The organism is Nocardiopsis sp. B62 (genome assembly GCF_018070675.1).
GTDB lineage: Bacteria > Actinomycetota > Actinomycetes > Streptosporangiales > Streptosporangiaceae > Nocardiopsis > Nocardiopsis prasina.
The window spans coordinates 114775-230117 of record NZ_JAGPXK010000003.1 but is presented as its reverse complement, the minus strand read 5'-3'; the positions used below and the strand labels follow the sequence as shown (position 1 = coordinate 230117).

Here is a 115343-nt window from a genome sequence, read left to right as displayed (position 1 = left end):
TGCCCCGGTGACGTGCTGTACTCCATGCTCCCCGAGCTGCGCACCAGGGTCGCCTCGACCATGCGGGCCCAGGGCATCGCCATCGCCGCCGCCCCCACGACGGTCGAGAACGGTCCGACCTTCCCGCCGGTCCCCGACGACGAGCCCGACCACGACTTCTACCACGGCCCGCTCCGGGGCCCGGACGACTTCTCGCGCTGACGTCCACGGAGAGGACATCACCCCGTTCGGTGTCGCTCTCGCCCCCACCCCACGGCGCCCGCACGCCCGGCCACGGCCGCAGCGTGCGGGCGCCGCCCCGTGTGCGGCCCCCACCAGGCATGTCGCCGGACACGGAGAGCGTTCACGTCAATACAATCTGCCGTGAGACCCCTGCCCACGCGGTGAGCCCGCGCTGGCGGCCACGACCCGAGGAGCACGGAATGCGGCCCACGAAGGTAGCCGACTGGGACGACCTCGAACCGCTCCGCCCCGCCCACGCGCGGGTCTCCAACGTGGACCTGGCGGTGATCCGTCTGCCAGCGGCCTCCGTGGCCCCCGACGCCGAATCCACCGGCTCCGAAGCCTCCGGGGACGAGGTACGGGTCCTGTACGGACGCTGTCAGCACCGGGGCGCGCTCATGTCCGACGCCACCGTGGAGGACGGCGACCGACTGGTCTGCGGTGTCCACGGCTCCGCTTACGACGCGCGCAGCGGCGTCAACCTCTACTACGAGGGCGAGGACCTGGAGAGGTTCCAGGCGTGGGTGGAGGACGGCGCGGTCCGGGTCGACGAGGACGAGATCCGCGCCTGGGAACGGGACCACCCGCAGAACTACGACCGCTCCGCCTACCAGGGCTCCTACGCCGACTTCGAGGGCACCCCGGACGAGCCGTTCAACGACCGCATCCACCAGCTGGCCGAGGAGGGGCTCACCCGGGTGGGCCACCACGGCGAGGTGGCGGCGATGGGCGTGCCCCGCCACGAACTCCCCTCATGGGACGACCTCCAGATCGTCACCGCCGAACTCCACACGCCCCCGCTCCTCGACGACCACCCGGTGGGCACCAGCGTGGTGATCGGGCCGAACGCCCGCCGACCCCTCGTCCTGGACATCCCGCTCCTGGTGTCGGACATGAGCTTCGGCGCGCTCTCCGCCGAGGCCAAGACCGCGCTGTCCATGGGCGCCGAGCTGGCGGGCACCGGCATCTGCTCCGGTGAGGGCGGGATGCTCCCGGAGGAGCAGGAGGCCAACGGCCGGTACTTCTACGAACTCGCCTCGGCGCGCTTCGGCTACTCGATGGACAAGGTCGCGCGCTGCCAGGCCTTCCACTTCAAGGGCGGCCAGGCCGCCAAGACCGGGACCGGCGGGCACCTGCCGGGCGACAAGGTGAGCGGGCGGATCGCCGAGGTGCGTGAACTCCCGGTGGGGCGGACGGCGATCTCCCCGGCCCGCTTCCCGGACCTCGTCTCCGTCGCCGACTTCCGCCGAGTGGCCGCCGAGGTCCGTGAGGCCACCGGGGGCATCCCCATCGGGTTCAAACTGTCCGCGCAGCACATCGAACGCGACCTGGACGCGGCGCTCCGGATCGGGGTGGACTACGTGATCCTGGACGGCCGGGGCGGTGGCACCGGCGCCGCTCCCCTGCTGTTCCGGGAGAACATCTCGGTGCCGACCATCCCCGCGCTGGCCCGGGCCCGCCGCCACCTGGAGAGGATGGGCCGCCGAGACGTCACCCTGATCATCACCGGCGGCCTGCGGGTCCCGGCCGACTTCGTCAAGGCCCTGGCCCTGGGCGCGGACGCCGTCGCGGTGGCCAACTCCGCGATGCAGGCCATCGGCTGTCTGGGCATGCGCGCGTGCCACACCAACAACTGTCCGGTGGGTATCGCCACCCAGCGGCCGCACCTGCGCGAGCGCCTGCCGGTGGCGGAGGCCGCCCAGCGGCTGAACCGGTTCCTGCGGTCGTCGGTGGAACTCATGCAGGTGATGGCTCGGGCCTGCGGGCACGACCACCTGGGCGGGTTCGGCCCCGACGACCTGGTGGCGTGGAAGCGCGAGCTCGCCGACCTGTCCGGAGTGTCCTACGGCGGCGTCTCCGTCTGAGCCCGGGGTCCCCTCACCTCGCCGCGGCCACCGCCGCGTTCAGCCGCTCCAGGGCCTCGGCCAGCAGGTCCCGCCCGTCCAGGTCCGTGTGGCCGAGGGGCAGCATCTCGCGCAGCGGTTCGTGCTGGCCCTCCTCACGCAGGTGGGCCAGGAGGACGTCCTTCCAGGTGCGGGGCTTCACGGCGAACGACAGGTGGAGCGAGAGTTCGTCCGTGGCGGTTCCGGCGTGCGGATGCCCCCGGGGGATGTACAGCGTGCTTCCCGGGGTGAGCACCGTCTGGAGGACCGGGGCGAACTCCGGCTGGGAAGCGCCGCTCGGGACCGTCGGCCACAGCGTCTCCGGGGCGCCCACCGACCAGGACTTGGAACCGTGGACCTGGCAGAGGAATCCGCTGGCCAGGTCGTAGTGCGGACGCACCCCCGAGTTCCCGGCCGGGGTCAGGAAGGCCGCGCAGTAGACGCCGAAGCCCAGTTCCTCCTCGAGCTGGGACGCGAGCCGTTCCACCTCGGGGACGAGGAGGCGGACCTCCTCGAAGACGATGGTCGCCCCCGCGTCGTGGGCGCGCAGCAGCGCGGTGCGGTCGGCCACGGGTTCCCGGCCGGGGCCGGGTCGCCCGCGGCCCGAGCTGAACTCCTCCTGCGGCCTGGGCGCGCCGTCCTGGAACACCCGGAAGCAGGACGCGGGGAGCCCGGCCCGGTTCAGCAGGGACAGCGCCGTCTCCAGGGAGAACGCCTCCCCTGCGGCGGGCCCGGCCTCCGCGACCACCGGGCTGTGTTCCCAGTGCCCCAGAAAGGCGTCCGAGTCACCGACGATCCGTTCGAGGACCGGGTGGTCGCCCCGCGATGTCCGGGGAGGCAGGTGCGCTGGAATCATGGGGTCTCCCTGACGAGGGTCGTTCGTGACTCGGCTTCCAGTTCGGCGGCGATCAGGACCGCCAGACGCGGCTCGTGTTCGGCCGGGGGCAGTGGCGGCTCCCCGGCCTGGGCCCTGACGAACGCGTAACCGCTGTCGGCCGCGACGGCCAGGGCCTCCTGGGCCGCGCCCGACACGGGGTCAAGACCGCCCAGTTCCCTGAGCACCGCGAACAGTTCCGCCTCGTCACGCAGTTCGCGGCAGACGTCGGCGGTCCGGCGGAGGAGCCGCGCGCAGTCGTCGACGCGGTCCTGGGAGCGCAGGACTCCGGCGCCCGCGCGCAGCACGGCCACCAGGTCGGCCGAGGGAGCGCCCTCCGACAGGGTGTCCAGGGACCGCAGCAGGGAGTCGGTCCGCGACGCGTCGGCCAGGGACGCGTGGACCTCGATGGCGGTGGCCCCCAGTGTCGGCACGGTCCCCGGCGCGACGGCGGGGAGCTTCGCGCCGCCCCTCAGCGCCAGCAGGGCCGAGGCCTCCCGCACGTGCGGGAGTGTGCGCGCGGTCCCCCGCCAACGGCTGACGTGCGCCGCCAGCAGGTCCGCGCGCCGCCCGCGCGCCAGTGCCTTGGCGGTCTCCACGACGTGGGTGTTCGTGACGAAGGCGCTTCCGCTCTCGGAGCCCAGGACGTCCTCGGCCTCGTCCGGGGTCAGCCCGTGCTCGGGGCCGAGCGCTCCGGCGAAGACCCCGGCCTCCCGCAGCGTGTCCGGCGCGGGGAAGTGCGGCAGGGCGCCCTCCCAGTCACCGCGGATCACCCGGAGTCTGCCGAGGTTGATCCAGGGTTGGAGGACCCGGACGGTCTCGGACCGGGGCAGCAGCCCCCGCCTGACGAGGGAGAGCAGGACGCGGGCCTGGCGCTGACAGGACCTCTCACTCTCCTCGAAGTCACCCGCCATCGCGAGCACCAGCGCGCCCCGGTTCGCGGCCCGGCAGAAGGCGTCCGCGTCGAAGGGGGTCCGGCGTGACGCACGGTCCGTCTCGGCGGCGCACTCCCGGGCCCGTTCCCACACCGACACCTTGGTCAGTCGGTTCTCGGGGGAGAGCAGACGCAGGGGAAGGTCATGAACGGGTGCCGACATGTTGGTCCACCTCCGTGTTCCTCGGAACGGGCCGCTGGGGGCGGGAGGCACGGTGCATCTGCGGCGGAGCCGACCAGAACGTGTCGATGTCCAGGGACCCGTCGCGGGAGCGGATGTCCGCCCGCGCCGGAACCGGGAGTGACTCGAAGGTGTCCGCCTCGACGCTGATCAACTGGTTGTCGAACGAGAAGACGCAGGGGGCGCCGCGCGCCGCCAGCTCTCCCGGCACGTCGAAGCTCCGTCCGCTGTTGACGTTGACCAGGCGGGTGGGGTCCCGGCCCGGGTTCCGGGCGATGAGCCACTCCCCGCTGTGCGAGGCGCGCAGCGACTCGACCGCCGCGCCGAGGTCCAGCCGGTAGACGGCCTCGGAGGGGTCGGCCTCCGTGCGGTGGAAGCGGACCGTGCCGGACGCGTCGGCCGGAACCACCCAGACACCCCCCAGCACCTCCTCGTAGCAGGCCAGGCGGAGGTCCTCGCCCCCGGGCAGGACCGAGGCCTCCACCGACCCCGTGACGGGGTCCGCCCTGAGGACGGTCCCGTCCGAGAGCAGGCACAGGACAGCGCGCCGCCGGTGTTGCCAGGCCAGAACCAACGGCGGTGCGCAGAGCCTGTGCGACACCGCCGTCCCGTCCCCGGCGCGCAGGACCAGTTCCTCGGAGGAGGCGGCGACGACGCGGTCGCCACCGCCGGTCCCGGGCACGCGGGCTTCGAGCAGCAGGGCTCCGGGGGGCGCCGTCCCGGCGTCGCGCGAACCCTCCGCCGGGCTCCACGACCGGACGGACCCGCCGTCCCGGAGGAGGAAGCGCCCCGTGCCCGCCCCGGCGTACACGGCGGTTCCCGGCCCCAGGTCGATGATCCGTCCGCTGTCGGAACCCCACAGTCCCAGGGCCCTGACCCGGCCTGTCTCGGTGGTCCAGGCGCACCAGGTGCCGTCGTCGTCGACCGCGACCTCCGCGCCGCGCGTGCCGGTCACCGCGTCCTCCCGTTCGACGCCACCGTGGTGATGGTGGGTCCGATCCAGACCTTCTGCGGAGGGCAGGGCCGCGTCCCCTCCTGGATGCGCACCAGGGGACAGTGCGCGCCCTGGCAGGAGGGCCGGAAGAAGCAGGAGTGGCAGCCGGAGTCCTTGGCGTCGTCGTTGTCGACCCACAGACTCATCAGGTCCTGGTCCAGTCCCAGGTCACCGTCGGCGCCGAGCTGTCCCACCGCGTTGCGGGGGTCGCGCAGGGCCACGGTGCACTTGTTGACCAGACCGTTGGGCCGGATCACGAAGGACCACGGGGAGGCCGCGTAGCAGACCGAGCCGTTGGGTTTGAGGAACACGTCGTCGGCGGGGGCGAGGCCGGACTCCACCGCGTTCGAACACAGGTCGAGCTTGGTCATCTCGGCCTGCTTGCCCGCGTAGGCCTCGGACTCCTCGCCCTGGGGTCCGCCCCAGTCGCCGACGGGGCGGTAGATGACCCCGAAGCGGGGGTCACCGGCGTACAGCCCGCCCAGCTGCTCGATGAGCTCGGGCACGTGGACGCTGTTCGCCTCGGTGAAGTTGGTCCGGACGATCACGCGGAAGTCCGCGTCCGTCTCCGCCATCCTCGTCAGGTTGGCGATGATCTCGTCGAAGGTCTTCCCGCCGCCCATGAGGAAGCGGGAGGAGTCGTGCGTGTGCGCCGGGCCGTCCAGGGTGACCTGGTAGTTGCTGATGCCCAACTCGACGCAGCGCCGCGCCACCTCGGGGGTGAGCAGCAGTCCGTTGGTGGTGATGCCCGCGCTGTACTCGATGCCCTCCTCGGCGCAGAACTCCAGGAAGAAGGTGCTGAGCTCCTCGATCACGTCGAAGGCCACCAGCGGTTCGCCGCCGAACCAGGCGACGGTGAGCCGTTCGATGCCGTGTTCGCGGCGGTGGCGCCTGACCAGCGACTTGATGCCCTCCCGCACCTCGGTCAGCATGCGGCCCAGCGCGAAGTCCTCGTAGCAGTAGGTGCACCGGAAGTTGCAGGCCTCGGTGGGCATGATGATCAGTTCGAGGCGGTCGGTCCGGTTCTTGCGCCGGTCGCGCAGGGCGTCGGCCTCTGCCAGTTCGTCGTGCTCCTCGGCCACCAGGAAGCCCTTGGTGACGAGGGTGTCGAAGAGGCGGGACTCGTCGGCGCTGTCGGGACCCGGCCGGCGCAGGACGCTCCGGCGGTTGTGCAGCAGATCGTGCACCCGCTGGCCGACGGGGTCCTGGACGCGGAAGACGCTCCCGCGCATGGAGTTGTACAGAACGACCGCGTCACCGTCGTCGGTCCTGGTGACGACGTTGAACCTGGAGGGTCGGAAGGTACTGGTGACGGTGCTGTCAGCCATGGTCAGTCCTCTGGTGCCGCGGGTTGTGAGACAGGGGCCCCGTGGCGGGAACCGGGATCCTCCGGTCCGCCACGGGGCCTGTGACTACCTCGTCGTCGGCCTCTGGGGCCGAGGGCGGTCTCTGGCTGCTAGCAGCCGAAGTCGATGACCGAAACCTCGTCACCAGCGGCGGACTCGGTGATGATCTCCTCGAACTCCTGCATGGGAACCATTCCTCTCAGTAATCTCAAAAAGGGGATTGGAGCCTACGGGTCGGGTGGACCCGAATTCTCCGGGTGAATCCATGACATTCGCGCCGAAGCCAATCGCGAACGGTGCCGAGTCTAGGAGTGTCAATTTTCCCGTGTCAACACGTTCCCCGTGCTTTCCGTGCATTTTTTCAACCGGCCTCAACGCACCGGAAAAGGGCATGGCGAAACGACCGAGGCGTTCGTCGCGCAAAGAATCCGAGGATCGTCGAATCCCCTGGTGAGTGCGCATCGAAGACGCCTCGGCACCGTCGGATAATCGGATTCACATTCTTCCGGTCACCCTTCGCGTGCGCCGGTCAATTAATTGTCGGGAATCCTCTCCTCTTCCAGGGAGGCGGCCCGCGCCCGCAGGGCACGGCGGTCGGGCTTGTCCGTTCGGGTACGGGGGAACTCGTCGAGCAGGTGGATCTCCCTGGGCCTCTGGTGCACCGGCAGGTGGTCCCTCAGGGCGAGGCGCATCAGTGGGAGCGCCTCCTCCCGTTCCGCCGGGTCCACCACCGCGAACGCCACCAGCCGGTCGCCCCTGGCCCGACCCGTCGGCAGGCCCACCACCGCCGCCTCCCGCACCGGGTCGCAGGAGGCCAGGACGTCCTCGACGAACCGCGGCGGAATGGTCTCCCCGTGGACGACCAGTGACTCCTTGATCCGCCCCTCGATGGTCAGGTGGCCGTCGGGTTCGACCGTCCCTCGGTCGCCGGTGCGCAGCCACCCGTCCTCGGTGAAGGCTGCAGCGTTGGCCGCGTCGTCGTCCAGGTAGCCGTCCATCAGGCCCGGTCCGTGGAGGAGTACCTCCCCCTCAGCCGGGTCGATCCGGGCGGACGACCCCTTGATGAGCGGGCCCACCGTTCCGGGTCTCCAGGCACCGGGAAGTGACTGGGTCACCCACGCCACCGTCTCCGAGAGCCCGTAACCGTCGTGGATCGGCCCGCCGACCAGGTCCGCGTAGGCCTCGACCAGGCCGACCGGGAGCACGTCGCCCCCGCATCCGCGCAGGTGGAGCGCGCCCAGGGCTGTCGCCAGACCCTGGTCGCGGCGCGCCGCGACCAGGAGGGCCGCGTACATCGAACCCACCCCGTCGAGCCTGGTGTAGGCGCCCTGTCCCAGCAGGGCGGCCACCCGGTCCATGCTCAGCCGCGACTCCACGTGCATCTCGAACCCGTGCTCCAGCCAGTACTGGACGATGCCCCAGCCGTAGGAGTTGAGGAGTGACATCGGAACCAGCATGCGGTCCCTGGAGTTGACCTCCGCGTGCGCGGCGACGTCGTGCCGGTGGTAGCCGATCGCGGAGTGCGAGAGCTCCACCGCCTTGGGTTCGCCGCTGCTCCCGGAGGTGTAGAGCAGGGTGTGGGCGGACACCGCGAAGTCGGGCAGCCCCGTGTCCCGCTGCGCCGTCACCGAAGGGACGCCACCCTGTCCCGGGGCGACCACGGCGGCCACCCGCCTGGTGCGGGCGACTCCGCGCCACCGCTCCCCCTGGCACAGGACCGGGAAGCACAGCGACTCGGCTGCCAGGGCGGTGACCACCGCGGTGTAGGGGTCGTCACGTGCGATGACGACCCCCCGCCCCGGTCCGGCGCCCGCCGAGGTCAGGGCCGTGGCGAGTGCCGCGGTGTCCCGGTGGACGCGGTCGCGAGTGATCTCCTCGCCGTCGATGACGAGTCTTCCTGTCACCTGTCCCTCCCTCTCACGTGTTGGACGGGACCCGGCCGCCCACCCGGGCCGGGCCCGAGTCGGGGACCTCCAGGCCGCGGGCGCGGGCGTCGGGCACCAGGACGGTCACGTCGAAGTGCTCCTTGGTCAGGCGCTCGAACAGGTTGCCCGGCCCGATCACGTGGACCCGGTCCACCCCCAGGGCGCGGAGCCGGTCCACGACCAGGGGGAAGTCGACCGGGGTGACGCAGTCGTCCCGCAGCAGCGAGCGCAGGTCCTCGGCGGAGTCGACGAGCGCGCCGTCCGACCCCCGGACGAACCCGACCCGCGCGTCCCGGAAGCGCACACCCGAGACGGCCTCCCCGATCCGGTCGCGCAGCGGGGCGTTCACCCCGCTGTGCTCGGCCTGAGGGAAGGTGAGCACGGGCACCCCTCCCCCGGTCCGGACACCCCGTTCGAGCAGGGGGAGGCTTTCGGCGGAGACGTTGAGCAGGTGGATGGTGTCACTGAAGTGACCCGCCACCTCGGCCCGCCCGCCCTCGGCCTCCACCTCCGCGCACAGCTGCGCGAGGCGGTCCCGCCCGACCCGGTACATGAAGTGCGAGACCAGGCCGTGGTCGGTCGCGTTCCACTCGTTCTCGCAGGCCGTGACCGCCTCTCCCAGACGCACCATGTCCGCGAAGGACAGCGCCCCGGAGTAGTGCAGCGCGGGCAGGTGTCCGATGCTCGCCGCCGCGCACACACCGGCCTCGCCGTCCTCCTCCCTGGCCCGGTCGGCCAGCGCCACGCAGGTGACGAGGTAGGCCTGCCGCGCCTCGGGCGAGTAGGACTCCGTCGCCTGGGAGAAGCGGGGCAGGACGCGGTGGCCCAGGACCTCCTCGGCCTGCGCCAACCGCTCACGGGCGTAGGGGTCGGTCTCCAGGAACTCCCCGACCTTGGCGTGCAGCGGCGGCACCGTCCCACCGAACAGCACGGCCCTCACGACCGGCCCGCCAGTTCTTCCGTGAAGGAGGACGCCTGGTCGAAGCGGACCACACTCGCCCGCTTGGCCAGGGTCATGAACCGGAAGGACTTCCCGATGAAGTGACCGGGGCCGACCACGACGAACCGGGTCGTGCCCAGCTCCAGGAGGCGCCCGATCCCCCTGGACCAGTGGACGGTCCGGGTGTACTGGGTGATCAGGGCGTCGCGCACCTCCTCGGCAGTGGCCAACGGCGTGGAGTCCATGTTGCAGATCAGCGGCACCCTGGGGGTGCGCACCCTTGCGCGCTGCTCCCACTCGGCCGCGAAGCGCTCCTCGGCCGGCGCCAGCATGGGCGAGTGGCCGGGCGGACCGTGCGGGATGCGGACACCGACCCCGCCCCCGGCCGCAGCGAGCTCGTTGACCGAGGTCAGGGCGGCGGCCTCCCCGGAGACGACCATCTGGTCGTCACCGGTGATGGCGCAGGGCGCCGCGTCCAGGCCCTGGGCGGTGAGCTCCTCGATCCTCGCGAACACCGACTCCAGGTCGACGCAGTAGCAGAAGGTGCTCCCGTAGTCCCGGCCGGCGAAGACCTCGCCCTCGACCGTGGCCATGGTCCGCACGGTGCGCACGGCGTCGTCGAACGAGAGGGCCCCGCAGGCCGCGGCGGCGGTGATCTGGCCCAGGCTCAGGCCCGCCATGTACTCCGCTCCGTCGCGGTACTCGGCGGGCAGGGACTCGTAGAGCGCCACCCCGAGCGCCACCGACATCGGCCGGATCAGCGGCCCCTGGTTGACCAGGTCGGCGTCGGCGGAGTGGAAGGCCTCGTCCAGGTCGACACCGATCGCCTCGGAGGCCTGTTCCAGGCGGCGGCGCACCAGGGGCAGGGCCTCGTACAGGTCGCGGTAGTCCCCGGGGCGCATGGCGACCTGGGGGTTGAACAGAATCGCGGTCCTCTGGCTCATCTGGTCTTCGCCATCCCCCGGATCACCGACGTCAGGCCGCCGTCGACCACCATGGTCTGCCCGGTCATGTAGCTGGAGCCCTCGCGGGTCAGGAAGACCACGGTCTCGGCGATCTCCTCCGGCTGGGCCGGGCGTTGCAGGGGGATGCGCTCGTTGATGATGACCTCCTTCTGCTCGATCGGGAACTGCTGGATCATGCCGGTGTCGTCCGAGTAGCCGGGGGCGACCGCGTTGACCCGGACGCCGTGCATGGCGAACTCGGCGGCCAGGGAGGCGGTCAGCCCGGAGAGCCCGGCCTTGCTGGCGCAGTAGGCGCTCAGCCCGCCCTTGCCGACCAGGCCGAGGATGGAGGAGACGTTGACGATCGCACCCGAGCCCTGGAGCATCATGGGCAGGGCGCACGCCTTGATGCAGTGGTAGGCGCCCACCAGGTTCGTCTGGATGACGTCGTTCCAGCCCTCCGTGGAGTCCGTGGAGACGATGGTGCCCGCCGTGCAGATACCGGCGTTGTTCACCAGGATGTCGATGCGGCCGTGTTCCTTCGTCAGCTCCTGGACGGCGGCGGAGACCGCCTCGTAGTCGCGGACGTCGACCCTGAGGGCTTGGGCCCTACCACCGGCCGCGCGGATCTCCTCGGCGGTCTTCTCCGCGACCTCCGCCCGGTTGAGGTAGCCCACGGCGACGACGGCGCCGAGGTCGGCCAGCCGCATCGCCACGGCCCGGCCCAGGCCGCTGCCTCCGCCGGTGACGAGGGCGACCTTCGAGTTGAGTTCCTTTGTCATGTCACTACTCCTCTGAATAGGCCCTGCGGATGTCCTGTGGCCACTGGTCACGCATGTGGTCGCGCAACAGCGCGCGGGCCTCGGACTTGTCCGAGGCGGGGACGGTGTCCCCGAAGAAGGCGTCGCCGGTCATTCCGTTCTCGTCCGCGCTGTAGTACTCCTCGCGCAGATACGACGTGACGATCGCGTCGTGATAGGCGCCGTCAAGGAAGAAGTAGTCGCGCAACACTCCCTCGATGACCATTCCGGACTTGATCAGCATTCGTACGACGCGGACGTTGAACGCGGCAGTGACGAACTCGACCCGGTGCGCGTTGTGGGCGTGGAACAGTTCGTGGACCAGGAGCCAGGACGCCTCCCCGCCACAGCCCGAGTCCCAGAGCTCGCTGTCCCCGATGACACCGCCGACGGTGTAGCTCCCGGGGTACTTGCGCTGGCGCCACTGCACCAGGCCGACGGGGACGCCGTCGTGCGTGCGGACCATCGCGTACCTCTCCGGTCCGGCCGCGATGGCGCCGCGGATGTCCGCGGTGCTCGTGAACCTGGCGGAGCCGCCTGTACTGAGCGCTCCGACCATGCCCCGCCGGAACCACTGCGCGACCAGGGGATACTCGTCCTCCTCGATCGCGGTGACCGTTACCAGGGCGCCCTTCACTCGGCGGCCCCCCGGCGCTCGGAGAGGAAGGTGGCGATGGACGCGGGCGTGCGGAAGGTCTCGGTCGCGATCTCGGAGACGTCGAGGTCGTAGCGCTGGCGCAGGTCCGCGAGGAACCGCAGGACGTCCATGGAGTCGATCCCGTAGTCGCACTGCGGGCCGAACAACTCCTCGTCACCGCCGATCGACTCCGGGTCGACATCGATCTCGAACAGCTCGACGTAGACCTTCTTGACTTCGCTTTCGTACGACTCGGTCCCGCTCATCTGGAAATTCCAATCACTGTGGGGATGGTGGGTTTTCTTGTATGTTCATTCCTGGTCGACACGGATTCATCGAACAGGAAGATCGGGGTACAAAATGGCAGGGGAATTCTCAGTGGACGACTCGGTCACTCTCGGCATCATTCTCGAGGCGACCGACGCTTCGGGAACGCGACTCGAAAGGGGCGATCTCCTCCAGGACGTGGGGGTGGACTCGATCGCCGGGTACGAGATTCGTCTGCTGATCAGGGAGAGGTGCGGGGTGGAGGTACCGGAGGAGGGGTTCGAGGATCTCGGCAGTGTGGGGGATCTGCTGGACCTGGTCCGCTCTCAGGCCGCGGAGGCCTGCTGACGGAGGCACATGCTGCCCCAGAGGAAACCGGCCCCGATGACGGCGATCAGCACGTGTTCGCCCGCGCGGGGCCGGCCGCTCTCCCGGAGCCGGTCGAGCACGGTGAAGATCGTCGCCGCGCCCGTGTTGCCGTACTCCTCGATGGTGGTCACGGCCTTCTCCCGGGGTTGCCCCAGGGCGTCCATCAGGCCGGTCACGAGGTTGCCGTTGGCCTGGTGGAAGACGTAGTGGTCGACCTCGTCCGCCCGCAGACCGGCGAGTTTGAGCGTCTCCTCCACGCTCGGCGGGATGCGGGTCATGACCTGGTCCCAGACCTCCGAGCCGTTCATCTTGAGGTACTGGCGGCCGGTGCCCAGGACCTCGGGGCCGAACGGCTCCCTGGTGCCGCCCGCGGGCACCTCGACCCCGTGGGAGAGCGTCCCGCCCAGGCTCCAGGAGAGCACCCCGCTGGACTCCTCCACCGGGCCGAGCACGGCGGCGCCCGCCGCGTCGCCGAAGAAGACCCGCGTGGTGCGGTCGGTCGGGTCCGTGATGCGGGACAGGGCCTCCGCGCCGACGACCAGCACCCGTTGGAACTGGCCGCCCTGGAAGAGGTGCAGCGCCGTCCACATGCCATACAGCCCGCCCGAGCAGGCCGCCTGGTTGAGGTCGAGCGCGACCGCCCGGCGGGCGCCGATCCGCTCGGCCACCGTCAGCGCGGTGGAGGGGAGCAGCTGGTCGAAGGTGAAGGTGGCGACGATGACGCAGTCGAGGTCGGAGGCGTCGGTCCCGGACTCCCTCAGGGCGCGTTCGGCCGCCGCGACGCACATGTCCGTGGTGCCGGTCCCCTCCGGCAGGAACCGCCGCTCGCGGATGCCCGTCCGCGCGACGATCCACTCGTCGCTCGTGTCGAGGTGTCGTGTGAGTTCCTCGTTGGTGACCACGTTGTCGGGAACGTAGGAGCCCACACCCAGGATCCCCACGGGAAACCTGTTGGAGAGCGTGCTGCCGGACGTGGAGGGAACATCCTGGAGCGGTCTCATGACACTTCCTTTGCACTGGGGGGTGCGTGGTCAGGGGGATTCCCCGGAGCACGGTCCGGGGAGGTGGGGAGTGAGCTCAGCCGCCGAGTGCTGGGGTCGAACGAGACCCACACGGCGACGACCAACATGAGCAGGGTGAATCCCAGGAACAGGGGCAGCGTTCCGGCGAACTGGAGACCGAACCCCGCAGCCAGGGGGCCCAGGGGCGCGGCGATCCCCGTGACGAACGTGCAGGCGCTGCCCACACGGGCCTGGAGGCGGTCGGGGGTGTTCAGGAGCTGGTAGGTGCCGAGGATGATGGACAGCAGCGGCGCGGCCGCCATGGCCGCCGCGAGGGGGAACACCACCGTCCAGTGGTCGATGAGGGGGATCGTGGCCAGCACGGTGAACGGGAGCCACCACAGGGTGGCCAGCACCAGGCTCCGGGCGGAGAACCTGCGCAGCAGGGCCGAGGCGCCCAGCGCGCCGCCGATCCCGCCGAGGCTGGCCACACCGAGCACCGTCCCGATCTGGCCGGTGCCGATCCCCGCCTCCGCGCCGACCATGACGACGGTGAGCATCACCCCCGTGATCACCAGGTTCGGCGTGACGCAGCTGAGCAGCAGCACCCGGAGTTCGGGCCGCGCCCAGATCCACGAGAACGCCTCGGTCCAGACGCGGGGCCGGGGGCCGGTCCCCCGTTCCGCGGGCGTCCTCGGCTCCTGCAACCGCTCCCGGACGAAGAGCAGCCCGATCGCGGCGACCGCGTGCCCCAGGGCCGCCGCCCCGAACGGCAGCGTCCGCGAGGCCGCCATCAGCCATCCGCCGAGCACCGGCCCGATCAGCGAGGCGATCTGGTTGCGCGCCTCGTTCTGGCCGACCGCCGCGGACAGGTCGGACGGTCGGACGATGTGGCGCAGCGCGGCGCGTTCGGCGAAGCGGTAGGCCTCGTGCCCGACCACGTCCACCAGCGCCACGAACACCACCAGCCACAGCAGCCACGTCGCTCCGGTGAGCAGCCCCAGGCACAGGACCACCATGGCCAGCATCCGGGTGCCCTGCGCCACGATCATGAGCGCGCGCCGGTCGAAGCGGTCGGCCGCCGCGCCGCCGGGCAGGCGGGCGGCGACCGCCGCCACCCCCAGGAGGAAGGTCACCGAACCCGTCAGGGCCGGTGTCCCGCCCAGGTCGAGGAGGATGACGGGGTAGGCCACCGCCCCCATGCCCGGGCCCAGCTGCGCTGCGAACTGACCGGTCCACAGGATGTGGAACGACCGGTTGCGGCGCAGCGGAGCCGGCTCGCTCTCAGGACTGGCCACGGAGCGCCTCCGCCGGGGGGACCTCTCCCGCCCTCCGCGACGTCAGGACCGAGACCACCGTGGAGAACACCAGGGTGACCCCGACCACTCCGACGAGCACGGACACGGGCACCGTGTAGACGACCCCCGGCAGGTCGACCCGCAGCGAGTCGACGAGCCCGGGGGAGACCGCGAAGCCCAGACCCACACCGAGGGCGATGCCGCTCACGGTGATGACCAGCGACTCGATCAGGAAGAGGCGGCGGACCCCGGAGATCTGCATGCCGATGGCGCGCAGCACCCCGATCTGGTTGCGTCGTTCGGAGATCGACCGGATGCTGACGACCCCGAGCGCGGCACAGCCGACGACGAGTCCGAAGCCCATGAACGCCATCAGGAGCCACTGCACGACGCCGTTGGACGAGGCCCGGAACTCCACCTCCTCCTGCATCGGGGCGGTGGCGACCCCGTGCTCCATGAGCGCGCGCTGCACGGCGACCTCGAGCTTGCCGACCTCGTCCCGGTCCTGGGCCCTGATGAACCAGTTCCCGGGCACGCTGTCCTCACCGGTGACCCGGCTCATGCCCTCGCTCGAGGTGACGACGTCGCCGAGGTACTCGGCGCTGCGGTCCACCACGCCGATGACGCGGAGCGTGGTGGTGCTCTCGCCGTCCGGTTCGGTGACCTCCAGCCGAAGGTTCGCGGGCAGGCTGTCGTCCAGGATGTCCACGCCCTCCAGCTCGAGGTCGCTCCCGCCGCCCACGAAGGCGGCGGAGTCACTGGGGATCATGGCGGCCGAGACCACGGCGGTGTTCGGTGAGCGCCTGAGCTCGTCCCACACCTCCTCGGAGGTGTCCAGGCCGTCGGCGCGCAGGAAGACCGGGTAGCGGTTGCCGAGGAGGTAGTCGTCGTCGGCACCCCACACCCGGACCTCCTCGGCGTCCGCGTCGGTGTCGACCTGGCGCGCCTCGGTGGTGATCTCCTCGTATCCGCCGAGGCGCGCGACCTTCGCGGTGTCGACGCGTGGGCTCTCCTCCAGAACCTGGCGGAGCGCGGGCGGCTCGCCCTGGGCGGCGACCCACTCGGCCCGTACGTCGAACCCGCCCGTCACCGAGCGGTGGTCGGAGTAGACCTGGTTGACGGCGGCGGTGACGAAGCCGCTCAGGGTGATGGTCAGGACGACGATGCTCAGCATCGCGATCGTCATCCCGGCCTGGACGCGGTTGCGCACGGAGTAGGCCACCGAGATGGGCACGACCGAGGTCATCGAGGGCAGCGGCCCCAGGACACGGCGCAGGAAGCGCTGGACGAGGTCGCTGTTGGCCACGAACAGCCACACACCCGCGGCCACCAGCGCCATGCCCGCGAGGAAGAACAGGGTGATCCCGGAGCCGGTGTCGCCGAACAGCTCACCCGGCACGGACCAGAGCACGATGATCACGGCGGCGCACAGCGAGTGGGCCAGCCGCCTGGGCACACGCAGCCTCGGCAGGAGCGCGCCGAGGCCCCCGACCGCCAACGTGAGACCGGTCAGGGTCTCGGTCGCGGTGCCGTTCTGGACGCCCAGGGCGACGGTGGCCAGGCCCAGCAACAGGATCAGCACCAGCAGCGGCACGGACCACCAGCGGCGGCGGGACGGCGCCTCGGACCCGCGCAGCGCGGAGACGATGTCGACCTTGGAGGCGCGCACGGCGGCGAAGGTGAACACGACCGTGATCACCCCGACGCCGATGAGGTAGGCGGTCGCCATGGCCACGGGGTCGAAACCGAACTCCAGAGCCGGGGCGGGCATGGCGGGGTCGGCGACCCGGTCACTCAGCACACGTGAGGCGGCGGCGCCCGCGAACCAGCCCGCCGCCGTTCCGGCGGCCGAGGCCAGGACCGCGTAGCCGAGCCCCTCGACGGTCAGGACGAGCCCCAGACGGGCGCGCTTCATACCCATCGCCCGCAGGACGCCGAACTCCTGGCGGCGCTCGCCCGCGAGCATCATGACGACCAGGACGATGAGGAGCACGCCCGCGACCATCGAGAGCTGGCTGAAGAGGAGGAACAACGTGGCCAGGTCGGTCGTGAGGCGGTCCGCGCTGTCGTGCGCGGAGGCGCGCAGCGGTTCGGCCTTCCAACCGTTGTCCTCGACCAGCGAGGAGAGGTCGGTGCGGACGGGGTCCTCGTCCTCCTCCCAGGTGACCTCCTCGCCGTAGGAGATCGTGACCGTGTTCACCCGGCCGTTGAGGTCGGCGGTCCGCTGGAGCGCGGACAGCGGCACGACGGCGGACTCGGGCGGGGTCAGGGGCGCCCCGGCCTCGTAGACGCCGACGACGCGCGCCTGGCGTCCGGCGACCTCGACCGTGTCGCCGCGCTCGGCGCGTAGCTCCCGTGAGGCCTCGCTGCTGAGCAGGACGTCGTTCTCGCTCAGGCCGTCGCGCGCGATCTCCTCGCCGTCACCGTCGACGAGCTGGATGGCGCCGTCGGTGTTGGCCGCGCCGAGCACCGTGAGTCCCGGGTCGCCGCGGTCGGCCCGCTCGTGGGCGACCGGGAGGCGCAGGGTGAGCAGTGAGGAGACCGTGGTGTCGGGATCGTCGAGGGCCTCCTCGATGGCGCGGACGTCGTCGCGCTCCAGCATGGGCGGCTCGTCGTCGGGGTCGTCCGAGTCCCGCCGGTCGTCCTCGTCGTCCCCGACCCCGCTCCCGTCCGGGGTCACGACCGCGTCGACCCCGCCGAGGTCGGCGGTCTGCTGGGCCCGCATCGCCTGGTGGAGCGCGGACTCCAGGGTGAAGGAGGCTGAGAACAGGAGGGCGGCCAGGGACAGGCCCATGGCCACGAGCACGGTCTGCCCCGGGCGCCGCCAGACGTTGCGCGCGGCGATGCGGACACTGAGTCGGCCCCGCGCGGAGAGCGCCACCAGCGCTATCAGCGCCAGGGGTGACGCGACCGCGACGGCCAGCGTGATTGCGTCGTTCATCTACTCGTCGCCCCCGGCAGGAGTGGCGGCGGCGGTCGACTTGTTGTTGTCCTCGACGCGGTCCACGCGGCCGTCGAGCATGTGGACCTCGCGGTCGCCGTAGGCGGCCACCTCGGGGTCGTGCGTGACCATGATCAGGGTGAGGCCGTCGGCGTGGAGCTCCCGCAGCAGCGCCAGCACCTCCGAGGTGGAGGCGGAGTCCAGGGCGCCGGTGGGCTCGTCCGCCCAGACGATCGCCGGGGCGTGCACAATGCCCCGGGCGATGGCGACGCGCTGCTGCTGACCACCGCTCAGCTGGGCTGGAAGGTGGTCGGAGCGTTCACCCAACCCCACGCGCGCGAGCGCCGAGACCGCCTTGCGCCGGGCCTCCCTCGGACGCACTCCGCCCAGGAGGAGGGGCATCTCCACGTTCTCCACGGCCGACAGGACGGGGACGAGGTTGTAGCCCTGGAAGACGAATCCGGTCCGGCGCGCGCGCCAGGCGGTGCGCTTGCGCTCCGACATGGCGTGGATGTCCTCGCCCTCGACGAGCACGCTGCCCCCGTCGATGCGATCGAGGCCGGAAGCGCAGTTCAACAGCGTTGACTTGCCGCAGCCGGAGGGGCCCATCACCGAGACCCATTCGCCCTCGGTGACGTCCAGGGAAACTCCGCGAAGTACCGGAACCGTGACCCGACCATCACCGTATGTCTTTGTTATGTCTTTTACGCGCACGACTGGGTTGGTCACGAGTTCCCTTACTTACGTCACGGTCTACCGCCAACCAGTGGCGATACGCGCCCTACACTGTCCGCCCGACCAGTTCCGAAGTTGATCATGGCTCGATTGCCAAATCGAAGCAGAGGCAATCATTCTTGTCAACACTTCCCAGGGAATCGAACGACGAAATACCAAGCACCCGATCACACAGCCCCACAAAGGGACTGAGTACCGCCCCCTCAATGGTTTCACCATTGCCCAAGGTGAGCAGGCAGTCGGGTTTCCTCGCGTTGATTCGTGCGGAGTGGAGTCGATTCACGCAGCCCGCTTGCCCCGAGCGCACAAGGCTTGGAGGCCAACAGCCACGTAGCGTGAATGTTTGAGTACGCGAATCTCCGAATCCGGGGGCGTTCCGCCTCCATACGCGACCCCCCGCGCCCCCTCAATGAGAGTCCCTACCGGAATCCATTCATGTTCGTGAAGCACTCCCGACGCGTGGCCCAGCGGAAAGGACGCCCCACCCGGACTCCTTCCTATAAGTCTCGTTTAAGCTTCCTTTAAGTTGAAACCCGGAGCATTTCCCGGTGCCCTGAATCGAACACGACAAAAAAGACCGCCGGACGGTGACGGAGAAGTCACGCACCGAATCCGACGGCCTATTGCTGATTGAAGCTACAAATGGTCGGCGAGGAAGTCGCCGATACTCTGCCGTGCGACCTGGCTGGAGAGTCCTCCCCAGTTCAGGTCGAACATGTGCTCGGTCCACGGCAGTTCCACATGGTGGTGCGGTACGCCCTCCGATTCGAGGTGCTCGACCATACGGTCGTTGTCCTCGGTCCCCAGGAAGAAGTCGTGCCCGGCGGTGATCAGCAGGGTGGGCGGACTGTCCGCGTCGACCTGGAGGATCGGGGACATCGCCTCGTACTCCTCCGGGTACTCCTCAGGTGGACCGCCCACCATGCGCTCACTCGACTCCAGCAGCTCCTCCTCCACCGGGGACTGTCGCTGGCGCCAGGGAGCCGGGGGCGCCTCGGCGGTTCCGTCGGTCGCCGAGTACCAGGCGACGACCGCGTCGACCTCGGGGACCTCGGTGTCGCAACTGGGTTCGGTCTCGTCCGAGTACGCGGCGAGCAGCACCAGGAGTCCGCCGGCCGACTGCCCGTTGAGCGCGATCCGCTCGGGGTCGCCGCCGTACTCGGCGGCGTTCTCGTACACCCACCCCAGGGCGCAGCGCACGTCGGCCAGGGAGGCCGACCAGTCGCCGTCCGGGAAGAACCGGTAGTCGACGTCGAACACCACCCGGTTCCCCCCGCTGTCGGCGAGCCAGGTGTCCCAGCGGGGCAGCAGGCTCTGCGGCAGGTCCTCCGCGCCGCCGTGCACGTTGACGACCACGGGAAGCCCGGAGTCCTCGGGCACGCCGCCCTCGGGCTGCCACACGTCGAGTTCCAGCGGCTCACCCCCGGGGCTGGCGTACTCCAGCGTGACCGGCTCCCGGTCGGCGGACGTGGCGAACCCGGCCGCGTACTGGAACGGGTCGAGCCGCGCACCCTCGGCACGGGCCGTCTGCCAGACGGAGACCGAGGGGACCAGGGCCAGGACCATCAGGAGCGCGTTCAGGGCGGCGAGCAGGAACGCTCCGCGACCACCGCCCGAGCGCCGGGCTCCCAACGCCAGCAGCGCCCCGCACAGCGCGGGCAGCGCGAACAGGGCCGAGAACTCGAGCACGACCAGCGCGGCCTGCCACATCGCCAGAGAGAGGGGTGGCAGGAGCACCAGGCCGAGCCCGGCCAGGGCTGGCAGGCACAGCAGGGCCGAGCCTGTGAGGAGACCCCGTGAGCGGGTGGGGGCGACAGTGGTCAAGCGAGCACAACCTTAATACGTCCGTATCGATACGAGCGTATCATTCATGCCCGCCCTGTGCCAGAATGAACCTCGTGCCAAAGATCGTGGACAAGGAGAGCAGACGCCGTGAGATCGCGGAGGCCCTTCACCGGATCGCCGCACGCGAGGGACTCGAGGGCGTCAGCGTCAGGACCGTCGCGGCGGAGGCGAGACTCTCGGCGGGCGCGGTCCAGCGGGAGTTCGACTCCAAGGACAAGCTGCTCCGCTTCGCCCTCCACGTGACCGTGGACGAGGTGGCCGAGCGCTTCGGACGGTTACGCATCGGCCCGGGCCGACTGGACTTCGCCGGAGCCCTGCGCCAGGTCCTCCTGGAGATGCTGCCCACCGACGAACGCAAACTGGCCCAGGCCCGCATCTGGGCGGCCTTCTACGCCCGGGCGGCGGTGGACCCCGCGTTCGCGGACACCCTCCGGACACTCACCGAACAGACCCGCGTCAGCTTCCTCCGTCTCCTGGAGTACGCCCGGGACCAGAACGCCCTGACCCCCGACAGGGACCTGGAGGCCACCGCCGAGATGATCCTGGTGATCATCGACGGACTCTGGATCGGCGGAGCCCGGCTCCCCGAGGGCGCTCCCCTGGACGGGCACCGCGCGGCCGTGGAGGCCGCCGTCCAGCTCCTGAGCCACTAGGGCCCCGGATCGTTCCGCGCTCGCCCCCGACCGCCCCTCGCTGCGCGGATGAGGCCCGGACAGCCACCCTGAGCGGGCCCCCGCTGTGCGAGCCTGCGGAACTAGCGTGGCGGCGCACAGCTGCTTCGCTCCACGGATCGCGGGAGACGGCCCGGACGGCCCCTCGCACCGATCGCGGCTCCGCCGCCACCAGCGAAAGCATCCAGGAACACGCCCCAGCCGACACCGCCCATCCCCCTCTTCGCCCCACCACACGCGAGCGGACAGCACCCCCTGGGGCACAGGACCCGAACCCGCCCAGGCGAACGCAAAGGCCCCAGCGGAGCACGAAACTACCCACGGGTAACCCCGCCCTCCACCGAACCCGGCACCGCTCGTTAGGGTTCCCGTGGCCGTGCCTGGGCACCGCTTCCCTGGAGTGGCGCCCCGAGCGGCCACTGGCAGCACCCGGAGTACCGGCCACACCGGCGACGGCGCCGACCCGACCGGTACCGCGTCACGGAGTCCAGGAGGCATCCGGCATGTTCGAGAAGATCTTGGTGGCCAACAGAGGTGAGATCGCCATCCGCGCCCTGCGCGCGGGGCACGAACTGGGAGCCCGCACCGTCGCGGTCTTCCCCCACGAGGACCGCCACTCGCTGCACCGACTCAAGGCCGACGAGGCCTACCAGATCGGCGAACCCGGACACCCCGTCCGCGCCTACCTCTCAGTGGACGAGGTCGTCCGCGCGGCACGGGAGGCGGGTGCCGACGCCGTGTACCCCGGCTACGGCTTCCTGTCCGAGAACCCGGCCCTGGCACGGGCCTGCGCGGAGGCGGGCATCACCTTCGTGGGCCCGCCCGCCGAGGTGCTGGAGCTGACCGGCAACAAGGCGACCGCGATCGCCGCGGCCAAGCGGGCGGGCATCCCCGTCCTGGACTCCACCGCGCCCTCCACGGACGTGGACGGGCTGGTCGGCGCCGCCGAGGAGATCGGCTTCCCGGTGTTCGTCAAGGCCGTGGCCGGTGGCGGCGGCAGGGGCATGCGCCGGGTGGACGCGCCCGCCGCGCTGCGGGAGTCGATCGAGGCGGCCATGCGCGAGGCCGAGACCGCCTTCGGCGACCCCACGGTGTTCCTGGAGCGCGCCGTGGTGGACCCGCGCCACATCGAGGTACAGATCCTCTCCGACGGCGAGGACGTGATCCACCTCTACGAGCGCGACTGCTCGGTGCAGCGCCGCCACCAGAAGGTCGTGGAGCTGGCCCCCGCACCCAACCTCGACCCGGAACTGCGCGAGCGCATGTGCCGGGACGCTGTGCTGCTCGCCCGCGAGCTGGGCTACCGCAACGCGGGCACGGTCGAGTTCCTCGTGGGCCGGGACGGCCGACACGTGTTCATCGAACTCAACCCCCGCATCCAGGTGGAGCACACGGTGACCGAGGAGGTCACCGACGTGGACCTCGTGCAGTCGCAGATCCGGATCGCCTCCGGTGAGTCCCTCGCCGACCTCGGCCTGTCCCAGGACGCGATCGTCCTGCACGGAGCCGCCCTGCAGTGCCGCATCACCACCGAGGACCCGGCCAACGGGTTCCGGCCCGACACCGGGACGATCAGCGCCTACCGCTCCCCCGGCGGCTCGGGGATCCGCCTCGACGGCGGTACCGCGGCCGCGGGTTCGGAGGTCAGCGCGTACTTCGACTCCCTGCTGGTCAAGCTCACCTGCCGGGGCCGTGACTTCGCCACGGCGGTGAGCCGCGCCCAGCGCGCGGTGGCGGAGTTCCGCATCCGTGGTATCTCCACCAACATCCCCTTCCTCCAGGCTGTGCTGGAGGACGAGGACTTCCGGCAGGGCCGGGTGACCACCTCCTTCATCGAGGAGCGCCCCCAGCTGCTGACCGCGCGCCCCTCAGCGGACCGGGGCACCCGCCTGCTCACCTACCTGGCCGACGTGACGGTCAACAAGCCGCACGGGGAACGCCCCCACCTGATCGACCCCGCCTCCAAGCTGCCCGCCGTCCCCGAGACGGCCCCGCCCGCGGGGTCCCGGCAGCGCCTGCGCGAACTCGGCCCCGAGGGGTTCGCCCGCTGGCTGCGCGAGTCCGACGTCCTGGGGGTCACCGACACCACCTTCCGGGACGCCCACCAGTCGCTGCTGGCCACACGGGTGCGCACCCAGGACCTCCTGGCGGCCGCGCCCGCCGTGGCGCACACCCTGCCCGAGCTGCTGTCCCTGGAGTGCTGGGGCGGCGCCACCTACGACGTGGCCCTGCGGTTCCTGGCCGAGGACCCGTGGGAGCGGCTCGCGGCGCTGCGCGAGGCCGTGCCCAACGTGGCCCTCCAGATGCTGCTGCGCGGCCGCAACACGGTCGGGTACACCCCCTACCCCACCGAGGTGACGCGGGCCTTCGTGCGGGAGGCCGCCGCCACCGGTGTGGACGTCTTCCGGGTCTTCGACGCCCTGAACGACGTCGAGCAGATGCGCCCGGCGATCGACGCGGTACGGGAGACCGGCACCGGGCTCGCCGAGGTCGCCCTGTGCTACACCGCCGACCTGTCCGACCCCGCCGAGAAGCTGTACACGCTGGACTACTACCTGAAGCTGGCCGAGCGGATCGTGGAGTCCGGCGCGCACGTGCTCGCGATCAAGGACATGGCCGGGCTGCTGCGCGCCCCGGCCGCCTCCCGCCTGGTGAGCGCGCTGCGCCGTGAGTTCGACCTGCCGGTCCACGTGCACACGCACGACACCGCGGGCGGCCAGCTCGCCACCTACCTCGCGGCGGTGAACGCGGGCGCGGACGCGGTGGACGGCGCGGTGGCCTCCATGTCGGGCACCACCTCACAGCCCTCCCTGTCGGCGATCGTGGCCGCCTTCGACCACTCGGACACCCCCACTGGGCTCTCCCTGGACGCGGTGAACGAACTGGAACCGTACTGGGAGGCGGTGCGCAGGGTGTACGCGCCGTTCGAGGCGGCCCTGACCTCGCCGACCGGCCGCGTGTACCACCACGAGATCCCCGGCGGCCAGCTGTCCAACCTGCGCACCCAGGCGGTCGCGCTGGGACTGGGCGACCGGTTCGAGGACATCGAGGCCATGTACGCCGCCGCCGACCGCATGCTGGGCCGCCTGGTGAAGGTGACCCCCTCCTCCAAGGTGGTGGGCGACCTGGCCCTGCACCTGGTGGGCGCGGGGGTGGAGCCCGAGGAGTTCGAGAGGGACCCGGACCGGTTCGACGTGCCCGACTCGGTGGTCGGCTTCCTCCGGGGTGAGCTGGGGGTGCCCCCGGGCGAGTGGCCCGAGCCCTTCCGCACCAAGGCTCTGCGCGGCCGGGGCGAGGCCCGTGCCACCACACCGCTCAGCGAGGCGGACCGCGCCGGGTTGGCCGAGGAACCCCGCTCCACGCTGAACCGGCTGCTGTTCGCCGGTCCCACCAAGGAGTTCGAGGCGCACCGCGCCGCCTACGGCGACACCAGCGTGCTGGACAGCCGGGACTTCTTCTACGGCCTGCGCGAGGGAGAGGAGCACGTGGTGGACCTGGAGCCGGGCGTGCGCCTGCTGATCGGCCTCCAGGCGGTGAGCGAGGCCGACGAGCGCGGCATGCGCACCGTCATGACCACCCTCAACGACCAGCTGCGACCGCTGCACGTGCGCGACCGGTCACTGGCCTCGGACGCACCCGAGGCGGAGAAGGCCGACCGTGACGACCCCGCCCAGGTCGCGGCGCCCTTCGCCGGGGTGGTCACCCCGACCGTGGCCGTGGGCGACGAGGTCGCGGCCGGGGACACGGTCGCGACCATCGAGGCCATGAAGATGGAGGCCTCCATCACCGCCCCGCGGGCCGGGGTGGTCGCGCGGGTGGCCGTCGAGGGCGCCCAGCGGGTGGAGGGTGGCGACCTGATCGTCCACCTGGGCTGAGGCGTCGGGTGGCCGTCGACGGCGACGGCCACCCACCGGCCGCTGCGCGAGAGGCCCTGTGCGGCGCTGTTTCCGTGCGGGGTCCGGGGGTACTCCGGCCGGGGGTACGGGTAGGACTGGACCCCGCCCCCCGACCGGATCGGTACCCCATGCACACACCCCCAGCCCCCGAATCCTCAGCGCCCGAAGGCGTCGACGTCACGACCCCGCACTCCGCGCGGGTGTGGAACTACTGGCTCGGCGGTGAGGACAACTACCCGGTCGACCGGGAACTCGGCGACCAGATCCTCGGCATCCACCCCGGAATCGCCGTCGACGCCCGCGCGGGCCGGGCCTTCCTCGTCCGCGCCGTCACCCACCTGGCCCGCGAGGAGGGTGTACGCCAGTTCCTGGACGTCGGCACGGGCCTGCCCACCCACCGGAACATCCACGAGATCGCGCAGAGCGTCGCCCCCGACGCGCGGATCGTCCACGTGGACAACGACCCCCTGGTACTCGCCCACGCCCGGGTGCTGCTGCGGGGCACCGAGGAGGGCGCCACCGCGTTCGTCGACCACGACCTGCGCGACACCGGGCGGGTCCTGGCACGCGCCGGTGAACTGCTCGACCTCGACCAACCAGTGGGGCTGTCCGTCATCGGCACGCTCGGCCACCTCCCCACCTTGGAGGAGGCCGCGGGGGTCGTCCGCTCCTACCTGGCCGGGCTTCCCTCCGGCAGCTTCCTGGTGGTGGCCGACGCGGTCCTGCCCGACGAGGGCAGCGCCGCCGAGGCCCTTGACGAGTGGAACAGGGAGGCGGCCCTGGCCTACCGGGGCCACACCCCGGCGGAGTTCGCCTCCTACTTCGACGGCCTGGAGCTGCTCGACCCCGGTGTCGGTCCCACTCCCCTGTGGCGCCCCGAACCGGGGGAGGTCGGCCGCACCCCGGACACCGACATGTACGGCGCCGTCGCGCGCAAACCCTGAACGGCCGCGCCGCACCCGCCCGAAGTGTTCCCGCGTGACGGTTTCATACGATGTAGACCGAATCGATCACGCGGGACCTCCCGCGACGAAAGGAGCCCCGGTGGTTGACGTGCCCGAACGCGCCCTGGTCGTGATGGCCCACCCCGACGACGCCGACTTCTCGTGCGCCGGGACCGTGGCGCTGTGGACCCGGGCCGGGACCGAGGTGGTCTACCTGATGGTCACCGACGGCGAGGCCGGTGGCGACGCGCTCACCCTGGACAGCTCGGAGATCGCCGCCATGCGCCGTGAGGAGCAGCGCCGCGCGGCGGCCGAGGTCGGGGTCAAGGACGTGCGCTTCCTCGGCTACCCGGACGGGCGGGTGGAGGCCACCCTCGACCTGCGCCGCGACATCGCACGGGTGATCCGGCAGGTCCGGCCCGAACGCGTCGTCATCCCCAGCCCCGAACGCGACTGGGACAGCGTCGCCGCTAGCCATCCCGACCACATGGCCACCGGTGAGGCCTCGATCAACGCGGTCTTCCCCGACGCCCGCAACCCGCACGCGCACCGCGAACTCCTCCACGAGGAGGGCCTGACCGCGTGGACCGTGCCCGAGGTGTGGGTGGTCGGCGGCCCCACGCCGCACCACTACTCGGACATCACCGACGTCTTCGAACGCAAGGTGGCGGCGTTGGCCGCGCACGAGAGCCAGATCGGTGACATCGCCGAACTGGAGCCCATGCTGCGCCAGTGGATGGCGGCCAACGCCGCCGAGGGCGAGCTGCCCGAGGGGCACCTGGCCGAGGTCTTCCGGATCGTCCGGACCGCCTGAACCGTTCCGGGGCGGGGGCGTGCGCCCTCGCCCCATGGAGGAAGGGGAGCACGATCGCGACCTGTTCTCGAGGGGTGACGAACACGTTCCACCCCAGCGGCCTGGTCGAGACCGCCCGCCGCGTGAGCGAGGCTCTCGGCCCGGGGCCGGTGGTCGCGCTGACCGGCGCCGGGATATCGACGGACTCGGGCATCCCCGACTACCGGGGCCCGGACTCACCGCCGCGCACACCCATGACCTACCAGGAGTTCGTCGGGGACGCGGCCTTCCGACGCCACTACTGGGCGCGCAACCACGTGGGCTGGCGTCACGTGGCGGACACCGCCCCCAACGACGGCCACCGCGCCCTGGCCGAGCTCGAACGCGCCGGGAGGGTGTCGGGGGTCATCACCCAGAACGTGGACACCCTGCACGACGCGGCGGGCAGCAGGAGCGTGATCGACCTGCACGGCCGCTACGACCGGGTGATCTGTCTGGGCTGCCGGGCCGTGACCGGCCGCGCCGAGCTCGCGGTGCGGCTGAACGAGCTCAACCCCGGCTTCGCGGAGGAGGTGGCCGACGTCGAGGTGGCCCCGGACGCGGACGCCGTGCTGGCCACCACCGAGCACTTCCGGGTGGCCGACTGCGGCTCCTGCGGCGGTGTCCTGAAGCCGGACATCGTGTACTTCGGCGAGAACGTGCCCCGACCGCGGGTCGAGGAGGCCTACGCGATGGTCGACCGGGCCGCCGGGCTGCTGGTCGTGGGATCGTCGTTGACCGTGTTCTCCGGCCGCAGGTTCGTGAAGCACGCCGCGGGGCAGGGCAAACCAGTGGTCATCGTCAACCGGGGTGCGACGCGCGCCGACGACGTCGCGGCGCTGACGGTGGGGTACGGCTGCTCCGAGGTCCTGCGGGCTCTGGCGGACGACAGCGCCCGGGGCGCGAACGCGTGACGCCGCCCGCACCCGACATGCCGCCTATGTGTACCAACCGGACGGTACAGTAACCCCAAGGCGACCCAGACACCCCTCCACCGCCAGCGGTGCGTCTCCTCCGGGCGGGGAGGACCAGGATCCGAGCCCACACGGAGGTCCACGTGCCGATCAGCAACAGGAACATCCTCGTCTCGGGGGGCGGCGTGGCCGGAAGCGCGCTGGCCGTCTGGTTGGCCCGGCGGGGATTCGCGCCCACCGTGGTCGACCCCGCCCCGGAGCCCCGCGCGGAGGTCGACCACGCCGAGGTCTCCCGCCAGGGGATGGCGCTCCTGGACCGGATGGGCCTGGGCGAGAGGGTCCGAGCGCTCGGGTCTCCCGTGGACGAGGTGCGCACCCACGTGAGCGGACGCCGGGAGCCGACGTGCCTGCCCGGCGAGCCCGGCAACCTGACCGTCCGGCACAGCGACCTGGTCCGGGTCCTGCGGGAGGACGACGGCGGGGTCGAGTACCTCCTCGGTGACGGCGTCACCGCGCTGGAACAGGACGACGAGGGCGTCGACGTCACCTTCGCGCAGGCCCCCGCCCGCCGGTTCGACCTGGTCGTGGGTGCGGACGGCCGGGACTCGCCGGTGCGCGAACTGGCCTTCCCCGGGCCGGACCAGGGGCGCCTGCGCTACCTGGGCGCCAACACGGCGGTCTTCGAGACGGCCAACCTCCTGGACGCCGACAACACCACCGCCTGGCACGTGTGGCCGCACCGGGGCTGCCTGGTGACGACCCTGCCCGGCGGCGACCGGGCCTCGGTAGTGCTGGTGGTGCGCGACCGCTTCCCGATCGACGGGGACACCATGGACCAGGACGCCCGACTGCGGTGGGTGGAGGAGGCCTTCGGCGAGGACGGCTGGGAGATGCCCCGACTGCTGCGCGCCGCGCGCGACGCCGACGTCCGGGTCCTGCCGTCCACGCAGGTGCGGATGGATGTGTGGGAGCAGGGGCGCGTGGTGCTGGTGGGCGACGCCGCCTACTGTCCCGACCACCTGAGCGGGCAGGGTCCGACGATGGCTCTGATGGGTGCCCTGGCCCTGGCGGGCGAACTGGTGTTCACGGAGGGCGAGCACGGGCGGGCGTTCTTCTCCTACGAGGCCGCGTTGCGCCAGTCCGTGCGCGAGGCCCAGACCGTGGCCCCCTACGTGGTGGACAGTGTGGCCCCGGAGGCTGGCCGCTACGAGACGTGGATTCGCGAGCGGGCCGAACTCGCCCTGGCCCGGGGCACCCTGCTGATGGGGCGCCTCGGGATCCGCCCGCCCTTGGACAGCGTGGGCCGGGAGTTCGCCGTGGAGCGCTACGCGGGGATGCTGACCGACTGAGACCCGACCGGGGGCCCGCCCGCGTGGCGGGCCCCCGGTGTTCCCGGGTGTCGTGCGCGTGCGCTACGGTAATGATTATCGTTTTCATCCTAGGGAGGTCCACTCCGATGACCGTAGCGACACCCCTGCCCGTCGTCGTGGTCTCCGGGCTCCACCGGCTGGCCCGCCGCAGCACCGTCGACGACCTGATCACCGCCGTACCCGGCGCCGTCGCCCTCCACCACGACATGGACGGGATCGGCGAGGGGATCGTCCTCCGGGTCACCCGCAGCAGGTGGGGAGTCCTGGACCGCACACGCCTCGACCTCGACCACCCCTGCGCCACCTGCGCCCTGCGCGAGGACCTCCTCCCCATCCTGCTGGACCTGGCCGAACGCGGCGAGCACAGCCTGTGCGTGGTGGAGACCTGGGACGCGGTCGAACCCCGCTCCGTGGCCGAGGCCGTCGCCGCCCACGAGGAACTTCGACTGGCCGCCGTGGTCACCGCCGTGGACGCCGAGCGCCTCCTCCCGGACCTGTCCAGTGTCGACGACCTCTCCGACCGTTCCCTGACCGTCGTCTCCGAGGACCGGCGCTCCGTCGCGGAGGTCCTCTCCCACCAGATCGAGTACCCCACGGTGGTCACACTCCACGGAGAGCACCACCGAAACGAGGCCCGCTCCCTCGTCGCGCACCTGAACCCGGCGGCCCTGGTGGTCCCGCCCGGCGGCGGCCTGGTCGCCCTCACCGAGGGGCGCTTCCTCCCCGACGCCGCCGCCAACCGGCTCAACCCGGCCTGGGCGCAGTACTGGGACCTGTCCGACGACAGGGTCAGCACCGTGGTGTGGACCCGCAGGCGCCCGCTGCACCCCGTTCGACTGCACGAGTCCCTGGAACGGATCGTCTCCACCGGACTGCGCGGACGCGGCCGGATCTGGCTGGCCAGCAGGCCCGACACGCTGCTGGTCTGGGACAACTACAACGACTCCCTGGTGCTGGAGAGCGCCGGCCCCTGGCTGGACGCCCTGCCCGGGGCCGCCCTCGACCTGGTCTCCGAGACCCGTCGCGCCTCGGCCGACCTGGACTGGGACCCGGTGGTGGGCGACCGCCGACAGCACCTGGCCTTCACCGGGGTCGACCTCGACGCCGCGCGGCTCGTGGAGCTCCTCGACTCCTGCCTGCTCACCGACGAGGAGGCCGGGCGACCCCTGGCCGTGGACCCCTTCGCCGACGCTCTCTGACCCACCGCGTTCCGACGCCCCGACCACCGGAGGAGGACCCGTGCCACAGAGGAACCGACGCCCCGACCCACGAGCCGCGACGCGACGGTTCGCCAACCCGCTGGGCGACGCGGACCACGTCGACTACAAGGACACCAACCTGCTCCGCAAGTTCATCTCGGAGAAGGGCAAGATCCGCAGCCGACGGGTCACCCGCGTGACCGCGCGCCAGCAGCGCCTGATCGCCGCGGCGGTCAAGAACGCGCGCGAGATGGCCCTGCTGCCGTACCCGTCCACGACCAGACGGGACTGACCGTCCGCCCCACCGGACCGAACAGGACCGGCCCCGGAGCGAAGGGCCGGAAGACGACCGACGACCAGGAGGAGACCACCGTGTCCCGTGTCTGCCAGGTGACCGGAAGGGCACCCAGCTTCGGCAACGCCATCTCGCACTCCCACCGCCGCACCAGGCGGCGCTTCGACCCCAACATCCAGAACAAGCGCTACTGGCTGCCCAGCGAACGGCGCTTCGTGAAGCTGCGGCTGAGCGTCAAGGGCATGCGGGTCATCGACGCCCGAGGCATCGAACGCGTGGTCGCCCAGATCCGCGCCCGGGGAGAGAGGGTCTGATGGCCAAGAAGAGCAAGATCGCCCGCAACGAACAGCGCAAGGAGATCGTCGCGCGCCACGCCGAGCGACGCTCCGAACTCAAACGCCTGATCAAGAGCCCGCACACCGGCGAGGCCGAGCGCGCGAGCGCCGTCGCCGAGCTGCGCCGCCAGCCGCGCGACGCCAGCGCGACCCGGGTCCGCAACCGGGACGCCGTCGACGGCCGCCCCCGCGCGCACCTGAGGAAGTTCGGACTGTCGCGGATCAGGTTCCGGGAGATGGCCCACCGCGGCGAGCTGCCCGGAGTCACCAAGTCCAGCTGGTAGCCGGGCCGGCCGTGTGGGCGGACTGACGCCCACCGGCCCCGAGAACGGGGCCGACCGTTCGCGATCCGGTCGGCCCGAGGGTTCCCGGGGCGCTCCCTCCCCCGGGAGCCCCCTCCCCCGCCCCGGGGACCCGCCCCCGCACCCCCGCGCAGAGCCCCACCGAGAGCCGTGAGCGCGCCCCCCAGCTCACTCCTTGGGCGGGGCCGTGCTGTCGCGCCTGACCAGACGAGTGGCCAGTTCCACCCGCGTGGTCTCGGGCTCGTTGCCGTTGACGAGGTCGAACAGCATGCGGGTGGCCATCTGCGCCATGTCGCGCAACGGCTGCCGCACGGTGGTCAGCGGCGGGGTCGCCCACCTGGCCTCGGGAAGGTCGTCGAAACCCACCACCGAGACGTCGTCGGGCACACGCAGACCCCGCTTGTACAGGACCTCGTAGGCGCCCCGGGCCATCTGGTCCGATCCCGCGAAGATCGCGGTCGGCGGCTCGGGCAGGTCGAGCAGGACCTCGGTGAGGTCCTTGCCGGTCCCGGCCAGGAAGTCCCCGTGGGAGACGTAGCCGTCGGGCACCGGGAGCCCGGCGTCACGCATGGCGCTGCGGTACCCGTCCACGCGGGCGCGACTGCACATGACGTCGGGTGGCCCGGCGAGCATGGCGACGCGCCGGTGGCCGAGGCCGATGAGGTGTTCGGTGGCGGTCAGACCCCCGTCCCAGTTGGCGGCGCCCACCGCCGGGATCTCCCTGGCGGGGTCGCCGACCGGGTCGACGAGCACCACGGGCACGCCCAGCGCGTCCAGCTGTTCCTGCTGCTGGGAAGGGAGCTCGGACAGCACCAGGACCACGCCGTCCGAGCGCCGGGCCTGGATGTTGTCGAGCCACCTGCGGCCGGGCCTGCTGCGCTTGCGGTCGTGCACGGCGGAGACCACGACCCCGAAACCGGCGTCGTGCGTGACCTCCTCGACCCCCGTGAGGATCTCCATGGCCCAGGGGCTGCCGAGGTCAAGGAAGACGAGGTCGATCAGGCCGACCGGGCGGCGCTTGCGGTGGCGGCGCTGCTGGTAGCGGTGGTGTTCCAGGAGCCGTTCCACCTGTCGCCGGGTCTCCGCCGCGACGTCGAGATGGCCGTTGATCACCTTGGAGACGGTCGAGACGGACACCCCCGCCTCACCAGCGATCTCGGCCAGTGTGGGGCGACGCTTCGCCATGTGCCTCCTCGTCGTCGGGGACCGTGTTGCCTCGGTTCGCTGCGCTGGATTGTATCCCGAAACTTTTCGGGACCGCACACCGGAACTCCCTCGCAACGAGAACTCCCCTTGACGCGGACACAGGGAGAACTTAGCGTCGACCTTCCCGAAAGCTATCGGAAACCTTTCGAAAGCTTGCGGCTCCCCCCGGAACAACGGAAGAACGGTGTACACGCCATGAGTCGCACCCACCGGACACGTGTGATCGGCAGTACCACTCTGGCCCTCTCCCTCCTCGCCACCGGCTGCGGCACCTCCGGCCCCGGCGGCGGTGACGCCCTCCAGGTCTGGGCCCTGGAGGACGCCGCGGTCAACGAGATCGTCGAACGGGGCATCGAAGCGCACAACGCGTCCCACGACGTGCCCGCCGAACTCGTCACCTTCGTCAACGACGCCTACAAGCAGCGCCTCCAGGTGGCGCTCGGCTCCCCCAACGCACCCGACGTGTTCTTCAACTGGGGCGGCGGCAACCTCGCCCAGTACACCGACCAGGACCAGGTCCTCGACCTCACCCCGACCCTGGACGACAACCCGGAGTTCCGCGACGCCTTCCTGCCCAGCGTCCTGGACGTGGCCGCCATCGACGGCGCCTACTACGGCGTGCCCCTCCTCGGCGTCCAGCCCGTCGTCATGTACTACAACAAGCCCGTCCTGGAGGCGGCCGGGCTCCAGCCCCCGCGCACCCTCGACGACCTGCACGAGGCGATCGAGGTCCTCCAGGCGGACGGTGTCACCCCGATCGTCCTCCCCGGCGCCCAGGGCTGGACCCAGCTGATGTGGTTCTCCTACCTGGTGGACCGGATCGGCGGCCCGGAGGTGTTCCAGGCCGTCGTCGACGAAGAGGAGGGCGCCTGGCACCACCCCGCGGTCCTGGAGGCCATGGAGACCTGCCAGGACCTGGTCGACCGAGGGGCCTTCGGCGCCAACTTCACCTCCATCGACTACGACAACGGCAGCGCCTCCGCGCTCCTGGCCACCGGCGAGTCCGCGATGTTCCTGATGGGCAGCTGGGACATCGCCCAGCAGATGGACAACAACCCCGGGTTCGTCGAGAACGACGAGCTCGGCTTCACCTCCTTCCCCGTCGTGGAGGGCGGAGCGGGAAACCCCGACGCGATCGTCGGCAACCCCAGCAACTACTTCTCCGTCAACAGCGACAGCCAGCACGCCGAAGCGGCGACCGACTTCCTCGTCGAGACCATGGCCTCCGAGGAGTACGTGGACGAACTGATCAAGGCAGGTCAGGTCCCCGCCGTCGAGGGCATCGAGGACCAGCTCCAGGAGAGCGACCACGCCGAGTTCGCCACCTTCACGCACCAGCTCGTCTCGGGTGCGCCCACCTTCACCCAGTCCTGGGACCAGGCGCTGGCCCCGGCGGCGGCCGAGGCCATGCTCACCAATCTCCAACTGCTCTTCATCGGCGACATCACCCCCGAGGAGTTCGCCGAGGACATGGAGCAACAGCGGTGAGCAACTCCGCCACGGAACGGCCCGGGCTGCTCTGGGTCGCCCCGGCCCTGCTGTTCTTCGGCCTGTTCGGCCTGGCCCCCGTGGTCATCGTGGGATACCTCAGCCTGACCTCGTGGAGCGGGATCGGCTCTCCCGAGTGGGTGGGCCTGGCCAACTGGTCCGCTCTCACCGACGACGGCCGGGTCCGCGGCGGCCTCACGGTCACCCTGACCCTGACCGCCCTGTGCTGGGCGACCCAGACCCCGCTGGCCCTGGCCTTCGGAGTGTGGGCGGCCGGTCCGCAACGCGTCCGAGCGGTGGTGAGCGCGGTCTTCTTCCTGCCGCTGCTGCTGTCCACCGCGGCCATCGCCCTGGTGTGGAAGGCGTTGCTCGACCCGAGTTTCGGCATCCCCTCCCAGGTCCGCGAGTGGTTCGAACTCAGCCACAGCAACGTGCTCGGCGATCCGACACTGGCGCTCTACGCGATCGTGTTCATCCTGCTGTGGCAGTTCCTGCCGTTCCACATGCTCCTGTACCAGGCGGCCGCCCGGCAGATACCGCGTTCGCTCCATGAGGCGGCCGAACTGGACGGGGCCTCCGCCCTCCAGCGCTTCCTGCGCGTGACCGTGCCGCAGCTGCGGCACACGATCATCGCGTCGTCGGTGCTGATGCTCGTCGGGTCCATGACGTACTTCGAGACGGTCCTGCTGCTGACCGCTGGCGGCCCGGGCAACGCCACCCGCATCCTGCCGCTCCACATGTACAACCAGGGCTTCGTCGCCTTCGAGATGGGCTACGCGAGCGCCATCGCGGTGCTGCTGGTGGTCCTGGGAACAGGGCTGTCCCTGCTGGTGGTCCGGGCGACCGGCTACTCCCGGATGACCAGCCAGAGAGAGGGGATGTGACATGGCCTCCCGAAGCAGACCGGCGTACGCCGCCGGGGCCGGGGCCGCCCTCTGGCTGCTGGTCGTGTGCGTCCCCCTGTACTACCTGGTCGCCACGAGCCTGCGCGGACCCGGTGACTACCTGTCCCGGGGCCCGCTGTCCCTGCCCGAGTCACTCACCCTGGACAACTACCGCAACGTCTTCGAGGTCGGGTTCCTCGGATTCCTCGCCAACAGCCTGATCGTGGCGACCGGAGCGATCCTCCTGGTGCTGCTGGTGGCGGTACCGGCGGCGTTCGCGATCGTACGCGGACGCAGCCGGGCGGTCCGGATCAGCTTCACCCTGTTCCTCCTGGGACTGGCCGTCCCGGCCCAGGCGGTGATCATCCCGATCTACCTGATCATCACCCGGCTGCACCTGTACGACAGCCTGCCCGCGATCATCCTGCCGACCGCCGCTTTCACGCTGCCGATCTCCATCGTCGTGCTCACCAGCTCGCTGCGGGACGTGCCCGGCGAGCTGTACGAGGCGATGGCGCTTGACGGGGCCGCGACCTGGCAGGTGTTCCTCCGCCTGGTCCTGCCGCTGTCACGGCCCGGAGTGGTGACGGTGGCGATCTTCGTCGGCCTCAACGCCTGGAACAACTTCATCTTCCCGCTGGTGCTCACCCAGAGCGAGTCCAACCGGGTCCTGCCTCTCGGGCTCTGGGCGTTCCAGACCCAGTACGGAACCGACGTGCCCGGCCTGATGGCCGCCGTGGTGCTCTCCACCATCCCGATCCTGGCCCTGTACCTGTTCGGCCGCAGACACCTCCTGGGCGGACTCGCCGCCGGTTTCGGAAAGTAGCCCAACCCCTCCTCGAAAGGCCGTGATGACCGCGACCATCAACAACCCGGTGCTGCCCGGGTTCCACCCCGACCCGTCGATCCTGAGGGTCGGTGAGGACTACTACCTGGCGACCTCGACCTTCGAGTGGAGTCCGGGGGTGCTGCTGCACCACTCCCGGGACCTGGTCCACTGGCGCCCCCTCGGCGGCGTCCTCGACGAGGACCGCCTCCTCGACCTGACCGGACACCGCGACGGGGCGGGCGTGTGGGCGCCCTGTCTGTCCCTCAAGGACGGGGTGTTCCACCTGATCTTCACCGACGTGGAGAACTACGCCGGGGGCTTTTGGGACACGCCCAACCACGTGACCACCTCACCGACCCTGGATGGTCCGTGGAGCGACCCCGCGCCGATCCACTCCATGGGGTTCGACCCGTCCCTGTTCCACGACCAGGACGGCCGGAGCTGGGTGGTCACCAGCCTGATGGACTGGCGGCCCGGCCACCACGCCTTCGCGGGGATCGTGCTCCAGGAGCTGGACACCGAGTGGATGCGCCTCCTGGGCGAGCCGACGGTGGTCTTCGAGGGGACCTCGGCCAGGGTGACCGAGGCGCCGCACCTGTACCGCGAGAACGGGTGGTACTACCTGGTGACCGCCGAGGGAGGAACGCAGTGGGACCACCAGGTGACGGTGGCGCGGTCCAGGAGAATCACCGGACCCTACGAGGTGGACCCGGCCGGGCCCATGTTGTCCTCTCGGGAGCACCCCTCACTGACCCTGCAGAAGGCCGGGCACGGGAGCCTGGTCAGCACCCCGTCCGGCGAGTGGTTCCTGGCGCACCTGGCCTCACGCCCGCTCACCGAACGCGGCCGCTGCGTGCGCGGCCGTGAGACCGCCCTGCAGCGGGTGGACTGGGTGGACGGCTGGCCCCGGATCCGTGACGGGGTACCGCACGTGGAGGTCGAGGGGCCCGACCTGGAACCGCACCCGTGGCCGGAGGTGCCCGAAAGGGACGACTTCGACGCGCCGGTGCTGCGCCCGGAGTGGAGCACGCTGCGGCGCCACGTGGACGAGGAGTGGGTCTCGCTGACCGAGCGTCCCGGACACCTGCGTGTGCAGGGCGGGCAGTCCCCCTCCGGGACCCGCACGCCCAGCCTGGTGGCCCGACGGGTGCAGCACGAACGGTGCGTGCTGGAGACGGTGATGGAGTTCTCCACCGACACCTTCCAGCGGATGGCCGGACTGAGCGCTTACTACAACATGCGGCAGTGGCACTACCTGCGCGTCGGCTTCGACGAGCAGGACGGGCTGTTCGCCGGTGTGCTCAGCTCCGACCGGGGACGGGTGCGCGAGTCCGGGGACCGGGTCGACGTGCGGGGCTGGGAGCGGTTTCACCTGCGCGCGGAGATCGACGGAGCCGAACTGCGGTTCGCCCTCTCCCCCGACGGCCGGAGCTGGACGCCCGTCGGCGGGGTCCTGGACGCCAGCATCCTGTCCGACGACTACGCCGCAGAGAGCGACGGTGAGACGGCGACCATCTGGGGCTTCACGGGCGCGTTCCTGGGGCTGTGGGTCCAGGACCTGACCGGCACGGGTTGTCACGCCGACTTCGACCACGCCACCTACCTAGGATCCTGAGAACCGGGGAGCGCTTTCCTGACGGGGCGCTCCCCACCTTTACTACGTAGATTCTTAGTACTGCCCCAGTCGGTCGAGCGCGTCGAGCTGCGCGGGATTCAGGCGCAGAGTCCGCAGCTCGCCGAGCAGCCGCGCGAGCCTACCCTTGGGCGGACGCACGTCCGCGAGTGCCGACAGATGCGGGCGCAGCGCGTCGGCGACGGAGTTTCGCGCCGCCTCGCCCGCGTCGGGAGCCAGATCAACGAGACCGTTGATCGCGGCGAAGAACGAGGGCGCGTCCTTCAGGCCGCCGATCGCGGCGAGGCCCTCCTCCACCGCCGAGGTGTCTCCACCGGACAGGTGCACCACGAGGGTGGCGGTGTCGGAGTCGAGCCTGGCGGCCTCAGCCGGAAGACCAGACTCCCGGTGCACGGCCGCCAGGGCGCCCACCACCCCGTCTGCGGCCTCGGGCTCCTGCCACTGCGCGCGCAGCGAGCGCACCAGTTCCCGCTGGGTCCGCAGACGTGCCATCCGGGCGTCGATGTCCGCCTCCACCCGGTCCAGAACCCCGACGACGGACGACTCCTCGTCCAGCGCCTCCTCAACCTCCGAGAGGCTCACACCCGCCTCCACCAGGTGTCGGATGCGCAGCAACCGGACCAGGTCGTCGACCGTGTACCGCCGGTACCCGTTCATCGTCCTCGGCGGTTCCCGCAGCAGCCCGATCTGGTGATAGTGGCGCACCGTCCGCACGGTCACCCCGGCCAGGTCCGCCAACTCACGTGAACGCATCTTCCCCCTTTGACTACGACGCTACGTCATAGTTTGGAATGGTCCGCATGAACAACCGGATCGAACCCTCCTACGTGCGGGCACTGCGGGCGAGGCCCCAGGCCTGGCGCACCGCTCTGGCCGCCGCCACCGGCCTGGGCGCACTCGCCCTCGTGCTCTTCGTCGCCGTCGTACCAGCGGGGGTCGCGCTGGACCGTCTTCTCGGTGTGGAGCCCTTCGACCCGAACGATCCCTCCATCACCGTCGGGTTCTGGCTGGCGGGCAACCTGCTGCTCGCGGCGCTGATCCCGGTCTGCGGCCTGGCCCAGTGGGCGATCTATCGAGAGCGCCCCGGGACACTGTCGTCGGTAGCGGGGCGGTTCCGCTGGCGGGTCATGGCCCTCGCCGCCACGGTGGTGGTTCCGGTCTGGATCGTCTACACAGCCGTCCTGCACCTGATCATGCCGTTCGGGTCACTCCAGCTCACGACGGCGACCATCGCCCTCGCACTCGTCGCGATCGTCGTCGTCCCCCTCCAGTCAGCCGGGGAGGAGTACCTCTTCCGGGGGCTGCTCTTCCGAGCGGTGGGGGCACGCTTCCGACGCCCTGGGGTCTCCCTGGCTGTGTCCACGGTGGTCACTTCTCTGGCCTTCGGTGCGATCCACGGTTCTCTGGACCCCTGGGCCCTGACCTCCTACGTCTTCTCCGGGGTGTGCTTCGCCCTGATGACACAGCGCACCGGCGGCCTGGAAGCGGCCGTCCTGGTCCATGCCGTCAACAACACCGTGCTGATGGTGTCGATGATCCTCGCCGACCGCCTCGACGACGTGTCAGTGGTGACCGGACCGGTGCTCGTGGTGCCCATGGTCGTGATGGGCCTGACCACCCTGGGCCTGTGGAAGCTGCACTCAAAGCCCAACCCCACGCGAGCAGTCGCTTCGTAACCGCCCCAAGTGCTCCCCGCGTGCGCGGGGAGCACCGGTTCCGCAACGGGTTCGATGACGCCGGAGCGACGGCCTCGGCCGGACCAGCCCCGCATGCGCGGGGAGCAGCGCCGACAGGTTCGCGATCAACGTCGCGGAGGAGGGACCATCCCCGCGTGCGCGGGGAGCATTCGGAGGAACTCTCCGAGGCGGTCCGGATGCTGGGACCATCCCCGCGTGCGCGGGGAGCAGCCGGTGCCTGACCGGTGTCCGGCGCCGGGCCGGGGACCATCCCCGCGTGCACGGGGAGCAGACTCGTTGACCTGCGGTTCCAGAGCGCGGAACCAGCGAAATCTGCAACTTTTCGCGAAACAGACTCCGGCGACAAACACCCCAAAGGGGGCCCGCACAGGGGCCTCTCTCCCCCTCACCAGAGCAGGCTACCGATCTTCGGGTCAGCCGCCCAGGGCAAGGCGCAGACCCAGGGTGAGCATGACGAGTGCGATGATCCCGTCGAGCACCCGCCAGGCCCCGGGCTTGGCGAAGACCGGGCGGAGCAGCCGGGCACCGAAGCCCAGGGCGAAGAACCACACGAAGCTTCCGGTGACCGCACCGCCCGCCCACCACCAGCGGGCCTCCCCCACCTGCTGGTTGGCGACCGAACCGAGGAACAACACGGTGTCCAGGTACACGTGCGGGTTCAGCCAGGTGAGGGCGAGGGCCGTGACCACCGCCGCTCCGGTTCCGGTGGAGCGGGTCGCCAGCGCGACCCCCGCACCCTGAGTGGGCCGGGCGGGTTCGCTCTCCGTGGGGACCAGAACCTCGGCCCGCCCAGGCCGCAGGGCACGGTGGGCCGCGAACAGGCCGTACACGATGAGGAAGCCCGCGCCGAGCAGGCGGATGACCACCATGGCCGTGGGCATCGCCTCGACCAGGCCACCGATGCCCACGACACCGGCGGTGATGAGCAGGGCGTCCGATACCGCGCAGACCAGCACCACGGCCAACACGGAGGAGTGTCGGCCGTCGATGCCGAGGCGGAGCAGGTACGCGTTCTGGGCACCGATGGCCACGATGAGCGCCAGTCCGGTGCCCAGGCCCATCAGTGCGGGGAGAAGGGTTTCGTTCACGGGACAAGCCTCCAGGAGAGAACCCGTGCAGTAAAGCTAAACTTTCTCAGATCCCCTTAGAGATGCTTATGACAGGAGCGTACGGTGCCCTTCCAGTTCGACCATCTGCGCACCCTGACCGCCCTCATCGAGGAGGGCACCTTCGAGGCCGCCGCGCGACGCCTGCACGTCACCTCCTCGGCCGTGTCCCAGCGGGTCCGGGCCATGGAGCAGGCCGCGGGCCAGGTCCTGGTCCGTCGCACCAACCCGGTCCTGCCGACCGAGGCGGGCGACGCGGTGCTGCGCCACGCCAGACAGGTGCTTCTGCTGGACCAGGAGGTGCGCTCCGAGCTCAGGGCCGTGGGCCACGAGGGCGGCCGCACCCGGGTGCCGTTGGCCGTGAACGCCGACAGCCTGTCCACCTGGTTCCTGGAGGCGCTCCCGACGGAGTTGGGCGCCGTCTTCGAGCTCCACCGCGAGGACGAGGAGCACACCACGGGCCTGCTGAGGTCGGGCGCGGTCATGGCGGCGGTGACCTCCACCCCGGAGGCGGTCCAGGGTTGCTCCGTGGAACCCCTGGGAGGACTGCGCTACCAGGCGGTGTGCGCCCCGGACTTCGCGCAACGGTACGACGCCACCGATCCCGCACGCCTACCGGACGCGCCGATGGTGAACTTCGACCGCAAGGACGACCTCCAGGACCGCTTCCTGCGCGATCTCACCGGTGAGGGTTCCCGGGGCCCGACCCACTACGTTCCGGCCTCGGAGGACTTCGCCCGCGCGGTGCTGCTGGGGTGGGGTTGGGGTGTGGTCCCCGAGCAGCAGTGCGCCGAGGGCCTGGCGTCCGGGAGGCTGGTGCCGTTGGCTCCCGGCAGGCCCGTGGAGGTCCGGCTGTACTGGCAGCGCTGGAACCTGCGTTCACCCCTGCTCGACGAGGTCACCCGCCGCGTTCGCGCCGGGGCCGCCGCGTACCTGCGCCCGGTGTGAGTTCGGAGGCGGGATGCTGGCGAACCACATCCCCGGTGAGCGCGGGGAAGGATCGCCCTGGCGTGCACAGAGTGTCATCCCTGTTGGGCGGAGCATCTCACCGGGAGAAACCAGCGGGATCCCAGGGCGCGTACGGGCGGTTCCGTCGGGTCCTCAGGGCTTTCCCACGGTGCTCTCCCGGGGCACGAGGGCGAAGCCCGGCTGCACGCGCCTGGGCGCGATCGCCCGGTCCGCGTCGGCCAGGCGTTCCAGGAGCGCCTCCGTGGCGGCTCGGGCGATGGCCCTCTTGTGCGGGGCCACCGTGGTCAGGGTGGTGGCGCCGTACCTGCCGTCCTCGATGTCGTCGAAGCCCACCACCGCCACGTCCTCGGGGATGCGCAGGCCGCGTTCGGTGAGGGTGCGCATGGCCCCTATGGCCACGAGGTCGTTGTAGCAGAACACCGCGTCCGGGCGGACGCCCGAGTCCAGGAGGCGGGCCATCGCCTGGGCGCCGTCCTCGCGGGCGTAGCCGTCAGTGACCGCGACGAACTCGTCGCCGGTGGGCCGTCCGTGCTCGGTCATCACCTCCCGCCACCCCTGGAGGCGCAGGTGGGCGGTCTGGCGCGCCCGTCCGTGCCGGGCTCCAAGGAAGGCGATCCGCTCACGGCCGATCTCCACCAGGTGGGCGGCCGCGGTGCGGGCGGCTGCGACGTTGTCGATGGCGACGTGGTCGTGGGGGGCGTCGTACTCGCGCTCGCCGAGCAGGACCAGGGGCGCCTCGCTCTCACGGGCGAGCAGGTCCTCGTTCTCCAGTTCGATGGGGCTGAGGATGAGCCCGTCGATCACCCGGGCGCGCAGGCCCTGGGCGAAGAGGACCTCCTGGTCACGGCGGCCGCCCGTGTGGTCGAGCAGCACGATGTAGTCGAGCCCGCCCGCGTACTCGATGACGGCGTCGGCGAGTTCGGCGAAGTAGGGGTTGCCGAGTTCGGGCAGAGCGAGCGCGATCATCCCGGTCCTGCCCTTGCGCAGGTGGCGGGCGGTGAGGTTGGGCCGGTATCCGAGTTCGTCGATGACCCGCTGGACGCGCTGGCGGGTCTCGGGGGTGACGTGCCGGTAGCCGTTGACGACGTTCGACACGGTCTTGACCGACACCCCCGCCCGTAGCGCGACGTCCTTCAGGCTGATGCCCACTCGCTTCCCCTTCCGGGCCGCTGTACCCAGGGCCGTTGAGTTTTACATCGTTATACAACACGGGTGCGGTCTCTGCCCAGCGTCGCTGACAGGCTGGTTTCCGCCATACGCCGGGCACTGACGTTTCCCCGGATGTCCAGCGGGTTTCCTTTCAGGGTCTGGACAGGACTCGTTGATCGTGCTGTCATCTTGGCTAAGTCAGGTTTCCCACGTTGTAAAAGCGGGGGTGGCACTGCCTCGTGCAGGTCCTCCCGCACCACTCGACACGGAGAACCCCCATGAGACGTCAACCCCCCGCGTCCCTGTCCCCGAGTCCCGCCCGCCGGACGACCGTCCGCGCGGCCGCCCCCGTTCTGGCCGCGTTCCTGACCGCTTCGGCGCTGACCGCGCTCCCGGCCGCCGCGTCGGATGAGCCCCGCCTGGAGACCCCCTGGACCTCGGAGGTCTCCCCGGACAACGCCCTGCCCGAGTACCCGCGCCCGCAGATGGTGCGCGAGGACTGGGAGAACCTCAACGGCCTCTGGCAGTGGGCCCCGGCCGAGGACGGCGAGGAGCCGCCCTTCGGCACCGACCTGGACGGCGAGATCCTGGTCCCCTACCCCGTGGAGTCCGCGCTGTCCGGCGTGGAGGAGCACCACGACCGTCTCTGGTACCGCCGCACCATGGAGGTCCCGGACTCCTGGGACGGCGACCGCGTCCTGCTCAACTTCGGCGCCGTGGACTGGGACTCCGAGGTGTGGGTGAACGGCACCTCCGTCGGCTCCCACAAGGGCGGGTTCGACAAGTTCTCCTTCGACGTCACCGACGCCCTCCAGGAGGGTGAGAACGAGGTCATCGTCGGGGTCCACGACCCCAGTGACGAGGGTGAACAGCCCGTCGGCAAACAGCGGCTGGAACCCGGCGGCATCTGGTACACGACCTTCACCGGCATCTGGCAGACGGTGTGGATGGAACCGGTCTCCGAGGCCCACATCACCCGGCTGGACATCACCCCGGACGTGCCCGGTGAACAGGTCGAGGTGGTGGTGAACGCGACCGGCGCCGAGGACGCCGCGGCCACCGTCACCGTCCTGGACGACGAGGGCGCCGAGGTCGGCTCGGCCACCGGTGCCCCCGGCTCCGCCATCGCCGTGCCGGTCCCGGACGCCCGCCTCTGGAGTCCGGACGACCCCTATCTGTACGACGTGGACGTCACCCTCACCTCCAACGACGGCGCGCAGGTCCACGACGAGGTCGCGGGCTACACCGGGATGCGCTCCATCGAGACCGGTCAGGTGGACGGGGTCCTGCGCCCGCTCCTCAACGGCGAGTACGTGTTCCAGGTGGGCACGCTCGACCAGGGCTACTGGCCGGACGGCATCTCCACCGCGCCCACCGACGAGGCCCTGCGCTTCGACATCGAGTCGCACAAGGAACTCGGCTTCAACACCATCCGCAAGCACGTGAAGGTGGAGCCGGACCGCTGGTACTACTGGGCCGACCGGCTCGGTGTGATGGTCATGCAGGACATGCCGTCGATGTCGGGTGACCCGAGCCAGGCGGGACGCGACCAGTTCGAGTCCGAGCTGCACGCCCTGGTGGACGAGCACCGCAGCTTCCCGTCCATCGTGAACTGGATCGTGTTCAACGAGGGCTGGGGCCAGTACGACGACGACGCCCGCCTCACCGACGAGGTCAAGGCGTCCGACCCCTCGCGCCTGGTCACCGGCGCCTCCGGATGGCACGACACCGGCAACGGCGACATCGTCGACTCCCACATCTACGTCGGCCCCGGTGATCCCGCTCCCGCGGAGGACGAGCGGATCTCTGTGCTGGGCGAGTTCGGCGGCTACAACCTCCCGGTGGAGGGCCACGAGTGGAGCCCCGGCGACGGCTTCGGCTACGAGGACATCAGCGACGGCCACTCCCTGGCCACCCGCTACGTCGGCCTGATGGCGGGCGTGCAGCGGCTGGAGCGCACCCACGGTCTGTCGGCGGCGATCTACACCGAGATCACCGACGTGGAGACCGAGCTCAACGGGTTCTGGACCTACGACCGCCGGGTGCTCAAGGTCGACCCCGAGGTCGTCGCCGGGGCGCACGAGCAACTGCTGGCCGGGGAGCCGGTCGGCGGAGTCGCGGACGTGCCCGTGGAGGAGAACCTGTCGCTGCGGGTCACCACCCCCGGCCACGAGGACCGCTACCTGGCCCACGAGGGCGGGCTCGGCGTCACCACCCCGGTGGACGGCGACAGCTCCGAGACCGACAGGTCCGCCGCCACTTGGCGGTTCGTGCCCGGCCTGGCCGACGACCAGTGCCTGACGCTTGAGTCGGTGGACCATCCGGGCGAGTACCTGCGGCACAAGGCGTCGCGGGTGAGCCGGGAGCCCGCGGACGGCTCCGGCCTGTTCGACCAGGACGCCACCTGGTGCGCCGTGCCCGGACTGAGCGGCGAGGGGATCTCGCTGCGCTCCTACAACTACCCGGACCGGTACCTGCGCCACCACGACTCCGAGCTCTGGCTGTCCGGAGCGGGGACCGTCGGCGAGGACCACGACACCGCCGAGCACTACGACCACGACACCTCGTGGTCGGTGGAGACGCCCTGGTCACCCTGAGCCGTCGCCCCCGGTGACCCTCGGATCCCGTGACTGACCACATCCCTCAGCGGGGCGCCCCCGACCCGGCGCCCCGCCCCTCCCGCACCCCTGCGCCGGCTCCCCCAGTCGGCTTCCCCTCAACCCGGGCGGAGACCGGACATGATCGAACACCACACCCACCACACCGGTGCGGGAGCGCTCTCCCGACCCCGTCGGGTCCTGCTGGCCACCGCCGCAGTGGGCGCGGCCCTGACCCTGGCGGCCACCGGCTGCGCCCGGGGCGAGGACGACGTCGCGGCGGGGAACGCCGCCGCCGGGGACACCGAGGGCCAGGCCCAGGTCCTGGACGACGCGGCCAGCGGCGGCCAGACCTGCAACGCGCAGGGCCACGGGATCGAGCCCTTCGACCTCGCCGACAAGAAGGTCGGTTTCTCCCAGTCCGAGGCCGAGTCCAACCCCTTCCGCATCACCGAGACGCAGTCCATCAAGGACGAGGCCGCGGACCGGGGCGTCGAACTCATCACCTCCAACGCCCAGTCCGACTTCTCGCAGCAGATCAGCGACGTCCAGGACCTCATGTCCCAGGGCGCGGAGGTGCTGATCATCGCGCCGCTCAACTCCGACGGCTGGAAGCCCGTCCTTGACCAGGCGCGCGCCGACGCGATCCCGATCATCACCATCGACCGGCCCATCAACGGCACCGCCTGCGAGGACTACGTGACCTTCATCGGGTCCGACTTCGTGGAGCAGGGCCGTCGCGCCGCCGACCAGATGATCGACGTGCTGGGCGGCGAGGGCGAGGTGGCCATCCTGCTGGGCGCGCCCGGCAACAACGTGACCACCGACCGCACCAGCGGCTTCCTGGAGCGGATCGAGGCCGAGGCCCCGGGGATCGAGATCGTCTTCCAGCAGTCCGGCGACTTCACCCGCGAGGGCGGGCAGTCGGTGACCGAGCAGCTCATCCAGTCGCAGCCCGACATCTCCGGGATCTACGCGCAGAACGACGAGATGGGCATCGGGGCGGTCACCGCGCTCAACGGCGCGGGCAAGGCGCCCGGCGACGTCCGGATCGTGACCGTGGACGGCACCCAGGCGGCGGTGGAGTACATCGTCGACGGCTGGATCGCGGCGGTCGTGGAGTCGAACCCGCGCTTTGGCCCGCTGGCCTTCGAGGCGGCCTCGGCCTTCGGCGCCGGTGAGGACGTCGGCACGCAGCTGATCATCACCGATCGCGAGTACGACGCGGACAACGCCGAGGAGGAGCTGCCCCATGCCTACTAGGGGTTCCGATCACGCCTCGGACGGGGCGCCCCCGCGCACTGAGGGGGTGGGACGGTGACCGTTCCGGTCCTGGACACCCGTGGGCTGACCAAGCGGTTCCCGGGCATCCTGGCGTTGGACGGGGTGGACTTCGAGCTGCTGCCGGGCGAGGTGCACGCGCTCGTCGGCGAGAACGGCGCGGGCAAGTCCACCCTGATCAAGGTACTGACGGGGGTGTACCAGCCAGACGGGGGCGAGCTGCGCCACCACGGGGAGCCCGCCAGGTTCGCCACTCCCCTGCACGCCCAGCGGGACGGGATCGCCACGATCTACCAGGAGGTCGACCTCCTGCCGCTGCTGAGCGTGGCCCGCAACCTGTACCTGGGGCGCGAGCCGAGGCGGTTCGGGCTGATCGACTTCGCGCGGATGCACCGCGAGGCCGCCCGGACTCTCGGGGACTACGGCGTGGACGTGGACGTGCGCCGTCCGCTGGGGAGCCTGTCCATGGGTGCCCGGCAGATGGTGGCGCTGGCCCGGGCTGTGTCGGCGCGGGCCCGCGTGGTGATCATGGACGAGCCGACGTCGTCGCTGGAGCCGCGCGAGGTGGAGACGCTGTTCGGAGCGATCGAACGGCTGCGCGAGGACGGCGTGGCGGTGGTCTACGTGAGCCACCGCTTGGACGAGTTGTACCGGGTGTGCGACCGGGTGACGGTGCTGCGGGACGGTCGCCTGGTGCACCGGGGCGCGATGGCCGGGCTGGAGCGGCTGCGGCTGGTCTCGCTGATGCTGGGCCGGGACATGGAGCGGGTGCGACGCGAGGGCGCCACCACGTTCTCCGGCGACCGCGAGGCGTGGTCGGGAACCCCCGCGCTGGAGGCCGAGGGGCTGAGCGCCCGGCACCGGCTCCACGAGGTGTCCCTGACCGTCCGGCCGGGCGAGGTCGTGGGGCTCGGCGGGCTGTTGGGGTCGGGCCGCACCGAGACCGCGAAGGCGATCGCGGGCGCGCTGCCGTTGGACGCGGGGCGTGTGTCGGTGGTGGGCGTCCCGTTGCGGACGGGCTCGACGGCGGCCGCCATCCGGGCGGGGGTGAGTCTCCTGCCGGAGGACCGCAAGCACGAGGGCGTCGTGCCGGGTCTGTCGATCCGGGAGAACATCGCGCTCGCGGCCATGCCCGGCCTGAGCCGGTTCGGGCTGGTCTCCGAGCGGGCGATCGACCGGGTGGTGGAACGGTTCATGGAGCGCCTGCGGATCAAGGCGGTGGGCCCGTACCAGAAGGTGGAGGAACTGTCCGGCGGCAACCAGCAGAAGGTGCTGCTGGCCCGGTGGCTGGCGTTGAACCCCAGAGTGCTTCTGCTCGACGAGCCCACGCGCGGGATCGACGTGGGCGCCAAGGCGGAGGTGCAGCGGTTGGTGGACGAACTGGCCGAGGAGGGTCTGGGCGTGCTGCTGGTCTCCTCGGACCTGGAGGAACTGGTGGAGGGCGCGGACCGGGTGGTGGTGCTCAGGGACGGCGCGGTGGTGGGTGAGCTGGTCGGCGACGAGGTCACCGAGGACTCCCTGCTGGCCGCCATCGCGCGGGGCGGTGAGGAACGGTGACCCTCTCCCTGCGCGGGCGACCCCGGGTGGACCGCGAACGGGTCCTGCTGTGGATGCGGGACTACGGCGTGTACGTGGGTGTGGCTCTGGTCGTGGTGTTCAACGTGGTGTTCACACCCAACTTCCTGTCCTTCGAGAACTTCCGCACGCAGGCCGTGCAGGTCGCCCCGGTGCTGATCGTCGCTCTCGGCATGGCGCTGGTGATCGCGACCGGCGGCATCGACCTCAGCGTGGGCTCGGTGATGGCGCTGTCCGCCGCGATGATCTCGCTGTACCTGGGGTACGGGCCGCTGGTGGCCGTGCTGGTGGCGGTGGGCGTGGGCGCCCTGGCCGGGGCGGCCAACGGTGTGCTGGTGGCCTTCGCCGGTTTGCAGGCGATCATCGTCACCCTGGCGATGATGATCGGCGGCCGGGGGCTGGCCCTGGTACTGCTCCCGCAGTTGGACGGCGTGCGCAACCCGGACCTGAGGGAACTGGGTTCGGGGTCGTTCCTGGCCGTGCCCTACGTGGTGTGGATCGCCGCGCTGCTCGTGGCGGCGGTGGCGTTCCTGGTGCGCCGGAGCGTGTTCGGCCGACGCCTCGTGGCGGTGGGCGGTAACCGGCGCGCGGCCGAGCTCTCCGGGCTGCCGGTGCGCCGGGTGCTGCTCGGCGTGTACGCGCTGAGCGGCGCCCTGGCGGCGGTGGCCGGAGTCCTGGTGACCGCCAGGTTGCAGGCAGCCGACCCGAACTCGGTGGGCGTGCTGATCGAACTGTCGGCGATCACCGCAGTGGTGGTCGGCGGTACCCCGCTGACCGGCGGGCGGGTGCGGATCGCCGGGACGGTGGCCGGGGCGGTGCTGATGCAGCTGCTCGTGGCCACGCTCATCAGGCACGACCTGCCTCCGTCGTGGACGCAGATGGCGCAGACGGCCGTGATCATCGGCGCCGTCTACCTGGCCCGGGATCGGGGGAGGACATGAGTACCACCGTGGAGGGAACACGCGTCGGCGGTCTGGGGCGGCCCGCCCCGGGCGTGCCCTGGCGTGAGCTGGCCGCCCGGCACGGCGCCCTGGTGGTGTTGTTGCTGGTGGTGGCGGTGGCCGGGGTGAGCCTGGAAGGGTTCCTGACCCTGGGCAACCTGAACCGGATCGCCGTGAGCGCGTCGTTCCTGGCGATCATCGCGCTCGGCATGACGTTCGTGATCATCACCGGTGGGATCGACCTCTCGGTGGGCACGGTGTTCGCGCTCGGCGGGGTGCTGGCCGCATGGGCCTCCCAGTACGGGGGCCTGGCGCTGATGGCGGTGCCGCTGGCGGTGTGCGGTCTGATCGGGCTGCTCAACGGGGTGTTGATCGCCCGGGCGCGTTTGGCCCCCTTCATCACCACCCTGGCGACCATGCTGGGCGCGTGGGGGCTGATGCTGTCGGTGTCCGACGAGGGCAACACCACCTACCTGGTCCCGGACGGGCTGGCGCTGTCGGCGCTGGTGCACGGGAAGCTGTTCGGAGTGCTCGGGTATCCGTTCCTGCTCGTGCTGGGGGCCTTCGTCGTCGGCGGTCTGGTGCTGCGCCGGACCACGGTCGGCCAGCACGTGTACGCGGTGGGCGGCAACGAGCGGACCGCCGCGCTGATGGGTGTGCCGGTGGCCCGGACCCGGATCGCCGTGTACACGTTCTCCGGGCTGTGCGCGGGCACGGCGGGGGCGCTGAACGCGGTGTGGCTGGGGTCGGGGGTGACGATCTTCGGGATCGGCACCGAACTCCAGGCGATCTCGGCGGTGGTGATCGGCGGGACCCTGCTGACCGGCGGCTACGGGTTCGTCGGCAGCACCCTGGTGGGGGTCCTGCTGCTGGGGGTCATCCAGAACGTCATCAACGCGGTGGGTTCCCTGACCTCGGCGTTCCAGGAGGTGGTCAGCGGTCTGTTCCTGATCACCGTGGTGCTGGTGCAGCGGCACCTGAGCCGGGGGCGCGATCCCGGCTGAGCCGTCCCGTGGGCCCGCGTCCGCCGTTGCGGCCCCCGGGGCGGCGGCGCTACGCCGGGGACCTGGGACCGCCCTGGTCGTCGTCGAGGAGCCGCAGGTCGCGTTCGGTGACCACCCCGAAGTGGAGGGCCTTGTCGATGAGGGCCTGGGACCGCCAGCCCTGGCCCTGTCCCCCGCCCTCCAGTTCGACCTTGAACTTGTCCTTGAGAAGGTAGTTGACCTGGGCGTTCACGGCCGCGGTACCGATACCCAGGCGCTGGGCCACCTGGTTCTGGGTCGGCACCGGCGGGGTGAGGCCGCGCAGCCGGGGTTCGCAGAGGGCGACCAGGACCCGGTAGTAGGTGTGCCACCGGTCCATGCGGAAGCTGTTGGCCTCGGTGCGCTCCCCGGCGGAGTCCGCCCAGTCGTCCTCGGCCGTGCCCGGGGAGCCCGGGGAGAGGACGGCGCTGCACGCGGCCGGGGCCATCACCAGGAAGCTGTGCTCCCCCGTCGCTCCCGGGACACGCACCCGGGAGGTCTCGAAGGGCACCACCATGCCGTGGGTGTTCGGCTGGACCTGCACGTACCCGGCCAACCGCTCCGTGTTCTCCACGATGTAGGACTTGTTGGGGCTGAGGTTGCTGATCCTCCAGTGGTCCCCGTGGGAGGTGATGTCCCCGGCGTGCCGGTGCACGGCCCGGTCTCCGGCTCCGAGCCTCATGTCCACGTCCCGGTCCCGGCCGCCGCGCCCGAAGGTCCGGGTCTCCCCCGGGGTCAGGTGGTGGGTGCCCATGGGGGTGTCGCTCTCGTAGTCCTGTTGGACCGTGACGACCAGGTCGAGGTCGTCGGCCGGGAACAGGTGCACGCTCATCTCGCCGTCTCCAGGGGGTCAGAGGAGAAGCAGCCTCCGGGGTGGGGCCCGCCCCCGCAGGATACGTCGCGGCCCCGACTGGCGGGCGGAGCGCCGATCCGCGACCTCCGGGCCACGCCGCCGTAGGTTGGTGGCGGCACCGCCCCACGGGCACGGGGATCACCGAGTTCACCGAGGAGTATCCATGGGTCTGAACGCGACACCGGTCGACCTGGGCAGGTACGGCGTCTGGCTGAGCCACCAGAACCTCGACGAGGACGTCGCCGCCGAGATCGAGCGCCTGGGATTCGGCGCCGTGTGGCTGGGCGGATCCGCCCCGGCCGACCTGGAGCCGGTGGCCACGGCCCTGGCGGCGACGTCGCGGCTGGCGGTGGCCACGGGGATCGTCAACATCTGGGCGTCCTCCGCCGAGGAGGTCGCCGACTCCTTCGCACGGCTGGAGTCGGCCTACCCGGGACGGTTCCTGCTGGGCATCGGGGCCGGGCACCGGGAGCTCAACGGCCCGGAGGCGGTCCGCCCGCTCCAGGGGATGCGGGACTATCTGGACGTGCTGGACCGCGGTGGTGTGCCGGCCGACCGCAGGGTGCTGGCGGCGCTGGGCCCGAGGATGCTCGGCCTCAGCGCCGAGCGGGCTGCGGGCGCGCACCCGTACCTGGTCACCCCGGCGCACACGCGGTTCGCGCGCGGCGTGCTCGGCGACGGACCGCTGCTGGCCACCGAGCACAAGCTGGTCCTGGGCTCCGACCCCGCGCGAACCCGGGAGGAGGCCCGCCGGGGGATGTCGTTCTATCTGGGCATGCGCAACTACGCGGCCAACCTGGAGCGGTTGGGGTACACGGTGCTGGACCTCGCCGACGGCGGCAGTGACGCGCTGATCGACGACCTCGTCGCGCAGGGCGACGCGGACCGGACCGCGGCGGTGCTGCGAGCGCACCTGGACGCCGGCGCCGACCACGTGGTGGTGCAGCCGCTCCCCGGAGAGTCCGGCCTGCTCGCCACGCTCGCCCGGCTGGCCCCGGCGCTGACCGCCTGACGCCGCCCAGCGCGGGGGCCGCCCGGTGCGAGGCCCTCCAGCTCGGGACCGTCCAGCGCGGGGCCCTCCAGCGCGGGCCCGCACCGGGCGGATCCCGGTTCAGTCCCGGTAGAGGGCGGCCAGTTCCTCGGCGTAGCGGTTCTCGACGACGCGGCGGCGGAGCTTGAGCGAGGGAGTCAGCTCACCCGTCCCCGGCCCCCACTCCCCCGACAGCAGACGGTGGCGCTTGACCTGTTCGGGACGGCTGAGCCGGGTGTTGGCCGCCGCTACCGCGCGTTCGACCTCCGCCACCACCTCCGGGTGCTCGGCGGGTACCGCGCCCCCGGTGTCGATCCCGTGTTCGCGGGCCCACGCCACCACCATCTCGGGGTCGAGGACGAGCAGCGCCACCAGGTAGGGGCGTCCGTCGCCGTGAACGAGGGCCTGGCCCACCAGCGGGTGCTCCTTGAGGGTGTTCTCCACCAGGACGGGCGGGACGTTCTTCCCTCCCGAGGTCACGATGATCTCCTTCTTGCGGTCGGTGATCCACAGGAAGCCGTCCTCGTCGATCCGACCCACGTCCCCGGTGGCGAACCAGCCCTCGTCGTCCGTGGCGGGGCTGACGGAACCGTCCGGCCGGAGGTAGCCCTCGAAGACCGAGCGTCCGCGCAGGAACACCTCGCCGTCGTCGGCCAACCGCACCTGGACGCCCTGGACGGGACGCCCCACGGAGCCGAGTCGGTTGCGGCCGATCTGCGGGGTGTTGAGGGTGGCCACACCCACGGACTCGGTGAGTCCCCACACGTCCATTACGGCCACGCCCAGGGAGGCCCAGAAGCGCAGTACGTCCACGGGCATGGGCGCCGAGGCGCTGGAGGCCAGGCGCAGCCGGTCCAGGCCCAGCCGCTCCAGGATCGGGGTGAGCACGGAGGCGTACGCGTCCCGGTACCTCTCCTCCAGGTCGACGGGGACCTCCTCTCCGCGTGCCCGCCGCCCGTGGTAGTCGCTGGCGACCTCCCGCGCGGCGTCGATGACGGCGCGGATCTCCTCGGGCAGGGCGGCTAGGGAGGCCCGCACGCCGGTGGCGAGCTTCTCCCACACGCGCGGCACCCCCACGAAGTGCGGGGGTCTGATCTCGGGCAGGGCCCCGGCGAGGGCGGCGGGGTCGGCGCACATCCACACGTGCGAGACGCGGACGAGCGGCAGGTAGACGCTGAGCAGCCGTTCCGCGATGTGGGCCAGCGGGAGGTAGCAGACGTGGCTGGGGTGGTCGGGCAGGTCGACGGCGGCGTCGAGGGCGGTGGCCTGGGCGAGGACCTGCCGGTGGGTGATGGCGGCCCCCTTGGGGTCACCGGTGGTGCCGGAGGTGTAGACGACGGTGACCAGGTGGTCGGGTGTGAGGTCGCGCCACCGCTCGAAGGCGCCCGAGGGAACGGAGTCGGTCAGTCCGTCGTAGGGGGTGTGGCCGCGCCCGGGGTCGGGCCGGTCCAGCACCACGAGGGTCTCCAAGGCGGTGCCGGGGTCGTCGAGGAGCTTCTCCCAGTGGGCGGCGACGTCGGGATCCTCCACCACGGCCAGGCGGGCGCGGCTGTGGCGGCAGACGTAGCCGATCTGCTCGGGGGCCGCGGTGGAGTAGACGGTGGTGGGTACGGCCCCGGCGTGGACCAGGGCGAGGTCGGAGAGCCAGTGTTCGGGCCGGTTGCCCATCATGAGCAGGACGTGGTCGCCGGGTCGGACGCCGAGTGCCGCGTACCCCTCGGCGAGGGCGGACACGGTCTCGCGGGCCTGCTCCCAGGTGAGAGTGGACCAGGTGGTGGCGCCGGGTTCACGCCAGGACATGGCGGGGAGACCGGGGTGCTCGCGCGCGTTGCGCAGGAGGAGTTCGGGGAGAGTGCGGTTCGTGGGATCGTCCTCGGTGCCGGGGGCGGAGGTCATCTGTGCTCCTGGGGGGCAGCTTCCTCTACTTTGTGATCCAGAACACACACGAGCCTAGCATTCCGCCTTTCCTCGGAAAGGGTTTCCGGTGGGCGCTTTCCAGCGAAAGGAGCGGTCCGGACCAGGGGTGATCCGACGACCCGCTGACCACCCCCGCCCGAACCCCTCAACGCCCCGAATGCTACTGATGGGTAATGTTCACTAGGGTAACCACCGGTAACACCCTGATGTCCCACCCCCGCGTCCCCGCGTGACCCCCAAGGAGCCACCCATGCCCGACTTCTCCCTCCAGCTTCCCGAAGAGATCAGCGACGTCCGGGACTGGGCCCACGGATTCGCCAGGGACGTCATCCGCCCCGCGGGCGCCGAGTGGGACGAGCGGGAGGAGACCCCCTGGCCGATCATCCAGGAGGCCGCCAGGATCGGGCTCTACTCCCTGGACTTCTTCGCCACCCAGGCCTTCGAGGAGAGCGGCCTGGGCATGGCCGTCACCATCGAGGAGCTGTTCTGGGGCGACTCCGGCATCGGCCTGTCCATCATGGGCACCGGCCTGGCCGCCGCCTCGCTGAGCACGACCGGCACCCCCGAGCAGATCGGCGAGTGGGCCCCGCAGATGTTCGGCACTCCGGACGACGTCAGGCTCGCCGCGTTCTGCGCGTCCGAGCCCGACGCCGGTTCGGACGTCTCCGCCATCCGCACCCGCGCCGTCTACGACCAGGCCAGGGACGAGTGGGTGATCAACGGCGTCAAGACCTGGGCCACCAACGGCGGCATCGCCCACGTGCACGTGGTGATCGCCTCCGTGGAACCCGAACTCGGCTCACGCGGCCAGGCCTCGTTCATCATCCCGCCCAACACCCCCGGCCTCTCCCAGGGCCAGAAGTTCGCCAAGCACGGCATCCGCGCCTCCCACACCGCCGAGGTCGTCCTCGACGACGTCCGCGTCCCCGGCTCCTGCCTGATCGGCGGCAAGGACAGGTTCGACGAGCGCATCGCCCGCGCCAAGGAGGGCAAGCGCTCCAAGGGCCAGGCCGCCATGAAGACCTTCGAGGCGACCCGGCCCACCGTGGGCGCGATGGCGGTGGGCTGCGCCCGGGCCGCCTACGAGTACGCCCGTGACTACTCAGTCCAGCGCGAGCAGTTCGGCAGGCCGATCGGTGACAACCAGGGAGTGGCCTTCCTCCTCGCGGACATGGCCACCCGCATCGACGCCGCGCGGTTGCTGGTGTGGCGAGCCGCGTGGATGGCCCGCAACGGCAAGGACTTCACCAACGCCGAGGGCTCCATGAGCAAGCTCCACGCCTCCGAGACGGCCACCTTCGTGACCCAGAACGCCCTGCGCATCCTGGGCGGCAACGGCTACACGCGGGACTACCCGGTGGAACGCTGGCACCGCGACGCCTCCATCTTCACCATCTTCGAGGGCGCCAGCGAGATCCAGAAGCTCATCATCGGCCGCACCGTCACCGGCCTGCCGATCCGCTGACACACGGGTGAACCCGCAGGTGAGCGGGGAGGCTGAGGGATGAGGAGGTGAGGCCGGTGTTCGCATGGCCCGCACTGGGCGTCCTGATCAGCATCGCCGTACCCGTCGCGATCATCTTCCTGGTGCTGGCGATCTTCAGGATCGTCCAGCGCCAGGCGGAGAAGGCCGTCCGCTCACCCGACTACTGGGACCAGGTCCCCGACGGTCGGACCGATGAGGACGAGGACCGGGGCCGGACCGGAGAGGACCGGTAGGCCCCGGATCCCCGGCCCCGTACGCCTCGGGGCACCGATCCGGTGGGGAGCTACTCCTTGGAGGCGGTGGCGCCCCACCAGATGTTGACGTCGGAGTCGACCGCCCAGCGGTCGATGTCGCGTAGTTCCTCAGCGGAGAAGTCCGTGTTGTCCACCGCACGGAGGTTCTGTTCCAGCTGCTCCACGCTCGAGGCGCCGACCAGCGCCGTGGTGACGGTGCGCGGCCCCTGGTCCCGCAGGACCCAGGAGATCGCCATCTGAGCGAGGGTCTGACCGCGCTCGGCGGCGATCTGGTTGAGCGCCCGGGCCCGGCCGAGTACCTCCTCGGTGAGCATGTTCTCCCGCCAACTGGGCCGCCCCACACCCGCCCGGGAGTCCGAGGGCACCTCACCACCCAGGTACCGGGAGGTGAGCAGCCCCTGGGCCAGGGGTGAGAAGGCGACCACGCCCATGCCCTCGTCCGCGGCGGCCTCCAGAAGGCCGTCCTCGACCCAGCGGTTGAGCATCGAGTACGAGGGCTGGTGGACGACCAGCGGCGTACCGAGGTCGCGCATGATCGCCGCCGCGCGCCGGGTCAGCGACGGCCCGTAGGAGGAGATCCCCGCGTACAGGGCCCGCCCGGACACCACCGCGTGGTGGAGGGCCAGCATGGTCTCCTCCAGCGGGGTGTCCGGGTCCGGCCGGTGGCTGTAGAAGACGTCCACGTAGTCCAGGCCCATCCGGGCCAGAGAGCGGTCCAGCGAGGACAGCAGGTACTTGCGTGAACCGCCCCGCTGGTGCGGCCCCGGCCCCATCACCCACCCGGCCTTGGTGGTGATCACCAACTCGTCGCGGTAGGGACCGAGGTCCTTCGCCAGGGCGCGGCCGAGGTTGACCTCGGCGCTGCCCGGCGGCGGACCGTAGTTGTTGGCCAGGTCGAAGTGGAAGACCCCGAGGTCGAAGGCGCGGCACAGGATGCGGCGCTGCCCCTCCAGGTCCCGGTCGTCACCGAAGTTCTGCCACAGTCCCAGTGACAGTCTCGGCAGGTTCAGCCCGCTCCTGCCGCAGGTCCGGTACTCCAGAGAGTCGTACCGGTCGTCGTCCGCCACGTACGTGCCCAAACTTCCGTTCCCCTTCCGTCCAGCCGATGTGCCCGTGCCGACGTTACTCGTCGATCGTGAGCTCGCCCATCCGGTCCCAGCCCTCGCCGTCGACCACGCGGCTAACGATCAGCGGGGTCTCCTTCAGCAGCGGCTTCATCGAGGCCAGCCCGGCACGGAAGTGGTCGCTGTTGACGTGGGCCTCGGCGGCACCGTCCTTGAACGCCTCGATGAGCACGAACTCGTCGTCGCGCTCGACGCTGCGGGACCACTCGAACCACAGGTTGCCGGGCTCGGCGCGGGTGGCCGCGGTGAAGTCGGCGACCGCGTCGAGGAAGCCGTCCACGGCCTCCGGCTTGGTCCGGAACTTGACGACGATCAGGATCATCCCGCATCTCCTTCGATGTGTGCCACGGGGCGCGCGGTCGTGCCTCGCCCCTTGGTCGACCACTCTCCCAGAGCCCGGAGGGTCGGGGCCTCGACGGCCCGGGCACAAGGGGTGTTCGTCCCCTCACCCCGGCCCGTGGCCGACACCGCACGGGGCGCCGGGGGTGCGCTATGCGCCGCCGAGGGTGGTGCCGGGCAGGCGGGTGGCGCGCCACTCGTCGGGGGAGACCTCACGCACCTCCAGGGAGCCCAGGGTCTCCTCCGCGTGGACCATCTCGACGCTGGCGACCAGCGTGTCCCCGTTCAGGTCGGTGCTCACGGTGACCTCGCCGACCTCGATGCCGTCCGCGTCGGGCAGCCCCGCAGCGTAGGCGGGGAAGGCCTCCACGCAGTCCTGTCCGTCCTCGCCCTGGCCGATGATCGCCGCCTGGGCGCTCTCGTCGGCGAAGGTGCAGGCCAGCTCGCCGTCGTCGACCGCGAGCGCGGCCACGAACCCCTCCGCCACGGTGCGGGCGGCCTCGGTGGCCTCGGCGGCGTCCTCCTCGCTGGGTTCGGAACCGCCCTGGGCGCCCGCCGCCTCCTCCGCGGTCTCCTCGGCGGGGGCTTCGTCCCCTCCCGAGCAGGCGGTGAGCACGATGAACAGGGGCAGGGCAGCACACAGCAGGATGCGTCGCATGGGGGGTCGCCTTCCGTGAACGGACTGGGACGGCCGACGGCGGGTTTCGGTGAGGGTGAGCACCGTCGGTGTATCCGGGACGCACCATTGTTACCGCATTCACCTGATCGATGACTACGTGTGTCCGCCTTTGGCTCTCCGGCACACCTCTGACCAGGCAAAGCATGGGTCCGGGTTCGGTTCGGCTTGACCCGGCCCGGGGCACCCCTCGGGCGCGCACTCCACGAAGACGCGCGTCACACCGGGCGACCTACCGGAAGGGTCCGATGACCAACCTCGACGACGACCGCGCGGCCCAACGCGGACTGGAGCGGCTGAGCCCCTTCGAGCTCAAGGAACATCTGATGGACCTGGCGGGGGACTCCTCGCGCAAGAGCGCCCACGCCATGCTCAACGCCGGACGCGGGAACCCGAACTGGACCGCCGCCCCGCCCCGTGAGGCGTTCTTCCTGCTCGGCAGGTTCGCCGTCCTGGAGTCCCGCCGCACCTGGAACGAGTGGCCCGCCGTCGCGGGGATGCCCGCCTCCGAGGGCGTCGGCGAGCGCTTCTCCCTGTTCCTCGACCAGAACGCGGGCGAGCCCGGAGCCGACCTGCTCCGCCGCGTCCTCAACCGGGTGGAACCGCACCGCCGCGACGAGGTCCTGCACGAACTGGTCGACGGCGTCATCGGTGACAACTACCCCGTGCCCGACCGCATCCTGCCGTTCGTGGCCGAGTCGGTGCACGAGTACCTGGTCCGGGCGATGGGCGACCACGCCCCCGAGACCCCCTACGACCTGTTCGCGGTCGAGGGCGGCACCGCGGCCATGTGCTACGTCTTCGACTCCCTCCAGGCGAACCGTGTCCTGCGCCGGGGCGACAGGATCGCGCTGATGACACCGATCTTCGCCCCCTACCTGGAGATCCCCCGCCTGGACCGCTACGACTTCGACGTCGTGGAGGTCAGCGCCTCGCGGGGCACCGAGAGCGACTTCCACACTTGGGACTACGAGGACGCCGAGCTGGAGAAGCTGGCCGACCCCTCGGTGCGCCTGGTGTGCCTGGTCAACCCGAGCAACCCGCCCTCGGTGGCGTTGTCCGAGCACTCCCTGGAACGCGTTCGCGACATCGTGGAGCGGCGCAACCGCGACCTGGTGATCGTCACGGACGACGTGTACGGCACGTTCGTGCGCGGCTTCACCTCTCTGATGGAGGTGTGCCCGCGCAACACCCTCGGCGTGTACTCGTTCTCGAAGTACTTCGGTGCGACCGGCTGGCGGCTGGGGGTGGTGGCCCTCCAACCGGACAACGTCGTGGACGACCTGATCGCCCGTTTGGACGGGGAGGACACCGAGGCGGTCCGTCGGCGCTACGCCTCGTTGTCGCTGGACGTGCCGGGGATGCGGTTCATCGACCGCATGGTGGCCGACAGTCGGTCCGTGGCGCTGAACCACACCGCCGGACTGTCCACGCCCCAACAGGTGCAGATGGCGCTGTTCGCCCTCTTCGCCCTCACCCACGCCGACGAGGAGTACCACGCACCGGTCATGAGCGTGCTGGACCGGCGGCTCGCCGCGCTGTCCGAGGGGCTGGGCGTGCCCCTGCCCACCGACACACGTCGCGCGGGCTACTACGTCGAACTCGACCTGCTGTCCTGGGCCGAACGCCACTGGGGCGCCGAGTTCGCCGAATGGACGCGCTCGAACCACGAACCGGTGGACCCGGTCCTGCGCCTGGCCCGGGAGGACGGGGTGGTGCTGCTCAACGGCGGCGGCTTCGACGGCCCGGAGTGGTCCGTGCGGATCAGCCTCGCCAATCTCGACCACGAGGCCTACGAGCGGATCGGCCGCGTCCTGAGGGAGATCGGTGAGGAGTACCACCGGAGGTACACCGAGGCCACCGACCGCACCTGAGACCCCGAGAACCGCGGCGGGGAGACCGGGACATGCGGGCCCGATTCCACCACGGCCCGGGAGGGCGTCCTACTGACGGTGGTGGGGCCACACGGCGGCGAGATCGTCCGGGCTGCAGGGGCCCGACGGCGCCGGGTCCGCCTGGGGGGACCGGCCCCTCACAAGGACCGGGTCTTGTCCCCCGGGACGGCCTCTGGTCATATGGAGGAGGTTGACCGGCATCACGGTATCCACTGGCGCACAGAGCACGCGCGGGCGTGCCACCAGCGGTTCGGCGCGCGCACGGGGCGCGCGCCGAACCGCACCGCCGTGCGCCCGCGCCGGAGGTGACATGTCGTACCGACTACGGGACGGTGCCCGCGGCGCCCTCGTCGCGGGCCTTCCCCCGGCCCTGGGAGCCAGGCTCCGCCCCCTGGTGCCGCACCTGACCGAGGAGGCCGTGGAGGCCATCCGGCGACGGGCCGAGGCCCACGCCCAGGCGTTGGAACCCCCGCACGTGGAATCAGTCCGGGCGGTGATCGGGGCCGCCGTGCACGCCTTCCTGGACCGGATCGAGGAGGGCGGGCAGGCCCCACGCCCAGGAGACGGCGAGGTCGTCTCCGCCGCCGAGCGCACCGGCGCGATCGAGGGGACCTTCCGCGCGTTCGGGGCGGGTGAGGCCCGGCAGGGACGCGGCCTGGAGTGCCTGCACACCGGTATGCGCACGTCGGCCGCCGTGGCGTGGCGTCGGTTGGCCGAGGCCGACTCGATCGACCGGGACCAGATGGCCGCGCTCGGCGAGGCGCTCTTCGCGTTCCAGGAGGAGATCTCCTCGGCCGCGGCCGAGGGGCACGCCCAGGTGCGGGGTGCCGGGGTGGAGGCGCTGCGACGGCGCCGCTCCAGGCTGCTGGAAGTGCTGTTGGCCGAGTCCGGGACGGAGCCGGAGGCGCGAACGGTCTCCTCCCTGGCTCGGGCGGCGCGGTGGCGCGTGCCCGAGCGGGTGGCCGTGGCCCTGCTTTACCAGGAGGGGTCGGGAGGCGACCCAGCCCTGCCCTCGGACGTGCTGGTGGACCTGGACCGTCTGGAGCCGTGCGCGCTGGTGCCCGACCCGCAGGGCCCGGGCAGGTTGAGGTCGTTGGAGCGGTCGCTTCGGGGCTACCGCGCGGTGCTGGGACCGCCCGTGCCCCTGGCCGAGGCCCCGGCGTCCTTGTCGAGAGCGCGCGAGTTGGCCGAGCTGGCGCGGGCCGGGGTGGTGTCGGGGCAGGGAGTGCTGCGGTGGAGCGATCACCTGCCAGCACTCCTGCTGTCACGGGACACGGCGCTGGTCGCGGAGCTGGCCCGGGTGCGGTTGGCCCCAATGGCTGGGATGCGGGAGCAGCAGCGGGAGCGGATGGCCGACACCCTGCTCGCGTGGTTGGAATCGGGGTTCAACGCCAACGAGGCGGCGGAACGGTTGCGCGTCCATCCGCAGACCGTGCGGTATCGGATGCGGCAGCTGGAGGAGCTGTTCGGCACCAGGCTGCGGGAGCCCGGCGCGCGCTTCGAGTTGGAGCTGGCACTGCGGGCGCGCAGGCTGTTGGGTCCCCTGGAGCGGGACCGGTGACATACCGAACAGTCGGGATGTTCCCCGCGCGGTGGTGCGCGGGGAACATCCTGGGAGCCCCCTCGGGGGCCTGACAGCGGGCCTGCCCGGGTCTCGGGCGGGTCAGCCCCGGGGAGCCAGTGCCCTGACCACCGCCGCCGGGTCAGTGCCGGGCGGGCCGATCGGTGCGATCACCGGGGTGTCCACGCCCGCTTCGACGTAGGCGCCGATCCGTTCACGGCAGTGCTCGGCCGGTCCGTGCACGACGAGTTCGTCCACCACCGAGTCCGGGATCGCGGCGAGTGCGCCCTTGCGGTCCCCCTCCTCCCACGCCTTCCACATGGGGCCGAGCTCCTCCCGGCCCAGCCACTCGTGGAAGGCCCGGTACACGGGGACGTTCAGGTACGCCGAGATCGCCCACCGGCCGATCCCCCGCGCGGTGTCGGGGTCGGTGTCGGGCACGGCGAAGATCCGCGCCACGATCTCCTTGTCGTCACCGAACTCCCGCACGATCGGCGCGACCGTCCGCACGTCCTCGGCGGACAGCCAGTTGAGGATGGCGCCGTCGGCCTCCCGGCCGGCCAGACGCAGCATGCCCGGGCGCAGCGCGGCCACCAGGACGGGCGGCACCCGCTCGGGGACGGCGCCGAGGGTGAACCCCCGCACGGAGAAGGTGTCGTAGTCGGCCCTGACCTTCTCACCGGTCAGTGCCTGGCGCAGGAAGCGCACGGTGTCGCGGACCCTCTTGTAGGGCTCCTCGAAGGGGAGGGAGTTCCAGCGCTCCACGATCACGTTCGAGGAGGTGCCCACCCCCAGCACGAACCGGCCGGGTGCGGCGGCGGCCATGGTGGCGGCGCTCATGGCCAGGGTGGCGGGGCCGCGCGTGTAGACGGGCACGATCGCGGTGCCCAGTCGCAGGCTCGGCGCCCACACGCTGGCCAGGGCCAGCGGGGTGAACGCGTCGGTGGCGTTGGCCTCGGACGACCACACGTCGGTGTAACCGAGGTCGGGCAGGGCCTCGAACAGTGAGCGCTGGTCGGTCAGGGGGACGCCCTCGAAGGGAACGGTGATGCCCCAGCGTTCGGTCATGGTGGCTCCATGGGTCGGTGGGCGGACCGAACCGGGTTCGGTCCGGTGTGGCACGACCGTACCCTTCGCCGAGGGCCGCACAGAAGACCGCACCCCGCCCGTCGGGGCGTATGTTCGGTGCGGGGCCCGCCCGGGGGGCGGGCCGGAACGGAAGACCCCGAGAACGAAGGAGGCCATCCCCGTGGCCAAGCCACCCTCTCCCTACGACTTCCTGCCCGACGTCGACGCGTTCACCGTCACCAGCGACGACGTCAAGGACGGCCAGGTCCTGTCCTTGGCGCAGGTCAGCGGGATCATGGGTGCCGGGGGCGAGGACGTCTCCCCGCACCTGTCCTGGAGCGGGTTCCCCGAGGGGACCCGGAGTTTCGCCGTGACCTGCTTCGACCCGGACGCTCCGACCGCCAGCGGCTTCTGGCACTGGTCGGTCTGCGACATCCCCGTCGAGGTGACCGAGTTGGCGGCTGACGCGGGCAACGGTTCCGGTCTGCCGGAACAGGCGATCACCCTGCGCAACGACGCCGGGAGCCACCGCTACATCGGTGCGGCCCCGCCCGCCGGGCACGGCCCGCACCGGTACATGTTCGTGGTGCACGCCGTGGACGTCCCGAGCCTGGGCATCGACGCCTCCGCGAGCCCGGCCTTCCTCGGCTTCAACCTGTTCTCGCACGCGATCGGCCGCGCGGTCCTCACGCCCACGTACGAGCAGGACTAGGGGGTCTCGCCCCCGCCGCCGGAGGGCGGGTGACGCACCGAGCGCGTCACCCGCCCTCTGCCCTTCCTCCCGGGGCCGGTGAGTACACGCGCGAGAGGCCCGTTCGGTTGTCCTGGCAACCGCATCCGGCCAATCCCGAGCCGAGGGGGCACTCCCCCGTCTAGGCTCGGGCCCAGCCCCTCGGCCCACTCGAATCTCGCTCGGAAGGGTTCAGCCGGTGCCACAGCAGACTTCGAGGAAACCGACCGTCGTGGTGACGACGGCGGGCTCCGCCCCCACACCCGGAACCATCCTGCGCCTGCGTGAGAACGGTTTCCGGGTGGTGGCCACCGACCTGGACCCGGCCGCGCCCGGCCTGTACCTCGCCGACCGCGGCTGCCTTGTGCCGCCGGGCGACAGCGAGGCCTTCCTGCCCCGGATGCGTTCCCTGTGCGCCGAGGAGGACGCCGCCGCCGTGGTTCCGCTGGTGGACGAGGAGCTGGTCCGGGTGATCGACCTGGCCAAGGACGGTGTGGCGGTCCTGTTGCCCCGCCTGGAGTTCGTCACCACCTGTCTGGACAAGTACGCCCTCATGCGGCAGCTGGAGGACGCGGGGATCGGTGTGCCCCGCACCTGGCTCGCCTCGGAGTGGCCCACCGACGCCGCCGACCGGTCTCCGGGCGGGCTGATCGTCAAACCCCGCAGCGGCCGGGGCAGCCGGGGCGTGATGGTGGTCGACTCGGCCCGCGACATGGCCCGCGTGGTCTCGGAGAGCGGCTACGCGGCCGACGACCTGATCGTGCAGGAACGCGTCACCGGCCCCGAGTACACCGTGTCCGTCGTGGTGTGGCGCGACGGCGACGTGCAGGCCGTGGTGCCCAAGGAGGTCCTCCTCAAGCAGGGGGTCACCAAGTACGCGGTCACGCGGCGCCACCCGGAGGTCGTCCGCACCTGCCGGGCGGTCCAGAACGCCCTGCGCGCGGACGGGCCGTTCAACGTCCAGCTGTGCCTGGACGACGAGGGACGGCCCAGGGTCTTCGAGATCAACCCCCGTTTCTCCTCCACGGCGGCCCTCACCGTGGCCGCCGGGGTCGACGAGATCACCGGGCTGCTCCGCCAGGCCGTGTGCGACGGTCCCCGGCTCACCGACGAGTGGCGCGAGGGGGTGGCCATGGTGCGGCACTGGACCGACGAGTTCATGTCCGAGGAGCGGTTCGCCTCCCACGGGATCTCCCCAGCGCCGACACCGACCGCGAGCGGCGGGGGTTTCTCCCTGCCCGGAGCGGTGAGCACCGGCGAACGTTCCGCCACCTTCCCCGCGCGGGCCCGATGAGCAGTCGGCACGAGCTGTCCGAGGCGATGGCGAACGCGGTGGTGGAGGTCGGCGGGCTGCTGCGCACGTGGCGTTCGGACCCGACCGCGCGCGACGGGGTGTGGGAGGGAAGCCAGTTCAAGGCCGAGGCCGACGCGAGGGCGCACCAGGCGCTCTCCCGAAGGCTCACCGGTATCGACGCCAGCATCCCGGTGGTGAGCGAGGAGGACCCGGACTCGCTCACCCGGGAGCGACCGCCCCGGTACTGGCTGATCGACCCCATCGACGGCACCGCCAGCTACGCGCACGGATTCGACGGGTACGTGACCCAGGCCGCGCTGGTCGTCGGGGATCACCCCGAGGTGGCGGCCGTCTTCGCACCCGAGTGGGGCACCCTCTACACGGCCGTGCGCGGGCGGGGCGCCCGACGCGACGGAAGGGCGCTGCCCCAGCAGCTCCCCGCCCCTCCAGGCCGGGGGGTGCTCACCGACAACACCCCCGAGCCCTCGGGCGTCGCCCGGCGCGTGTACGACCGCTTCGGCTACGTCGGGTACCTCGAGAGCGGGAGCATCGCGCTGAAGCTCTGCCGGATCGCCGAGGGCGACGCCCAGCTGTTCGTGAAGGACGTTCCGGTCCGCGACTGGGACGTGGCCGCGCCCGGTCTGGTACTGGCCGAGACGGGGGGTCTGCTGACCCGTCTGGACGGCTCCGGGTTCACCTACCGGGGGGCCTTCGAGCACACCGGTCTGGTGGGCGCCGCCGATCCGTCCACGTGTCGTGCGGTGTCCCGTTGGTTAGCGCTTTGACCTGCGGTGAAACCACGCCTTCGGGGGTGGTTCTCAAGCCGTCCGAACTGGTGACCCGGGGCCCTTTCGCGCGCCGAACACGGCGCGTATCGTGTGGGAACCAACGCGCCTTTGGGGGTGGGAAGTGGAGGCCCAACGTCTGCCGCTGAACCAGATGCGCGCCTCGGACACCGAGCGGGACCTGACGGTCGACCGCCTCGCGGTGGCGTTCTCCGAGGGCCGTCTGGACCACGAGGAGTACGAGCGCCGTGTGGGTGCGGCCCTGTGCTCGGTCATGGTGGGTGAACTGCGTTCTCTCACCGCGGACCTTCCCGAACCAGAACTCCCGGTGCCGCAGCCCAGGTTCCATCGTGAGTCACGCCCTTCCCCCGAACCGGCCGGTGTGCTGGTGCCCTGGGAGGAGTGGGGCGAGGAGTGGCGCTGGTGGCTGGGGGTGGCCGGGGCGCTGACCGGTGTCTGGGGTGTGGCGAGCCTGCTCGGCGGCGAACTGGTTCCGTACTGGCCTCTGGTCCCCCTGGGGATCTGGGCCGCGGTGCTGCTGGCCTCCGCGATCTGGCCCAGCGAGGAGAACCCTCCCTGACCCCGCGAGCGCGCTGACGGCCCCGGGTGGCCCGCCCAGGGGGCCAGTGCCGGTCCTCAGAATCGGAGTCGGCCCGGCTGGCACGCTGGCGGCTCCCGTCGGGCCCACTCGAGTACCGGCCGCCAGTCCACTGGCCGAAGCGGCCCGTGCAGATGCTGAGGTCCCCGTTGGGTCGCGCGCGAGCGCGCTGACGGCCCCGGGTAGGCCCATCCGGGGGCGGATGCCAACCCCCAGGAGCGGACCCGGACCGGGCGTACAAGGGGTCCCCGGTACTTCCACTCGGCAACCGCCGCGAGCTACCAGGGCTGGTCCCGGCGCGGGCGCGTAGTGGCGGCTCCCGTCGGGCCCACTCGAGTACCGGCCGCCCGTTCAGCCAGGGTCGGTTCTGGCCATGGTGAGGTCCCCGGTGGGTCGCGCTCCTGGACCGGCGCCAGACCTCAGGGCCGCAACGGACCCGGGGCACGGTGCGGACGGTGCGCGAGCAGGGCACCGGTTGTCCACAGGCGTGCGTCGTCTGACTGGTGTCGTCCGGGGCCGGAGGGCGATACTCGACATATCGGGGGACTCGCGCCCGCGCCCGCATGGCGCTGCCCGGAGAAGGTCAGCCGACCGCGTGCAGCCAGCGCACGGGGGCGCCGTCGCCCGCGTAGCGGAAGGGTTCGAGTTCCTCGTCCCAGGCACGGCCGGTGAGCCGGTCGAGTTCGGCGGCGAGTTCGGTGCCCTCGGCGGCGGCCGTGGCCATGGCGGCGCGCAACCTGCCCTCGGGAACGAGTACCTCACCGGCGGCGCTCGTGACGGCGGTGAACACGCCGAGGGAGGGCGTGTAGCTGTAGCGCACGCCATCGCAGCCGGGCGACCCATCCTCGGTCACCTCGAAGCGCAGGCGCTGCCATTCATTGAGCGCGGAGGCCACCGCCGCCGAGGTCCCCGGCTTCCCCTGCCAGTTGAGCTCGGCACGGTGATTGCCGGGGGCCGCTGGCTGGGCGACCCAGTCGAGTTTGACGGGTACTCCAACAACGCCCGCGACCGCCCACTCGACATGTGGGCACAGCGCCGCCGGCGCGGAGTGGACGTACAAGACGCCACGTGCGGACACCGAACCTCCTGATACGAACGAGTGCGCTTCCCCGACGCCCTCGTACTCGAGAAGGTTGCATACCCGCCTGAATGCCTTTTGCCCCATTGTGCCCCAATGGCACCCTGAGAACCATCTCGCACGCTGGTATTTTCCAGCGTTCCCACCGCGCCCGTGGCACCCAGTGATTAGCGTGTGCCCCAAGCGGCGACAGGGAGTCCGATCATAGTGGGGGCGGATGTGCCAGACCAGACTCGAGAGGGCATCCACTCTCCGGAAGCCCACGACAGAAACGCCCATCAGCACTGTTCAGGGTATGTTTCTACCACTTCCTTGCCGGTTCCGGCCACAACCGGCCCCGCCCCGGCACCCCCTCCCGCTCCCCCTCCCGAGTCGGTCGAGCCCACCGACGCCGAACTCGTGCTGGGTGCCTGCCACGGCAGGGCCGACGCCTGGGAGGCCATCGTGGACCGCCACCTGGCCATGGTGAACGCCATCGCCCGGTCCTACCGGCTCCCCCAGCAGGACCGCGAGGACGCCGTCCAGACGGTCTGGCTCCGCCTCAACCAGCACCTGCCCCGCCTCCACACCCCGCACCGGCTCGCATCCTGGCTGCGCCGGGCCACACACACGGCCTGTGACCGCCAACGGCTGCACCAGCGGCGCTTCGTCGCCACGGACCCCTCGGACATGGACGGGTACGCCCACGACCAGGACGACCCCGAGCTCCGGTACCTGCGCGACGAACGGCACGCCGCGCTCCACCGCGCCGTCGACGGTCTCACCGACCCGGTGGACCGCCGGGTCGCACGGCTCTACCTCGACGACTCCCCCGACGCCGGACCGATCTCCCACCGGACCACCCCGAACCAGCGGCGGCACCTGATCCGTCAGCTCCGCCGCTCCCTTCGAGTGAACACAGATCCGAGTGAAAGGCGTGCGTGAACCGTGCGGAACGACCCAGACCCCACTCAGGACCGAGCCGGTCGGGCCGCCGCGCTGGCCGCCTTCGACCGCTCCTTCGACGCGGCCAGGATGGCCAGAACCGTCCGTGACACGGCCCCTTCCCCCACACGACCACTCCAACGCGACGAGCAGGGAACCGCTCCGAGCGTCCTGAGCTTTGACCTGGACGGCGTCCACCTCGACCTCCAGGTACGCGCACGCGGCGACCAACGTGCCCTGTCCGGACTGGTCAGCGGCGAGTTCGACCACGTGGACGTGCGGCTGCGGCGCCCAGACAGCACGCTCCTGCTGTTCGTCGGGCTCGACGGCCGCTTCGACACCTCCGTGCCCGCCGGGCCGCTCTGCCTGGTCGTGGAACGCCCCGACCACCCCGCGACGGTCACGGACTGGTTCACCGTCTGAGACCGGCCCCGAGGAACGGGAAACGGATACGACCCGAACCCGGTTTTCTCCGTGTGCCAACTCACCGTCACGTGTCTGGCTTCGCCCCGGTTCGCCCCACCTCGCCGCCGATCGGTTGTCCACAGGTTGACGCGGGCCACTCCCGCTCGAACGGACACGCTGCTATCACTGGAGTTGATCGGCCCCCTGGCGAAAGAAGGCTGCCGGACGTGCTCCCCAGCGCAACGCCCGCCCGCTCGACCACAAGCCCTCCCCCGGACGACCCACCGTTCCTGGCCACCGGACGCGCTCTGCTGGCGCAGGTGACCCAGGGCGTGCGGTTGGCGCAGACCGGACGCTTCGATCAGACCGTGGTGCTCCTCGACGACAGCAGAAGGCGCCTGCGCGGCCACCCCGTCTCCGAACTCGACCCGGTGCTGCCCGGGGTGCTGACCGACCTCGGGCTGGCACAGACCATGTGCGGGCGGTTCGGCCCGGCCGCGGACCACCTCAACGAGGCGGTCTCCCTCGCCGACGCGCGCCGTCTCCCCCTGCTCGGGCTGGTGGCGCGGCACAACCTGGGCTGCCTGGACCTGTACCGGGGTGACACCGCCGCCGCCCTGACCACCTTCCACGAACTCACCCATCAGATGCCCGACGACCGCCAGGACCCGCTGCGGGTGGACCTGGCCGAGGCCCTGCTCGCGGTCGGGTTGGTGGAGGAGGCCGGGCGTGTCCTCGCGGAGGCCCCGTGGCGGGCCGACGAGGACGACACCGCGCGCGTGCTGGTGGAGGCCAAGCTCCGTCTGCTGGAGGGCGACCGCTCGGGTGCGCTCCACCTCACCCGGAGGGTGCGCGCGGGTCTCGGGCCGGGCTCCCTCTGGCACCGCCTGGCCGGGCGACTGGAGGGGGTGGCCGAGGCCGCCACCCGGAGCCCGGCACCGGCCAGGAGGGCCAGGGACCTCCTGGAACTCCGCGTGCCCGCCGTGGCGCAACCCTTCGCCCGCGAGCCCGCAGATGGCACGGATAGCGCGGATGGCGCAGGTGGCGTGACCGGCACGGGCGGCGCCAGTGGCGTGGCTGGCGGAGGGGACGGCTACCGGAACGCGTGGGACGTCGCCGGAAGGCGGGGACGGCTCACGGACGCGCGCCGGGCGTTGGACCGTCTCGCCGAGCGCGGAGCCCCGGCGCCCGGACCCTGGTTGGGGAGCGCGGACCGCGATCCCCACGTGATCCGGGCCGGGCTGGAGAGCTCCCTGCTCGCCGGTGACCCCGCGACCGCCCTGGAGTGGGCGGAGATGGGTCACACCTGGGCCGACGGACTGGCACCGGCACCGGACACCGCCGCCGCTCCCAGGATGGCTGACCCGACCGGCCGCTACCGTCTGGCCCTGGGACGCGGCGCCGGGCCCGAGGCCCACCACCACGCGCGGCGCTGGGAGTCGGCTCACTGGCGGGCGCCACGGACGGAGGGCGGCGGAGCACGCCAGCACCGTCTCCCGGTGCTGGAGGCGCTGATGGAACGCCTGGAGGGCCGGGCGTTCGTCCACTACACGGTGGCGGGCTCAGAGGCCGTGGCACTGGTAGCGGTCGCCGGACGGGTGCACGCGCGCGGGCTCGGCCCCCTCGTGCGCATCCGTCGGGCACTCGGCCGGTTCGTCCACGAGCGGACCGTCCCGGTTCCCCACGCACGCTCCGCGACGCGCACGGACCCGTTCCGTCTCCCCAGTACACCCGCGCCGCCCGCACGGTCGTCCCCGGCGGACCTGGTCTCCTCGACCCTGCTCGGCCCGGTCCTGCCCCTGACCGGAGACCGGCCCCTGGTGGTCACGGCCGCGCCGTACCTGGGCGACCTGCCGTGGGGGCAACTCCCAGCCCTGCGAGGACGGCCGTTGCGCCTGGTGTCCACGGCGAGGTCGTGGGCCGAACGGCCAGCCACCCGACCCGGTCGGGACAGAGTCCTGCTGGTGTGCGGGCCGGAGCCCCGCATGGCCCGGCTGGAGGTGGCCGCCCTGGCCGGGGTCCACCCGGGCGCACGGGTCCTGGTGCGCGCCGGCCAGGCACGGGTCCTGGACGCCCTCGCCCACTGCGACCTCGCCCACCTGGCCGGCCACGGGAGCATCGGCGACCGGACACCCATGCTCGACCGGTTCGACCTGCGCGACGGGCCGCTGCTCGCCTGCGACCTGGCGGCGCTCAACACCGCCCCCGCGCTGGTCGTCCTGTCCAGCTGCTGGGGAGGGCACGGCTTCGGCGGCGCCCCCGGGCGATCCGGCGGCTTCGTGGGCGCGCTGCTGGCCCGGGGCACCCGAACGGTGGTGGCCAGCCCGGTGCCGGTGGACGACGAACGGACCGGGGTGGCCATGCGTGCCTTCCACCGGGCGCTCGCCGACGGCGCCGAGGTGTCCGAGGCCGTGGCGGACCACCTCGGGCACCTCGGCTTCTGCTGCTACGGGACCTGAGGACCCGGGGCGCGGCGGTCCTTGATCACCGCCGCGCCCCGCGGGTTCCTACCAACCGCGCTCGCGCCACTCCGCGAGGTGCGAGCGCTCGGCGCCCAGCGTGGTGTCCCCGCCATGCCCGGGGTAGACCCAGGTGTCGTCACCCAGCGCGCCGAAGATCCGCTCCGACACGTCACCGAACAGCGTCTGGAAGTCCGCGTCGGACCAGGTCTTGCCGACCCCGCCCGGGAAGAGGCTGTCGCCGGTGAACAGGTGGGTGTGGCCTTCGGGGTCGTCGTAACGCAGGGCGATGGACCCGGGCGTGTGGCCGCGCAGGTGGATGACGGTGAGTGCGCTGTCCCCGACCGGTACGGTGCCGCCGTGTGCGACGGGCTCGTCCACGGACACCGGCAGTTCGTCGGCGTCGTCGGGGTGGGCGACCGTGCGGGCACCGGTCTGGCCGACGACCTCGGCCAGGGCCTGCCAGTGGTCCTGGTGGCGGTGGGTGGTGACCACGCGGGTCAGCCCGTCCTCACCGATCAGCTCCAGGATTCGGTCGGGTTCGGCCGCCGCGTCGATGAGGACCGCCTCGCCCGTGCTCCGGCAGCGGAGGAGGTAGGCGTTGTTGTCCATCGGGCCCACGGCCAGCTTGGTGATCGTCAGATGCGGTAGTTGGCGCAGGTCGGCGGGGCCGCCGACCTTGGTATCTCCGGAGTAGCTCACACGACCATTGTGGCCTGTCGTGGAGAGCGTACGAACCCGGGTGGGACACCCGGTGATCCGGGTGTCCCACCTCCGAGCCCGCGCGGGCTCGGCGACGGTGTCACCTGGCCCAGCGTGGCGGGCGCTTCTCGAAGAAGGACGCCCGGCCCTCCGCCGCGTCCTCCCCGGCGAAGAACTCGGCGGACAGCTCGCCCATGCGCGTGAACACCTCGGTGCGACGGTCCGGGGCGGCCTGGGCCCCGCCGCCGAGCTCTCCCAGGAGTTCCTTGGTGCGCGAGAGCGCGCGCGGGGCGGAGCCACGCAGTCCCTGGAGAACGGCGTCCACAGCCTGCTCCATGTCGCGGTCGGAGACGGCCTGCGTGATGAGCCCCGCCCTCGCCGCGTCGGAGGCGTCGAAGAGTTCACCGGTGAGGAAGTAGCGGCTGAGCTGGCGCGAGTGCATCCGAGCCGAGACCGGGACGGAGATGATCGCCGGGACCACACCGATCCGCACCTCGGTGAAGGCGAAGGTGGCGCTCTTGGGGGCGAGCGCGATGTCGGCGGCGGCGACCAGGCCGATCCCGCCCGCGCGCGCGGCGCCGTTGAGGACCGCGATCACCGGTTTGGGCGCGCCCATGATCTGCTCGAAGATCTCCGGGAGCTCCGGTGCGGGCTCGACCGGGGTTCCCTGGAGGGCGGCGCCGACCTCCTTGAGGTCCGCACCCGCGCAGAACACGGGACCGCTGCCGGTGAGGACGACGCCCCGGACCTCGTCGTCGGCCATGGCGGCCGCCAGCGCCGCGGAGAGCTGGGTGCGCAGCCGGGCGGACAACGCGTTGCGGTTGCGTGGGGAGTCGAGGGTGATGGTGGCGATGGCACGGTCGACACTCGACCGCACGAGGGGGGCGTCGTCCGAGGGGTTCGGGGGCGTCGGGTGCTGCGTCATCGCAGGCTGACCTCTCTCCATTGAACGCGCGCGGACCGGCCACGGCGGCCGCGTCTGACTGGCGGCGGTACACACGGCCGTCACGGCCGGGGCACCGACGCCGAGTCTGCCGGGCCCGTGTTACGGGCGACCGCGCCTGTGTTACGTGCACCACACGCTAGCGCTCACGGGCGCCACGGCCCCTACCCACCCCACGGAACCCGCCGAACCAGGCGCGGTCACCGAACCCCCGCATGGGACGGCGCGTGGATCACCAACCCGGGCACGCGCCGCCGGCCTCGGACCGGGGTCGGGGCACCCCGTGTGGCTCACCGCGCACGGACCCAGATGCGGGACGCCACGCGCGTTCCACTCGCGGACCCAGGCACCGGACACCCCTGCGGGGTCGCCGCACACCGACCCAGGCACCGGACACGCCTGCGGGCTCACCACCCCCTGACCCAGGCACCGGACTCTCCGTGCGGCTCACCGCACACCGACCCAGGCACCGGACACGCCTGCGGGCTCACCACCCCCTGACCCAGGCACGGGACTCTCGTGTGGCTCACTCCCGGACCCAGATGCAGCCCGCGCGGGCGTGTGCTCACGGAGCCGCGCGGATCGGCCCGACCCGTACCCACCCGGCTGTGCTGGATGAGATGGCCCCACTGGGCGGGTGGGCGGCCCGGACAGCCCCTCAACGCCGCGGGGCCGGGGCGGACTCCTTGGGTCCGCCCCGGCCCCGCCGGGTGTTTCGGGCGAGTCAGCCGGTCAGCGCCGGGTGGTCGCGGCGGACAGCGCGTCCGCGAAGTGCAGCATCGTGGTGACGGCCTCGGCCCCGTCCGCCGCCTCGCTGACCCTCAGGGTGAGCGGTTCGGCGGTCAGGGCTCCCGTGTAACCGTGGTCGAGTTCGCAGCTCTCGTCCGCACAGGAGGCGGGTTCGAGATCGATGTGCGCGACCGCGCCCCAGTTCACCGAGAGGTTCACGCTGAGCACCAGCTCGCTGGGCAGGCTGCCCGGCGTGTACTGGGCGGGGTTGGGCACGACCCGGGTCAGCGCCACCGACTGGATGTTGCCCAGCTGGATGCTGTCGGTCGTGGTGGAGGCGTGCGAGGTCCCACCGGGTTCGGTGGGCGGGTGCTCGTCGGTGTGGCAGACGACGAGGCGGGTGGCGGTCAGGAGCATGACGGTGATGTGCCGCCGCATCTCCATGGCCGGGTCGAAGGTCGCCTCATGGTGCACGATGAACGCCTCGGCGGCCTCCTCGCCCAGGGTGGTCGCGACGGCGTCGATGACCAGAGCGGGGTAGTAGCCGCTCCGTTCGATCTCCAGGCGCCAATCCGTGGACACGGCACGTGTTTTCCTCATACCTCTATCCTGCCCCCTTCCGGCGACACTTCGCGACCGTCCACCCAAACGCGAGGCCCACTCCCTGATCAGAACGTCACCCCGCGCAGTCGGCGCGGGCCCACGTCGGGGCGCACATCGGGGGCCTCGCGCAGCCACATGCGGGCGCCCAGGACGTGGGCTCCGGTGGCGTTGACCAGAACCGGGTCCAGGTCCACATAGCCGATCTCGGGGAAGGCCTCCACCAGGCGGGACACCCGGATGAGCAGCTCCTCCAGGGCCTCCACGTTGGGCTGCTCCGCCAGTGACGTGGCCCCGGCGGGCAGCCCGAACAGCAGCGGGGCAGCCCGGACCGCGTGGATGAGGTCGGCCGCGTCCATGTCGGTCAGCGGCGCCAACCGGAAGGAGCGGTCGTCGAGCAGTTCGGCGGTGACGTCCGCCAGCCCGAAGGAGACCACCGAGCCGAAGGACTGGTTGTCGCCCGCTCGCACCACCGTGGGGACCCCGGGCGCCGCCATGCGCTGGACCACCAGCTCCGCCTCGCCGCCGAAGCGGTCCTCCAGGGACAGGTAGGCGCTCCGGACGTCCTCCGGGGTGCGCAGATCCGCGCGGACGAACGTGCCGCCCGCGCGCACTCGCAGGTCCGGGGCGTCGGCCTTGACCACTGCGGGGTAGCCGAGCTCACCGGCGGCGACCACGGCCTCCTCGGCGGAGGTGACCTTGATGTCCGGGTAGGCGGCGATGCCGTAGCAGGCCAGGAGGTCGCGGGCGTCCTCCGCGGAGATCGCCGTCTCCTCGTCGTAACGGCGCTCGCCGCCGAACCAGGCGATGTCCTCTTCGGTCGGCGCGGCCTTCTTGAGGGCGCGGCCGATGGTGGCACGGGCCCGGGCGCGGTCGATGTCGGGCAGCTCGGGATGGCGTCCGGGCTTGCGGTTGCGCCACTGCGCGTACCGGGTGGCGTGGGCGACGGCGCGCACGGCGTCCTCGGGCGAGGGGTAGGAGGGCACCGATCCGTGCACGGTCTGCCCCTGGTCGCCGACGTGGCGCAGTTCCTCGGGGATGCCCTGGCGCGCGAGGTAGGTGGTGAGGATGGGCTTGTCGGAGTCAAGCGAGCGGGCGCGCAGCACCCGGGCGACGTCGTCACCGATGGGGTGCAGGGCCGGGACGAAGACCACCACGATCGAGTGCACGTCCTCGGCGGCCTGCGCGGCCCGGATCGCGGTGTCGAAGTCGTCGGCGGTGGCCTGCGGGCCCAGGTTGACCGGGTCGTGCGGCTTGAGCCCCTGGCGGACGGCGGCGTCCTTGACCAGCAGCTCCAGGGAGTCGGAGTTGCCGATGATACCCACGCGCGGCCCCTCGGGCAGCGGCTGGTAGGCGAACACCTGGGCGGCGTCGAACATCTGCGTGATGTCGTCCACGCGCACCACGCCCGCCTGCTGGAACAGGGAGGTGACGGCATAGTCGGGCAGGGCCAGGCCACCGGCGGCGTGCCCGGTGGGGGTGGTCTGCGCGGAACCGCCGCTGCGCACGGCGACGACGGGCTTCTGCTTGGCCAGGCGCCGGGCCAGGCGGGTGAACTTACGCGGGTTGCCCAGGGACTCCAGGTACTGGAGGACCACCTTGGTGGCCGGGTCCTCCTGCCAGTACTGCATGAGGTCGTTGCCGGACACGTCCGCGCGGTTGCCCGCGGAGACGAAGGTGGACAGCCCCATGCCGCGTTCGGCCACTCGCTGGAGGATGGCCCGGCCCAGGGCTCCGGACTGGGAGAAGAAGCCGATGGGGCCCTGCGGCGGCAGGTCCGGGGAGAGGGTGGCGTTGAGCGAGACCGCGGGGTCGCTGTTGGCGATGCCCAGGCAGTTGGGTCCGACCACGCGCATACCGGCGGCGCGGGCGGTACGCACCAGTTCGTCCTGGCGGGCACGCCCCTCGGGACCGACCTCGCCGAACCCGGAACTGACCACGATCAGCCCGTGCACGCCCTTCTCGGCGCACTGCTCCACCACGTCGACGACGGTGTCGGCACGCACGGCCACCACCGCGAGGTCGATCTGGTCCGGGATGTCGAGGACGGAGGGGTAGGCGCGCACGCCCACGACGGCCTTCGCCTCGGGGTGGACGGGGTAGACCGGGCCCTGGAACTCCCCGCCGAGCAGGTTGCGCAGCGCGGTCTGGCCGATGGTGTGCGCGGTGCGGCTGGCGCCGATGACGGCGACGGACTCGGGGAAGAGCAGGCGGGCGATGGAGCGCGACTCGGCGCGCTGTTCCCGGGCCCGCATGACCTCCGTGGAGTCGTCCGTGGGCTGGAGGTCCAGGGTGAGGCGGATGACGCCCTCGTCGAAGGTCTGCTGCGCGGTGTACCCGGCCTCGCGGAAGACGTTGATCATGCGGCGGTTCTCGGGCAGGACGTCGGCGATGAAGCGACGCACCCCCCGTTCGCGGGCGGCGGCCCCGATGTGTTCCAGGAGCACCGAGGCCAGGCCCCGCCCCTGGTGTCCGTCCTCCACGACGAAGGCGACCTCGGCTTCCTCGGGGGCCACCTTGTCGTAGCGCACCACGGAGACCATGGAGTCGGAGATGGTGGCTACCAGGGCCACGCGGTCCTCGTAGTCGACCGTCGTGAAGCGTTTCACGTCCCGGTCGGAGAGCTTGGGGTAGGGCGCGAAGAACCGGTAGTAGATCGTCTCCGGTGAGAGCCGGGAGTGGAACTCGCGCAGCAGGTCGGCGTCGTCAGGGGTGATGGGGCGCAGGTGCGCGGTGCCTCCGTCGGTCAGTACGACGTCGGCTTCCCAGTGGTTCGGGTAGGACTGCACGACAGCGAGACTAGACGACAATCGGCCGAATTCGGAGAAAGTCCATGCGGGGTGACCGAAATCGACCCCCTGGAAGGGCCTGGGCGGATGGCTGTCGACGGCCTCTCCGGCCCGAGCCGGGGTGCCCGTGTTGCCCTTGCGAGGGCCGACCGGCGTCCGAGATAACGCCGAGTGCGGATAGTCTTCCTGGGTGGGTCGAAACCCCCTGTGCGCAGGGGCTCGCGACTTGCGACAGTCCCGCGCGACAGCGTGTCCCGGGTGCTGTCAGTTCGTTACCCGACACTGATCGTTAAGCTGTTAACGTCGTGCGGGCACAGATTCTCAAACCCTCGGTGGTGGCTGGCGAAATGACTCGAGTGGTCGTGATCGGTGATCTGATGACCGATGCCGTCGCGCGCGCGTTCCACCCGTTGGCCCGCGGCAGCGACACCCCTGCGTCGGTGATCATGTACGGCGGCGGTTCCGGGGCGAACATCGCCTCGTGGCTGGCGGTCGAGGGTACCGAAACCACGTTCGTCGGCCGTCGCGGCTCCGACATCACCGGGCGCACCCGCGAGATGGAGCTCATGGGCTACGGCCTGGACTCCCGCATGGTGATGGATCCCGAGCGTCCGACGGGCACCTGCGTCGTGATGATCACCCACCGGGGCGACCGGACGATGCTGAGCGACCCGGGCGCCAACGCCCGCCTCCAGCCCGAGGACCTGCCCCGCGACGTGTTCGGCCCCGACGGCCACCTGCACGTGTCCGGGTACACCCTGATCAACTCCGACTCCCGCCGCGCGGCCCGGGTGGCCCTGCGCATGGCCCGGGAGAGCGGGATGTCCATCTCCGTGGACGGCGGCTCGCACGCGCCGCTGGAGCGCGCGGGGGCGGAGAACTTCCTGGACTGGACGCAGGGCGCGCGGTTGTTGTTCGTCAACGTCAACCAGGCCCGGGTGCTCACCGGCAGGGAGGACGCCGAGGCCGCCGCGAAGGTGCTCACCGCCTGGTTCCCCAACGTCGTGATCAAGCTCGGCGAGGAGGGCGGACTGTGGGCCTCCAAGACCCGTGAGGACTGCGTGACCGCCCCCGCCGAGCCGGTGGACCCCTCCCCCGGTTCGGTCGGCGCCGGTGACGCGTTCATCGCCGGTTTCCTCCCGGCGTGGCTGACCGGCCGGCACCCCAAAGAGGCGCTTGGCCGGGCCAGCAGGCTGGCCGCCCGGGCGCTGCACCAGCCGGGCGCCCGCCCGGACCTGGGCGAGGGTCAGCCCGTGCGCCGAGGAGCACCCCGAGGCCAGCGCCTCCGCTAGCGCCACCAGTTCCCTGATCGGACCCCGTCACCCCGAGGTGGCGGGGTCCTGTCGTGTCCCGCCGCCGCGTCCCCGTCTGCTGGCCAGCGCTCCACTGGGCGCGCCGCAGCTCTCAGGGGAAGCACCACACGGACACCCGCCGGACCGACAGCAGCGGGCTGCGTGACGGGGGCGACGTGTGCGGGCACCAGGGATCATCCACGTGTACATGCCCGGGCGAGCGAGCACGTGCCCGGTCACCAAGGCGGGTGTCCGCGAGTCGGGGACGCCCGCCGGACGGAACGCCGGGGCGAGCATCCACGAACGCGAAACACCCACCCCGGCCCACCCCGATCAACCTCCCGTGGTCGCCAGCGTCAGGGGCAACACCTCGGGGGCACCCGCCTCACGGAGCAGGGCGGCGCCCACGGTCAGGCTCCACCCGGTGTCGGCTTGGTCGTCGACCAGCAGGATCGGGCCCGGGGCGTCTCTCCGTAGTTGGGCCACGCGCTCCCTCAGCGCGGGGTCCGCCACCAGCGCGTCGTACACCTGCCCCAGGCGCATGGCGCTGTTGTGGCGGCGGGCTCCCGGGCCCTCCGGTGTCCGGTAGGACAGCGAGCCCAGCGGTGTGAGCCGACCAAGCTCGGCGATGCGGGCGGCGAGGTCGCCCACCAGGGTCGGCCGCGAGATCGACGGCATCGCGACCACCCCGACCGGACGGTTCTCCCAACCCCAGGCCGCGAGCACGCGAACCACTCCCTGGAGGAGACGCTCGTCCACGGGAGTGTCCGGCGCGTCCTCGGCGAGGACGCGGCGCAGCTCGGTGCCCCAGCCGATGTCGGTGAGGCGACCCAGGGCACGGCCCTCCCCCGCGCGCAGGTTCTCGGGGATCTTGCCGGACAGGCTCACCCCGAGCGTGTTCATTCCGGTGGGCCACTGGCGGCGCGGTGCGAGGGGCGTGCCGGGCCGGTCCAGGTGGTCGGCCGCGGCCTGACGGCGCCCGGAGTCGACGTCGGTGGGCCAGAACTGTCCGGTGCACACGTCGCAGCGGCCGCACGGTTCGGCGCCCGGGTCGTCGAGCTGACGGCGGAGGAACTCCATCCGGCAGGTGTCGGTGGAGACGTAGTCGAGCATGGCGCGCTGTTCGCGGTCGCGGGCCGCGCTGACGGCCGCGTAGCGCTCGGCGTCGTAGGTCCAGGGTTGGCCGGTGGCGGTCCAGCCGCCGCGTACCCGGCGCACCGCCCCGTCCACGTCGAGCACCTTGAGCATCTGCTCCAGGCGGGTGCGGCGCAGGTCCACCCGGGTCTCCAGGTTGGCGGTGGACAGGGGTTTGTCGGACTCCGACAGCACCTGGAGGGTCTGGCGCACGGTGTCCTCCGGCGGGAAGGACAGCCCCGCGAAGTACTCCCAGATCCGGACGTCCTCGCGCCCCGGCAGGAGCACCACCTCGGCGCGCTCCACACCGCGTCCGGCACGGCCGACCTGCTGGTAGTAGGAGATCGGCGACTGCGGGGCGCCCAGGTGCACCACGAAACCCAGGTCGGGTTTGTCGAAGCCCATCCCGAGCGCGCTGGTGGCCACAAGCGCCTTGACCCGGTTGCCGAGGAGGGCGTCCTCGGCCAGTTTGCGCTCGTCGGGGTCGGTCTGCCCGGTGTAGGGCAGCACCTCCAGTCCCTGCTGGGTGAGGAAGCGCGCGGTCTCGGCCGCGGCGCTGACGGTGAGCGTGTAGACGATGCCCGAACCCGGGATCTTGGGCAGGTGCTCGGCGAGCCAGCTGAGCCGCGCGGTGGGGTCGGGGAGTTCGGCCACGCCCAGGCTCAGGCTCTCGCGTTCGAGGCTGCCGCGCAGGACCAGGGTGTCGGCGCGGTCGGCCCCGGCCTGAAGCTGTTCGGCCACGTCACGGGTGACGCGCTCGTTGGCGGTGGCGGTGGTGGCCAGGACCGGAACCCCGTCGGGCAGGTCGTGCAGGAGGGAGCGGATGCGCCGGTAGTCGGGGCGGAAGTCGTGGCCCCAGTCGGAGACGCAGTGCGCCTCGTCGATGACGACCAGGCCTGCCCCCGCAGCGAGTTCGGGCAGGACGCGGTCCCGGAACTCCGGGTTGTTGAGCCGTTCGGGGCTGACCAGGAGCACGTCCACCAGACCCTGGGAGACCTCGGCGTAGGTGGACTCCCATGCGGTGGTGTTGGAGCTGTTGATGGTGCGGGCGCGGATACCGGCGCGCTCGGCGGCGGCGATCTGGTTGCGCATCAGCGCGAGCAGCGGGGAGACGATGACCGTGGGCCCGGCTCCCTCGGCCCGGCGCAGGGCGGTGGCCACGAAGTACACCGCCGACTTGCCCCAACCGGTGCGCTGGACGACCAGTGCCCGGCGCTGTTCGGCGACCAGCGCGTGGATGGCGGTCCACTGGTCCTCACGCAGGCGCGCGGACTCTCCGGCGAGGGCGCGCAGGTGCCCCTCGGCGCGTTCACGCAGGGCACCGCCGGTGGCGGCGGGCGATGCCAAGCCGGTGGCGGTCGGTGCGTCGGTGACGGGGGCGGGGACGTCAGGCGGGGTGGGAGTGGCCATGACTCCTTGGTACCAGAGGCCGCGGGGATGGACGCGGTTGTCCACAGGTGCGACTGTCCCGCGGGCCCGTGGGTGTGGGTTCGCGCGAAGGCTCCGTGTCCGAACTCTCAGCGGGCCCGCGCGCAAGACCCGCGACGCCCCAGGGCTCGTTCTCTCGCGTGGCGGCTCCGGCGCACCGTCGGCGCTCCGCGGTCTCGGCGGCGTTCGGGAGCTCCCCGTTCCTCCTCGAGGCACCGCCCCTCCCGCTCCCTCCGAGCGGATCTGAGCGGGTCGACGGAGGTGAGGCGCCTGCTGCGCCGGAACCTCGTCCGGGGCAGCGCGTACGGACGGGAACCGGGTTCCGGGATCCGCGGAGGCCGCGTTGGTAACAGAATGGAAACTTTCCAGTTATGTGGCATTGCGCTCACCGAGTGTCATCTGAACACTCGACGCCAGGGCTCATGTCTCCCAGCAATGGGAGCGCTCCCGCTTACGTGGGCTCCCCCGAGAGAAGCACGGAAGGCAGACGATGGCGCAACCACGAGGCCGCCCCACCAGCGGTTTCCTCCCCCGATCCCCCCGACACGCGCACCCGCGGACCCGGACCTCCCTTGGTCTGCTGGCCGCCGCCTCCGCCCTCGTGGTCGGCGGCGCGACGCTCGCGGTCACCGGCGCCACACCGGCCACACCGGTCTCCGCCGACAGCGCGGCCGAGGTCCCGGTCGGTTCCGGCAGCTACACCACCACGCTCCCCGCGGGCGCCTCCGGCCCCTCCGACCTCAACGGCGCTCCCGTCGCGCCCAAGGTCACCGACGACCACACCGGTCCGGCCCCCACGAACGAGTGGTGGTCATCGCTGATCTTCCAGCGCTACCCCGACAACCCCCACGGAGAGAACCTCTTCGCGCACCCCCTGAGCTACAAGCCCCACGAGGGCGGGCTCGACATGGGCTACCCCGACTCCCACCAGATGGTCGGCGACGACCTCAAGTACGAGTACACCGCCGTCTCCGACCTCACCCTCGGCGCGGCCGGTCTGGACTCCCCGGACACCCGCACCGCCGACAGCAGCGACTGGACGGTCACCGCGCAGTGGGAGGGCGGCGGGGCCCAGCTCCGGGTCACCATCGGCCAGGGCCTCCCCTTCGCCTACGCCGAGACCGACGGCGCCGGGGCCGAGGTGACCTTCTCGGGCACCCCCGAGATCTGGCACGAGGACGGCTCCACCGTCGGCGCCACCGTCAACGGCAGGCACTACGCCCTGTTCTCGCCCTCCGACTCGCCCTGGAGCGTCTCCGGTGACACCCTCACCGCCGACACCGGGGACGACGGGTACTACTCGGTGGCCGTCCTGCCCTCACCCGAGGACCTGGACGTCTTCGCCCCCTATGCCCACTCCTTCGTCACCGGCTCCGTCGTGGAGTACGACTACGACGAGGCGGCGTCCACCCTCACCAGCACCTACCAGCTGGAGACCGAGGCCAGGGAGGGCGAGGAGACCGGGACCCTCACCGCCCTGTACCCCCACCAGTGGGCCAATGTCACGGGCGACCTCACCGACCTCACCTACGCCTCCCCCCGCGGTGAGATGAAGGTCTCCGAGGGCGCCTCCTTCACCACCGAGCTGACCACGCAGGGCATCATGCCCAGCCTGCCCACCGTCGACGCCGCGGACCACGACCGGCTGGCCTCCCTGATCGACGAGGTCCTCGCGGAGGAGGAGCTCTTCCCCGAGCCCGGCGACACCTACTGGGACGGCAAGGCCATGGGCCGCCTGGCCCAGCTCATCCCCATCGCGGACTCCATCGGCCACACCGAGGCCCGCGACGAACTCCTCGCCCTGGTCCAGGAGCGCCTGGAGGACTGGCTGACCGCCGGGGGCACCCGTCAGTTCCACTACGACGAGGAGTGGGGCACCATGCTCGGCTTCCCCGACAGCTTCGGGGCCGCCACCGAACTCAACGACCACGACTTCCACTACGGCTACTTCGTCTCGGCCGCAGCCGTTGTCGCCCGCTACGATCGCGACTGGGCCGACGAGGACGCCTGGGGAGGCATGATCCGCCTGCTCGTCCAGGACGTGGCGGGAACCGACGGCGAGATGTTCCCCCGCCTGCGGTCCTTCTCCCCCTACGCCGGGCACGGCTGGGCCTCCGGCCACGCCGGGTTCGCGGCGGGCAACAACCAGGAGTCCTCCTCCGAGGGCATGCACTTCGCCGCCGCCACCGCCCACTTCGGCGCGCTGACCGGCGACGAGGAGCTGCGCGACCTCGGTGTCTACCTCCACACCACCCAGGCCTCCACCATCGCCCGCTACTGGCAGAACGCCGGCGGGGACACCTTCCCCGAGGACTACCCCGAGGACGTCGTGGGCATGGTCTGGGGCGACGGCGGCGACTACCGCATCTGGTGGGACGGCGGCCACGAGGAGCACTACGGCATCAACTACCTGCCCATCACCGCTGGCTCCCTCTACCTGGGGCACGACCCGGAGCACGCCGGGGTGATCTACGAGTCACTCGTGGACAAGCTCGGCGGGGAGCCGGAGATCTGGCGGGACATCCACTGGGCGCACCGCGCGCTCTCCGACGGCGAGGACGCCCTGCGGATGTTCGAGGAGCAGTGGCAGACCTACGAACCCGAGGCGGGCGGCTCCAAGCCGCACACCTACCAGTGGGTCTCCACCCTCGCCGAGCTCGGCACCGTGGACGTGTCCGTGACCGCCGACACCGCCCACTACGCCGTGTTCGACAAGGACGGGACCAGCACGTACACCGCCTTCAACCCGGGCACGAGCCCGCTCACCGTCTCCTTCTCCGACGGCACCTCGCTTGAGGTCCCCGCCGGGGAGACCGCCGTGACCACCGGCTGACGGTCCCTCCCGCCGCGCCCCCTCCCGTGACCGGGCGCGCGGCGGGAGGCACACCCTCGACACGCGAATCGGGTTTTCCGTCCCCGGGTCCTCCGGGGACGGAAAACCGTGTCGAAGACGGTGCGAAACCCCCCAGTCGCGCGACTCACACACGCCCAACCACGCGCCCCGGTACGTTTCAGTCCCTGGCACAGGCCAGAATTACGGACATGGCCCGTACTACTTCCCGTCCCCCCGAGGATCTCGCCGAGAAGATCATCGACATCGACGTCTCCGAGGAGATGCGCGGCAGTTTCCTGGAGTACGCGTACTCGGTGATCTACCAACGCGCGCTACCCGACGCGCGTGACGGCATGAAGCCGGTCCAACGGCGCATCCTGTACCAGATGAACGAGATGGGCCTCCGGCCCGACCGCGGCCACGTCAAGTGCGCCCGCGTCGTCGGGGAGGTGATGGGTCGGCTGCACCCCCACGGCGACTCCGCCATCTACGACGCCCTGGTCCGTCTGAGCCAGGCCTTCGCCATGCGCGTCCCACTGGTCGACGGCCACGGCAACTTCGGCTCCCTGGGCGGCGACGACGCCCCGGCCGCCATGCGGTACACCGAGGCCCGTCTGGACAGTGCCGCCGAACTCCTGGTGTCGTCCATCGACGAGGACGTCGTCGACTTCAAGCCCAACTACGACGGTCAGGAGACCGAACCCGAGGTCCTACCGGCGGCTTTCCCCAACCTCCTGGTCAACGGCGCGTCCGGCATCGCCGTCGGCATGGCCACCAACATGGCCCCGCACAACCTGGGTGAGGTGATCGCCGCCGCCCGCCACCTGATCGCCAACCCCGAGGCCACCCTGGAGGAGCTCACCGAGTTCGTCCCCGGCCCCGACCTGCCCACCGGCGGCACCATCGTCGGCCTGGACGGCGTCCGCGACGCCTACCGCAAGGGCCGCGGAACCTTCAAGACCCGCGCCACCGTCGCGATCGAGAAGGTGTCCGCACGCCGCACCGGCCTGGTCGTCACCGAGCTGCCCTACAGCGTCGGCCCCGAGAAGGTCATCAGCCGCATCAAGGAGCTGGTGCAGTCCAAGAAGCTCCAGGGCATCTCCGACCTGAAGGACCTCACCGACCGCAACCAGGGCCTGCGCCTGGTCATCGAGCTCAAGAACGGGTTCAACCCCGAGGCGGTCCTTGAGGAGCTCTACCGGCTCACGCCGATGGAGGAGACCTTCGGCATCAACAACGTGGCCCTGGTCAACGGCCAGCCCCAGACCCTGGGCCTGCGTGAACTGCTCGAGGTCTACGTCAACCACCGCATCGACGTGGTCCGCCGCCGCAGCGAGCACCGCCGCAAGAAGCGCCAGGAGCGCCTGCACCTGGTCGCCGGTCTGCTCGTCGCCCTGCTCGACATCGACCGCGTCATCGCGCTCATCCGCGAGGCCGACGACACCGCCGCCGCGCGCGAGTCCCTGATGGGCGCCTACGACCTGTCCGAGATCCAGGCGCGCTACATCCTCGACACCCCGCTGCGCCGCCTCACCCGCTTCGACCGGCTGGAGCTGGAGACCGAGCGGGACAAGCTCGACCTGGAGATCGAGGAGCTCACCTCCATCCTGGAGTCGGACAAGAAGCTGCGCCGGGTGGTCTCCAAGGAGCTCAACGACGTCTCGAAGAAGTTCGCGACCCCGCGCCGCACTCAGCTGCGCGAGAGCGACGGGGCGGCCCGCGCCGCCGTCATCCCGCTGGAGATGGCCGACCAGCCCTGCCACGTGTTGTTCGGCGTCGACGGTCACGTCGGCCGCACCAAGGGGGCGACCCCGCCGCGCGTGTACACGGGCCTGCGCGCCAAGCACGACGCGATCGAGGTCTCGGTCCCGACCACCTCGCGTTCGGACATCGGTCTGGTCACCGACCTGGGCCGGATGATCCGCGTCCCGGTCGTGGAGCTGCCGGAGCTCCCGGTCGACGGCGAGGGCGAACCCGAGCGTCCGCCGCTGGCCGCCGGACTGGACGTCGGCGAGTTCGTCCAGCTCGAAGAAGGCGAACGGGTCGTGTCGATCGTGTCGATGAACACCTCCGGACCCGGATTCGTCGTGGGCACCGTCGGCGGCGTGGTCAAGCGGGTCGCACCCGACTTCCCGCCGAACAAGGACGACTTCGAGATCATCTCGCTCAAGGACGACGACCGCGTGATCGGCGTCACCCAGCTGTCCACGGGGGACGAGGACCTGGTCTTCATCACCTCCGAGGCGCAGCTGCTGCGTTTCGCGGCCTCCACCGCCCGACCGCAGGGCCGCCAGGCGGGCGGCGTGGCAGGGGTGAGACTCTCCGAGGAGGCCCGTGTGCTGTGGTTCGGCGCGGTGCCCAGCCCCGAGGACTCGCTCGTGGTGACCGTGTCCGGCGGCGGCGACGCCCTGGACGGCACCCAGCCCGGATCGGCCAAGGTCACCCCGTTCGCCGCCTATCCCTCCAAGGGACGGGCCACCGGTGGGGTGCGCTGCCACCGCTACCTGAAGGGCGAGGACACCCTGATGTTCGCGTGGGTGGGACGCGCCCCGGCCCGTGCCTCACGAGCCGACGGGAAGCCGGTCCGCCTGCCGGACCTGACCGAGCGCAGGGACGGCTCCGGCGAGGCCCTGACCAGTGCGGTCGCCACGGTCGGCAGTGCCCAGACCGACTCCGGAATCACCCCTCCGGGATCAGGGGCCTGAGTACGACGTGACCACACGTGCGCGCGGATGTGCTTATCTGTGTGCACGAGAGTCCATGCACCCAAACGACACAGGGAGTCACCAAAAGTGAGCGACAGCACCCACGCCACCCCTCCCCCCGGGGTCTTCGACGACGTGTTCGGCGCCAACGCCGACTACGCCGCCGACTTCTCACTCGACGGCCTCAAGCCGTTGGCAGCGAGAGGCCTGGCCCTCGTGACGTGCATGGACTCCAGGATCGAACCGCTGGACATGCTCGGCCTCGAGCCCGGCGACGCCAAGATCCTGCGCAACGCGGGCGCCCGGGTCACCGACGACACCCTGCGTACCCTGGTTCTCGCCGTGTACCTGCTGGGTGTCGAGCGTGTGCTGATCCTGCCGCACACCAAGTGCAAGATGGCGTCCGTGGAGAACGACGACGTCGTCCACGACCTCATCCTGAACGACTACGGGGTGGACACGCGCAGCCTGGAGTTCAAGACCAACAAGGACCAGTTGGGCGCGCTCCAGCACGACCTCGAGCGCATCCGGCACCACCCGCTGCTGCCCAAGGGCCTGCCGGTGGCCGGCGCGATCTACGACGTGGACAACGGCAGGGTGACCCCGGTCGACCTCTAGTTGGCCGGTGAGCCCACGACCGCCCCCTGCCGGGTACGGCAGGGGGCGGTCGTGTGTCGTTCCCGGGAAGGTGTCGTGAGGGTTCGGCACGGGGATCACTGTGGTGGGTGGTGCGCACCACCCGCCCCCGGGCCCCCGCACCCGCCTCGCCCATCACCCGGGAATGCCGCCCCTCCCAGGACGGTTGTGACCCGGGACGGTGGCACCGTCGAGAGGAGCACCGTGGAAGAGAGCACCTACGACACCTACAACCGAGCCCGCATGTTCATGGAACTGGGCGACCCGATCTACGCCGCCCGGATCCTCGAACCGGTGGTGGAGAACGAGCCCGGCAGCCGCTCCATGTTGGAACTGCTGGGGCGTGCCTACTTCCACTCCGCTCAGCTCAACAAGGCCGAGTCGGCCTTTCGCAGTCTGATCGAGCTGGACCCGGTGGACAACTGGGCGCACATCGCCCTGGCGCGCACGCTGGAGAGGCAGAGCCGCCACGAGGAGGCGGCCACCTACCGGCGCATGCACGCGGTGATGTCCGGCGGTTCCCTGGACTGACGGGAGCGGTGGTACCGCTTCGCATCCGCGCTTCGCCTCGATGCGTGGTCGGATGCCCGCAAGTGCGGGAACCCTCAGCGTCCGAACGGGGGCACCCCCTCGTGGCCCGGGTCCCGGGAAGGACCCGCGCCCTCGACCGAGGTGCGGAGAAGGGATCCGCGGCCGGGGCTCACGTCCGTGGTTCAGCCATGGACGTGAGCCCCGGCTGTTGCGTTTGACCACCAGGGGCGCCCGTTCGGTGCCGGAGAGTCCGAGTTTCGGCGAGCACTGTGCAGGACGAGTCAGGACTCCGGCGAGGAACCACCGTCAGGCAAGACGAGAATGCCGCGCCTGCCTCAACCCGCAACCCTCTGCAAGGGCGTCGAACTGGCCGGAGCGCAGCGGAAGGCCCGAAAGGATGCGGGTAGCCTCCTGACCATGGCTCCCATTCCAGACCGCCCCGACCCGGACCTGCCCTGGGTCGACCGGTGTTCCGACAGCGCCCGTTCCTGGGCGGACGAGGCGGTCCGCAGGGTGATCGCCGACGACACGCGTTCGGCCGACACCCACCTGCACGTGTTCCCGCTGCCCCCGGAGTGGGGCATCGACCTCTACCTGAAGGACGAGTCGGTGCACCCCACCGGCAGCCTCAAGCACCGGCTGGCACGGTCGTTGTTCCTGTACGGGCTGGCCAACGGGTGGATCACCGAGGGCACCACGATCGTGGAGGCCAGTTCGGGGTCCACGGCGGTGTCGGAGGCCTACTTCGCGCAGTTGGTCGGGCTGGACTTCATCACGGTGGTCCCCCGCCGGACCAGTCCGGAGAAGATCGCGCTGATCGAGCGGTACGGCGGTCGCTGCCACTTCGTGGACAACCCGCCGGACATGTACACCGAGGCCGAGCGCCTGGCCGCCGAGACGGGCGGCCACTACATGGACCAGTTCACGTACGCCGAGCGGGCCACCGACTGGCGGGGCAACAACAACATCGCCGAGTCGATCTTCGAGCAGCTCGCCATGGAGCGCCACCCTGACCCGGACTGGATCGTGGTGGGCGCGGGCACGGGCGGGACCTCGGCGACCATCGGCCGCTACCTGCGCTACCGGCGCCTGCACACCCGCCTGGCCGTGGTGGACCCCGAGAACTCGGCGTTCTTCCCGGGCTGGGTGACCGGCGCAACCGACTACGCCACCGGCATGCCCTCCCGGATCGAGGGCATCGGCCGCCCCCGGATGGAGCCGAGCTTCGTACCGTCAGTGATCGACCTGATGATGCCGGTGCCCGACGCCGCGAGCATCGCCGCGATGCGCCACCTCAACGACGTCACCGGCCGGTGCGCGGGCGGATCGACCGGCACCAACCTGTGGGGCGTGTGGCATTTGGTCGCCAGGATGCTCCGTGAGGGCCGCAGGGGCAGTGTGGTCACCCTGATCTGCGACGGCGGCGAACGGTACCAGCACAGCTACTACAACGACGCCTGGGTGTCGGAGCGGGGCCTGGACCCCGGCCCGTACCGGGCGGCGATCGACCGTTTCCTGGGGGACGGGGTCTGGGAACCGCCCAAGGCCCCCTGAACGGGAACGCGAGGGGGCCCGCACCGGCCCGGGGGTTTCGATCGATACCCCCGGGCCCGGTGCGGGCCCCTCGTGTGTGGAACGGGTCAGGCGTCGATGCGCTCCAGGTCCAGCTCCTGGGCACCCTCCTGGATGAACCTGCGACGCGGCGCCACCTCGTTGCCCATCAGCAGGTTGAACACGGACGCGGCCTCCTCGGCCTGCTCCACCCGGATGCGGCGCAGCGTGCGGTGGCGCGGGTCCATCGTGGTCTCGGCGAGCTGGTCCGCGTCCATCTCACCCAGACCCTTGTACCGCTGCACCGGCTCCTTCCAGGAGATCTTGCGCTTCTCCAGGTCAAGCAGGGTACGGCGCAGCTCGGCGTCGGAGTAGGTGTAGACGTACCGGTCCTCGGGCTTGGCCCCGCGCTTGCGCCGGACGTTGGTGAGCTCGATGCGGTGCAGCGGCGGCACGGCGGCGTACACGCGCCCGGCCTCCAGCATCGGCCGCATGTACCGGTAGATGAGGGTGAGCAGCAGGCACCGGATGTGCGCGCCGTCCACGTCGGCGTCGGCCATGAGGATGACCCGGCCGTAGCGTGCGGCGTCGAGGTCGAAGGTGCGCCCCGAACCGGCCCCGATGACCTGGAGGATCGCCGCGCACTCGGCGTTCTTGAGCATGTCCGCGACCGAGGACTTCTGCACGTTGAGGATCTTGCCCCGGATGGGCAGCAGCGCCTGGAACTCGGAGTCGCGCGCGAGTTTGGCGGTGCCCAGCGCGGAGTCACCCTCGACGATGAACAGTTCGCTGTGCTCCAGCCCCTCGCTGCGGCAGTCCACCAGCTTGGCGGGGAGCGCGGAACTCTCCAGGGCGTTCTTGCGGCGCTGGGTCTCGCGCTGCTGGCGGGCGGCCAGCCGGGCCTTGGCGGCGCCGACGACCTTCTCCATGACCGTGCGGGCCCTGGCCTTCTCCGCCTTCTTGGTGGAGGTGAGGAACTCGCGCAGCTCGTTGCCGACCACCTGGGAGACGATCCGGGAGGCCGCCGAGGTACCGAGGATCTCCTTGGTCTGCCCCTCGAACTGCGGCTCGGGCAGGCGCACCGTGACGACGGCGGTCAGGCCCTCCTGGGTGTCGTCCTTGGTGACCGGGTCGTCGCTGTTCTTGAGCAGCTTGGTGGCGCGCAGCTGGTCGTTGATCACCCGCACCAGGGCGCGCTCGAACCCGTTGATGTGGGTTCCGCCCTTGGGAGTGGAGATGACGTTCACGAAGGAGCGCACGGTGGTGTCGTAGCCGGTGCCCCAGCGCAGGGCCACGTCCACGTCCAGGCGGCGTTCGACGTCGGCGGGCACCATGTGGCCGGACTCGTCCAGGACCGGGACGGTCTCGGTGAAGTTACCGGAGCCGTGGATGCGCAGGACGTCGCTGACCGGGTCGTCGGGCGCCAGGAAGGTGCAGAACTCGCTGATGCCGCCGTCGAAGCGGAACTCCTCGGTGTAGGCGGCCTCACCCTCGGCCCGCTCGTCGCGCACCGCGATGGTCAGCCCGGGTACGAGGAAGGCGGTCTGGCGCGCCCGGTCGAGCAGGTTCTCCCGGGTGATCTCGGCGTCCTTGAGGAAGATCTGCATGTCCGGCCAGAACCGGATGCGGGTGCCGGTGATCTTCTTGGCGATCTTGCGGACCTGCTCCAGCCCGGACACCGGGGTGAACTCGGTGTCGGGGCCCGCACCGGCGAACCGCCCGGCGATGCCCCGGCGGAAGCTCAGGGCGTGCGTGTGCCCCTGGCGGTCGATCTCCACGTCCACGCGGGCCGAGAGGGCGTTGACGACGGAGGCACCGACACCGTGCAGACCGCCGGAGGCGGTGTAGGAGCCCGAGCCGAACTTACCGCCGGCGTGGAGCTTGGTCATGACCAGTTCCACACCGGAGAGCCCGGACTTGGGCTCGGTGTCCACGGGGATGCCGCGCCCGTCGTCGCTGACGGAGACGGAACCGTCGCTGTGCAGGGTCACGTCGATGCGCCCGCAGTGGCCACCCAGGGCCTCGTCGACGGAGTTGTCGATGATCTCCCACATGCAGTGGGTGAGGCCTCGGCTGTCGGTGGACCCGATGTACATGCCCGGCCGCTTGCGGACCGCTTCGAGGCCCTCCAGGACCGACAGGTGCCGAGCGGAGTAATCCTCGGGATCGTGGACGGCTGCGGTCAAGGCGGTCACTCGGACATCTCCTGCGTCTTGAGGGCCATCGTGGCTGTGCGGTGCGGGCCCTTTGTACCGCGCCGCACCGACTGTTGAGGGGGCCAGGCTACGGCGAGCCGGGGAATTTGCGGTGGCACGGCCGTGTGTGGGCGGGGTCGTGTCCCCCGGGTGCGGTCTGCCGGCGTCGACGCCGGGTCCGCTGTGACGGGCTCCACGCACCCGTGTGCGGGTCGGAGCGGGCCGACATGGGGGTCGGACGGGGCCTGCCCGCGCGAGACTACCACCTCTGGTGGATGCGACCTGGATACTCCCGTTTTCCGGGGATAGCCAGGCCCCCCTCAGGGGTACAACAAGAACGAGGAAGCGTGTCCGACGAATATGACCCATTGGGTACCAGACGGGCACGAACCGGGCGGATTCCGCTGTCGGCGTACACGGGACCCGGTTGGGAACGTCTGGGTCGGGTTAGATGTTGTCAGAGGTGACTAACGCCGAGTATTGAGGATGGCGAAGTGACTGGAACCCTTGCCCCCACTCAGCCGCTGACGGCTGCTGACCGCTGCGACCGCTGTGGTGCACAGGCGTACGTCCGGGTGCTGCTGAACTCCGGCGGCGAACTCCTGTTCTGCGCGCACCACATGCGCAAACACGACGACTCGCTCCGCAAGATCGCCTCGGACATCCAGGACGAGACGGACAAGCTCACCAAGAGCGACAAGGACGCGGAAGAGCGTTAGCCACGACGACCATGAAACGTCGACGGCGGTCCCCGGATTCCGGGGGCCGCCGTCCTCGTTCTGGGGTGTGACATTCGGGGCGTGAGTGACGTACGCGTTCTCGTGGGCGCTCTTCGAGGTCAGGCCCCATGACACCCAGGCCTCAGCCGGTTTCCAAGGTGCGACACCCGAGAAGCGAGTGACGTGCCCGACCCGGCCCCGCGGCTCCACGGAAGCCCTTTCGGCTTTCGTCCCAGCGGCGGACTGTCCATGGTCGATGCCCCTGGACTAGGGCCCTCCGGCGAGGCCGGAGCGCCACCTCAGTCCGCGAGGACCCGGTTGTGGTAGCGCGAGACCTCTTCGAACCCCGCCCTCCGGTACAGGCGCAGCGCGGGTTCGTTCCCGGCCACCACGCAGAGGTAGGCGCGGCGGGCGCCCCTGTCGTGCGCCCAGGCGAGCAGGTCGGCCAGGATGATCCCCGCCACACCGCGCCCGCGGGCCGCACGGGCGGTGACCATCGCGCAGACCGCCACCGACTCCCCGTCCAGCACCGCGCAGCCCCGACCGTCCCCGTCCTCGTGGACCCCGTAGGCCGTGGTCACCTGGTCGAGGATGCGGAGGACACCGTCGGCCCAGTCCGGGGACACACCCGTCTCGGCGAAGAGTTCCGTCCAGCGAGGCGTCGGTGCGTCCGAGACCAGGGTCCGCCCCGGGGCGCCCGGCCGCTCGGGGAGCTCCCTGGCCAGCACCAGGGTGGGCTCCACCAGCTCGTACCCGTGTTCGGCCAGGCGGGAGTCCATCGGCTCCTCCCCCGGCCACACCTGCACGCAGGGGCGGAGTCCGTGGGCACGGTAGAACCGGGTGACCTCCGCGACATCGGCCCCGGGGTCCTCCATCAGGGCGCAGTTGGCCCGCTTGGTGAACCCGTCCGCGAGGCCGAACCGCCAGCCCGCGCGCGACTCCGTCCGGAAGGCGGGCCAGTCCCTGGACACCCGTTCGGCCCACGTGTGCATGTTCGTCCCCTCGCTGTCCCGGCTGTCGGAAGCCGCACATCCTATCCGGCCGTTCACGCCCTAACATGGGCACGGTTCCCACCCCACCCGTGACCTGGAGAGTCCATGTTCATCCTGCTCCCGCCCTCCGAGGGCAAGGCCACCTCCGGCGAGGGTCCCCCGCTGGATCCGGGGTCACTGACCCTGCCGGAGCTGACCGAGAACCGGGAGCGGGTCGTGGCGGCGCTGACCGAACTCTGCTCGGGCCCCGAGGACGCCGCACGCGAGGTCCTGGGCCTGTCGCTGTCCCAGACCGACGCCCTCAAGCGCAACCTGGACCTGACCACGGCTCCCACGCTGCGCGCCGCCGACCTCTACACGGGTGTGCTCTACGACCGCCTGGGGCTCCCGGGGCTGCTCGCCGAGCACGGAGCAGCCGCGCGGGAGCGTGTCCTGGTGTTCTCGGGCCTGTGGGGCGTGGTGGGCCCCGCCGACCAGCTGCCGCCCTACCGCCTGTCCATGGGGGTGAAGCTGCCGCCGCTGGGCGCTCTGGGGACGTACTGGCGCGGGGCCATGACCGGGTCGCTCGGAGACCTCACGGAGGGACGCCTGCTCGTGGACTGCCGGTCGGCGGCCTACGCGGCGGCGTTCAGGCCCACGGGCGCCGCCGCCGAGCGGACCGTCGCGGTGCGGGTGCTGCGCGAGCGCGAGGTCGACGGCGTGACCAAGCGGTCCGTGGTCAGTCACATGGCCAAGGCCACCCGGGGTGACATCGCCCGGGTACTGGTCAGCGAGAACGTCCAGGCCGACAGTCCGGAGGAACTGGTGACGGCGCTGCGCGACCTCGGGCACACCGTGGAACTGCCGCCCGCGTCGAAACCGGGCACCTCGCGCACGATGGACGTCGTCGTCCGCGACTGATCCCCCGAGCCTCCCCGAGGCGGGGCGCGAGACCGTCGGCCCCGGGCTCCCTCGCAGGTCAAAAGGGACGAACCATCAGGAAGGCCGGTTCAGGGCACTTTTATGCCGCACCTACAGCGCGTGGGGCAGCATGGTGGCCATCGGATGGAGATCGGACTCCGTGCGGGGACAGTGAGTGCCTGATGACATGCGAGGGACACGCGGGCGTCGCCACACCCGTGGGCATGCAGGGGGCACGAACGCCAGGCGCGCCCTCCCGGATCATCTCGGGAGGGCGCGCCTGTTCTGCTTCTCAGCCTGAAGCGTGGGTCTTCACCCGGACCGGCTGACTAGTCCAGGTAGTCGCGGAGCACCTGGGAGCGCGACGGGTGACGGAGCTTCGACATCGTCTTGCTCTCGATCTGCCGGATGCGCTCACGGGTGACCCCGTAGACCTTGCCGATCTCGTCTAAAGTCTTCGGCTGACCGTCGGTGAGCCCGAAGCGCATGGAGACGACGCCGGCCTCGCGCTCGGACAGGGTGTCGAGCACCGAGTGCAGCTGCTCCTGGAGCAGGGTGAAGCTGACCGCCTCGCCCGGCTGGATCGCCTCGGAGTCCTCGATGAGGTCACCGAACTCGCTGTCGCCGTCCTCGCCCAGCGGAGTGTGCAGGGAGATCGGCTCGCGGCCGTACTTCTGCACCTCGACGACCTTCTCGGGGGTCATGTCGAGTTCCTTGGCCAGCTCCTCCGGGGTGGGCTCGCGGCCCAGGTCCTGGAGCATCTGGCGCTGGACACGGGCCAGCTTGTTGATGACCTCGACCATGTGCACCGGGATACGGATGGTGCGGGCCTGGTCGGCCATCGCGCGGGTGATCGCCTGGCGGATCCACCACGTGGCGTACGTGGAGAACTTGAAGCCCTTGGTGTAGTCGAACTTCTCCACCGCGCGGATCAGACCGAGGTTGCCCTCCTGGATCAGGTCCAGGAACAGCATGCCGCGACCGGTGTAGCGCTTGGCCAGGGAGACGACCAGACGGAGGTTGGCCTCCAGCAGGTGCTTCTTGGCGCGGCCGCCGTCCTCGGAGATCCACTCGAGCTCGTCGCGGAGCTCGAAGGTGAGGACGTCGTTCTCCTCGGAGAGCTTCTCCTCCGCGAACAGACCGGCCTCGATGCGCTTGGCGAGCTCGACCTCCTGCTCCGCGTTGAGGAGCGGGACCTTACCGATCTGCTTCAGGTAGTCCTTGACCGGGTCCGCGGTGGCACCGGCCGCGACCACCTGGGCAGCGGGGGCGTCGTCGTCATCGTCGTACAGGACGAAGGAGTCGTCGTCCTTGCTCGGCTTGACGGGCGCGCCGACGGTCTCGGGCTTGGCGGGCTTGGTCTCCTTCTCCTGCTCGGCCGTGTCCTCGACCAGCTCCAGCTCGGCGCCGGTGTGCTCGAGGTCGTCGTCCAGGGCCTCCTCGGCGAAGTCACCGGAGCCCGAGGCGAGTTCGAGGTCCTTCTTCGTGGACTTCTTGGTCGCCGTCGCCTTCTTGGCCGGGGCGGCCTTGGCGGCGGGCTTCTTGGCCGTGGCCTTCTTGGGGGCGGCCGCCTTCTTCGCGGTCGCCGCCTTCTTGGCCGGGGCCTTCTTCGCGGTGGAGCCCTCGGAGGAGTCGACGACGGCGGTGACCGTCTCCGGCTGGTCCTGGGCGGCCGCCGCACGGGCGGGCTTGGCGGCCCGGCTCGTGGTGGTGGTCGAGCGGGTGGTGGTGCTGGACCGAGGAGCCGCCGACTTGCGCCGCGTGGTCTTGCGCCGCGAGGAGGCCGACTCGGGAACGAGTACGGTCACGCCCTCCTTGGCGAGGCTGCGGAGCACGGACTGCGCCTGCGACATCGGGATTTCGGCCTCTTCGAAGGCACGGCGCACGTCCTCGGGCTCAAGAAAGCCCTGGGACCGCCCACGCTCGATCAGCTGCTGAATGACGGGCTCTTGCAGTGACTCGGACTGCTTCGAGCGAGTCGAACTGGCAGATGACACAAACACCTCTCGAACGGACGTGTGGCGAGAATTGATCGGACCCGGTGGTCCGGTTTGGCCGGGACCGGGCACTGCACCCTCTCCCACCTGCGGCCTGGGATCGTCCCCACTGGGCGGGGAAGCCGTGGTCACCTCCGCATCGCGGGGCGCGGCGGCTTCTTCACTGTAGGCAAGGCAATGGACTTGTTCGTACGGTCTACCGCTCCGACGCGGAATCGATCACCGGAAGCTGAACGGCGAGCAGAGTGACGTCATCGTCCTGCTCATACCCATCGAGCATTCTCTCAACAAGGTACTCCAGCATCTGCTGTGGATCGCCCACCACCTCGGGACGCGCCCTCGACGCGACCCTGACGAGCTCGTCCAGACCGGCGTCGACGGATCGTCTGCGGTTCTCAACCAGTCCATCGGAGTAGAGGGCGACAGTGTTACCGGGTTGTACGAAGAATTTGTGATGCCCCCTCGGAGAGCTGACGCCGAGCGGTGTGTCGGGCTCGGTGTCGAGCAGTGAGGGCCCGGCGTTCCCGGCGACCACGAGCGGCGGGAGGTGCCCCGCGTTACTGAGGTCGAGTTGTCCGGTGACCGGGTCCAGAACGAAGTAGACCAGGGTTGTCACCTGATCCATTCCCTCTGTGGCCGTGAACATGCGGTCCAGCCCGGTCAACACGTCGGCCGGTTCGGGCATGGAGAAGGCCAGGGCGCGCAGCGCGTTGCGGATCCGGCTCATTCCGGCGGCGGCCTGGATGCCCTTGCCCATGACGTCACCGAGGACCCCGGCGACCCGGCCGTCGGCCAGGGGGAAGGCGTCGTACCAGTCGCCGCCCACCTGCACGTGCTGTGAGCCCGACCGGTAGTAGGCGGCCAGGCGCACGCCCGCCACCACGGGAAGTTCCTCGGGCAGGAGGCTGCGCTGGAGCTCCTCGGCGGTCCCGTGTTCGCGTTCGTAGACGATGGCCCGGCCGATGGCCAGGGCGCACTGTCCCGCGAGCGCCTCCAGGAAGACGCGCTCCTCGTCGGTGACGTCGCGCTGGGCCCTGAAAGAGAAGCGCAGCGCGCCGATGGGTCGGCCGGCGGCCATCATGGGCAGCGCCACCCAGGCGCGCTCCCTGGTGTGCTCCAGCAGTTCCTCGACCTCGGGGGCGTGCTCCATGAGCTCGCGCAGATCAGCGGGGCTGGCCGCGAGGCGCGGCGCGCGGGAGGCCACGGCTCGGGCCGCGACGTCCGGGTAGTCCAGGGAGAAGCCGCGTTCGGGCAGGCCGACGCAGCCGTCTGCGGAGAGTATGCGCAGGCGCAGCCGGTCCCGGTCGAACAGGGCGACGGAGGTGTGGTCGGCGCCCACGCCGGAGCGGCCGATCTCGGACATGGCCTGGACGACCTCGTCGGCGGTGAGCGCCTCGGCCAGGTCCGAGGTGGCCTTCTGGAGGCGGGCGGTGCGCATGGCCGCCTCGCTGAGCTGCTGGTTGAGGCGCTGGCGGAGTTCGTCCGCCTCGCGCTCGTTGGTGATGTCCACCAGGGTGCCGACCCACTCGGCGGTCGCGGCGCCGTCCATGATCGGGTTCGCGCGCGCCCTGTAGTGGACGTGCCCGCCCGCGCGGGTGCGCACGCGGAACATGGCGTCGAAGGGGGTGACGTCCAAGACGGCGTCGTCCCAGGCGCGCTCGACACCGGGGCGGTCGTCGGGGTGCACCGCGTCCAGCCAGCCCCGGCCGAGGTAGGCGTCCAGGTCCTGGCCGGTGATGGCCCGCCACTGGGGGCAGTCCTCGCGGACGTCGCCGCCCGCCCCGGCCGACCAGATGATCTGGTTGCCCGCCTGGAGCAGGGCGCGCAGGCGCTCCTCCTCGCGGTGGACGGGACCGTCCTCGTGGTCACGGGCGGCGATGAGGGCGATGTGGCGCGCGCCGTCGGAGGGGTCGTTGACCGGGAACCAGGTGAGGTCCCAGGTCTGGCCCGAGGTGGTCCGATGGCGGCCGCGCACGGAGCGTCCGGTGTCGCGGACCTTCGCGACGGAGGCGCTGAGGCCGGTGGCCCCGGCGGGTTCACCGGCCTGTTCCCCGGCTTCGGCGGGGGTGCGTCCCAGGCAGCGGTCGGGGGTGCTGCCGAGGACGGCGGCCATGCGGGCGTTGATCGACACGAAGACGTCGTCGGGGCCCAGGAGCGCGAAACCGATGGGTGCGTCGGTGAGGAGGGACTTCACCGCGTCCGGCAGTTCCGCCGCGCTGATCCTGGGTGGGGGAATGGACGTCTCGGCGCTCAACTGCTCGACACCTCCGGAACCGTCGGATTCCCCAGCCGGGTTTCGATGGGGGCTTTCTGGACCGCGTGGTCCCCTGTGCACCGTGCCCGCCACCCGTTCACGGTGGCGCGCTGGCGCTGGGTGCGCGGCGCCGATTCCGGTCGGGGGGCTCCGCGGCTCCCAGGAGTCACGCTCCATGACTCCTCTCGGCCGCTGTCACGGCTCAAGCATAAGACACACCCGCTGACTCGCAACGGCCACCGGTGTGGGGGACCCGCCGTGGACAGGGAAGGTAAATGTTAGGCCACGGTGTCGCTTCGGCACAGCCCACCGGGGGTTTTGCGGGCGTGTATTCCCATAATTCACGATGCCTCACGAGGAGGCCGGGTTTGCGCCGAACCCTTCGAAACGGGAACGTTATATGTCCGAAAAGTCCATTTCTCCCTGATGACCTGCGGCGACTGAGGCGTCCGGGTAAACGGGACCTCCCCCAGGTTTTATCAACAGTGTGCCGCGACGAGGGTTGACTGTCCGGCCAGAACAAGTGGAATAGGTGGAGGTCACCGTCCAGACCCATCATCAGCTAGGGGTGTGAGCGAGAATGCTCCAGACCTTCCCGGTCCAGGATCTCAGACAGATCTCGGCACGGCTCCACGACGAGTTCAGCGGGCTGTCCCCCCGCTGCGTGGAACGCTGTGTCAGCGATACCTGGCACTGCATCGAGCACCTGGGCATCACGGTCACACCAGACCTCGTCGAGCGTGTCGCCCGTGAGCACCTGGAGGCCATGGTGAACTCGGTGCCGCCCTCCACGGTCCGCAAGACCGTCCGCCGCGCGGGGACCACCCTGCTCACCGGCCACCGCGCGGTACCCGAACCGCGCTGACCCGGTGGCACGACAGCCGGGCACGGACCCCTTGGGAACCGCGCCCGGCTGTCGCGCCGCCCGGCACCGGACGGTCACGGGTCAGTGACCGGCTCCTCGCGGACCGGTTGTCCACAAGCGGGAGCGGACCCGCTTCCCGCTGGCATACGCTTCAGTTCGTGCCATCCCCTTCGCCCACACCCACAGGCCCCGACGTACCCGCCGCCGCCTTCGAGGAGATGCTGCGCGCGGCCAGAGCCCTGCTCGCCATGCGGCACCCGCTCGACGCGGAACTGGCCTTCAGCGCGCTCCTGGGCTCCTGGTGGGGTGAACGGCTGCCCGGGGTCGACGTGGAGCGGCTGCTCGGAGAGGGGCTGATCACGCACGCCACCGCCTCCGGCAAACCGGCCGGTCTCGGCGTGCTGGCGGCGGTCACCGCGCTGGGCACCTCCCCCTCACAACGGGAACTGGCCGAACAGGGGATGATCGCCCTGCGCGAGCGGGGGCTCCAGGCCCCGGCCTGGGCCGCCCAGCTGGGCGCGGTCTCCCCCGTGGCCGCGTACGTCAACGGCGACCGGTTCGGCGACACCGACGACGTCGTGTGCGTGTTCAGCAGGGACGCCCCCGGCAGCGACGGCGCGATGCCGTCCGAACACGCGCTCATCCTGGTCCTGGACCACAACAGCGGCGGCCTGCTGCGCGACGCCTGGGTCACCACCAAGGTGGAGTTGCTGCTGGAGCAGTGCCGCGAGCGCGCCCGGAACGACGACCTCGCCCGGTTCGAGCGGCTGGAGCTGAGCGAGGCACGGTCCCTGCTCTCACGTGCGCTGGAACGCACCGAACGGGTGGTGACGGGTGCCGCCGCCGACCCCTCCACGGGACCGACCGTGGAACCGGTGGGGATCTCCGCCGCAGACCTCACCGGGGGTTCTCTGGCCTCGCACTTCGCGCTTGCCGCCTCCCGGGTGCAGCGGCTCCCCCTCCCGCCCGAGGGGGTGGCGGCCTCGCCGGTCCCCGTGTGGCGGCGCGACCGGCGCGCGGTGCTGGCCGCGCGCTTCCTCGCCTCGGACCAGGCGGCCGAACTCTCGGACTCCTATGCGGCGAGCCGGTGCGTGGACCACATCATCGCGCACGGCTGCGACGTGGACTCGGGCCGACCGCTGCGGGTGAGCCCCCGCAAGGTGGAGTCGTTCCTGCTGCACTGGCTGCCCGGTCGGGTGGTGCTGCTGCCCGAGGAGCAGGAGGCGATGCCGCACGTCCTCGCCGCCTGGGTGCGCTGGGCGGGTGCCCGCTCCCAGCTCCCGGAGGTGGCCGTGGGCGCCACGCTGGACGCCGTGTGGGAGACCATCTCGGCCTTCGCGTCGACCTACCGCGACCCGGCCCGTCCCCTGGGCCTGCGCCAGGAGGCGGTCCGGCGGCTGCTCCCGGACGGCGACTTCGCGTCCCTGGCCCGGCGGATGTTCGCGTTCCCCCTGCTGGCCAGCGAGATCGTCACCGGCGCCCCGGAGGAGGAGTTCGCCCCGGACACCTCCAGGGGCCGCCGGGCCCTGCTGAGGCTGGACCACTACGGCGAGTACGAGGCCGCCACCCCGCACAGCGGACGTCACCACTCCACCGGGCAGGACCGCTGGTACCGCCCGGTCACCGGTCTCGACCCCGAGCGGGAGCGCGAGCTGGACCGCCACGAACGCCTCGCCAAGAGGCTCTGGGACGGCCGCCCCGCCAACCTGTGGGCGGCGGCCCGCCGGATGCTCGACCGGGGCCAGGACCGCCCGACGGTGCTGGCGGCTCTCTCCGAGGAGCTGTCCAGCGCCACCAGTGAGAGCGACCTCCGCCGAAGACTGGACGCGCTGTAGCGCCGGGCGGTCCCGCACCCGCAGAGGCCGGGATGCCCCGATCGGCCGCCGGGTCCCCCGTTCTCCCGAGCGCTCCCCGCCAGCGAGGACGGGTGGCCCCGCCGGACACCGGCCGCGAGCCCTGCCCTCCCGGTCAGGGGGCTGGCTCGCGTCCCGTGTGAAGCACTCCGAGGGTCAGTCGAGCATCCGGGTCCTGAGGGCCTCCACGGTTCCGGCGGAGAGCTTCAGGCCGTCGGCCACGTAGTCGTCGAAGGAACCGTACAGTTCGTCGATGTGCGCGAAGGCGGTGTCCAGGTAAGCGGCCCGGACGCGGGTCATGGGCTCCACGTCCTCCCACGGGAGCTGACTGTCCTTGGACAGCTGGCGCATCCAGTGGTCGGTGTTGGCCTGGCGTTCGTTGCTGACCAGGAAGTCCTCGGTGACCGCCGCGCGGTCGACGCCGAGGAGGGTGAGCAGCAGCGCCGCGCCCCAGCCGGTGCGGTCCTTGCCCGCGCTGCAGTGGAAGACCAGCGCGGTCGGCCCCTTGGCGGCGCGTTCGACCAGGTCGCGGTAGCCGTCGAGGGCCTCGGTGTCGGAGACCAGGGCGCGGTACACCTCGAGCATGAACCGCTCGGCCGCTCCGTCCCCGAACATGGCCCTGGCCTGTTCGGGGTCGGCGAGCAGCTCGACGAAGTTGGCCCCCGCCGCATCGGCGTCCTGGACGCCCACGGCCGCGTACTCGGCGCCCTCGGGGACCACGTCGGGGAGGCGGTCGCGCTCGTGGTGGGTTCGCAGGTCGATCAGCTGGCGGATGCCGAACCCCTGGTACGCGGGCAGGTCCTGTTCGGCGATGGTGTGCAGGGCGTCGGAACGGTAGAGGAGACCGCCGCGCAGGGTGCGGCCGTCCTTCGTGCGGTGGCCGCCGAGGTCACGGAAGTTGGGGGCACTGGGGAGGAGGAATCCGTCATTCGTCACGAGGCAGACGATACCCACCGCCCCGGTGCCCGTCACCACTCGGTTCCGGGGTGGGACAGTCAGCCCGTGGACCGCATGGCCTCGATCTCGGCGCCCGCCTCCTTGACGTCCTTGGCGGTGTCCACACCGCGCCAGAAGCCCTCGATCCGGTACGCCGTCAGCTTCCCCTCCTTGGCCAGGTCGGGGAAGGTCGAGGACTCGTGGTCGCCCCTGGTCGGCAGCAGCGGGGTCAGGCCCGGCTCGAACAGGTAGACGCCCGCGTTGATCCACACCGGCAGGAGCGGGCTCTGGGTGAAGCCCTCGATGCGGTCGTCGCCGTCGACGTCAACGATGCCCCAGGTGGTGCGGAACTGGGCCAGTGCCAGGGTGGCCAGGCCGCCCCTGGCCCGGTGGCGCCCGGTGAGCTCATCCAGGGGGAACCAGGTGAGCACGTCGCCGTTGAGGGCGAAGTAGGGGGCCTCGGGGTCGCGGAGCCCGGTGGCCGCGTAGCGCAGGGCTCCGCCCCTGCCCAGCGGCTCGTCCTCGACCAGCAGGGTGATCTCGGGGCCGCCCCGCCGGTTCTCCAGGTGTTCGCGCAGGACCTCGGCCTTGTAGCCGCAGGAGACGACGACCTGCTCGACGCCGTGCGAGGCCAGCCACTCCAGCTGGTAGTCGATGATGGGCCGTCCGGCCACCTCCACCATCGCCTTGGGTCGGGTGTCGGTGTAGGGCCGCAACCGGGTGGCCTGTCCTCCAGCGAGGATCAGCGCCTGCCTGACGGGGGACTCGGAGGATGTGGGTGCAGCGGTCATGTACTGGACAGTAGCAGGAGGGGGGTCTGGGAACCCTAGCTCTGCTGGGTCGCGTCGGAGTAGGCCCTGCGCACGTCCTCGCTGGTGACCACGGTCAGTTCGGCGGCGGTGGCCGACTCCCCCACTTCCTGGGAGACCCGCAGGTCACGGTGGGAACAGGCGCGTTCGTAGAGCGAACGCGCGAAGCGCCCGTTGCCCAGTTCGTCGATCCACCCGGTCCCGCACACGTGGGTGAAGATGCTGTGCAGGTCCTCGCGCGCCGTGTCGTCGAAGGCGTCTCCGGTACGCGCCGCCACGGTGTCCGCGATCTCGGACAGCTCGTCCGGGCTGTAGGACGGGAACCGGACGCGCACGTTGAACCGGGAGGACAGCCCGGCGTTGGAAGCCAGGAACCGCTCCATCTCGTCGGTGTAGCCCGCCAGGACCACCGCGAGCCGGTCGCGGTCGTCCTCGGCCCGCTTGAGCAGGGTCTGGATGGCCTCGGCCCCGAAGGCGTCGCCGCCGCTGTAGCCGGGGTTGACCAGCGAGTAGGCCTCGTCGATGAACAGCACCCCGCCCAGGGCCCGGTCCACCAGGCGGTTGGTCTTGACGGCGGTCGCGCCCAGGTGCTCGCCGACCAGGTCGGCGCGCTGGGCCTCCACCACCTCGGAGCGGCCCAGCATGCCCAGGGCGGAGAAGACCCGGCCGAGCACGCGCGCGACGGTGGTCTTGCCGGTGCCCGGGGGCCCGGTGAAGACGAAGTGCCGCATGGGTGGCTGGTGCGGCAGTCCCTGCTCCTCGCGCAGGCGCGCCACGCGCAGCTGGGCGACCAGCGAGCGCACCTGTTCCTTGACCGGCTCCAGGCCGATCATGCCGTCGAGTTCGGCCATCGCCTCCTCCAGGCCGGGGGACTCCCCGAAGCCCGGAAGGCGCGAGGTGAGCTCGGAGTAGGCCGACTCGACGTCCACCGCGTGCACGGTGACCAGGGCGTCCGCGGTCGGGCGCAGCGCCGGTTCGTCGCCGTTGGTGCCCGAGGTGACCACGCGGACGTCGCGAGCCTGGGAGGCCTTCTCCACGACGGAGCGGGCGAAGCGGCCGTTGCCCAGTTCGTCGACGGCCTCGCGCTGCACGGTCTGGTCGAACCGCCGCCGCAGCGTGCGGGCGGCCTCGGGGTCCAGGAGGTCGCCGCGCTGGGCCACGAGGGTCTCGGCGATGCGGAACAGTTCGGCCGCGGAGTAGCTGGGGAAGCTGATGCGGGTGGCGAACCTGGACGCCAGGCCGGGGTTGGTGGCCAGGAAGGCGTCCATCTCCTTCTCGTACCCGGCCAGGATGACGACCAGCTGGTCGCGGTCGTCCTCGGCGCGCTTGAGCAGGGTCTGGACGGCCTCGTTGCCGAACCGGTCGGCCTGGCCGTCGCCCTCGTTGACCAGCGAGTAGGCCTCGTCGACGAACAGCACTCCGCCCAGGGCGCTGTCGATGAGCTCGTTCGTCTTGATGGCGGTGGCGCCGAGGTACTCGCCGACGAGGTCGGCACGCTGAGCCTCCACCACCCGGGAGCTGGGCAGGAGGCCGAAGGAGTGGAAGATCGTGGCGAGGGTGCGGGCGACGCTGGTCTTGCCGGTGCCGGGCGGACCGGAGAAGACCAGGTGGCGCAGGGGGCGTTCCACGGAGAGCCCGGCGTCGGCGCGCAGTCGGGCGGCCTCGATGGAGGCGGCGATCCCCCGGACCTGCTGTTTGACCGGGTCGAGGCCGATCATGTCCTCCAGTTCGGCCAGGGCCACGTCCACGGGGACGGGTTCCTCCTCGCCGTCGGCGCCGTTGTCGGCGGCGGAGCCCCGGTGCGGTGCGTCCGAGCCCCGGCCGCGCAGCCCCTGGACCGTCCGTCCGTGGGACCCGCCGGGGGCCGCGTTCCGGTCCGTCCTCCCGGAGGAGTCCGGGGGTGCCTGGGCGTCCCGTGGGCCCGGCCCGGATCTCGAGGTGCTGTTGCGCCGCTTCTCGTCGTTCTCACGGCTCTCCTTGGCCACCTGCCCCGAGGCGACCAGCCGCCACAGCACGCAGGCACCGGCCGCGGCGTAGAGCGCCGCGATTCCCGCACCGGCCGGGAAGGGCTCGACGATCATGCCGAACAGCGCCACGGAGAACCCGGCGACAAGCCCGGCGGTGAGCGAGAGCAGGGCGGTGTGCCAGGCGGGAAACTCGCGGGCGCGGCCCGCCGCGAGCACCACCAGGAGGGGCAGCGGCAGGACGAGCAGGGTGACGGGTTCGCCCCTGAGTGGGATCTGGAAGAGGGGCACGGCCATGGCCAGCCAGACCACCGAGACCACCACGGTGAGGAAGGCGTCGAGGGAGCGCATCAGTGCGGAGAACGCCACGAGCGCCAGCAGGGTGCCGAACAGGACGTTGAGTACGGGCAGGCTCAGGACGAGGGCCACGACGGCGACCACCGTGAGCACGACCAGGGCCGCCACCAGGCGCCGTCCGAGGGGCACCCGGTGGTAGACGGCGCGCACGCGGTCCAGTCCCGAGGCGCGGTTGGGCTGCGCGGCGGCGGTGGAGCGCGTCTGGCGCGTCATCCGTAGCCCCTTCCTGCGTGGGGGTCGCGTGGGCGGCCGGGGGGCGGGCCGGGTCGGAGGGGCCGACACCCGCGATCCGGTCGTGAGCCGGGTCGTCTTGCCTGGGCCGTGCTCAGCGGGCACGGCCCAGGGAACAGCCTTGCCCCAAGTGGGGCCGGATGTCCAGTGCGGGGCGGCGTGTCGCGGGCCGCCCCGGCACGGATCAGAGCAGCGGGATCTGGCCTCCGGGAGCGGCGCGGACCCGGCGCAGGTGGCTCCATCGGGGCAGGTCGTCGAGGTAGGACCAGCTCATGCGGTGCTGCGGAGTGGGTCCGTGCTCGGCGAGGTTCGCGCGGTGCACGGGCGAGGGGTAGCCCGCCGCCCTTTCGAAGCCGTAGCCGGGGTGTTCCTCGGCGAGCTCGGCCATGAGGGCGTCGCGCCGCACCTTGGCCAGGATGGCGGCGGCGGCCACGCTCACGCAGGTGAGGTCGCCCTTGACCTGGGTGCGCACGCGCCAGGGTCGACCGATGAAGTCGTGGCGGCCGTCCAGGATCACCGCGTCGGGGCGGGGTTCCAGTGCCTCCAGGGCGCGGCGGGCGGCCCGGTGCAGGGCCTCGGTCATGCCGACCTCGTCGATCTCGGTCGCCTCGGACCACCCGAAGGCGTGGTCGGCGACCCAGGGTTCGATCTGGGCGGCGAGCTCACGGCGCCGCTTCGGGGTCAGGCGTTTGGAGTCGGTGAGTCCGGCCGGGGGCTGGCCCTCTCCGGGGACGGCGGCGCAGACCAGGAGGGGCCCGGCCCAGGCACCTCGGCCCACCTCGTCGACACCGGCCACGACCCGCGCACCCGAGGCTCGGAGTTCGTCCTCGACCTCGAAGGTGGGAGCGGGGATCGGTTCGCTCTGGGGGGAGGCGCTGTTCTTCTGGGGAGTCGTCGTCGGCACGCCACAACCCTAGAGCGGGTGGGTGACCTTCCGGGCCGGTTCGGCCGAGGAACGGAACGGGCGCGGGGAGATCCACCAGGGCGGCGGCGGTGGTGGGCGCGGGAGAACGTCAGGAAGGCGGGCCGTCCGACGAGCGCCGGGAGCGCGCTGCCGAGGGCGAACCCGGTCTTCTGGGGGGCGGGGCCAGCCCAAGAGCGGCGGCCCGCCCAAGGGGGTTCGGGGTCGACGGCGTGGTTCATCCGCGAACGCGGCCCGGAACACGGCGACGGGCAGGCCGTTCAGTAGCGGGGCCAGGGCTCCCAGCGGCAGGGGACCGCCAATCCCGTGGGTTTTGTGCGACTCACCGAGAGTGACAAGCAGTCATGGGCCGTGACTTTCGGTAGTTTCCGCTTGTTGGAACCGCCGTGCCGGGCCGCCCGGGAGGAATGGACATGCAGCAGACCAGGCCGAGAACACGGCCCGAACCCCCACCGCGCCTCCCTGCCCGCCCAGCTCCGAAGCGCCGGACCGCACCACCGTTCCTGCGCGGCCGCCTCTACGACGTCATCGCGGCCGGCACCCGCGTGGGTGTGGGCTGGGTGTTCGCGGAGTACGGCCTGGCCCTGCGCGGTGGGGAGGACGTGGTCGCCGAACGCCTCTCCGGAGCCGGGACACCCGCCGCCTCATTGGTCGCTCCCGTACTCCCCGCGGTGCTCGTCGCCCTCGCGGTGGCCTTCGCCGTGGGTCTGCTCACATGGCTGACCGGCCCGCTCCTGGCCCTGGCCGCCGTCGCCGGGACTTTCGCGGCGACGGCCGCTGGCCCCTCCCCGTTCGGCTCCTGGGGAGCGACGGCGCTGGTCACGGCGGTGTGCGTACTCATGGCGGTCGGCGGTGGACGGTGGTCGTGGGACCACCTGGTCCTCTCACCCCGCTCCCGGGTCTCCCACCAGGTCCGACGCCGAACCCCGTCCATCGCGCGCGGGAAAGCCTCCGCCTTTTCGCCCCGTCGCCCCGAACACGCGCCGCCACTGCTCTATCCTGTGGAACAGGCCGCACCGCGTAGGCCGAATCGACTGTGACGCGGCCCGTTCGAGCCCCTCGGCCGCCCATCGGGCCCGCGTCGCCGTGACCCGGATTCGATGGAAGGATCGCCATGTCCGCCTCAGCTTCGGGCCCGAACCCTGACGGGTCCGTGGCCAAGCTGATCGAGATCGCCGAGAAGCCGACGCTGGGCCAGCGACTGATCAGCTGGGCCTCCCGTCCGCCCGGTCGCCTCTACATCCCCGCGTGCGCGGTGGTCGGACTCGTCCTGCTCTTCGAGGACAGCATGCCCGCCGGGCACCTGCCCACCTTCGTCGTCGGACTCGGCGGCGGCCTCCTCCTGGCCGGTATGGGCGCGCTCCGTCTGGGGATCGCGCTCGCGGTCGCCCGACCGATGATCCGCCACTACTGGCTGCGCTGGATCTCCGCCCCGCTCATCGCGTTCGTGGCGCTGAGCCTGGCCGTCGCCGACGTGCCGCTCCAGACTCGTGTGCAGGCCTCCTCCGAACAGCTCCTCGAACTGCGCGACGAGGTGGCCGACCCCACGACCATCCCCCGCAACGGGGAGTGGACCGGCCTGTACGCGCTGCGGAGTGTGTCGGTGACCGGCGACGTCACCCACTACGAGGTGGAGAAGGCCGGGCTCCTCAACCCCGCAGGACTGGCTCACAGCACCGAGGAGATCCCGGTGGGGGTCTTCGTTCCCGGCCAGGGCTCGCGGATCTACGAGCACGTCTCCGGTGACTGGTACGTCTGGGTGGACCACTAGGGGGCTGGCCGTCCGCCGGAGCGGACGGCCCCCCGACCACCTCTTTACTCGGCGCTGTCCCGCTCCAACCTGACTCTCACCCTCGACGTGTAGACATGGGTTCGTCCCCCGGGAGACACCCTCACGGTTCTCCCCCACGGCAGTCTCGCTATCCGAGAAGAGGACCCATGCGCGAGTTCGCGCTCACCCTTCACCTGCGCCTGCACGACTCCCTCACCGCGCTGCGCCGCGCCCACGCCGTCGGCGACGACGACCTGGCCACCGCCCAGGCCGGGGAGGTCGAGGACCTCGTGGAGATCGCCGCACGGCACGGAATCGACATCGCCGGGTACGCGGGCCTGACCTCCCACCAGGCGCTGACCCCGGCGAGCTGAGCCCGCACTCCCCCGGTACACAAGCGAGGGCCCCGCCACCCTTCCTGGATTCCAGGAGGGTGGCGGGGCCCCTTCACGTTCCGCCGCGTTCCGTGCCGTCTCCGGCGGGGGTCAGCGTCCCCGACGGCCTCCCTGACCACCTCCGTAGCCCTCACCGCGCTCGAACTGCTGACGCATGGCGGTGTCCTGCTGGCTCTGGTACTCCTCGGACATCTGCTGCTGACGGGCGGCGGCAGCGGCCACCGAACCCTGCACGCCGTCGAGGGCGTCCTGCGCGGCGGAGGCGCCCAGGGAGCGGGAGGACCCGCCACCGTTGTTGAGCACCTGCGGCAGCAACTGGGCCGTGATCAGCGTGGACAGCGCCGAGCCGTCACCGGAGCCACCCTCGGTCTGGACGACGACCGGCCGCGGGGCCCGCTCGGCCAGCGCCGCGCCGACGTCCAGGCGGCGGCGGGCCAGCTCGTACTCCAGCACCGCCCGGTTGTCCCGGTAGGCCGTGGCCAGACGGTGCTGCGCCTTGGCCTCGTTCTCGGCGGCGACCAGGTCGGCCCGGCCGCGCGTCTCGATCTCGTACCGCACCCGCTGGGCCTCGGTCTCCTGCTCCTCCAGCATCTGCGCCACGTCCTTGCGCGCCTTGTTGAGGGAGGCGTTGACCTCGACGATCTTGGCGTCGCGGGTCTTCTTGGAGCGCTCGATGTCCATGAGCAGGGTGTCGATGCGGCGCTTGCGCGTGAGCTCCCACTCCTGCTCGTAGGCCACCAGCTCCTTGGCGACCCGCTCCCGGGTGGCCAGGTGCTGCTGGTACTGGCTGGGCAGCTGCACGTCCGGGATGTTGCAGCCCGTGATGGTCACGCCGTACTTGTGCAGCTGCGTGTTGAGCAGGCTGCGCATGTCCTCGACGTTGGAGCCGCGCAGGTCGTAGGCGGACTCGGTGTTGACCATGCGGCTGCGCTGGCGGATGGCGTCCTGCACCGCGCTGGACAGCACCAGGTCGAAGTTGCTCGCGCCGATCGAGGTGACGAACCGGTACGGCTCCTCGATCCGGAACTTCAGGAAGAACTCGATCGACTTCAGCGGCACGTTCTCCCGCGTGGGGCAGGCCAGCACGGGGGCCGTGTACGGGATCTCCGTGCGGGTGTCCACCACGAAGTCCACGCGCGACCACGGGTGCCACAGGTAGTGGCGGCCCGGGCCGATGCTCTTGGCGAAGGCGCCGTACTTGGTGAGGATGCCGGTGGTGCCCTCCTCGATCTCGACGATCGAGCCGCGCCACCACCACAGTCCCGCCGCAAGCACGCTGAGCACGCCGACGAACAGGGTCGGCACGGCCAGGGCGCCGTAGGCGAGACCGGCCACACCGCTGCCGAAGGCGACGTTCAGCGACATCATCAGGGCGGAGCTGATCGCGAACAGGCCGAACCAGACCAGGATGGTCCAGCGCAGGCCCCGGTTGTCGCGCGGTATGACCACGGGAACGATCGCGCCCTGGTCGCCGCCGCGCAGGAGACCGGCGAGGTCGCCCCACGAGGCCAGGGACTCCTTGATGTTGGAGCCGCCGCCGGGGTTGAAGGACTCACTCATCTACTGACCTCCCGGGTACTGGCCCTCGGATCCGCCCTGCGACCACGGGGGCGCCGGCGGGTCCTGCGGGTTCTGGAACGGGGCGCCGGAGGGCGGCGGGGAGTCGACCGGGGCCTGACCGGCGGACGGCTCCGGGGCGGCCTCGGAGATGCGCTCGTCGACGGAATCGTCGCTCACCGACTGGCGGATCTCCTCCACCAGGTCCTCGCCCGGGTCCTCCGCGGAGGGACCGCGGCGCTCGTCCGCCTCGTCCTCGACGAGCGCGCTGATCTCCTGCTGGCGCTCGGCGATACGGGCGTTGATCGCGCCCAGACGCTCACGGATCGCGGCCATGTCCTCGTCCGAGAACAGGGCGGCGTCGGTCTGGCCGATGATCTCCTGCGCGATCCGCAGGTAGTCGACGCTGGCTCCGTCGCCCGAACCGATCCGCAGCACCTGCGGGAGGCTGTCGGCGACCGACTCCAGCTTGTCGAGGAGGTTCTCCCGGAACCGGTAGTTGAGGATCTCGGGGGCCTCTGCGGCGCTGACCGCGCGGATGTCCAGGGCCTGGGCCTGGAGGAGCGCGGCGTTCGCGTTGGCCTCGGACTCGGCCTCCACGAAGCGCTGCCGGGCGGTGGCGCGGGCCCGGTTGGTCTCGCGCTCCAGGGCGGTGTCCATCTGCGCCTGGTACTGGGCGATGTCGGCCTGGATCGCGGAGAGCGTCTCGTTGAGGGTGGCGAGCTCCTTGTTCAGGTCGCCCTCGTTCTGCTCCTTGCGCAGCTGGAGCTCGTACTCGAACGTGTACGCGTCCTTGGCCACGCGCACCATCTCCGGCGCCGCCAGGTCCATCCGGTACTCCTGGCTGGAGGGCTCGGCATGCGTGATGTTGGCGCTGGTCAGGACGACGATGCCGCCGAACTGGCGGTTCAGGGAGTCCAGGAGCGCCTGGGTGCTCTCGCCGACCATGTCGTAGATCGCCGAGGCCTCCTGCTCGTAGATGAGGCTGCGGGTGGTCTCGCTGATGGCGTTGTTGAGCTTCTCCTGGAAGCCGGGGACACCACCCAGCGTGTAGACGAAGTCGGTGGCGTTCTCGATCTTGAACTGCACGAAGAGGTCGACCGAGGCCTGTACGCCGCTCTTGGTGGGGGCCGAGCGGATCGGGGCGTTGAACGGGTACTCGCGCGTGGTGTTGACGATGTAGGAGACGCGCTTCCAGGGGTTGAACAGGGTGACCCTGCCCGGCTGGTAGAGGTTCTCCATCTTGCCGAAGCGCGTCACGATGGCCTGGCAGCCCTCCGGCACCATGACCATGCCCTGGCGCCACCACATGAAGGCGGTGACGGCGATGGTGACGAGCCAGTAGTGGACGCCGAAGAAGGGGTTGAGCAGCGGGTTGGCGCCGCTGACCATGGCCGTGGCGGCGGAGGTCGAGAACCCGACGACACCGATGACGAGCAGGGCGATGGCCGGGAGCATCGTCACGAAGGTGCGTCCCCGGGGGATGACCATCGGGCAGATGACATGGACCGGACCGCCCCGGCCGCGCTCGTAGTAGCTGCGGTTGAGGGCCTCGCCAGCGTTGCTCAGCGAGGTGGTCTTCTGCTCGATCCGGGTGTCGACGGAGGCGCCCTGCTCCCTCGCCGCGACGAAGTCACGGGGATCGAGACCGCCCTCCGTACTCTGCCCGGACCGCTGACCGGAGTCCTGCCCGGTCATCTGGCCCGCGGCCTGTTGGACTGCGTCGGTCATGGCCTGGCGCGGGTCGCCCCCTTGGGCGACGGCGCCGGCCGCGCCGCGCACCGTTTGCGCGAACGACATAGGCATGCACTTCCTTGTGACGGAACGTCGGGAACTATCGGCTTCGACGTCGCGTACCGCGACCTGGTTCCAGGTCGGGGCGGGTTCGTTTCAGGACAAACCGGTAGTGGTCAGCCTCCAGCTTGGCACGAGGGCCAGCCGAAACCCATGGGTGTGTCCCGAGCGTGACGCGGAATCAGCCGCATGGTGATCCGCGGCAGCCAACGCGTGCCACATGGCGCGGCCCCGGGGGCGGGGCTAGGGTGGTTTTTCGAATGCTCTCGCCGGTGGCTGCGGAGCCGCCATCGATGCGAGCGGCCGTTTCCCTGCCGTGCACCGCCACGCAGGCTCCGCGGAGCCGCGCAGCGGGGCCCGCCCGGGGTTGGCGGTGCGAGCTTCGTCGGTGCGGTGAGAGGCAGCCTGGTGGTGACGCGAGGCCACCGCGCCGCCGCAGGCGTCCGTTGAGGGTGGTGGAGGGCGACGGGTGGGTCGGAAGGAGCCACAACCCCGCCCCGGCCTCGTCGTGACCGAATCGCACCGAACAGGGAGTTCTCCATGCTCGCAGTACCCAGTGCCGTCCTGACCACCGCCGGTCTGATCGGCGGCTACTCGGTGGCGCGCGCCACCGGAAACCGGCCCCTGGGAGGCGCGGTCCTGGCCGGATTCGGCGCGGCGGCCTTCGAGACCACCCGCCGAAACTCCGGCCTGGGCACCGCCATCGCGCTGACCGGCGTGTACGTGGCCGCCTTCGGCCTGTCGCACCCGCTGGCGAAGAAGGTCGGCTCGTGGCCCGCCGTCCTGGGGGTGACCGCCGCGACCGCCGCCGTGGCCGTGGCCTCCGGCGACCGTTCCGAGGCCTAACGGCCGTGGATGTAGGCCTCCAGCTGGGCCCGGTCGTCCTCCAGACCCCGTAGACGGCTCTTGACGAGGTCGCCGATACTGACGATCCCGGCCAGGCGTCCCTCCGCGGTCACGGGGACGTGCCGGAACCGGCGCACGGTCATGTGTTCACTGACCTCCTCGACGGTGTCGTCGGGGGTGCAGGTGACGACGTCGGAGGTCATGATGTCGGAGACGGGGGCGGACATCAGCTCCGGCCCCCGGCGCTCCAGGTGTCGGACCACGTCGCGCTCGGAGACGATCCCGACAAGGGTGTCGTTCTCGGCGACCACGACGGCACCGACGTTGTGACGGGCGAGTTCGGTGAGCAGTCGGGCGACGGTCGCCTCGGGGGCGACGCTCACCACCTCCGGGCCCTTCGCCCGCAGGATCGCGGCTATCAGCATGGGAACCACCTTCCACTGGCCGTCGCCGGGTGCCGAAGGGGTACCCGATCCCCGCCCCGCCAACCAAAGGTGTGGACCACCCGGGGCGGGCTCCCTCGGGAACCCGCCCCCTCGAGTGTCAGCTGCAGCCGCTGGTGGCGCCACAGCCCTCACAGGCGAAGCAGCTGCCCGCGGGGCGCATCCTGGTCCCGCAGGTGGTGCACAGCGGGGCGTCGGCCATGAACCCCTCGTCGGGAGCCAGCCGTTCGGGGCGCTCCTCCCGCGCCGGGGCCTCGGCGGAGGCGGCGGACTGCGCGTACGACTCCACCTGCACGGCCGCCTGGGACGGGTCCTCCCCGTGGACCTGGGCCTCACGCTCCGAGGCGGACAGCACTCCGAGCGCGGTCCGCTCCTCGTAGGGCAGGTGGTCCAGGGCCAGGCGGCGGAAGATGTAGTCCACCACCGACTGCGCCATACGGATGTCGGGGTCGTCCGTCATGCCCGCCGGGTCGAAGCGCATGTTGGTGAACTTCTCCACGTAGGTCTCCAGCGGAACCCCGTACTGGAGGGCGATGGAGACCGCGATGGAGAAGGCGTCCATCACCCCCGCCAAAGTGGAGCCCTGCTTGCCGAGCTTCAGGAACACCTCGCCGAGGCCGCTGTCCGGGTAGGAACCCGCGGTGATGTACCCCTCGGCGCCGCCCACGGAGAACGAGGTGGTCTCGCTCGGCCGCTTCTTGGGCAGCCGCCGCCGCACCGGCTTCGACACGTCCTCCGCCTCCGCACCGGAGGCGGACAACGGCTGGCCCACCTTGCAGTTGTCCCGGTAGACCGCCAGGGCCTTGAGCCCCAGGCGCCAGCCCTCGTAGTAGATCCCCTCGAAGTCGGCGACCGTGGCTCCCTCGGGCACGTTCACCGTCTTGGAGATCGCCCCGGACAGGAACGGCTGGGTCGCGGCCATCATGCGCACGTGCCCCATGGGCTCGATGTACCGGCGCCCCATGGCGCAGTCGAACAACTCGTAGTGCTCCCGTCGGAGCCCGGGGGCGTCCACCACGTGCCCGTGCTCGGCCACGTGGTCGACGATCGGCTCGATCTGCTCGTCCTGGTAACCCAGGTTCCGCAGCGCCCGGGGGATCGCCTGGTTCACGATCCGCATGGATCCGCCGCCGACCAGCTTCTTGTACTTGACCAGCGAGAAGTCAGGTTCGATCCCGGTCGTGTCGCAGTCCATCATGAACCCGATCGTCCCGGTGGGCGCGAGAAGGCTGGCTTGGGCGTTGCGCCAACCGTCGCGTTCACCGACCTCCAGGCACCGCTCCCACTCCTTGGTGGCGGCCGCGTGGACGGGCTCCTCCAGTGCGCCGATGGTGCGCAGGTCGTCGTTGGCGGCCGCGTGCTTGCGCATCACGCGTTCGTGAGCGCTCTGGTTGCGCTCGAATCCGTCGTAGGGGCCGACCACACCGGCCAGTTCGGCGCTTCGGCGGTAGGCGGCCGCGGTCATCAGCGAGGTGACGGCGGCGGCCACGGCCCGTCCGCCCTCGGAGTCATAGGCGTGGCCGGTGGCCATCAGCAGCGCGCCGAGGTTGGCGTACCCGATCCCCAGCTGCCGGTAGGCCCGTGTCGTCTCGCCGATCCTCTCCGTGGGGAAGTCCGCGAAGGTGATGGAGATGTCCATCGCGGTGATCACGAGTTCGGTGAGCCGGGTGAACCCCTCGACGTCGAACGTGTCGTCCTCGCGTAGGAACTTCAGCAGGTTGATCGAGGCCAGGTTGCAGGACGAGTCGTCCAGACTGAGGTACTCACTGCAGGGGTTGCTCGCGCTGATGCGGCCGGTCTCGGGGTTGGTGTGCCAGTCCTGGATGGTGCCGTCGTACTGGATGCCCGGGTCCGCGCACTCCCACGCGGCGGCGGCCATGCGGTGGAAGAGCTCCTTGGCGTCGACGGTGGCGATGACCTCGCCCGTGGTGCGGGAGGTCAGGCCGAACCCGGAGCCGGTCTCCACCGCGCGCATGAACGCGTCGGACACGCGGACGGAGTTGTTGGCGTTCTGGTACTGGACGCTGAACATGTCGTCGCCGCCCAGGTCGACGTCGAAGCCCGCGTCCCGGAGCGCGCGGATCTTGTGCTCCTCGCGCGCCTTGGCCCCGACGAACTCCTCGATGTCGGGGTGGTCCACGTCGAGCACCACCATCTTGGCCGCCCGGCGGGTGGCGCCGCCGGACTTGATGGTCCCGGCGGAGGCGTCGGCGCCGCGCATGAAGGAGACCGGCCCCGAGGCGGAGCCCCCGGAGGACAGCAGCTCCCTGCTGGAGCGGATGCGCGACAGGTTCACCCCCGCGCCGGAGCCGCCCTTGAAGATCAGCCCCTCCTCCTTGTACCACTCCAGGATCGACTCCATGGTGTCCTCCACGGAGAGGATGAAGCACGCGGAGACCTGGGCCCTGGAGGTGGTGCCGACGTTGAACCAGACCGGGGAGTTGAAGCTGAAGAGCTGGTGGGCCAGGGCGTACTTGAGTTCGTGGTCGAAGACCTCGGCGTCCTGGTCCGAGGCGAAGTAGCCGTGTTCGCGGCCGGTTCTGGTGTAGACGCCGACGACGCGGTCGATGAGCTGTCTGAGGCTCGACTCGCGCTCGGGAGTGCCGACGGCCCCCCGGAAGTACTTGCTCGTCACGATCTGGGTGGCGTTCACCGACCAGGTGACGGGGAACTCGACGCCGTGCTGCTCGAAGTTGACGGTGCCGTCGCGCCAGTTGGTCATGACGACGTCGCGGAGTTCCCATTCGAGGGTGTCGTACGGATGGACGCCCTCGGTGGTGTTGACCCGGCCGATCGTCAGGCCCTTGCCCCGGCGCCTGGTCGTGCCGTTCGTCCTTCGCGTCATGGCGACCTCTCCCCCGAAGGTCATGCGCGGACCCGGCGGTGACCGCGCGGACGTTCATGTGTGTTCGGGGTGGTGCGGAAGGCACGGTCTCGGCCGGGCTCTCCACCCACCATGCGGCGGTCGCCGGGGTTACCCGGTGGTGTCGACCGCGGGCTCCCCCTCGCGGTCCTCCCGCAGGCTCGCGATCTCGGCCTCGAAGTCGGCGAGGCTCTCGAACCCACGGTAGACGCTCGCGAAGTGCAGGTAGGCGACCTCGTCCAGGTCACGCATGGGACCCAGGATGGCAAGGCCGATCTCGTGGGCGGGCACCTCGGCCACACCCCGGCCGCGGATCTCCTCCTCGACCCGCTGGCCGAGTTTGGCGAGGGCGTCCTCGGAGACGGGGCGGCCCTGGCAGGCGCGGCGCACCCCGGCGATGATCTTGGTGCGGCTGAAGGGTTCGGTGACCCCGGACCGCTTGGCCACCATCAGCAGGACGGTCTCCTGCGTGGTGAAGCGTCGCTCACAGACGGGGCAGGTCCTGCGGCGCCGGATGGCCGCGCCGTCGTCGGTGGACCTGCTGTCGATCACCCTGGTGTCCGGATGACGGCAGAACGGACAGTGCATCCCGGTTCACCTGGCTTTCCTGTACCCGACCAACAACCCTGGAGGTCTACTTAACCACAACTTATTGACCACAGCCCCCATGTCAACACCAGATGTTGTGGTCGAACCTAGGCGCCGGGGCGGACACCCGCAACCCTGCCGACGGCGTGTCCCCAAACCCTGGAACAGGGGCGGCCGAGGAACGGGGTTCGAGGAGGTGGAAACGGGGATGTGCGGCTCCGGGAGCCGAATCCAAGGATAAGGGGGCGCGGGCGCGCGGCTCGACGCCCGCCACACCTCGGCGCCGACCGAATTCCCCCCTCTCCCGCGAGCACGGAGTGGCGGCGGGGCACGGCGAGACGAACCCCATACCGGATCGCACATTCCCCGGACAACGGCCACGGCGCGCGTGTACACACATAAGTCCGGACCCCCGGAAATCGGGGCGCGAAAACACAATGCGAAATCCCCACGCGCCCTCGTCCACACGTTC

At 71.1% G+C, this 115343-nt stretch carries 94 protein-coding genes and 1 CRISPR repeat array (1 of these 95 running past the window's edge); of the genes, 50 read left to right on the top strand and 44 right to left on the bottom strand.

Annotated features, from left to right (window positions below; all coding sequences use genetic code 11):
• Nucleotides 1–201, top strand: the 3' portion of a protein-coding gene (locus tag KBX21_RS05100) for a peptidoglycan recognition family protein (protein ID WP_210841121.1). It extends 627 nt beyond the left edge of the window; only the last 201 of its 828 coding nucleotides appear in the window; its start codon lies off the left edge, out of view; its stop codon occupies nucleotides 199–201.
• A gap of 221 nt (nucleotides 202–422) precedes the next feature.
• On the top strand, nucleotides 423–2087 hold the full coding sequence (locus KBX21_RS05095; RefSeq protein WP_210841120.1) for a glutamate synthase-related protein: 1665 nt from the start codon (nucleotides 423–425) through the stop codon (nucleotides 2085–2087).
• A 13-nt stretch (nucleotides 2088–2100) separates the two neighbouring features.
• Here KBX21_RS05095 and KBX21_RS05090 read toward each other — a convergent pair whose 3' ends face one another.
• The 10 genes from KBX21_RS05090 to KBX21_RS05045 form a co-directional block, all read right to left on the bottom strand.
• Nucleotides 2101–2961: a JmjC domain-containing protein gene (locus KBX21_RS05090; RefSeq protein WP_210841119.1), complete on the bottom strand. Its 861-nt coding sequence runs from the start codon at nucleotides 2959–2961 to the stop codon at nucleotides 2101–2103.
• Nucleotides 2958–4076 carry a hypothetical protein gene (locus KBX21_RS05085; RefSeq protein WP_210841118.1) on the bottom strand — a complete coding sequence of 373 codons (1119 nt, stop codon included), beginning with the start codon at nucleotides 4074–4076 and terminating at the stop codon, nucleotides 2958–2960. Before KBX21_RS05085 ends, KBX21_RS05090 begins: the two co-directional genes overlap by 4 nt.
• A complete protein-coding gene (locus KBX21_RS05080; RefSeq protein WP_210841117.1) occupies nucleotides 4057–5049 on the bottom strand; it encodes a hypothetical protein in 993 nt (330 codons plus the stop codon). The genes KBX21_RS05085 and KBX21_RS05080 overlap by 20 nt, the downstream gene beginning before the upstream one ends.
• The gene (locus KBX21_RS05075; RefSeq protein ID WP_210841116.1) at nucleotides 5046–6416 is read right to left on the bottom strand and encodes a radical SAM/SPASM domain-containing protein; all 1371 of its coding nucleotides are present in this window, start codon (nucleotides 6414–6416) and stop codon (nucleotides 5046–5048) included. The genes KBX21_RS05080 and KBX21_RS05075 overlap by 4 nt, the downstream gene beginning before the upstream one ends.
• A gap of 551 nt (nucleotides 6417–6967) precedes the next feature.
• Nucleotides 6968–8338, bottom strand: a complete 1371-nt coding sequence (locus tag KBX21_RS05070; protein WP_210841115.1) for a class I adenylate-forming enzyme family protein — start codon at nucleotides 8336–8338, stop codon at nucleotides 6968–6970.
• A gap of 13 nt (nucleotides 8339–8351) precedes the next feature.
• Nucleotides 8352–9299: an ACP S-malonyltransferase gene (locus KBX21_RS05065; RefSeq protein ID WP_210841114.1), complete on the bottom strand. Its 948-nt coding sequence runs from the start codon at nucleotides 9297–9299 to the stop codon at nucleotides 8352–8354.
• The gene (locus KBX21_RS05060; protein WP_210841113.1) at nucleotides 9296–10243 is read right to left on the bottom strand and encodes an ACP S-malonyltransferase; all 948 of its coding nucleotides are present in this window, start codon (nucleotides 10241–10243) and stop codon (nucleotides 9296–9298) included. The genes KBX21_RS05065 and KBX21_RS05060 overlap by 4 nt, the downstream gene beginning before the upstream one ends.
• Nucleotides 10240–11025: an SDR family NAD(P)-dependent oxidoreductase gene (locus KBX21_RS05055; protein WP_210841112.1), complete on the bottom strand. Its 786-nt coding sequence runs from the start codon at nucleotides 11023–11025 to the stop codon at nucleotides 10240–10242. The genes KBX21_RS05060 and KBX21_RS05055 overlap by 4 nt, the downstream gene beginning before the upstream one ends.
• 4 nt (nucleotides 11026–11029) lie before the next feature.
• Nucleotides 11030–11680: a GNAT family N-acetyltransferase gene (locus tag KBX21_RS05050; RefSeq protein WP_210841111.1), complete on the bottom strand. Its 651-nt coding sequence runs from the start codon at nucleotides 11678–11680 to the stop codon at nucleotides 11030–11032.
• Nucleotides 11677–11946: an acyl carrier protein gene (locus KBX21_RS05045; protein WP_017545341.1), complete on the bottom strand. Its 270-nt coding sequence runs from the start codon at nucleotides 11944–11946 to the stop codon at nucleotides 11677–11679. The genes KBX21_RS05050 and KBX21_RS05045 overlap by 4 nt, the downstream gene beginning before the upstream one ends.
• A 112-nt stretch (nucleotides 11947–12058) precedes the next feature.
• On the opposite strand from KBX21_RS05045, the gene KBX21_RS05040 reads away from it, so the two are divergent.
• Nucleotides 12059–12295, top strand: a complete 237-nt coding sequence (locus KBX21_RS05040) for an acyl carrier protein (protein ID WP_210841110.1) — start codon at nucleotides 12059–12061, stop codon at nucleotides 12293–12295.
• Here the strand turns inward: KBX21_RS05040 and KBX21_RS05035 are convergent.
• The 5 genes from KBX21_RS05035 to KBX21_RS05015 all read right to left on the bottom strand — a co-directional run bounded on the left by KBX21_RS05035 (nucleotide 12274) and on the right by KBX21_RS05015 (nucleotide 20115).
• The gene (locus KBX21_RS05035; protein WP_210841109.1) at nucleotides 12274–13317 is read right to left on the bottom strand and encodes a 3-oxoacyl-ACP synthase III family protein; all 1044 of its coding nucleotides are present in this window, start codon (nucleotides 13315–13317) and stop codon (nucleotides 12274–12276) included. The genes KBX21_RS05040 and KBX21_RS05035 overlap by 22 nt on opposite strands.
• Nucleotides 13314–14615, bottom strand: a complete 1302-nt coding sequence (locus KBX21_RS05030; protein WP_210841108.1) for an MFS transporter — start codon at nucleotides 14613–14615, stop codon at nucleotides 13314–13316. The genes KBX21_RS05035 and KBX21_RS05030 overlap by 4 nt, the downstream gene beginning before the upstream one ends.
• Nucleotides 14602–17556 carry an ABC transporter permease gene (locus KBX21_RS05025; protein WP_210841107.1) on the bottom strand — a complete coding sequence of 985 codons (2955 nt, stop codon included), beginning with the start codon at nucleotides 17554–17556 and terminating at the stop codon, nucleotides 14602–14604. The genes KBX21_RS05030 and KBX21_RS05025 overlap by 14 nt, the downstream gene beginning before the upstream one ends.
• Nucleotides 17557–18270 (bottom strand): ABC transporter ATP-binding protein, encoded by a 714-nt coding sequence (locus tag KBX21_RS05020; protein ID WP_307869154.1) that lies wholly within the window; start codon nucleotides 18268–18270, stop codon nucleotides 17557–17559.
• Between the two features lie 657 nt (nucleotides 18271–18927).
• Nucleotides 18928–20115, bottom strand: a complete 1188-nt coding sequence (locus KBX21_RS05015) for an alpha/beta hydrolase (RefSeq protein ID WP_210841105.1) — start codon at nucleotides 20113–20115, stop codon at nucleotides 18928–18930.
• Nucleotides 20116–20189: 74 nt separating this feature from the next.
• Here KBX21_RS05015 and KBX21_RS05010 point away from each other — a divergent pair, with 74 nt between their 5' ends.
• The 10 genes from KBX21_RS05010 to rpsN all read left to right on the top strand — a co-directional run bounded on the left by KBX21_RS05010 (nucleotide 20190) and on the right by rpsN (nucleotide 30876).
• Nucleotides 20190–20789: a TetR family transcriptional regulator C-terminal domain-containing protein gene (locus KBX21_RS05010; RefSeq protein WP_307869153.1), complete on the top strand. Its 600-nt coding sequence runs from the start codon at nucleotides 20190–20192 to the stop codon at nucleotides 20787–20789.
• Between the two features lie 521 nt (nucleotides 20790–21310).
• On the top strand, nucleotides 21311–24682 hold the full coding sequence (locus KBX21_RS05005) for a pyruvate carboxylase (protein ID WP_210841103.1): 3372 nt from the start codon (nucleotides 21311–21313) through the stop codon (nucleotides 24680–24682).
• A 149-nt stretch (nucleotides 24683–24831) separates the two neighbouring features.
• Entirely contained in the window at nucleotides 24832–25647 is an 816-nt protein-coding gene (locus tag KBX21_RS05000) for an SAM-dependent methyltransferase (protein ID WP_210841102.1), read from the top strand.
• 100 nt (nucleotides 25648–25747) lie between these two features.
• Nucleotides 25748–26461 (top strand): PIG-L deacetylase family protein, encoded by a 714-nt coding sequence (locus KBX21_RS04995; protein WP_049579594.1) that lies wholly within the window; start codon nucleotides 25748–25750, stop codon nucleotides 26459–26461.
• Nucleotides 26462–26535: 74 nt separating this feature from the next.
• Nucleotides 26536–27393, top strand: coding sequence for an NAD-dependent protein deacetylase (locus KBX21_RS04990; RefSeq protein WP_210841101.1), 858 nt, complete (start codon nucleotides 26536–26538; stop codon nucleotides 27391–27393).
• A gap of 143 nt (nucleotides 27394–27536) precedes the next feature.
• Entirely contained in the window at nucleotides 27537–28742 is a 1206-nt protein-coding gene (locus KBX21_RS04985) for an FAD-dependent monooxygenase (RefSeq protein WP_210841100.1), read from the top strand.
• A 107-nt stretch (nucleotides 28743–28849) separates the two neighbouring features.
• A complete protein-coding gene (locus KBX21_RS04980; protein WP_210841099.1) occupies nucleotides 28850–29962 on the top strand; it encodes a GTP-binding protein in 1113 nt (370 codons plus the stop codon).
• A gap of 40 nt (nucleotides 29963–30002) precedes the next feature.
• On the top strand, nucleotides 30003–30254 hold the full coding sequence (gene rpsR, locus KBX21_RS04975) for a 30S ribosomal protein S18 (RefSeq protein ID WP_049579599.1): 252 nt from the start codon (nucleotides 30003–30005) through the stop codon (nucleotides 30252–30254).
• An 80-nt stretch (nucleotides 30255–30334) separates the two neighbouring features.
• Nucleotides 30335–30571 (top strand): 50S ribosomal protein L28, encoded by a 237-nt coding sequence (rpmB, locus tag KBX21_RS04970; protein ID WP_210841098.1) that lies wholly within the window; start codon nucleotides 30335–30337, stop codon nucleotides 30569–30571.
• A complete protein-coding gene (gene rpsN, locus KBX21_RS04965; protein ID WP_049579603.1) occupies nucleotides 30571–30876 on the top strand; it encodes a 30S ribosomal protein S14 in 306 nt (101 codons plus the stop codon). The genes rpmB and rpsN overlap by 1 nt, the downstream gene beginning before the upstream one ends.
• Before the next feature lie 186 nt (nucleotides 30877–31062).
• Here the strand turns inward: rpsN and KBX21_RS04960 are convergent, their stop codons facing one another.
• A complete protein-coding gene (locus tag KBX21_RS04960) occupies nucleotides 31063–32079 on the bottom strand; it encodes a LacI family DNA-binding transcriptional regulator (protein WP_049576112.1) in 1017 nt (338 codons plus the stop codon).
• A 216-nt stretch (nucleotides 32080–32295) separates the two neighbouring features.
• Here KBX21_RS04960 and KBX21_RS04955 point away from each other — a divergent pair, with 216 nt between their 5' ends.
• The 4 genes from KBX21_RS04955 to KBX21_RS04940 are packed head-to-tail and all read left to right on the top strand — an operon-like array spanning nucleotide 32296 to nucleotide 36916.
• On the top strand, nucleotides 32296–33588 hold the full coding sequence (locus KBX21_RS04955; protein WP_210841097.1) for an ABC transporter substrate-binding protein: 1293 nt from the start codon (nucleotides 32296–32298) through the stop codon (nucleotides 33586–33588).
• Nucleotides 33585–34472, top strand: coding sequence for a carbohydrate ABC transporter permease (locus KBX21_RS04950; RefSeq protein WP_049576106.1), 888 nt, complete (start codon nucleotides 33585–33587; stop codon nucleotides 34470–34472). The genes KBX21_RS04955 and KBX21_RS04950 overlap by 4 nt, the downstream gene beginning before the upstream one ends.
• A 1-nt stretch (nucleotide 34473) precedes the next feature.
• Nucleotides 34474–35298: a carbohydrate ABC transporter permease gene (locus KBX21_RS04945; protein WP_049576104.1), complete on the top strand. Its 825-nt coding sequence runs from the start codon at nucleotides 34474–34476 to the stop codon at nucleotides 35296–35298.
• Nucleotides 35299–35323: 25 nt separating this feature from the next.
• On the top strand, nucleotides 35324–36916 hold the full coding sequence (locus KBX21_RS04940) for a glycoside hydrolase family 43 protein (protein ID WP_210841096.1): 1593 nt from the start codon (nucleotides 35324–35326) through the stop codon (nucleotides 36914–36916).
• Between the two features lie 54 nt (nucleotides 36917–36970).
• Here KBX21_RS04940 and KBX21_RS04935 read toward each other — a convergent pair whose 3' ends face one another.
• Nucleotides 36971–37687, bottom strand: coding sequence for a MerR family transcriptional regulator (locus KBX21_RS04935; RefSeq protein WP_210841095.1), 717 nt, complete (start codon nucleotides 37685–37687; stop codon nucleotides 36971–36973).
• 47 nt (nucleotides 37688–37734) lie between these two features.
• Between KBX21_RS04935 and KBX21_RS04930 the strand changes: the two genes are divergently transcribed.
• Nucleotides 37735–38610 carry a CPBP family intramembrane glutamic endopeptidase gene (locus KBX21_RS04930; protein WP_210841094.1) on the top strand — a complete coding sequence of 292 codons (876 nt, stop codon included), beginning with the start codon at nucleotides 37735–37737 and terminating at the stop codon, nucleotides 38608–38610.
• Between the two features lie 7 nt (nucleotides 38611–38617).
• A CRISPR array of direct repeats spans nucleotides 38618–38901; the repeat unit is 27 nt; unit sequence GGACCATCCCCGCGTGCGCGGGGAGCA.
• A 143-nt stretch (nucleotides 38902–39044) separates the two neighbouring features.
• On the opposite strand, the gene KBX21_RS04925 is transcribed toward KBX21_RS04930, so the two are convergent.
• Nucleotides 39045–39719, bottom strand: a complete 675-nt coding sequence (locus tag KBX21_RS04925) for a LysE/ArgO family amino acid transporter (protein WP_049576086.1) — start codon at nucleotides 39717–39719, stop codon at nucleotides 39045–39047.
• 84 nt (nucleotides 39720–39803) lie between these two features.
• Between KBX21_RS04925 and KBX21_RS04920 the strand changes: the two genes are divergently transcribed.
• On the top strand, nucleotides 39804–40685 hold the full coding sequence (locus KBX21_RS04920; protein WP_049576084.1) for a LysR family transcriptional regulator ArgP: 882 nt from the start codon (nucleotides 39804–39806) through the stop codon (nucleotides 40683–40685).
• A 153-nt stretch (nucleotides 40686–40838) separates the two neighbouring features.
• Here KBX21_RS04920 and KBX21_RS04915 read toward each other — a convergent pair whose 3' ends face one another.
• Nucleotides 40839–41885: a LacI family DNA-binding transcriptional regulator gene (locus KBX21_RS04915; RefSeq protein ID WP_210841239.1), complete on the bottom strand. Its 1047-nt coding sequence runs from the start codon at nucleotides 41883–41885 to the stop codon at nucleotides 40839–40841.
• A 248-nt stretch (nucleotides 41886–42133) separates the two neighbouring features.
• On the opposite strand from KBX21_RS04915, the gene KBX21_RS04910 reads away from it, so the two are divergent.
• From KBX21_RS04910 to KBX21_RS04890, 5 genes are all read left to right on the top strand, one after another.
• Nucleotides 42134–44452 (top strand): AbfB domain-containing protein, encoded by a 2319-nt coding sequence (locus KBX21_RS04910; protein WP_210841093.1) that lies wholly within the window; start codon nucleotides 42134–42136, stop codon nucleotides 44450–44452.
• A gap of 141 nt (nucleotides 44453–44593) precedes the next feature.
• Entirely contained in the window at nucleotides 44594–45715 is a 1122-nt protein-coding gene (locus KBX21_RS04905; protein WP_210841092.1) for an ABC transporter substrate-binding protein, read from the top strand.
• A 54-nt stretch (nucleotides 45716–45769) separates the two neighbouring features.
• Nucleotides 45770–47290 (top strand): sugar ABC transporter ATP-binding protein, encoded by a 1521-nt coding sequence (locus KBX21_RS04900; RefSeq protein ID WP_210841091.1) that lies wholly within the window; start codon nucleotides 45770–45772, stop codon nucleotides 47288–47290.
• Complete coding sequence (locus KBX21_RS04895) at nucleotides 47287–48249, top strand: ABC transporter permease (RefSeq protein WP_210841090.1); 963 nt, start codon at nucleotides 47287–47289, stop codon at nucleotides 48247–48249. Before KBX21_RS04900 ends, KBX21_RS04895 begins: the two co-directional genes overlap by 4 nt.
• Nucleotides 48246–49253, top strand: a complete 1008-nt coding sequence (locus KBX21_RS04890; protein WP_247665235.1) for an ABC transporter permease — start codon at nucleotides 48246–48248, stop codon at nucleotides 49251–49253. Before KBX21_RS04895 ends, KBX21_RS04890 begins: the two co-directional genes overlap by 4 nt.
• 49 nt (nucleotides 49254–49302) lie before the next feature.
• Here KBX21_RS04890 and KBX21_RS04885 read toward each other — a convergent pair whose 3' ends face one another.
• Complete coding sequence (locus KBX21_RS04885) at nucleotides 49303–50103, bottom strand: winged helix-turn-helix domain-containing protein (protein WP_210841089.1); 801 nt, start codon at nucleotides 50101–50103, stop codon at nucleotides 49303–49305.
• 184 nt (nucleotides 50104–50287) lie between these two features.
• On the opposite strand from KBX21_RS04885, the gene KBX21_RS04880 reads away from it, so the two are divergent.
• A complete protein-coding gene (locus KBX21_RS04880) occupies nucleotides 50288–51136 on the top strand; it encodes an LLM class F420-dependent oxidoreductase (RefSeq protein WP_210841088.1) in 849 nt (282 codons plus the stop codon).
• A gap of 99 nt (nucleotides 51137–51235) precedes the next feature.
• Here the strand turns inward: KBX21_RS04880 and KBX21_RS04875 are convergent, their stop codons facing one another.
• Nucleotides 51236–53050: a long-chain fatty acid--CoA ligase gene (locus KBX21_RS04875; RefSeq protein ID WP_210841087.1), complete on the bottom strand. Its 1815-nt coding sequence runs from the start codon at nucleotides 53048–53050 to the stop codon at nucleotides 51236–51238.
• A 271-nt stretch (nucleotides 53051–53321) separates the two neighbouring features.
• Between KBX21_RS04875 and KBX21_RS04870 the strand changes: the two genes are divergently transcribed.
• Both KBX21_RS04870 and KBX21_RS04865 read left to right on the top strand, forming a co-directional pair.
• Nucleotides 53322–54536 (top strand): acyl-CoA dehydrogenase family protein, encoded by a 1215-nt coding sequence (locus KBX21_RS04870; RefSeq protein WP_049576051.1) that lies wholly within the window; start codon nucleotides 53322–53324, stop codon nucleotides 54534–54536.
• 56 nt (nucleotides 54537–54592) lie between these two features.
• Entirely contained in the window at nucleotides 54593–54790 is a 198-nt protein-coding gene (locus KBX21_RS04865) for a hypothetical protein (protein ID WP_049576048.1), read from the top strand.
• Nucleotides 54791–54840: 50 nt separating this feature from the next.
• On the opposite strand, the gene KBX21_RS04860 is transcribed toward KBX21_RS04865, so the two are convergent.
• The 3 genes from KBX21_RS04860 to KBX21_RS04850 form a co-directional block, all read right to left on the bottom strand.
• Entirely contained in the window at nucleotides 54841–55890 is a 1050-nt protein-coding gene (locus KBX21_RS04860) for an aldo/keto reductase (protein ID WP_049576044.1), read from the bottom strand.
• Nucleotides 55891–55933: 43 nt separating this feature from the next.
• Complete coding sequence (locus KBX21_RS04855) at nucleotides 55934–56257, bottom strand: putative quinol monooxygenase (RefSeq protein ID WP_210841086.1); 324 nt, start codon at nucleotides 56255–56257, stop codon at nucleotides 55934–55936.
• A gap of 168 nt (nucleotides 56258–56425) precedes the next feature.
• On the bottom strand, nucleotides 56426–56932 hold the full coding sequence (locus KBX21_RS04850) for a lumazine-binding domain protein (RefSeq protein WP_210841085.1): 507 nt from the start codon (nucleotides 56930–56932) through the stop codon (nucleotides 56426–56428).
• A 266-nt stretch (nucleotides 56933–57198) separates the two neighbouring features.
• Between KBX21_RS04850 and KBX21_RS04845 the strand changes: the two genes are divergently transcribed.
• The gene (locus KBX21_RS04845; protein WP_210841084.1) at nucleotides 57199–58824 is read left to right on the top strand and encodes a bifunctional aspartate transaminase/aspartate 4-decarboxylase; all 1626 of its coding nucleotides are present in this window, start codon (nucleotides 57199–57201) and stop codon (nucleotides 58822–58824) included.
• Between the two features lie 331 nt (nucleotides 58825–59155).
• Complete coding sequence (locus KBX21_RS04840) at nucleotides 59156–60406, top strand: CdaR family transcriptional regulator (protein WP_210841083.1); 1251 nt, start codon at nucleotides 59156–59158, stop codon at nucleotides 60404–60406.
• Nucleotides 60407–60508: 102 nt separating this feature from the next.
• Here KBX21_RS04840 and KBX21_RS04835 read toward each other — a convergent pair whose 3' ends face one another.
• Nucleotides 60509–61474: an LLM class F420-dependent oxidoreductase gene (locus tag KBX21_RS04835; RefSeq protein WP_049576027.1), complete on the bottom strand. Its 966-nt coding sequence runs from the start codon at nucleotides 61472–61474 to the stop codon at nucleotides 60509–60511.
• 181 nt (nucleotides 61475–61655) lie between these two features.
• Between KBX21_RS04835 and KBX21_RS04830 the strand changes: the two genes are divergently transcribed.
• The 4 genes from KBX21_RS04830 to KBX21_RS04815 all read left to right on the top strand — a co-directional run bounded on the left by KBX21_RS04830 (nucleotide 61656) and on the right by KBX21_RS04815 (nucleotide 64863).
• Nucleotides 61656–62186 (top strand): YbhB/YbcL family Raf kinase inhibitor-like protein, encoded by a 531-nt coding sequence (locus KBX21_RS04830; protein ID WP_049576021.1) that lies wholly within the window; start codon nucleotides 61656–61658, stop codon nucleotides 62184–62186.
• Between the two features lie 250 nt (nucleotides 62187–62436).
• Nucleotides 62437–63498 (top strand): ATP-grasp domain-containing protein, encoded by a 1062-nt coding sequence (locus KBX21_RS04825; RefSeq protein WP_210841237.1) that lies wholly within the window; start codon nucleotides 62437–62439, stop codon nucleotides 63496–63498.
• Complete coding sequence (locus KBX21_RS04820; protein WP_210841082.1) at nucleotides 63495–64283, top strand: 3'(2'),5'-bisphosphate nucleotidase CysQ; 789 nt, start codon at nucleotides 63495–63497, stop codon at nucleotides 64281–64283. Before KBX21_RS04825 ends, KBX21_RS04820 begins: the two co-directional genes overlap by 4 nt.
• A 124-nt stretch (nucleotides 64284–64407) precedes the next feature.
• Nucleotides 64408–64863 (top strand): DUF1707 domain-containing protein, encoded by a 456-nt coding sequence (locus tag KBX21_RS04815; RefSeq protein WP_049576010.1) that lies wholly within the window; start codon nucleotides 64408–64410, stop codon nucleotides 64861–64863.
• A gap of 601 nt (nucleotides 64864–65464) precedes the next feature.
• Here KBX21_RS04815 and KBX21_RS04810 read toward each other — a convergent pair.
• Nucleotides 65465–65959 carry a DUF3145 domain-containing protein gene (locus tag KBX21_RS04810; protein ID WP_049576006.1) on the bottom strand — a complete coding sequence of 165 codons (495 nt, stop codon included), beginning with the start codon at nucleotides 65957–65959 and terminating at the stop codon, nucleotides 65465–65467.
• A gap of 312 nt (nucleotides 65960–66271) precedes the next feature.
• On the opposite strand from KBX21_RS04810, the gene KBX21_RS04805 reads away from it, so the two are divergent.
• The 3 genes from KBX21_RS04805 (at nucleotide 66272) to KBX21_RS04795 (ending at nucleotide 69747) form a co-directional block, all read left to right on the top strand.
• Nucleotides 66272–66883 (top strand): RNA polymerase sigma factor, encoded by a 612-nt coding sequence (locus KBX21_RS04805; protein WP_210841081.1) that lies wholly within the window; start codon nucleotides 66272–66274, stop codon nucleotides 66881–66883.
• A 3-nt stretch (nucleotides 66884–66886) separates the two neighbouring features.
• Nucleotides 66887–67306 (top strand): hypothetical protein, encoded by a 420-nt coding sequence (locus KBX21_RS04800; RefSeq protein ID WP_049578759.1) that lies wholly within the window; start codon nucleotides 66887–66889, stop codon nucleotides 67304–67306.
• Nucleotides 67307–67515: 209 nt separating this feature from the next.
• On the top strand, nucleotides 67516–69747 hold the full coding sequence (locus tag KBX21_RS04795) for a CHAT domain-containing protein (protein WP_307869150.1): 2232 nt from the start codon (nucleotides 67516–67518) through the stop codon (nucleotides 69745–69747).
• A 48-nt stretch (nucleotides 69748–69795) separates the two neighbouring features.
• Here the strand turns inward: KBX21_RS04795 and KBX21_RS04790 are convergent, their stop codons facing one another.
• The 4 genes from KBX21_RS04790 to KBX21_RS04775 form a co-directional block, all read right to left on the bottom strand.
• On the bottom strand, nucleotides 69796–70449 hold the full coding sequence (locus KBX21_RS04790; RefSeq protein ID WP_049578755.1) for an MBL fold metallo-hydrolase: 654 nt from the start codon (nucleotides 70447–70449) through the stop codon (nucleotides 69796–69798).
• Between the two features lie 100 nt (nucleotides 70450–70549).
• Nucleotides 70550–71374 (bottom strand): enoyl-CoA hydratase-related protein, encoded by an 825-nt coding sequence (locus KBX21_RS04785; protein WP_049578753.1) that lies wholly within the window; start codon nucleotides 71372–71374, stop codon nucleotides 70550–70552.
• Nucleotides 71375–72124: 750 nt separating this feature from the next.
• Nucleotides 72125–72703 carry a DUF5998 family protein gene (locus tag KBX21_RS04780; protein ID WP_017545291.1) on the bottom strand — a complete coding sequence of 193 codons (579 nt, stop codon included), beginning with the start codon at nucleotides 72701–72703 and terminating at the stop codon, nucleotides 72125–72127.
• 86 nt (nucleotides 72704–72789) lie between these two features.
• On the bottom strand, nucleotides 72790–75510 hold the full coding sequence (locus tag KBX21_RS04775; protein ID WP_049578750.1) for a GNAT family N-acetyltransferase: 2721 nt from the start codon (nucleotides 75508–75510) through the stop codon (nucleotides 72790–72792).
• A 356-nt stretch (nucleotides 75511–75866) separates the two neighbouring features.
• On the opposite strand from KBX21_RS04775, the gene KBX21_RS04770 reads away from it, so the two are divergent.
• Nucleotides 75867–76802: a carbohydrate kinase family protein gene (locus KBX21_RS04770; RefSeq protein ID WP_049578748.1), complete on the top strand. Its 936-nt coding sequence runs from the start codon at nucleotides 75867–75869 to the stop codon at nucleotides 76800–76802.
• Nucleotides 76803–77135: 333 nt separating this feature from the next.
• Here the strand turns inward: KBX21_RS04770 and KBX21_RS04765 are convergent, their stop codons facing one another.
• On the bottom strand, nucleotides 77136–79346 hold the full coding sequence (locus KBX21_RS04765; protein ID WP_247665231.1) for an ATP-dependent DNA helicase RecQ: 2211 nt from the start codon (nucleotides 79344–79346) through the stop codon (nucleotides 77136–77138).
• Between the two features lie 508 nt (nucleotides 79347–79854).
• Between KBX21_RS04765 and KBX21_RS04760 the strand changes: the two genes are divergently transcribed.
• The 5 genes from KBX21_RS04760 to KBX21_RS04740 all read left to right on the top strand — a co-directional run bounded on the left by KBX21_RS04760 (nucleotide 79855) and on the right by KBX21_RS04740 (nucleotide 87623).
• Entirely contained in the window at nucleotides 79855–82197 is a 2343-nt protein-coding gene (locus KBX21_RS04760) for a glycosyl hydrolase (protein ID WP_210841080.1), read from the top strand.
• A 209-nt stretch (nucleotides 82198–82406) separates the two neighbouring features.
• Entirely contained in the window at nucleotides 82407–84902 is a 2496-nt protein-coding gene (locus tag KBX21_RS04755) for a DNA topoisomerase (ATP-hydrolyzing) subunit A (RefSeq protein ID WP_210841079.1), read from the top strand.
• 87 nt (nucleotides 84903–84989) lie between these two features.
• Nucleotides 84990–85520, top strand: a complete 531-nt coding sequence (locus KBX21_RS04750) for a carbonic anhydrase (protein ID WP_049578738.1) — start codon at nucleotides 84990–84992, stop codon at nucleotides 85518–85520.
• A 222-nt stretch (nucleotides 85521–85742) separates the two neighbouring features.
• Nucleotides 85743–86069 (top strand): M48 family metallopeptidase, encoded by a 327-nt coding sequence (locus tag KBX21_RS04745; protein ID WP_026129397.1) that lies wholly within the window; start codon nucleotides 85743–85745, stop codon nucleotides 86067–86069.
• A gap of 417 nt (nucleotides 86070–86486) precedes the next feature.
• Nucleotides 86487–87623 carry a PLP-dependent cysteine synthase family protein gene (locus tag KBX21_RS04740; RefSeq protein WP_049578881.1) on the top strand — a complete coding sequence of 379 codons (1137 nt, stop codon included), beginning with the start codon at nucleotides 86487–86489 and terminating at the stop codon, nucleotides 87621–87623.
• Nucleotides 87624–87709: 86 nt separating this feature from the next.
• On the opposite strand, the gene KBX21_RS04735 is transcribed toward KBX21_RS04740, so the two are convergent.
• Nucleotides 87710–89815 carry a type IIA DNA topoisomerase subunit B gene (locus KBX21_RS04735; RefSeq protein ID WP_210841078.1) on the bottom strand — a complete coding sequence of 702 codons (2106 nt, stop codon included), beginning with the start codon at nucleotides 89813–89815 and terminating at the stop codon, nucleotides 87710–87712.
• Nucleotides 89816–90309: 494 nt separating this feature from the next.
• Between KBX21_RS04735 and KBX21_RS04730 the strand changes: the two genes are divergently transcribed.
• Nucleotides 90310–90534, top strand: coding sequence for a hypothetical protein (locus tag KBX21_RS04730; RefSeq protein ID WP_026129396.1), 225 nt, complete (start codon nucleotides 90310–90312; stop codon nucleotides 90532–90534).
• A gap of 299 nt (nucleotides 90535–90833) precedes the next feature.
• On the opposite strand, the gene KBX21_RS04725 is transcribed toward KBX21_RS04730, so the two are convergent.
• Nucleotides 90834–91526, bottom strand: a complete 693-nt coding sequence (locus KBX21_RS04725) for a GNAT family N-acetyltransferase (protein WP_210841077.1) — start codon at nucleotides 91524–91526, stop codon at nucleotides 90834–90836.
• Between the two features lie 105 nt (nucleotides 91527–91631).
• On the opposite strand from KBX21_RS04725, the gene yaaA reads away from it, so the two are divergent.
• Nucleotides 91632–92426 (top strand): peroxide stress protein YaaA, encoded by a 795-nt coding sequence (gene yaaA / locus KBX21_RS04720; RefSeq protein WP_049578875.1) that lies wholly within the window; start codon nucleotides 91632–91634, stop codon nucleotides 92424–92426.
• Nucleotides 92427–92755: 329 nt separating this feature from the next.
• Here yaaA and KBX21_RS04715 read toward each other — a convergent pair whose 3' ends face one another.
• Both KBX21_RS04715 and KBX21_RS04710 read right to left on the bottom strand, forming a co-directional pair.
• Nucleotides 92756–94423, bottom strand: a complete 1668-nt coding sequence (locus tag KBX21_RS04715; protein ID WP_199776673.1) for an RNA polymerase sigma factor — start codon at nucleotides 94421–94423, stop codon at nucleotides 92756–92758.
• A gap of 196 nt (nucleotides 94424–94619) precedes the next feature.
• Entirely contained in the window at nucleotides 94620–96677 is a 2058-nt protein-coding gene (locus KBX21_RS04710; protein WP_199776672.1) for a SpoIIE family protein phosphatase, read from the bottom strand.
• 580 nt (nucleotides 96678–97257) lie between these two features.
• Between KBX21_RS04710 and KBX21_RS04705 the strand changes: the two genes are divergently transcribed.
• Both KBX21_RS04705 and KBX21_RS04700 read left to right on the top strand, forming a co-directional pair.
• Nucleotides 97258–97542: a three-helix bundle dimerization domain-containing protein gene (locus tag KBX21_RS04705; protein ID WP_049578871.1), complete on the top strand. Its 285-nt coding sequence runs from the start codon at nucleotides 97258–97260 to the stop codon at nucleotides 97540–97542.
• A 218-nt stretch (nucleotides 97543–97760) separates the two neighbouring features.
• A complete protein-coding gene (locus tag KBX21_RS04700; protein WP_210841234.1) occupies nucleotides 97761–99377 on the top strand; it encodes a hypothetical protein in 1617 nt (538 codons plus the stop codon).
• 174 nt (nucleotides 99378–99551) lie between these two features.
• On the opposite strand, the gene KBX21_RS04695 is transcribed toward KBX21_RS04700, so the two are convergent.
• The 4 genes from KBX21_RS04695 to KBX21_RS04680 all read right to left on the bottom strand — a co-directional run bounded on the left by KBX21_RS04695 (nucleotide 99552) and on the right by KBX21_RS04680 (nucleotide 104596).
• Complete coding sequence (locus KBX21_RS04695; RefSeq protein WP_210841233.1) at nucleotides 99552–100349, bottom strand: tyrosine-protein phosphatase; 798 nt, start codon at nucleotides 100347–100349, stop codon at nucleotides 99552–99554.
• A 41-nt stretch (nucleotides 100350–100390) separates the two neighbouring features.
• Nucleotides 100391–101122, bottom strand: coding sequence for a nucleotidyltransferase family protein (locus KBX21_RS04690; protein ID WP_049578867.1), 732 nt, complete (start codon nucleotides 101120–101122; stop codon nucleotides 100391–100393).
• Nucleotides 101123–101157: 35 nt separating this feature from the next.
• Entirely contained in the window at nucleotides 101158–103674 is a 2517-nt protein-coding gene (locus KBX21_RS04685; RefSeq protein ID WP_049578865.1) for an AAA family ATPase, read from the bottom strand.
• A gap of 202 nt (nucleotides 103675–103876) precedes the next feature.
• Nucleotides 103877–104596, bottom strand: coding sequence for a ribonuclease HII (locus KBX21_RS04680; RefSeq protein ID WP_210841076.1), 720 nt, complete (start codon nucleotides 104594–104596; stop codon nucleotides 103877–103879).
• Nucleotides 104597–105027: 431 nt separating this feature from the next.
• On the opposite strand from KBX21_RS04680, the gene KBX21_RS04675 reads away from it, so the two are divergent.
• From KBX21_RS04675 to KBX21_RS04665, 3 genes are all read left to right on the top strand, one after another.
• Complete coding sequence (locus KBX21_RS04675; protein WP_210841075.1) at nucleotides 105028–105654, top strand: DoxX family protein; 627 nt, start codon at nucleotides 105028–105030, stop codon at nucleotides 105652–105654.
• A 74-nt stretch (nucleotides 105655–105728) separates the two neighbouring features.
• Nucleotides 105729–106385, top strand: coding sequence for a hypothetical protein (locus KBX21_RS04670; RefSeq protein ID WP_049565766.1), 657 nt, complete (start codon nucleotides 105729–105731; stop codon nucleotides 106383–106385).
• A gap of 167 nt (nucleotides 106386–106552) precedes the next feature.
• Nucleotides 106553–106759, top strand: coding sequence for a hypothetical protein (locus KBX21_RS04665; RefSeq protein WP_049565769.1), 207 nt, complete (start codon nucleotides 106553–106555; stop codon nucleotides 106757–106759).
• A gap of 111 nt (nucleotides 106760–106870) precedes the next feature.
• Here the strand turns inward: KBX21_RS04665 and KBX21_RS04660 are convergent, their stop codons facing one another.
• Both KBX21_RS04660 and KBX21_RS04655 read right to left on the bottom strand, forming a co-directional pair.
• Complete coding sequence (locus tag KBX21_RS04660) at nucleotides 106871–108340, bottom strand: SPFH domain-containing protein (RefSeq protein WP_049565771.1); 1470 nt, start codon at nucleotides 108338–108340, stop codon at nucleotides 106871–106873.
• On the bottom strand, nucleotides 108341–110137 hold the full coding sequence (locus tag KBX21_RS04655) for an SPFH domain-containing protein (RefSeq protein ID WP_210841074.1): 1797 nt from the start codon (nucleotides 110135–110137) through the stop codon (nucleotides 108341–108343).
• A gap of 534 nt (nucleotides 110138–110671) precedes the next feature.
• On the opposite strand from KBX21_RS04655, the gene KBX21_RS04650 reads away from it, so the two are divergent.
• Nucleotides 110672–110977: a hypothetical protein gene (locus KBX21_RS04650; RefSeq protein ID WP_049565776.1), complete on the top strand. Its 306-nt coding sequence runs from the start codon at nucleotides 110672–110674 to the stop codon at nucleotides 110975–110977.
• Here the strand turns inward: KBX21_RS04650 and KBX21_RS04645 are convergent.
• The 3 genes from KBX21_RS04645 to nrdR form a co-directional block, all read right to left on the bottom strand.
• Nucleotides 110974–111402, bottom strand: coding sequence for a CBS domain-containing protein (locus tag KBX21_RS04645; protein WP_049565779.1), 429 nt, complete (start codon nucleotides 111400–111402; stop codon nucleotides 110974–110976). The two genes, KBX21_RS04650 and KBX21_RS04645, sit on opposite strands and share 4 nt — an antisense overlap.
• A gap of 118 nt (nucleotides 111403–111520) precedes the next feature.
• Nucleotides 111521–114265 (bottom strand): vitamin B12-dependent ribonucleotide reductase, encoded by a 2745-nt coding sequence (locus KBX21_RS04640; RefSeq protein WP_210841073.1) that lies wholly within the window; start codon nucleotides 114263–114265, stop codon nucleotides 111521–111523.
• A 129-nt stretch (nucleotides 114266–114394) separates the two neighbouring features.
• Nucleotides 114395–114871, bottom strand: coding sequence for a transcriptional regulator NrdR (gene nrdR, locus KBX21_RS04635; RefSeq protein ID WP_049565783.1), 477 nt, complete (start codon nucleotides 114869–114871; stop codon nucleotides 114395–114397).
• Between the last annotated feature and the right edge of the window lie 472 nt (nucleotides 114872–115343).

Coding starts and splice junctions, on each gene's coding strand:
- KBX21_RS05095 (WP_210841120.1), top strand. CDS start 423: ATGCGGCCCACGAAGGTAGCCGACTGGGACGACCTCGAACCGCTCCGC.
- KBX21_RS05090 (WP_210841119.1), bottom strand. CDS start 2,961: ATGATTCCAGCGCACCTGCCTCCCCGGACATCGCGGGGCGACCACCCG.
- KBX21_RS05085 (WP_210841118.1), bottom strand. CDS start 4,076: ATGTCGGCACCCGTTCATGACCTTCCCCTGCGTCTGCTCTCCCCCGAG.
- KBX21_RS05075 (WP_210841116.1), bottom strand. CDS start 6,416: ATGGCTGACAGCACCGTCACCAGTACCTTCCGACCCTCCAGGTTCAAC.
- KBX21_RS05060 (WP_210841113.1), bottom strand. CDS start 10,243: ATGAGCCAGAGGACCGCGATTCTGTTCAACCCCCAGGTCGCCATGCGC.
- KBX21_RS05055 (WP_210841112.1), bottom strand. CDS start 11,025: ATGACAAAGGAACTCAACTCGAAGGTCGCCCTCGTCACCGGCGGAGGC.
- KBX21_RS05045 (WP_017545341.1), bottom strand. CDS start 11,946: ATGAGCGGGACCGAGTCGTACGAAAGCGAAGTCAAGAAGGTCTACGTC.
- KBX21_RS05035 (WP_210841109.1), bottom strand. CDS start 13,317: ATGAGACCGCTCCAGGATGTTCCCTCCACGTCCGGCAGCACGCTCTCC.
- KBX21_RS05025 (WP_210841107.1), bottom strand. CDS start 17,556: ATGAACGACGCAATCACGCTGGCCGTCGCGGTCGCGTCACCCCTGGCG.
- KBX21_RS05005 (WP_210841103.1), top strand. CDS start 21,311: ATGTTCGAGAAGATCTTGGTGGCCAACAGAGGTGAGATCGCCATCCGC.
- KBX21_RS05000 (WP_210841102.1), top strand. CDS start 24,832: ATGCACACACCCCCAGCCCCCGAATCCTCAGCGCCCGAAGGCGTCGAC.
- KBX21_RS04980 (WP_210841099.1), top strand. CDS start 28,850: ATGACCGTAGCGACACCCCTGCCCGTCGTCGTGGTCTCCGGGCTCCAC.
- rpsN (WP_049579603.1), top strand. CDS start 30,571: ATGGCCAAGAAGAGCAAGATCGCCCGCAACGAACAGCGCAAGGAGATC.
- KBX21_RS04960 (WP_049576112.1), bottom strand. CDS start 32,079: ATGGCGAAGCGTCGCCCCACACTGGCCGAGATCGCTGGTGAGGCGGGG.
- KBX21_RS04955 (WP_210841097.1), top strand. CDS start 32,296: ATGAGTCGCACCCACCGGACACGTGTGATCGGCAGTACCACTCTGGCC.
- KBX21_RS04945 (WP_049576104.1), top strand. CDS start 34,474: ATGGCCTCCCGAAGCAGACCGGCGTACGCCGCCGGGGCCGGGGCCGCC.
- KBX21_RS04940 (WP_210841096.1), top strand. CDS start 35,324: ATGACCGCGACCATCAACAACCCGGTGCTGCCCGGGTTCCACCCCGAC.
- KBX21_RS04935 (WP_210841095.1), bottom strand. CDS start 37,687: ATGCGTTCACGTGAGTTGGCGGACCTGGCCGGGGTGACCGTGCGGACG.
- KBX21_RS04930 (WP_210841094.1), top strand. CDS start 37,735: ATGAACAACCGGATCGAACCCTCCTACGTGCGGGCACTGCGGGCGAGG.
- KBX21_RS04910 (WP_210841093.1), top strand. CDS start 42,134: ATGAGACGTCAACCCCCCGCGTCCCTGTCCCCGAGTCCCGCCCGCCGG.
- KBX21_RS04905 (WP_210841092.1), top strand. CDS start 44,594: ATGATCGAACACCACACCCACCACACCGGTGCGGGAGCGCTCTCCCGA.
- KBX21_RS04890 (WP_247665235.1), top strand. CDS start 48,246: ATGAGTACCACCGTGGAGGGAACACGCGTCGGCGGTCTGGGGCGGCCC.
- KBX21_RS04885 (WP_210841089.1), bottom strand. CDS start 50,103: ATGAGCGTGCACCTGTTCCCGGCCGACGACCTCGACCTGGTCGTCACG.
- KBX21_RS04880 (WP_210841088.1), top strand. CDS start 50,288: ATGGGTCTGAACGCGACACCGGTCGACCTGGGCAGGTACGGCGTCTGG.
- KBX21_RS04875 (WP_210841087.1), bottom strand. CDS start 53,050: ATGACCTCCGCCCCCGGCACCGAGGACGATCCCACGAACCGCACTCTC.
- KBX21_RS04870 (WP_049576051.1), top strand. CDS start 53,322: ATGCCCGACTTCTCCCTCCAGCTTCCCGAAGAGATCAGCGACGTCCGG.
- KBX21_RS04855 (WP_210841086.1), bottom strand. CDS start 56,257: ATGATCCTGATCGTCGTCAAGTTCCGGACCAAGCCGGAGGCCGTGGAC.
- KBX21_RS04850 (WP_210841085.1), bottom strand. CDS start 56,932: ATGCGACGCATCCTGCTGTGTGCTGCCCTGCCCCTGTTCATCGTGCTC.
- KBX21_RS04845 (WP_210841084.1), top strand. CDS start 57,199: ATGACCAACCTCGACGACGACCGCGCGGCCCAACGCGGACTGGAGCGG.
- KBX21_RS04840 (WP_210841083.1), top strand. CDS start 59,156: ATGTCGTACCGACTACGGGACGGTGCCCGCGGCGCCCTCGTCGCGGGC.
- KBX21_RS04835 (WP_049576027.1), bottom strand. CDS start 61,474: ATGACCGAACGCTGGGGCATCACCGTTCCCTTCGAGGGCGTCCCCCTG.
- KBX21_RS04820 (WP_210841082.1), top strand. CDS start 63,495: ATGAGCAGTCGGCACGAGCTGTCCGAGGCGATGGCGAACGCGGTGGTG.
- KBX21_RS04785 (WP_049578753.1), bottom strand. CDS start 71,374: ATGACGCAGCACCCGACGCCCCCGAACCCCTCGGACGACGCCCCCCTC.
- KBX21_RS04765 (WP_247665231.1), bottom strand. CDS start 79,346: ATGGCCACTCCCACCCCGCCTGACGTCCCCGCCCCCGTCACCGACGCA.
- KBX21_RS04760 (WP_210841080.1), top strand. CDS start 79,855: ATGGCGCAACCACGAGGCCGCCCCACCAGCGGTTTCCTCCCCCGATCC.
- KBX21_RS04755 (WP_210841079.1), top strand. CDS start 82,407: ATGGCCCGTACTACTTCCCGTCCCCCCGAGGATCTCGCCGAGAAGATC.
- KBX21_RS04740 (WP_049578881.1), top strand. CDS start 86,487: ATGGCTCCCATTCCAGACCGCCCCGACCCGGACCTGCCCTGGGTCGAC.
- KBX21_RS04725 (WP_210841077.1), bottom strand. CDS start 91,526: ATGCACACGTGGGCCGAACGGGTGTCCAGGGACTGGCCCGCCTTCCGG.
- yaaA (WP_049578875.1), top strand. CDS start 91,632: ATGTTCATCCTGCTCCCGCCCTCCGAGGGCAAGGCCACCTCCGGCGAG.
- KBX21_RS04705 (WP_049578871.1), top strand. CDS start 97,258: ATGCTCCAGACCTTCCCGGTCCAGGATCTCAGACAGATCTCGGCACGG.
- KBX21_RS04700 (WP_210841234.1), top strand. CDS start 97,761: ATGCTGCGCGCGGCCAGAGCCCTGCTCGCCATGCGGCACCCGCTCGAC.
- KBX21_RS04690 (WP_049578867.1), bottom strand. CDS start 101,122: ATGACCGCTGCACCCACATCCTCCGAGTCCCCCGTCAGGCAGGCGCTG.
- KBX21_RS04685 (WP_049578865.1), bottom strand. CDS start 103,674: ATGACGCGCCAGACGCGCTCCACCGCCGCCGCGCAGCCCAACCGCGCC.
- KBX21_RS04675 (WP_210841075.1), top strand. CDS start 105,028: ATGCAGCAGACCAGGCCGAGAACACGGCCCGAACCCCCACCGCGCCTC.
- KBX21_RS04670 (WP_049565766.1), top strand. CDS start 105,729: ATGTCCGCCTCAGCTTCGGGCCCGAACCCTGACGGGTCCGTGGCCAAG.
- KBX21_RS04665 (WP_049565769.1), top strand. CDS start 106,553: ATGCGCGAGTTCGCGCTCACCCTTCACCTGCGCCTGCACGACTCCCTC.
- KBX21_RS04660 (WP_049565771.1), bottom strand. CDS start 108,340: ATGAGTGAGTCCTTCAACCCCGGCGGCGGCTCCAACATCAAGGAGTCC.
- KBX21_RS04655 (WP_210841074.1), bottom strand. CDS start 110,137: ATGTCGTTCGCGCAAACGGTGCGCGGCGCGGCCGGCGCCGTCGCCCAA.
- KBX21_RS04650 (WP_049565776.1), top strand. CDS start 110,672: ATGCTCGCAGTACCCAGTGCCGTCCTGACCACCGCCGGTCTGATCGGC.
- KBX21_RS04645 (WP_049565779.1), bottom strand. CDS start 111,402: ATGCTGATAGCCGCGATCCTGCGGGCGAAGGGCCCGGAGGTGGTGAGC.
- KBX21_RS04640 (WP_210841073.1), bottom strand. CDS start 114,265: ATGACGCGAAGGACGAACGGCACGACCAGGCGCCGGGGCAAGGGCCTG.
- nrdR (WP_049565783.1), bottom strand. CDS start 114,871: ATGCACTGTCCGTTCTGCCGTCATCCGGACACCAGGGTGATCGACAGC.